Origin of the sequence: Kitasatospora sp. A2-31 (genome assembly GCF_022288725.1) — a bacterium.
Classification (GTDB): domain Bacteria; phylum Actinomycetota; class Actinomycetes; order Streptomycetales; family Streptomycetaceae; genus Kitasatospora.
The window spans coordinates 2,198-117,540 of the sequence record NZ_JAKNTA010000005.1 but is presented as its reverse complement, the minus strand read 5'-3'; the positions used below and the strand labels follow the sequence as shown (position 1 = coordinate 117,540).

Sequence of the window (115,343 nt, the reverse complement as noted above, 5' to 3'; positions counted from 1 at the left end):
AGTCACCTCGACCGGCTCGGGGTCGGCGTCGTGGAGGCCGACCTCCTGGACCGCGCTTCGCTGGTGCGCCGCGTCGCGGGCTTCGACCGGGTCTTCCACTGCGCCGCGATGGTCAAGGACTGGGGCACCTGGGGCGAGTTCCGCGCGGCCAACGTCACCGCCGTGCAGAACCTGCTGGCGGCCTCCGCCGCCGCCGGGGTGGGGCGCTTCGTCCACGTCAGCTCGACGGACGTGTACGGCCACCCGGACCGCGTCGTCGACGAGAGCGCGCCGCTGCGCCGGCGCGGCTTCCGCTACGGCGACACCAAGATCGAGGCCGAGGAGCTGCTGTGGCAGTTCGTCGAGCGCAACGACCTGCCCACCGTCGTGGTCCGTCCGGCCAACCTGTACGGGCCCCGGTCGAAGACCTTCGTCGACGAGGCCCTGAGGTTGCTGCGCGAGGGCACCCCGCTGATCCCGGCGAACCGTTCCGCCGGACTCACCCAGGTGTCGAACGCGGTGGACGCGATCCTGCTCCTCGCTTCGGACGAGCGGAGCGTGGGCCGGGCCTTCAACATCACCGACGACTCCCCGGTCGGCTGGCAGACCTACTTCGAGCGCCTGGCCGAGATCGCGGGCCTGCCGCAGCCCCGGTTCGTCCCGATCCCCCGACGTGCCGCGTACGCCGCGGCGTGGGCGGTCGAGGCCGCCCACTGCAAGCTCCGCCTGAAGTCGAGCCCGCCGTTGACCAGGCTCGCGGTGGAACTCATGACCACCGAGCAGGGGTTCTCCAGCGAACGGCTCCGCTCCGAGTTCGGGTACCGCCCGCGGATCGACTTCGAGGAGGGCATGCGCCGGCTGCGCGACGAGCTGCGCGGCCGACGGACCCCGGACGCGACCAGGAGGTAGCGGCACGGCGGATCTGCAGAACTCGTGCGCGTGATTCTGCCGCGATCGCGCCGTCATGACTAACCGTCATCTATTCCGGTCCCCACCCACGCGACTCGCGGACAGTCCGCCCCGACCCCGCCGCCACCATGAACACCCCTACCGGGCAGGGGAATCACCAATGACAAACGATCCGTGCAGGAACATGTCAGATTATTCGGCGCACACCTCGCGTCACCGGATCCCGACGTTCAATGAACAGCACGGCGACCGGGCGGAGTTGCCGCGGATATCCGATGACCGAGAGGAGCGCCAACGATGCGCCGATTCATGAGTGCCGCGGGTGTGGCCATGGGCGGACTGGCCCTGATGGCGGCCGGCCAGGGGGTCGCCAGCGCGGCGACGACCACGACCACGACTGTTCCCAGCTGCGTTGTGGCCCAGGAGAAGTTCCTGGTCACCGTCTGGGTGGACGTCACCAACAACTGCAGCACCCAGCAGCGGGTCCAGGTCGTCTACACGGACCGCACCGACCCGACCTGTTACACGATCCAGCCCGGCCAGACGGCCTACAGTCGGCTGTTCGCCCAGATCGGGCACTTCAAGGGCCTGATCAGCTGCTGACGTTCCGGGGCTGACGAGAATGCCCGGTGCCGCGCACCGACGATCGCGCGGCACCGGGCAATCCCCGCTCCGACACCGCCGTGCGAACCCGTTCCGCCCCGACCTGCTCGCCGACTCCCCGCTCCCGGCAGGCACTGCTGACCGGGACTTCGGCCGCCTCGGCGGCGGTGCGGGTGGCGGCGAGCAGCGTCTCGGCGTCCGCCGGGACGGTGCGGAGGGGAGCCGGCGCCCCCGCTTCGCGGGGACCGTCCGCCCGGAACGTTCCTCCCGGAACGCCGCACTCCGGCGGCCCGGGAGGACGGCGCGTGCGGTGGACGGCGACGCCCTGCCGCAGCACGCGGACGGGCGCGGGTCGCGGACGCCGCCTCACCGCCGGCGGGCGGAGAGGCGGCGGCGGCGTGCGGCCTCCGGGCCCGGAGCGGTCGAAGCCGCCGCCACCGCAAGGTGGTTGGCGCGCTCGACCTCCCCGGCCACCCGGGCGCAGCCCTCGCAGTTCTCCAGGTGCCGGGCCAGTTCGGGGCCGCGCCGCCGGCCGGGGCGCCGGATGGCTTCGGCCAGCCGGGCGGTGAAGTAGCGGCACTCCGGCTCGGCGCCCTCGTCCACGTCCTCGCGCAGGTAGGCCTCGCGCAGCCCCTCCCGGGCCCGCGCGGCGAGGGAGCGCACGCCGCTCGGCGTCATCCCCATCCGCTGCGCGACGGCGGCCGCCGGCTCGCCCTCCACCACGGTGAGCCAGAGGAGCACCTGCCACCTCTCGGGCAGGGAGCGGTAGGCCTTGGCGACCAGGGCGGTCTCCTCGGTCGCGAGCAGCGCGGCCTCGGTCTCCGCGTCGCCGGCGAGGTGCTCGACCCAGGTCTCGAAGTCCTCCGGCAGCAGCACCCGCCGGGTGAAGTGCCTACTCCACTCCATCGCGGTGCGGCGGACGCAGGCCATCAGGTACGGGCGCCAGGCGTGGCGCGGTCCGTGGCCGCGGGACACCGAGACGTAGGTGCGGGCGTAGGCCTCGGCGGCGAGGTCCTGGGCGGTCTGCGGGTCGCGGCAGTAGCCGCGTGCGTAGGCCAGCACCGCGCCGTGGTGGCGGGTGAAGACCTCGGCCATCACGGCTCCGACACGGGAGGTGTCGCTGGCGGTCGCGGCGGGAAGGACCGCGGAGAGCTCGATGTCGCTCAAGGTGCTCAGACCCAGTCCGTAGTCGTCGGAACGCACGGTCAAGGTGTTCTCCTCAGGTCTGGTTGCCCCGTGGTGGGACGGTCGCGCGCACCGGGGGGTACGGCGGCCTCACGGGGCCGGGGGAGATCGGGGCTCGGTTGTCGGCGAGCGGGTCAGGCGCGGCACTGCACCTGGCGGCTCTTGGGCGGCCTGGCGCGGGGGCGCCCGGTCGCGGGGGACGTGACGATGTCGATGCCCTCGGCCTGCCCGGGTCGGCGACACCGGTGACGGACGGCTGCCGCGCCGTCGGGGAGGCGGGGGAGGGTGGTCCACAGCACACCAGCCGGACGGCGTTCCGGCAATCGTCTCCGTGCCCGCCGCCCGCCCGCCCATTCCCAAACCGAATAGCGGGCGACGCCCGCCGAGCGGTGTCCGCGGGGGCCGGGCCGCCCGGCGGCCCGTGTCTGCGCAGACCCCACCGGTCCCACCAGCCCCGGCCCGCGGGCGAAGTCCGGTGCGTAACAGAAATGCCAATTCGGGTTTGGCATGTTCCGAATCCGTAGCGTGATGCAACCGATGGCGCCGTGACGGACGAGCGGGTACACGTCATCGGGAGGTGTCGCGCCGCCGGACGCACCCCACGACGCCGCGTTCGGCCCGCGGTGGTCGACGCATCGTGCGCGCGCATGCGCACGGCGCGCACGGCGGCGTGGCCGGCGCAGCGGAGGCCGACGGGGAAACCGGGCGGTAACTCCCGCCCGTGCCAAAGAAACTGGGGCGCCGGGCGCCATGACCACGCGGACCGGACCGCCGGACGGGTTGCCGGCGACGGGTTGCCGGCGACGGGTTGGGCGACGGGTTGGGCGACGGGTTGCCGGCACTGCGCGGGCGGTGCACGGGGAAGCGCCTCCCGACATGCGGACGGCGCGGCCGCCCCGGGCGACCGGAGGGACGCCCGGCGGTCGGTGCGGGTCCGGCGGACGACCGGACCGACGCCGGCCGTACAGCGCCCGCCGGGGGCCTGTCGCAGGGCCTCCGCGTCTTCCGGCCCCCGGGCGGGGCGGAGGCCCCCGAAGCGCCCGACGTCGGCGCCCGAGGACCGTGCCAAGACCCCCGGTACGGGCCGGGCCGGGCGCCTGGGGCGCTGCCGCCCGGTCGGCCGGCGGTACGTCACGCTCTCCCCACCGGCGCCCGGGCGACGCGGGCCTCCCCGGGCCTGGCCCGCTCCCCGCCCACTCCTACGCCCCCAACGCCCTTGCTACACCCCTACCCCTGGGCCCGCCCCCGCCACCGCCACCGACGTCCCCCACGCCGCCACCCCGGGCCCGACGGTCCACCCGGCGGTGCCGGCACGCCGGCCGGCCTCCGGCGTGGACGTCCGGGCCCGCGGCCGCCCGTCGACGGCGCCCCGCCCTCGCGACCCGACCCCGCCCTGCTCCTCGTGGGAATCATCGCCGTTCACCTCCTCACCACCGGCCCGGAGCCCCGGACCACGACGGCGGTGGCGATGCCACGCAGACTCCCCGGGCCTGGCCCGGGGAGTCTGCGTGGCATCGCCACCGCCCGATCGGTCGATCGCCGAGGTCAGCCGAGACCGGACGGACCGCGCCCGTCCTGGTCGGCACCGGAGCCGTGGTCCGCACCGGCGCCCTCGCCGGCCCCGTCACCGGCACCTTCCCCTGTGCCGTGGTCGCCGCGGCCGCCCTCGTCGGCGTGGTCACCGTGGTCACCGTGACCGCTCCGGTCGCCCTGGTCGGCGTGCCCGGCGTGGTCGGTGCCGTTCGTGACCACCCCGCCCAGCTTCTGGTGCAGGAAGTCCGCGGTGGTGTCCGACAGGACGACCACCCACCGGTCACCCACCAGGTACGACCCGCCGTACTCCTCGGCCCCCGACGTCCAGACCGTCTGGGCCCCGGTGGTCGGGAAGGTGGCGATCCACACCTCGTCCTCCCCGAGGCTGCAGAGCCCCTGGCGGAGGTCCGCCGTGTCGGCGGTGATGTCCGCCGTACAGCCGATCCGCTTGGCCAGGTCCTCCACCGAGGCGCCGCCGACGCCGGCCGATGCGCGTGGCAGAGCGAACAACCCGCCGGTCCCACCCATCAGTTCGATGACACCCAGGGCGAGCAGGACGGTCATCCCGAGCCACTGGAGCCGGCGGCGTGCCTTCTGCCGCGGCCGGACGGGCGCCACGGTGGAGTCCCAGGGCATCACTTACCGGTCACCGGCTTCCCGGCGGGGTTCACGGCCGACCACAGGTTGTCCTTGCCGTTCCCGTTGGCGTCACCGGGGGCCTTGTCGCCCGCGAAGGTGTAGACGGGCTTGCAGTTGATGGACAGCTGCCAGCTGCCGTCGCTGCGCTGCATCTTGCCGATCAGCTTCGGGTCCACGCCCTTGACCTGGCTCGGGTCGACGGCCGGCGCCGGCTTCCAGGTCATCGCGCACTGGCCCTCGCACATGGACTTCATCGGCCAGGACGGGTCCTTAGCGTACTGGTACAGCGTCATGCCCTGCGCGTCCACGACGATCTGGCCGAGCTGCGCGTTGGTGGTCACGGAGACCTGGGCCCCGCCCGGGGCCGGCTGGGCCGGCTGGGGCTTCGACGCCGCGCCGGCCGTCTCCGACGGGTAGGCCGACGCACCGGCGGCCGCGGCGGCCGCCTTCTTGCCGTCGGGCGCCAGGGCGAACCAGACGCCGCCGACGCCCTGGCCCTTGGTGTCACCGGCCGCGGAGTCCTGCGCGTAGCGGTAGACCGGCCAGCCGCCCAGCGTGAGCTGCTTCGTCCCGTCGGCCCGGGTGACCTCGCCGAGCATGCCCGCCTCGATCCCGGTCCCCGCGGTCGAGCCCTCCTTGGCGACCGGCGGCCAGGTCTTGGCGCAGCCGTCGTTGCAGTTGGACATCGGGGGCTTGGCCATGTCCTTGTCGAACCGGTAGAGGGTGAAGCCCTCACTGTCGGTGACCACCATGCCGAGCTTGGCGTCGGTGCGCACGGTCAGCGCTCCCCCGGCCTTGCCCTCGCCCGCCGAAGCACCGGCCGACGAGCCCGCCGAGGCACCCGCCGATGCACCCGCACCCGCCGACGCACCGGCGGACGGCGATCCACCGGAGCTCCCGTAGGAGCCGTACGAGCCGTAGGACCCGCCACCGGCCGGCGCGGCGTCCTGCGCTCCGACCAGCTGGCCGGAGCCGGACGGCGTCTTGGCGCTGCTGCTCATGCTGCCCCACAGGGCCATCACCACGAGCCCGACCAACAGGACACAGAGCCCGGCCAGTCCGTATCGCTTCGTCAACATGTTCCTTGCCTTTCCATCGGTGGAATCTGGCCTTCCGTGGATCTGTGCGTCCCCGGTGATCCGGTCCGGCGGCGAGCGCCGGGCACCGGACACGGGACGCGGATGTCAGGGTCGATAGCCCTCCGGAACCTCTCGATCGGTCCGCCGCTCCGACGAGCGACACGGGCACCGCCGTGGCGGCCTCACTGCATCCGCAGCGCGAGCGCGGGACACCGGTCGACGGCGCGCGCCGCCTGGGAGAGCAGCCTCGCGGGTACGGGCATCACGGCGGCGGCGGGGAACCCGTCCGGCCCCAGCCGGATGACGTCGGGCAGGACGCCGGTGCACAGGCCGTGCGCCTCGCAGAGCGTCCAGTCGACGACGATGGAGCCGGCACTCTCCACCTCCGGCAGCGGCAGGACGTCCTGCGACGGCCGACCGCAGCCGCCCTGGTACGAGTGCGCGACCAGGTCGTCGTCGAACACGGCCAGGGACGAGGCCACGAACCGGGCGGCGGCGTCGGGGTGGCTGCACGCCCCCCGTCCGGTGACCGCCCGCATGCCGGCCTGCACCCGGTCGAGCGCGCGCTGCCCGCCGCCGCGGACCAGGTCCTCCAGGGCCGAGGTCAGATCGGGCAGCCCCAGGTAGCAGGGACCGCACTGGCCGGCCGTCTCGTCCGCCATCCAGCGGGAGATCCGGACGACCTCCCACAGCGGGCAGGTCGTCTCCGGCAGCGGCAGGATCGCCCCGGCACCCAGCGCCCCTCCGAGGCGCTGGAAGGACTGGCGGGAGATCACCGCCTGGCGGGCCGCGTCGGGCGTCAGCCACTTCCCGTGGTACCCGCCGACCAGCACGCCCTGTCCGATGTCCAGCTCGCACGCCGCCAGGACGGTCTCCAGCGGCACCCCGGTGGGGGTCTCCACCACGGTCGAGCCGGCGATGGTGAGCAGGACGGTGCCGGGTTCGTCGGGGAGGCCGTTCTCCCGGTAGGCCAGCGCACCCCAGCGGGCGGCCACGGCGAGCTGGGCGTACGTCTCGGCGTTGGACAGCAGCGTGGGGGCTCCCCCGACACCGCTGTCGCTGGTGCGCACGCCGCCTCCCCGGGGCAGGGCGATCCCGTTGGTGATGCCGCGGGCGAGGGAGCTCCCCTCCCCCGTCACGAACCGCTCGGGCAGGCGTACCACCTCCACCGGCGGCTTCACCGACCTCCGTTCGGCGAGGGCCTGGCGCAGCGACTCCTCGGTGTCGGCCCTGGTGACGCCGATCGCCACCCGCTCCGCGCCCAGCGCGGTGGCCGCGATCAGCGCACCGTCCACCACGAGGTGCGGGGCGCGCAGGATCAGCGTGGTGTCCTTCAGGCAACTCGGTTCTCCTTCCGTTCCGTTGACGACCACGACCGGCGTGGTGCGGCGCCGGGCGGCCGATTTGACGACCGCCCTGATCTTCCGGGCGAAGGGGAATCCGGCACCTCCGCGGCCGCGCAGGTCCACGTTCTCGGCCAGCTCGGCCAACTCCTCCGCGCCCAGCGCCGGCAGCTGGCCGTGGACCAGGAGGTGCGAGCGGTAGTCGACCCGGTACAGGCTCTCCAGGCCGGCGAACAGGACCGGCCGTCCGAACCAGAGGACGGGTGGGGGGTAGCCGCTCACGCGCCCTGCCGCCGACGTCCGACTCCGGCACCGGCACCGGCACCGATGCCGGCTCCCACCCCGACTCCGACCCCGAGTCCGACGCCGGCTCCGGCCAGGCCCGGCCCGGCTGCGAAGCCCCGGCCCACGGCCAGGCCCGGCTCGGCCGCCGCGGTCTGCCCCCCGACCACCGGCAGGCGCTGGGTGGTGGCCTCGGAGGCCCCACCGGCGTCCGGCGGGAGCGGCCGTACGGGGGCCTGGCGCGGGCCGGAACGGTCCTGGAGGAGCAGCCGGACCGTGAGCGCGCCTGCCACGCCCAGGACGGCCACGCCGTACAGCACGACCACCCAGGGGGCCGCGACCCGGCCCGACTGCAGGCCGTGGACCAGGCCCGCTCCCCACGCCGGGTACGAGCACAGGTGGATGACCCTCCACCGGCGCGCGTCACCCGATCGGGCGAGCCTGCTCCGGGCCGCCCCGGCCAGCGCCACCGCGGGGAACAGGTACCCGGCGACGGTCCCCAGTCCGAAGACCACCGGCTTGACCGGGTCGGCGAACGGCACGAAGGCCGCGAGAGCGCCGATCTGTCCCACGATCAGTTTCATCCAGACGTGCAGGACCAGGAAGACGACGCCCGCGACGCCCAGCGTCCGGTGGACGGCCTGCGCGACGAGCCGGTGCGACGGGCTCAGGACCAGCCGGTCGGTCGCCGCCAGGCCCCACAGGACCGCGGAGGTGAACGACACGAGTGCCAGCACACCGACGGCGAACGTCAGGAACGCCTGCAGTCTGGGGTCCACGACGACGGCCGTCACCGCCAGCCCCGCCGCCAACAGCGGCAGGAACGACCACGGACCCAACCGCTTGCGACCGCCCTCCGCGGGCTGTTCGCCCTCGGCCGCCGCGCGCGACCGACCGGGCCGCTCGGCGTTCCGCGGCACCGGGCCGAACCGCCGCGACCGCCGCCTCTGCCCTCTCACCATTGCTGAGCCCTCCGGCCTCGTCCTGAACCTGCTGTCGAACCTGGTTCCGGGACCGGCCGGCGCGGGCCGGCCCCGGAGGGGCGGGTCACCCGCAGCGACGCCCCTGGTTGATGCAACTGACCATCTGGTCCTGCAGGTTCTTGCTCATGTTGTTGATGAAGTCACCGTGATCGGTGATCGGGTTGTGCAGTTGCTCGGGGAAGCTGTCGACCGCGAACCGGACCCCGGCCGGCACGTCGTAGGCGACGCGCTCGACCAGCTGGGGGATCACCTTGAAGTTCTTCGGGCACGCGCCCGAAGCGTTGGAGAAGGCGGTGTGCGTCCGGTGGTTGGCGCTGTCGATGTTCTTGCCGTCCCAGCAGTCCGGGAACTTCAGCGTCCGCACGACCCGGCTCCCCTTCGGGCAGATCGGGTACTTGTCGACGACCTGGCGGTTCTCGAAGCCCGTGCAGCTCCAGGACGCGTGGGCGTTCGCCGGCCCGTTGGTGAAGGCCTTGGCGTCGCCCGTGAGGATGCGCAGGAACTGCTTCATCGGCTGGACCTGGTTCCCGACGGTCGAGGTGTACGTGATGTTCGCCTCGGCCGGCTGCAGGATCCGTCCCACGTTCTTGTCCTTGCCGCCACCGGGCGCCTTGGCGTCCTTCTCGTTGGTGCCGTCGAAGACGCGCAGGACGGGCCAGTAGTACGCCGATCCGTCGCCGTTGGAGCAGGTGGTGCCCGACGCGGCGAGCTTGGCGTTGGAGGAGAACGCGTCCGTGGCCACGTTCCCCACGTAGTCGTGCATGTGGTGCGCGCCGTTGCTCACGCCGGGGGCGACGATCACGTTGTCGGGGTTGAGGTGGCGGTTCTCGTTGCGCCCGCACCGGGAGGTGAAGGAGCCGGTGGCCGACCCCTTCTTGGCGGGCGCGGAGACGTTCGGGGAAACGTTCCGGATGTCGACGAACCCGTTCTTGTTCTTGGAGAGGGACTTCACCTGCGCGGCGGCCTTGGTCTCGGCGACGGCGCCGCCCATGCCGTCCGCGCTGAACCCCTTGGCCGCGTCCTGGACCACCAGGTCGTTCCGGACCGTGCACCGTGCCATGCCCGAGAGGTCCTTCGGCAGACCGGAGTCCGGACCGGCGCTGTCCGACAGCTTCTTCAGGGTTTCCGCGCGCTTGCCGGCGAGATCGTCCATGACGCGCTTCTCGTTGTCGCCCGGAGCGGGCGCGGCCAGTCGGCTGAACGCGTCCGCCACCTGGACGTCGAGGTCGGCGAGGTTCTTGTCCACCGCCTCCTGGGAGGATTCCGGCACCTCGTTCAGGGCCACCCCGGCGTCGGCGCAGGCGACGGTGCCGACCTGGGGGGACGCCGACTTCGAGCTCGACTGGCGCTGACCGGCGAAGGCGACCGACACCACCGTTCCCACCGCACCGGTGCCCAGGACCACCGCCAGCAGCAGGGCGCCGGCCCTTCTCTTCGACGTGCCACGTTTATGGGACTTCATGTTCTTCACACTCCTCAGACGGGATCGGGCCTGCCGGGCAGGCCGCGGACAGCCCTCGGCCGGGTCGTCGTCTAACGGGTCGATCCGGCGGGCGCCGGTGGGCGGCTCGCAGGCGGAGCGGCCGAACCGGACGGCGGCGGGCTGAGCTTGTCGAACTTGACGAGCCGGGTGTCCTCCAGGACGTTCATGTGGTCGAGCACCGTGCCGTTGGCCGTGTTGGCCAGGTCCCGGACCGTGGAGTTCTGGGTGCCGGCCCGCACCTGGGCCAGCACCGCGAACACCTGGCCGTGGGCACTGCGCAGGAGGTTGGCGAAGAGCTCGTCGAACTCCGGCCCCTGCGCGGCCTCCAACTGCCTGAGCCAGCCCTGCTGCTGGGCCGACGGCTCGGTGGGCACGTTCTGGTTCAGCGTCTGGGCGGCGGTCAGGACCGCCCGGTCGAGGTCGGTGTGTCCGTCGATCAGGTGCTGGCCGGCCACCTTGACCTCGGGGCTGGTGCCCTTCGCGAGGGCCATCCGGCCCGCGGGGATCTCCCACAGCCCGGCCAGCCGCACCCGCTTTACGAAGTCGCGGTCGAGGGCGGTGAGCGGCCCGGTCGGCGTCTGCACCACTTCCTGGTCGTCGCTCACCGGGGCGCTGCGATAGGCACCGGCCGACTTCGCCACGGGGTACACCAGGGCCGCCGCGGTCAGGATCATCGCGACGATGATCAGGACGGTGGCCGACGACCTCGGGACGCGGCTCACCAGGGGGAGGCCGTAGGCGGCACCACCCGGTCCGCGCTTCTTCCGCAAAGATGACATGGGGGTTCTTCCTCCACCGCACCCGGAGGATCAGGGCCGCGCGGGAGCCACCGGAACGGGTCCGGGGTGGCCTTCCGGTGGCCTGCGCGGGACTGGTCCACGCGCGGCGGTCCACGGACGGCGCGGCCGACGAGGGGATGACGCGGCAGTGACGCTCGACTGCCACGAGGGGACGGCCCGGATCCGCACGCCCGGCACCACCCCGGAGGGGAGCGCCGGCGGCGCGACGCACGGCGCGACGCACGGCGCGACGGGCCGGATCGGGGACGGCATGACGGGCTCTGGGACGACATGGGCTCGGGGACGGCATGACGGGCTTGGTCGCGGGCGACTGCACGAGCCGCACACCGCGGTGGTGTCACGGGCAGGCACCCACCCGGCCCGGCCGGGAGACGAGAGTGGGTACGGCCCCGGGGGCCGTACGCGCCGGGTGCCGCGCCTCGCCGGCACGCGACCGGCCGGCACCGGCGGAAGGGCTCAGTGCCCGTTCGTCCGGAGGTTCCGATGGGGCCCCGTGGTCTGGAGCAGGGAGAGCATCCCCGCTCTGCGGCGCAGGCGGGCGTACTCGGACGCCATGATCTGGATCTTCAGCGCCAGCAGGAGCTCGAACCTGGCCCGGGGGTCGCGCAGACCGCTGCCGAACACCTTCTCCAGGTTGCGCAGCCGGTTCCGGACGGCCTGCGGATGGATGCGGAGCAGCCGGGCGGCCGGGAGCGTGCCACCACCCTCCAGCCAGGCGAGCAGCGTCTCCTCCGTCCACTGCCGCTGCTGCGGCGTCATGTCGGCGAGGCGTCCGAGCCACTTGGCGGAGAGGTGGCTCGCCAGCAGCGGGTCCTGGAAGAGCATGAGGGTCGCCAGGTGGTCCTCGACGAAGTGGATCCCGGCGGAGGCTCCCTGCGGCACCATCGTCAGCAGTTTGCGGGCCCAGCCGAGCGAGACCACCGCGTCCTCGACCGGTACGGCCGGCCCCACCACGGCGGTCCGCCCCTCCAACCAGAGGGCGAGCGCCCGGGGCATGCCCGGCAGCGGGTCCGGGATCAGCAGGTAGGGGAGCGTCCCCTTGGTGCCGGCGACGACCTCCGCGCCGGAGAGTCCCGGCGGCGGCGTCCCGGGAGACGAGTACAGCGCCACCGCCTGGACCGTGGTCGGCTGGGTGCGCCCCCGGCCACCGCGGGGACCGTGACCTGCGCCGGTCCGCCCCATCGTGTCGCCGTGTCGCGCCGCGCCTTGACGACCCGTCGTGCCGCCGTGGCCCGTCACGCCACTTCGGCCTGCCGTGCCGGCCCGGCCGACGGCCGTACCACCGTGGCCCACCGTGCCGCCCTGGCCCACCGCGCCGCCGCGGCTCACGGTGCCACCGCGACCGACCGCGCCGCCACGGCTCACCGCACCGCTCTGGCCCGCCGCGCCGCTGCGACTCGTCGTGCCGGCGTGACCGGCGAGGCGGCGCTGTACGGGTTCCCGGCGACCGACGGCCCCCGGGAGGGCGAGGTCGCTCATCGCGGCCCCCTTCCCGCGGCGTCGAGACAGTTCCCGCCACCGGAACCCCTCGAGAGCACGCCGACCCGGACGGGCCGGGCGGGACGCGACCCGACGCACCGCGACCCGGTGGCGACCGTTCCGCCGGCACCCCGCCCCAGCACGAAGAGTTCGTACGGAGTCGGCACCGGCGACCTGCTGCCGGAGCATGCTTCCCGCATGGCGACACCCCTCTCTCTCGAATCCCCGACCCGACCGGGCCGGACATGTTTAGAGATGGGCCGCAGGAGGTTCCGTCCCGCCACGTTATCGATCCGTTATCTTCCGAGCCGCGCCCCGCACCCCCGAACGGCCGCCGTCGACACCGCCCCGCAAGGGCCGCACGTACACGACCCGGCGACCGTACGATGGTCGTACGCGCACCCTCACCCCCGGGACCCCGATCGCACAAAGTCCTCACAACCGAGCCGGATCGATCGCGAATTCATCCCCGATCACATCTGACTTGCCATCACATAACCATGATCACCGACCGCTTCGGTCCGATCAGGAGGGATCACCGGCGAAGCGTCGACCGTCCCGTTCAGCCCTCGAATCGACGAACGCCGGTCCGGCAAGGCAATTGTGCCGACCGAACAGGTATTCTCCCGGTTGCTTGTAGGCTGTGGCCCCCACCGGGGGACGGCAGGAACTGCGGACGTCTGCCGCACGGCCCCCAGGCCCTAATGCCCTGCACCACATTCACGCGATCGGGGCCGTGATGCGACTCAACCTGAACCAGCTGGCGATCTTCGCGAAGGTCATCGAATGTGGTGGGTTCTCCGCGGCGGCCCAGGTGCTGTTCCTGAGCCAGTCGTCGGTCTCCAAGCAGGTGCAGAACCTCGAGGCGTCGCTGCGGACCGTCCTGGTCGACCGCTCCGGCCCGAAGATCCGCCCCACCCCCGCCGGCCGGGTCCTGCTCGCCCAGACCAAGGAGATGCTGGCGCTCGCCGACCACGCCGTCGGCGCCGTCCAGGCGGCCGCGCGGTGGCCCAACGAGCGCCTGGTGGTCGGCAGCACGGCCGCCGTGGGCGACTACCTGCTGCCGGCGGTCATGCGCGAACTGCGGCGGCGCGAACCCGACGGGCTGTTCACCGTGGTCGTCAACAGCCCCGAGTGCCTGGCCGGCGCCCTCCAGCAGGGCCGGATCGGCGTCGGCGTGGCCGACGGCCCGCTGCCCCCGGGGCGGTACGAGTCGGAGGAGCTCGCCAGCGACGAGATGTTGCTGATCTGCGCGCCCGACCACCCGCTGGCCGGTCAGGAGGTCACACCGGCGGACCTCTCCGCCGAGTCCTTCCTCCTCCTCGAACCGGGCTCCCAGACCCGGCGGCAGCTGCTGGAGCTCCTGCACACCTGGGACCTCGTCGGCGCGCGCACCCTCGACCTGTGGGGCACGGAGAGCGTCCGGGAAGCCGTCCGGATCGGCCTGGGCATCAGCCTGGTCCCCCGGCGCTCGGTCCGCTTCGAGCTCCTTCACGGCGTCCTGGCCGAACTCCGCGTCCACCCCGGCCCGACGCCCCGCACGGTCACCGCCAACTGGACCGTCGCCCGCCCCCTCTCCACCTACGAGGAGCTCCTGCTCTCCCTCCTCCGCGAGGTGGCCAACGCCCCTGCCGCCCCACCTGATCCCGATCCGGCCCCGGCCGACCGGGGCCGGCCCCGGTCGGGGGGCGCCGCGCAGCCGGCCGGGATCCCCGTGCAGACCCGCCGCGCCGCGGGTGCGGAGCCCCCGCCGGCTCTGGACGAGGCCGAGTCGTCGACTCACTCGCGGTAGAGCAGCAGGGTGGCGCCGGCCAGGACGGCGCTGGCCACCAGGGCCCAGGCGAGCTGTCCGTGCAGCACGAGGACCGCCCCCGGTCCGGCGCCGGCGAGCATGGTGACGACGGAGAGGATCCTCCTGCGCTGACGGGGAGCGGCGCCACCGGCGAGCCGGGACTCCGCGGCGAGTCCGGTCAGCGTCAGCGTCAGCACGGTGGTGGTGAGGTCCGGCACGCCGAGGCCGCGCACGGTCCCGTTGCGGATGCCCATCGCCAGCGCGAGCAGCGCGATCACGACGTACTGTGCGGCCCCCTCCGCACCCCGGGCGAAGACCACGACGGCGGCCGCCGCGTGCAGCGCGACCTCCAGGACGAAGGCCGTCCGCAGCTGCCGGGGCCGCCGGGGGCCGGCGTTCGCCGTCGCGATCCGGCCCGCCAGCAGCGCGCCGAGGAGGAAGGCCGCGAGGGAGGCCAGCGAGCCGGCGACCGAGAACCCGGGCGCCCCGGCGAGGGCGAAGGCGATGACGACGACGTTGCCGGTCATGTTGGCGGTGAAGACGTGGCCGAGCCCGAGGTAGCTCACCGCGTCGATCAGACCGCTGACCAGGGTGAGGCCGAACAGGGCCAGGGCCAGCGGGTGGCGGTCGTGGATGTGCGCCCCGGGCGGCTGTGGAGCGGGCGGCTGTGGAGCGGGCGCGGTGCGGGAACCGGCTGTCGGCGTGGTCACGAAGGCTCCTCGTGCCGAGGGACGTGGGTGGGGGGGAGGTGAGCGCGGGGACCGGGGAGGCGGGGGCACCGCCCGGATCCGGCGGTGCCCCCCGTGCCGACGCCCGGGTGCGGGTGTCAGAAGAAGCAGGGGTCCACCGGCACCGGGGGCTGCCCGGGGAGGGCGAGACCGCGGGCCGCGCGCCAGGCGTGCTGTTCGCCGGAGGCCGCCACGGCCTCCAGCACGCCCTCGGCCTGGTGGACGCCGGCCAGGCCGGGCGCGGGGGTGGCGTGGTAGCCGCCGAACCGCGTGACCGGGCTCCAGGACGGCGACACGGCGGGCAGCTCCGGGGCCAGGCCCTGGTGCTCCTGGGCGCCGTGGACGATGCGTCCGCCGACGACCGTGAGGACGGACTCGATGTGCGGGATGTCGGCCTCGGGCACGGTGAAGTAGTCGGCGCTGAGCAGCGCGAGGTCGGCGTAACCGCCCACCGTCAGGCGCCCCTTGACGTCCTCCTCGCCGGTGAGGCGGGCCCCGCCCAGCGTGTAGAGCTCCAGGGCCTGCTCGCGGCTGAGCCGGTTGTGCCCGGCCGCGAGGCGCCTGCCGCTGACCGCCCGGCCGGAGACCAGCCAGTGCAGCGCGACCCACGGGTTGTAGGACGAGACCCGGGTGGCGTCGGTGCCCGCCGCGACGGTGAGACCGCGGTCCAGCATGGCGCGCAGCGGCGGCGCCTCGGCGGCGGCCGGAGCGCCGTACCGCGAGACGAACGCCTCGCCCTGGAAGGAGAGCCGGTTCTGGACGGAGACGGCGCCACCGAGGGCCGCGATCCGGTCGAGGCTCGCCGCGCTGACGGTCTCCGCGTGGTCGAAGAGCCAGCGGTTGCCGTGCGGGAAGAGGCCTTCGGCGGCGAGCTTCTCGAAGACGGCGAGGTCGCGGCGGATGGTCTCGTCGTAGGTGGCGTGCAGCCGGAAGCCCCAGCCGTGCTCCGTCAGCAGCCGGACGGCCTTCTCGAACTCTGCTTCGTAGGAGCCCAGTTGAGGCCTCGGCTCGGTGAAGTTCTCGAAGTCGGCCGCGGCCCAGGTCAGGTTCTCCCCCGCCCCGTTGAGGCGCAGCCACGCATCGCCGTCACCGGGACGCACGGTCTCGACCCAGCGGGTGAGATCGTCCAGCTCCTGCCCCGCGGTCTGCGGGAAGAGGTGGTAGGCGATGCGCAGGGTGAGCTCGCCCCGCCGGGCCAGCTCCATGACGGTGCCGTAGTTCTCGGGGAAGCTCTGGAAACCGCCGGCGGCGTCGATCGCTGAGGTGAGGCCGAAGCGGTTCAGCTCGCGCAGGAAGTGCCGGGTGGAGCCGATCCGGTCGGCCTCGTCCAGCGTCGGCGCCTTGGCCAGGGTGGAGTAGAGCAGCAGCGCGCCCGGGGCGGCGATCAGCAGGCCGGTCGGTTCGCCGTCGTGGCCGCGCACGATCTGGCCGCCCGCCGGGTCGGGGGTGTCCCGGGTGAAGCCCGCGGCGCGGAGCGCGGCCCGGTTGAGCAGCGCCGACTGGTAGAGGTGCAGCACGAAGACGGGGGTGTCGGGCGCCGCGGCGTTGAGCTCGGCCAGGGTGGGCAGCCGCCGTTCGGCGAACTGGTCGGCGGACCAGCCGCCGACCACTCGCACCCACTGGCCGGGCGGCGTCCGCTCGGCCTGGAGCCGCAGCATGGTCAGGGCCTCACGCAGCGTCGGGACGCCGTCCCAGCGCAGCTCCAGCACGTAGTTGAGGCCGCCGCGGATGACGTGCAGGTGCGCGTCGTTGAGCCCCGGCACGGCGCGGCGCCCGAGCGCGTCGACCACCCGCGTGTCGGGGCCGACGAGCGGGGCGACGTCCGCGTCGTCACCGACCGCCTGGATCAGTCCGTCCCGGACGGCCAGGGCCGTGGCCCGGGGACGGCGCGGGTCGTTGGTGTGCACCTTGGCGTTGCGGACGACCAGGTCGGCGGGCTGGGCGGGGACGCCGGGACGGATCCCGGCGACGGGCATGGTGGACAACGGGGGGTTCCCTTCACGCAGTGGCGGTTGTGGGTCGGCCGTGGCGCGTGACGGCGGCGCGCGCCGGGCCGGCGGTACCGAGTGGCGCGGCCGGGCCCGTCCGGTGCCGGGCCCGGCCGGCGGTCACGCCCCCGCCCCGGGGGTGTCGACGAGGTGTTCGGCGAGGAACCAGACCTGCGTCTCGCCGGTGCGGATGATCTGGGAGACCAGGAGGTCCTGGGTGCCGTCGTCGCCCAGCTCCGCCGTGCGGGCGGCGGCGTCGCGGGCGTCGGCGAGGATGGTCTCGTGCGCGTCGAGGAGCCCCGAGAGCATCGACCGCACGGGCTCGATGCCGTCCGGCGGACGCGGCACGCCCGTGATCTGGGCCGCGTGGCGCGGGTCGCCCACCGCGACGCCGCCGAGCGTCTGCACCCGCTCGGCGAGCGCGTCGACCAGCGCCAGCTGCTCCTGGGCGTGCTTGTCGAAGAGCAGGTGCAGCTGGTACGCCGTCGGCCCGCGCATGCCCCAGTGGTACTTCTTGTACAGCGCGTACAGGAACTGGGTGTCCGCCAGGACGCGGTTCAGCCGCTGGGAGGAGTACTGCCGGGCGTCGTGGGAGAGCGCGATCGGCAGCTGCGTGACGGTGCCGAACTCCTGGATCTCGGGGGCGTGCTGGTGGAGGCGCGGCTGGCTGGTCCGGCTGGTCATGGTGCTCCTGTTGCTCCGTCGGGAAGGGGGATGCCGGTCGGTCGCGAGGCGACGCACGAGGCGGCATCAGGCTAGGAGCGCCGGGCACCGGGAGCTGTTCCGACGGCGCACCGTCCACAGCCGGTCCGCGCACGGCCGCCGCAGCCGACGGCCGGTCACCCGGGGCCCCGCCGGCCGCCCGACCTCCGAGCCACCTCCCGCCCGGCGGCCCGGCCGCCCGACGGCCCTCCCGCCCTCCCGCCGGCCACAGCACTCTCGGACGACACCGTGTGCTCTCAGAGTCCACCGGACGCCGGCCGCCGCCCCTAGCGTCGGAGCACCACGTCCCGCACACCGCTGTCCGAAAGGAACGAAGACCCATGCCGTTCATCACCGTCGGCCAGGAGAACTCCACCTCCATCGACCTCTACTACGAGGATCACGGCTCCGGCCGACCGGTCGTCCTCATCCACGGGTTCCCGCTGAACGGGCACTCCTGGGAGCGGCAGAGCGCCGCGCTGCTCGACGCCGGCTACCGGGTCATCACCTACGACCGCCGCGGCTTCGGCCGGTCCTCCCAGCCGACCACCGGCTACGACTACGACACCTTCGCCGCCGACCTGAACACCGTGCTGGAGACCCTGGACCTCCGGGACGCCGTGCTCGTCGGCTTCTCGATGGGCACCGGCGAGGTCGCCCGGTACGTGTCCGCCCACGGCTCCGCGCGGATCGCCAAGGTCGCCTTCCTCGCCTCGCTGGAGCCCTGGCTGCTCAAGACCGACGACAACCCGGACGGCGTCGCCGCCCAGGACTTCTTCGACGGCGTCGTGGCGGCGGTGAAGGCCGACCGCTACGCCTACTACAGCGCCTTCTTCCAGGACTTCTACAACCTGGACGAGAACCTCGGCACCAGGATCAGCGAGGAGGCCGTCCGCAACAGCTGGAACGTCGCGGCGGGCGGCGGCTCCTACGCCGCCTCGGCCGCACCCACCACGTGGTACACCGACTTCCGCGCCGACATCACCCGCATCGACGTGCCGGCCCTGATCCTGCACGGGACGGGCGACCGCATCCTGCCCGTGGAGAACACCGCGCGCCCGTTCCACCGGGCGCTGCCCACCGCCGAGTACGTGGAGATCGAGGGCGCGCCGCACGGCCTCCTGTGGACCCACGCCGAGGAGGTGAACGAGGCGCTGCTGGCCTTCCTCGCGAAGTGACCCGGACGGCCGCGGGCCCCCGACCGCGGCCGTCCGACCATCCGCCCTCGCGGTGTTCGCCGGATGCAGTCGCCGGTGGGCGGCCGGGCACCTCGTCGCCCGGCCGCCCACCGGCGTGTCCGTCGCGTCGCCCCGCCGCCCGTCCCGGCACCCGCGCCCCTACAGCCACCCAGGAGAACCCGTGCCCGCCCACCACTCCCTCCCGGGCCCCCGGCCCCACCCGGACGTCACCAGCACCGACACCGTCCTCGACGCGCAGATCGTCCTCGGCGAGCACGAATCCGTGGACGTTCCGGTGCGCCTCGCCTACCGCAGCGACGACCCGCTCGCCGTCGCACTCGAGTTCCTGGGACCGGCAGCGGAGGCGGGCACCTGGCAGTTCTCCCGCGATCTCCTCTGGGAGGGCCTGCAGAAGCCCTCCGGCCTCGGCGACGTCCGGATCTGGCCGCCCTGCTCCTGCCACGGCCGCACCGCCCTGCGCATCATGCTGCTCGGGGACGACGGATCCGTCCTCCTGGACCTCCCGTCCCGCCAGGTGCGTCGCTGGCTCCGCCGCGAGAGCTTCGCGCTGGTCCCCCCGGGCACCGAGGGAAGCGCGATCGACTGGGACGCCGAACTGACCGGCCTGGCCGGCTGACGCCCCGGCGCCGCTCAGGCCGCTCAGTCCACTCAGGCCACTCACAGGCCGAAGGGCCGACGGGCCGACGCGCGTGCGCGTCCGCACGCCCGTGCGGTCCGCGCTCACCGCCGCGCGGGGTTTCGCTGTTCGGGTGGTGCCGGACCGCCGGCCGGATGAGATTCCGGCTCCGTCGGCAGCCCCGCACGGCCGCACGGTGCATGGGTGGAGAAGGCGTCTCGGCGCCCGGCCCCTCTCCCCGACCGCGGAGCGTTCATGTCACCGCTGCCCGTCACCCGTCGTCTGTTCGCCGTACTCCTGCTCCCGCTGGTCGCCCTCGCCGCCGTCGTCGGCGGCCCCGGCGGATCTCCGGCCGCCGCGGTCACCACCGGCGTCCTGGCGGGCGTCGACTGGGACGCACTCGCCCGTTGCGAGAGCGGGGGTCGCTGGCACGCCGCCACCGGGAACGGCTACTACGGCGGGCTGCAGTTCGACGGCGCCACCTGGCGGGCCAACGGCGGCCTCGCCTACGCACCCCGCGCGGACCGGGCGACCCGTGAACAGCAGATCACCGTGGCCGAGAACCTCGCCGCGCGTCGCGGCCTCGCCCCGTGGCCCGCCTGCGGAGCCCACGCCGCCCATGGCAGCGACACCCCCGCTGCCCACGCCGGTCCGCGCACCGGCGCGCACCGCCCCGCGCAGCCACGAGGGCACGCTCCCACCGGCCGCACCGCAAGCACCGACCGCACCGACGGCCACGCCGGCGCCCACGCAGCAGCGGCACCCTCAGCCGTGGAGGACGTCCCGGACGCGGACCGCCCGGGCACCTGGACGGTCCGCGCGGGCGACACCCTCGACGCCATCGCCCAGGCCTCGGGCACCCCCGGCGGCTGGCCCGCCCTCCACGCGCTCAACGACGAGACCATCGGGCCGGACCCCGACCTGCTCCTGCCAGGCCAGGTCCTCGTCCTGACCTGAGCCGCCCCCCGGCCAGGCCCGGGCGGAACGCTCCACGCCGGGGACACCGGCGTGTGCCGGTTCCTCCTGAACGCGCCCGGCCGAGGTCCCGGATCAGCCGCGGACGGTGTTGCGGCGGCGGAGCCGGAAGCCGACGACGACGAGCACGACGGCCACGACCGCCGTACCGATGGCGGCCCAGGTCGCGACGGTCGAGCCGTCGTCGTCCGCGGTGGCCTTCGCCGGGACGTCGGACGTCGCCGTGGCGGTCGCGGGGCCGGGGGCGGGGGGAGCCGGCGTGGCGGCCCCGGAGGTGGTCGGGTCGGCGGTGCCGGTGCCACTGCCGTTCCCGGCGCCGGTGGAGGTGGGGGCGCCGGTGGGGGCGGGTGCGGGGACCGTCGGGCCGGTCACGGTGCCGGGGGTGACGACCGGGGACGGCACGACGGTCGGCCCGACCGGGGTGCCCGCGGTCGGCATCGAACCCACCGGGTCGGTGATGGCGGCGGCCGCCACGTCCAGCTCGCGCTCGCCGTGCCCGAGGTCGGGGAAGGCGCAGTCGACGGTGATCTTCCAGTGGCCGGACGGCAGGACCTCCCGGGTGGTGTAGCTGCCGGGGTGGCCGGGGACGGCGACCAGGCGCCAGGGGCCCACCGCGCGCCCGTCGGAGGAGGTGGCGGCGAGCGAACCGGCGAACCCCTCGACGACCGGGTCGCGGTCGTTCTCGAAGCTGGCGGCGGTGGTGACGTGCCCGTTGTCCACTCCGGTGACTTCCAGGTGGACGGTGTCGCCGTGGGCGGAGGCGGGGACGGCGGGTGCGAGAAGGGCCACCCCGCCGACGGCGAGGGCAGCAGCGACGGAACGGATGCGCATGGGCGGTGCTTCCTCGTGGGGTGAGTGGGATGGCCGGGTGCGGCCGCCGTGGGTTCACGGCGGCCGCACCCGGCCGGCGGTCCTGCCTGCGGTCGCCGACCCTACCCGGGGCCGGCGGACCTGCCCGGGGTCAGGAGGCCTTCTGCAGGGCCCAGCTCTGGTAGGCCTGGCCATTCGGCTGCTGGAGCTCCAGCAGCCGGCCGCCGTAGTACCAGCGGCTGCTGACGCCGAGGACCAGCGACGTGCCGTGGGCAGTGAGGGTGACGCCCCCGTTGGAGGAGTTCACCTGCCACTTCTGCGCGTCCGCGTCGGAGCACGGCTGCTGGGCGACGTACTGGCCGGCCACCGCGTTACCGCCCAGCTGGAGGCACTTGTCGGAGCGCACGGACTTGATCCGCACGGTGCCGGAGCCGGCGTCCTCGAAGGTCCACTTCTGGTTGGCGTAGCCGGTGCGCTGGTAGGAGATCACCGGGGTGCCGTCGTTGAGCGAGCTGCCCCAGAGGTCGACGGCCTGGCCGGTGAACCCGTTCACCACGGTGTAGCGGGTCCCGGGCTGCGGCTTGCCGGAGTCGGCAGCGGTCTTGAAGGTGACGGTGCGACCCGGCTTCGAGACCTTGCCGGCGGCGTCACGGGAGGCGACGGCCACGCTGTACTGGGTGCCCGGGGCGAGCCGGACCAGGCCGACCACCGTGGCGTGGACGGTGCCCAGGGACTGGCCGTTCAGCAGGACGTCGTAGCCACTGGCGCCGTTGGCGGCCGGCCAGCTGAGCATGACCGAGTTCTGGGTGACCTGGCTGACCGTCACGTCAGGGCCGGTGGAACCGGTGGTGGGGGTGGCGGTCGGGGTCGGCGTGGCGGTCGGGGTCGGCGAGGCGGTCGGCGAGGAGGTCGCGGTGGCCGTCGCGGTCGGGGTCGGCGAGGCGGTCGGCGAGGAGGTCGCGGTGGCCGTCGCCGTCGGGGTCGGCGTGGGCGTCCTGGTGGGAGTGGTGGTCGCGGTGGGCGACGGGGTGCCGGTCTTGGTCGGCGTCGGCGTCGGCGTCGGCGTCGGGTTCGGGCCGGTGCCGCCGCCCGCGATCAGGAAGCGGTTGTTGGCGACGTTCCAGTGCGTGGTCAGGTAGCTGCCGGGAGCGGGGTTGGTGTTGTAGTAGTCGTCGTGGCGGCAGTCGAGCCGTTCATCGTGCTTGCTGTCCGGGCAGACGGTCTTCATCTTCGGGTAGTTCGGGGCGTCCGAGTAGCACATCAGGTCCCACTCGTCGACGCAGTGACCGGCCTTGCTGGAGTTCGGAGCGCTGTCGTTGACGGCGCCGAGGTTGTGGCCGAGCTCGTGCGCGGCGGTGGCGCCGTCCCAGCAGCCCGAGTCGCTACGGCCGTACGAGGGGCCGAAGTTGCTCCGGTTGTCCTGGCCGGGACGCTCGTCACCGTCGAAGGTACCGATGCCGCAGTACACCTGGGCGTCGGTGAACATCATGTACTTGCGGTCCTTGCGGTTGAACCCCTGCTTGGCGAGCGCGTTGTTCTGCGAGTTGAAGTCCCTGATCTCGGCGCTGGAGATCTGGACGTTCAGCACCGAGGCGGTGCAGTCGGACTCGGTGACGAAGCGGACGTGCCGCTCGCCGCCGGTCTCCTGGGCGCTGGCGTTGTAGATGACGTCGACGTCCGCGGCCCACTTCTTGAACGAGGCCAGGTACTGGGCGAAACGGTCGTTGCCCGGGGCGTGGACGTACACCACCTGGACGCGGTTGCCGCTGGTGCCGTCACCGTCGCAGACGAGGGCCGAGCCGCTCGCGGCCGCACCGCCGGCAGGGGTGGTCTGCTGCGGGGCGGCGGCCGCGTCGCCGAGCAGCGCCTTGCTTCCGGCGTCCAGGACGGGCGAACCGCCCGCCACCAGGTCGGCGGCGGCCGGCGGCTGGGCGCCGGCCGGCGGGGTCAGCGCGGCTGGCTGCGCAGCGGTCGCGACCACCGGGGCGACGTCCTTGTGGATGTCGACGCCCTGCGGAGGCGCGTCGGGGCCGTGGCTGCACAGCGAACCACCGCTGACCTGCAGCTGGCCGGCGCAGCGGTCGTCGCTGGGCAGGCTCAGGCCGGCGTAGACCAGACCACGCTCGGGCTGCTCCTTGGGTATCTCCTTGAGCGGCGTCGCCTTGGTGTCGCGCTTCGGGGCCGGCGGCTGGGTGCCGTTCTCGGCGGAGCCCGTCTCCCCTTCGTCGTCGACGACCAGGCCGACCGTCTGGCCCGCCCCGAGGCCGTCGGCCGATGCCACGGCCGAGTTGCGGGAGGGTGCGTCCACCACGGTCTGGATTCCCAGTGCGCCCGCGACCAGGCCGGCCGCGACCGCGAGGCCGATCAGTGCCGTCCTGCGGGTCGAGCGCTTCTGCCTGCGACGGCGAAGCTCGCTGCTCCGGTGTCCCATCACGGTCCTTTCCTCGTGTGAGGGCCCGGGGTCCCCCTCTAGCGGGACGGGTCCAGGCCTTCCGACACACAAGAGATCCGGCGGGACGGGCGCCGATAACAGAAACCTCTTTCGAAAGTCGCGGGATCGTTCATCCACGGCCCGGGAACGGTCAGCGCGATCAGCCCCTGTTCGGGGGGCGAGCGGCAGCCACGCGGACCCGGGGTCCCCGCCATCCCTGCAGGTCACGCCACGCCAACGCGGCCTTCACGGAGGCCGGATCGCCGCCACCTGATCGTTCCATCTCGCTTTTCGACCAGTGTTGTTGACGCATTGTCTTGCAATATCCGACTTCCCATCACCTTCACAGGGCGGGCCTTGACGCGGGAAGTTCCTTCCGGCCAACATCCTCTACCGGCGAGTAGAGGAGCCACCGCGGAAGGCCCGGCGCCCGCTTCCGCGACATCGGATGCCGAGGCGCTCCCGTGCGGCCCGCGACGTTCGCGCCCCGCCCCCGCGCCGCACGGCGGCCGTTCGAACACACACCCCCATCGGGGCGCACAGAGGAGAAGAGACGATGCCGGATTCGGCGACCGACCTGGCCGCGGATGCCGAACTGGCACGTGCGATCCGGGCGGGCCACGAACGGGGCCTGACGGCACTCGCCGACGCGGCGCAGCGCCACAGGGAATCGCTGGTGGCCTACGCCGGACTGTTCTGCGCGGAGGACCGCGCTGCGGAAGAGCTCGCGGACGAGGCCTTCGAGCGAACCCTGGAGGCCGTCCGCACCGGCGCCGGACCGACGGCGAGCTGGCGGCCCTACCTGCTGGCCGAGGTGAGGAGAGCCGCGGCCGACCGGGCCGACACCGGACGCGAAGCGGCGCTGAGCGACGGCTTCGCCGCCTGGCTCGGCACACTGCCGCGCGCGGATCCCGCCGACCCGTCGGCGCGCGCGGCGGTTGCGGCGGCGGAGGCGGATGCGTTCCTCCTGCGCGCGTTCCTGAGCCTGCCGGAGCACCGGCAGGCGGCGCTGTGGCACTGTCTCGGGGAGCCGATCGGTGGCGGTGGCCCGCGGCCGGCGCCTCGACCGGAACCCGACCCACCGGCCCGGCAGGTCCTCTACGACGCCTATCTGCAGGTGTACGCCGCACGGGTACCCCGGCGATCGTGTCGCCACCTGATCGCCGCCCTGGGGGAGTTCGTCCGGCACGGCATCACCGACGACACGGCGGACCTCGATCGCCACCTCTCACGGTGCGACAGCTGTGGTCACGCCCGAACGACGCTGACCGCCATCGACCAGTGGCAACGACCGCTCCTGCTCCGCGAATTGCTGCTGTGGACGGGAGATCCGTCGTCGCCCGCCCTGCCGGCGGTGGCGGCCGGTCCCCGGCGGACGCCGACGGTCGCACCACGACCCGCTCCGCGCCCCCGCGCGTGGCTGCCGAACACCGCCGCCCGTCGCCCCGGCGGGCGGCGCGCGCTGGCGGCCCTCACCGCCGCAGGGACCTGCGCCGTGGCGGCGCTGGTCATCGCCGGCGCGGCCTCCACGACCACGTCCCCGGCCGGGGCACATCCCCCACCGACCGCCACTGCCGTCCCCCGCCCCGGCCCCACGGAGTCGGCGCCCCCGCCCAGGCCCCCGAACACGGGAACCGCGACCTTCACGGGCCCGCCTTCGGATTCTCGGTCGGAGTCCCCCTCCCCCGCCCTGCCGCCCACCCCTTCGCCCACGCCGTCGCCCACAGCATCGGCGGCACCGGCCTCGGCCTCCCCGTCCCACGGCGACTCGACCACCTGGGCCACGGCCGACCCCTCCCCCACCCCGTCGACCCCACCGCCGACCGTGGTCGTGGCACCCCCACCGACCGTGCCCGTCGGCTTCCCCCTCCTCAACCGGAGCTCGGGCCTGTGCGTCGGCATCGTCGACCGGAGCGCCGACAGCCCCCTGCAGCTCCAGAAGTGCACCGGTCAGGCGTCCCAGCGCTGGGAGCGCCTGGCCGCCGATCAGGACATCTACCAGCTCCGCAACGTGGCGACGGGACTGTGCCTGGACGGCACCACCGCCGGCGGGAACACGGTCGCGGTGGTCCTCCGGAGCTGCCGCTCCGGCACGCAACGCGCTCAGCAGCTCTGGCGGTTCGAACCGGACGCCAGAACCGGCGCCGTCCGCCTGTGGTTCGTCCCACCGGTCCCGTCGAGCGACTACGCCTCGCACCTGCTCGGCCCCTACAACTGGCCGGAGGCCGACCCGCCGCGCACCGGCTCACCGCTCGTCCAGCTGCCCGACTACTACCACTCCGCCAGCTTCCTGTTCACCACGGGATGACCGATTCAGCCGTGCCGTACGCCGCCCGTGCCGTGGCGTCGCTCACCGCCGCCCGCGCCGGATCCTGCCGATCGGCCCGTGGGGAGTCGGCTGCCGAGGAATCGGACCTCGCCATCCCGGAGGGAGGAGGGTAGCGGCCCGCTTGCGCCGCACACCGAAAGCCAGCCGGTCGACCGCGCTGACACAGGGATGTCGGTGGCCCCTGCGATGCTCCCCGTCATGGGGAGATGTACGTGGGGAGACAGGACCGGCGTCGTGACGCCCGCAGCCACTGCGGTCGGCAAGCACCACCCTGCCGAGGAAGAGACGACTGCCCCGCCCTCAGGGCTGGGCAACCTTCCGGCTTCGCACAGGGTGAGTGGATCGTGAGCGCGTCGAGGGCAGGCTCGATGCGAGCCGAAGCACGGTTCCGAGCGCGCGTGGCCGACCTGGGTGGCGAGGTCCTCGAAACCGAGTGGCTCGGCACCCGGAAGCCTCACCGGGTGAGATGCGGGGCGGGACACGAGCACGCGAGCTATCCGACCAATGTCCTGGCCGGCAAGGGTATCTGCCGCACCTGCGCGCACCGGGCACGTTCCCAGGAGGCCGAAGCGGCCTTCCGTCAGCGGGTGACCGAACTGGGCGGGGTCGTGCTTGAAGAGGGTTGGCTCGGCAACCACGTGCCTCACCGTGCCCGTTGTGTCGACGGGCACGCATGCGCACCGCGACCGTCCAAGGTGCAGCAGGGCGAAGGGATCTGCTCCACGTGCGCCGGAAACAACAAGGAGGTGGCCGAGGGCGCCTTCCGGGACGCTCTTGCGACGGTGGGCGCATCACTCCTGGAACCGGTGTACCTCGGCGCGAACGAGCCGCACCGGGTTCGCTGCGCCGGCGGGCACGAATGCCGCCCCAGGCCGGCCCTGGTGCGACGTGGCGCAGCCATCTGCCAGACCTGCACCGGGCGGGACCCGAAGATCGTCGAAGCGAGGTTCAGGTCCCGGGTCGCGGAGCTGGGGGGCATCGTCCTCGAGCCGCAGTGGCTCGGAGCGACCACGCCTCATCGAGTCCGATGCGCCCAGGGCCACGTGAGTGCTCCATGGCCGTCCAGCGTCGGGCAGGGGCGGGGGATCTGCCGTGTCTGCGCCGGAAGGGACCCGAGGACCGCCGAGGCCGCCTTCCGCACAAGGGTTGCCGAGCTTGGAGGAACGGTCCTTGAGCCCGAGTGGCTCGGCAATCACACGCCGCATCAGGTGCGGTGCGCCAAGGGGCACACGGGAACGCCCACCCCGAGCAACGTGCGTGCGGGGTGCGGCATATGCCGCATCTGCGCAGGCAAGGCCTGGGACGTCTTCTACGTCGTCACGGACGACGTCGACGAGGTCGTCAAGTTCGGCATCACCTCCGGAGACCCGCGTCTACGCCTGTCCCACCACGAGCGGGACGGGCTCGACCGGATCGTCCGCCTGCTGGAAGGCAATCCCGAAGCACGCAGGCTGGAGACCCTCTGTATAGCCGCCATGCGGGACGCCGGCGAGAAGCCCGTTAGGGGACGCGAGTACTTCCACATCCGCGCTCTGGGAACCATTCTGGATCTCGTCGACGGCTGGGCCGAGGCTTCGGGGGGGACGGCGCCACGGTCAGCCCCCACCGCGCCGGCGCGCGGGCCGGCACGGTGAAGCGGCTGACGCCATGACAGCAGCCGGCACGCTGAACGCAGTCCGCGTCTGCGCCCCCAGCGGGCCCGTGCTGTGCCGGTGGCGCGGTGGCCGGGGATAATCGCTTCCCGTGGGCTGAGCAGGGTGATAGACACCCCGGGTGCAAAACACTCTCGAGTTCTCCGACCTCCTGCGGCTGATCGACGAACGGTCGACCGCGTTCCGTGCCGCGGTCGCCTCCGCACCCGACCTCGACGCCCGGGTGCCCACCTGCCCCGAGTGGACACTGTTCGACCTGGCGCAGCACCTGGGCGGAGGCGACCGGTTCTGGGCCGCCATCGTCGGCGCGGGTCCCGCCGACGCCCCGCCGGCCGACGCCGCCGCCGAGCGGGCGGCCTTGGCCCCGCCTCGGGAGCGCGACGCCCTGGTGGCCTGGCTGGACGAGTCGACGCAGCTGCTGCTCGGCACGCTGCGGGAGGCGGGCCCGGACGCCGGCTGCTGGGCGTGGTGGAGTGGTCTGCAGACGCCGCGGACCTCCGGCGGGGTCGCCCGGCACCGGGTCCAGGAGACCGCGGTGCACACCTACGACGCCCTGCTCGCCGCGGGCGCCCCTCAGCCGCTGCCGGTCGAGGTGACCCTCGACGGTCTCGAGGAGTTCCTCTTCACCTGCGTCGCGACGGCCAGCGCCTGGCCGCACAAGCCCACCGCCTTCGACTTCCACGCCGCCGAGGGGCGCTCCTGGCGCCTCACGGTCGACGGCGACGGCGCCCGGACCGCCCGCCTGCCCACCGTTACCGACGGCGCGGGCCCGGACGCACCCGGTGTCTCCGCCCACGCCACGGCCGGTGAACTGATCCTCTTCCTCTACGACCGCGTCACGGCGGACGCCATCCGGATCGAAGGCGACGCCGAACTGTTCGACCTGCTCCGTGCCTGGGAGCCGGAGCAGTAGGACCTCACAGGGCCCGGGCATCGGCAGCCTCGGACCGGGTCACCCGGTCCGAGGCTGCCGATGCCCACTGGTGTGCTCGCCGACACTCGACCCGACGGGGTCGGTCGGCCGGGTGCCGGAGTCTCGGCGCCGTCGGCCGCGCAGGTGATCAGCAGGTCGTGCTGCGCCTCGGGGAGCCGCGCCACGGCCATGGTCCAGGGCGGCGTCCTCGTCTACCCGCCCCTGTGCCACGGCGAACCCACCGCGGAGGGCCCCAGTACCTACGAGACCGGCGTGGTCGGCCACGGCACCGACGCCGGCCGAGCTCGCCGGCCTCGTCGCCGCGCAGGTCCGCACCTGGGGCACCGCGGCATCGGCCGACGCATCCTCTACGGCCGCCAGGCCGCCGTCCTCGCCTGCGCCCCCACTGGCGACCTGCCTGGCGCCGCCCTCGCCCAGCGGGAGGGGCAAACCAGCCCGGCGACCCGTGGGAGGACGCGGTGACCGCCGTACTCACCGCGCTGTGCGCCCCGGCGACCAGCAGGCAGCCGACCATGCGATCGGCCACCGCACCAGCGGGCCGGACGAGGGCCTGGACGTCCTCACCACCCGCCTCACGCTGGCCGACGTCGACACCGCCGACCCCGACACGCCCGCCCCCCGAAACCTCCTCGCCCACCTGACCAGCCGAACGGGTGAATCCGGCGACGGCTACGCACTGCGCGGCCTCTTCGCCCACGAGGGCGTCCGACGCCCTCTCGACCCGGGCCGGCGCGCGGCACTCGAACGAGCTCTCGCCGCCTGCGCACCGGGCTCCGCCACCCTGCCGGACCCCCGCGCAGCCGGTTGGAGGAGGCGTCGCAGCACGCGCGCGGGGTGCTCGAAAAGTCCTGATTCGACCCGGGCTCGCCCGGAGGGAATCCGCTTGAGCGCCGCGTTCGAACAGCACCATCATCAGTCACCTCAGTTCGCGCGAACCCGTCCAACTCAGTTTTACGCGTGTGCACTTGCCATGACGTTCGCCGACGGCCGGCTCCGCACACACTCGAACACCAGCCACGTCTGGAGGCCTTGTGGACAACCCCACCGGCCAGGTCGCCGGCATCACCTCTTCCGGCCGGTCGGCCGTACCGGCCCGCGATTCAGGGGAGTCTGTTCAGTGATCGACTTCGACGCACTCACGAACCTCGCCGCGCACGAGAGCATCGAACGGATCGGCGTCGGCGTGGTGGTCCGGGACACCTCGGGACGGATTCTGATGATCCACAGGTCGGCTCACGACGTCCTACCCGGCTTGTGGGAGTACCCCGGCGGCGGTCGGGAGGAGAGCGAGACGGTGCCCGAGGGCGCGGCCCGCGAGCTGGCCGACGGGACCGGGCTCACCGGCGTGCCGCTGGAGTACGCGCGGCATCTCGACTTCACCGACCAGCGCGGGCGGCGCGTGCGCCAGTTCGTCTTCACCGCTGTCGCGCCCGACGACACCGTGATCGTCCGGGCCTACCGCCTCGACCTCGCCGCCGAGAACCCCGCGGTGATCGCCCGGCGCCGCCTGGTCGCCGTCATCCACGAACAAGCCGGCACCGAGTACCCCGTCCCGGTCTGCGGCTACGTCTTCGACGGCGGCGTCCTCACGCCCGGGCAGCAGGCCCGGATCCGGCTCGACCCCTCCGAGCACACCGAGTGGCGGTTCGAGACCGCCCACGACTGGCGAAGGCTCATGCAACCCGCCCGCTACCAACGGCTCCGCCAGGTCCTGCGCGCCCACCGCTCCGGCGTCCCCTTGTACCTGGAGCGCCCCGCTACGGCCGACGACGACTTCGAGGGCGTCCTTGTCTTCGTCACCGACGCCGCCGGCCGGTTGCTGATGCACCATCGCGAAGACCGGCCGGGCATGCCGTGGCCCGGCGTATGGACCCCGGTCGGCGGCTGGCGCGAGGCCGACGAGAGGGCCGAGGAGACCGCGGTGCGCGAGGTCCGCGAGGAGGCCGGCATCGAGATCACCGGACTGCGGGCCCTCCCCGACCCGCCCGACGACCTCGGCCTGCCGCTCACCCGCGTCCTGCACGCCGAACGGGACGGCGAGGAGATCGATCTGCGGCTCGGTGACGAGGGTCTGGCCGTGCGCATGGTCCCCCTCGACGAAGTGCTCGCCCTCAAGGTCCCGCCCTACATGCAGCACTACCTGCCGATGCTCGTCGAGGCGACCGGCCTGCCGTCCGGGAGGGCCTCGTGAATCCGCTCGACAGCACCCGCCGTCCCGCCGTGCCCCGCCCGGCCCGGACGGAGCCGCCGACCCTGGTCGTCGGCGTCCACCTCGTCCTGCTCAACGGCGACACCGTGCTGCTCGGTCGACGCCACAACACCGCCTACGCGAACGGCCTGTGGCACCTTCCGGCCGGACACATGGAGCCCGGCGAGACGATCACCCGCGCGATGACGCGCGAGGCCCAGGAGGAACTCGGCATCCTCATCGCCGAGGACGACCTCGCGCTCGTCCACACCCTGCACCACCTCGACGCCGACGACGGCCGCAGCCGCCTCCAGCTGTTCTTCCGCCCCGCCCGCCATGACGGCCAGGTCCGCAACGCCGAACCGCACAAGTGCGACGCACTGCGCTTCTGGCCGCTCGACCGACTCCCGACCAATACCGTCCCCTACTCCGTCCACGCGCTCGGCGAGATCACCCGCGGCCGCACCCTGTCCACCGTCGGCTGGCCGACGTGAGCACCCCCACCGTTCCCCACGACGTGTGCCGGCTGATACGCGAAACGGCAGGGGCGCACGAGCAGCTGGGCGTGCGATCCCACGACCTCGCCGGGCACCCGAGCGTCTGGGAGGTCCTGGCCGACGGCGGGCGCCGCCTGTTCGCCAAACGCCACAAGCACGCACTCATGCAAGAACGGGAAACCGCCGCCTACCGGCTGCTCACACCGGCCCTTGGCGAAGGCCGGACGCCGGCTCTGCTCGCCCCCACCGCTCTCGCCTACCGCCACGGCGACTTCGGCCCGCGGAACCGGCTCGTGCGCCGCGACGGCGACCGGCTGACGCTCGGGCTGACCGACTTCGAACGCAGCCACGTCGAGGCCCCGGCCCGGCGCGACCTGCTGCGCGTCACCCTCAGCTCACACCCCACCAGCCCGACCTGCGGGCAGCGTTCACCGCCGGGTACGGGCGCGACCTCACCCCGCAGGAGCGGGCGGCGTGCCGGGCGTGGGCCGCGATCGACTGCCCCGCCGCCCTGCGCTGGGCCCTGGACCATCACCGGGACGAGGAGGTCACCGCCCGCACCGTCCTCGTCCTGCTGCGCGGCCCGACCCCGTCGCGTGAACACCCCAACTCCCCCCTACCGGTTGGAGCACCCATGCAGTCCCTGCGCCAGGCCGTCTGCGTCATCGTCCACGACGAGAAGGCGGGCAAGGTCGCCTGCGTCCACTACGCCAACGACTCCTGGTCCACGGTCCCCGCCTGGACCGTCCCCGGCGGCAAGGCCGAGGACGGCGAACGCCTCGATGAGGCCGCCGCCCGCGAACTGCGCGAGGAGACGGGCCTGGTCGTCGCCGCCGAGGACCTGCGGCTGGTCCACACCATCCAGGTCAAGGCCGGATGGGACGGCAAGGGCCCGTTCCTGCTCTCGGTCTTCGCCGCGACCTCGTGGCGGGGCGAGCTGACGAACACCGAGCCGGACAAGCACCTCGCCGTCCTGTGGATGGACGCCGACGCACTGCCCACCCCCATGTTCCCCACCTCCCACGCCGCCCTCACCGCCTACCTCTCCGGCGACCGCCGGGGCTTCTCCACCTACGGCTGGGACGCCTCGGAGGACCTGCGCGCCCTGGTCGGGACCTGACGTGCCCGGCCGCCACCGCCGCCCGCCCACCAGCGAGCAGGCGGCCCTGCCCGCCAACGTCGACCTACGGCTCCTCGCCCACCTACGGCGACCAGCTGGCGGACGCCTTCGAGGTGCTGCTGGGCCCGGGATGCGCCGAGGCGAACTGCTGGGCCTGTGCTGGCCCGAGGTGCATCTGACCGAGCGCAATACTGCTGGTGCGGTGGAACCTCACCGCCGTCGACAACAACCACCTCCACCTGGGTCACCCCAAGACCAGGGCGGGCCGCAACTGGGTCAGCCTGTCTGCTCGGGTCGTCGCCGCGCTGGAGCGGCGGGCGTCGGCCGCGCGGTCGAGCCTGCCGGAGGGAACGCCGCTCGAAGGGCTCGTGTCTTCTGCCAGCCGGACGGCGCGCCGCTGCGACCGCAACAGCTCCTGGTCACGCTGCGCCGCAGGTCGGCAGAGATCGGCCTCCCGCGGATCGGGGTGCACGACCTGCAGCACACAGCCGCCAGCATCATGATCAGCTCTGAGGTCCCGCTGGCTGTAGTGTCGGGGACGTTGCGACACTCGACGTTGTCGACCACAGTCAACATCTACGGCCATCTGCGTCCCGCACGCCGCGCGCGATGCTGTCACCGCCCTGTGCCAGGCGCTCGACGACGCCTCGCTGCCTTCCGCCGCCCCCGACAGCGAAGCGTCAGACCTTCCGGACACCGCGTAGCTGGCAGGACGTCACCAGGGCCATGTGCCCGGCCATCACGTCGCCATCACCGTTCACCCGAACGAGAACAGCGGGCCTGCCGTTTCGGGCAAACCCGCTGGTCACATACGTCGGGGCGACAGGATTTGAACCTGCGACCCCTTGACCCCCAGCGGTCGAAAGGCTGTCCGACTGGTGTTCAGCGGTCCGAATCCCGCAGGTCAGGGCCTACCTCGTTCGCCACGCATGACGCCTGATGCCACCTCATGGCGCCCAGTCCGTGAGAGGCGCGTGAGAGGCAGCCCGCCGCCGGAATGCTCGACGCAAACCCGCTGGAGATGAATCGGCTCCCGGCAATCACCCGGCCGCACCAGCAGCCGGAACGCCACCCGACAAACCGACCTGGTCCAAGCAACGTACGTCGGCTCCACCCCGTTCCCACCCCCCGGGATTGATGACGGCGACCGACGCCCCCCTGAACGGGCTGCGCGACGCGATGTCCCCAACCTCACAGGACAGAACACATAGCAACCCCCAGCAGGGGTGCACACGCGCACCCGCGAACGGCAGTGCCACCGGTCGCCTCAGCACTTGGCGGTCCCGCGACCTCCGCACTCCGGTGGACCGCTTCCCGCACGCACCGGCGACGTGGTGCTAACTTCTCCGGGGTAGACGGTGAACGACATTTCCGTACCTCGGCGTTGAGGTGATCGATGACCAACTCGGCAGTAGCGACGTTCCACCGCATGGAAGGGTTCTACGCCCCCGCTGCGGGTGGTACCCGGAGTGTTCAGGAGAGCTTCTCGGCGCTCGACTTCGAGGTGCGCTTTCTGGCCCTCCTGGCCACCTCCACCCTCCGCGCGAGCGGCCTTCCCGTGCCCCCGATCGGCCGGTCACCCGGCCTGGGCGAGTGGATCTCCCTTCTCCGAGATCTCCGTTCACGTCTCAACGATGCCGAGGCAGGTGGCGCGGCAAGCCATGTAGGGAACGCCGTAACCTGTGCCCTGGCCCGATACGACGAAGGGATACCTGGCGCTCCCTCCGGACTCCGGGGCACCAAACAGCTGCGCGACCACGTGAGCCACGGCGGAGCGGTCCCGCCAGGTCTGTCGGACACCGTGGACGCACTCGTCAGGGCAATCTCCGACATCGTCGCGGCCTGTCTGGCCAACGCCACGGTCTCGGTCACCGACACGGGCGACCCGGAGTTGCGCCCGGCCTTCGTCTGGCCCGACGCCGAGATCGGACTCTGGCCCTTCCTCTACGCGAAGGCGGACGACAGCTGGCACGTGTTCTCCAGGTTCGTCGGCAAGGATCCGTCGTTCCTCGCCTTCGGGGCACCGGCTTACCGGTCCACTCTCAGCGCGGGGCCGATCCCGGGCTCGCTCAACCAGTTACTCAAACCACGACACCTGTCAGACCTCCGGGAGGCTTTCCGACGGGATGTCGAGAGTGATCTCACGGCCTTTGCCGACCTGCTCGCCCCGCCCCCGGAGTACTTCGACCACGAGCACGGGTTCGGCTATGAGTGGGGTAAGTCGACCAGCGAGGGCACCGAACACCGCAGGGACTACTTCCGCCTCGGTCCCGACGGCCCCCAGTGGCAGGACGAGGACGCATGGGTCCCCTACCGCGTCTACCTCCGCCGACTGGCCAACTGGCCCGTCGTCGCTGGCCGGCTGCGGCGCACGCTGGACCAGATCGAGCGCCAGATCACCGGCGAGGAGAGCGAGCAGCTCGGCTGGAAGGCAGAGATCGCCGCTCACCGGGAGGCACGCGTCCAGGTCACCGACTACGACGGCACGAACGCCCAGCAGCAGGGATTCTCCGAGCTGATCGACGGCGTGGACGACGACCTCGGTGTGGAGAAGGGGGCCACCCAGGTCGTCTTCATCAACGGTGAGGCTGGGATCGGAAAGACGCGCGCGATGGTCAAGGCCGCGCGGGACCGGGCCCTGGAGGTGGAACGGAACGAGGGCAACTCGATCGGCGACCTCCCGCTCTTCCTCTATGTGCGGTCCACCGGCCGGGTCCTGGAGGGTCTCGACGCCGCGGTCAACAACGCCGTGATCTGGACAGAGAACCTCAACGAGAACCGCGTCAAGTGCCTCTGCCGCAACGGCCTGGTGGCCCTGCTCATCGACGGCTTCGACGAGTTGCTCGGCGGAGCCGCGTACAGCGATGCCCTCGAATCCCTGAAGGGCTGGCTCAACGCCCTGGGCGGTCGGGGAGTTCTGGTGGTCTCCGCGCGCTCCTCTTACTACGTGAACCAGTACCGGTCCAGTGTCCAACGCGCCAAGGGCGGGGGCGCGGCGGTCCGCCACCGGATCGCCGAGGTCCTGCGTTGGACCCCCGATCAGATCCGCTCCTTCCTAAACGACTATGGCGTCCCGGCGTCACGCTTCCAGAATCTGTCCACCGGGGACAAGGAACTACTCGGTCTTCCCTTCTTCGCCCGGGCCTTCGCGGAGATGTGCCGTGCGGGGGACTACAACCAGGAGTCCGGCACCGCCACCTCGTTCACCGAGCGACTCCTGGGCCACTACATCCTGCGGGAGGAACGCAAGCTCACTCCCATCGCCGGAAGCGCATCGGGGCTCCTCGACCGCAGCGAACTGCGGCGCACGTTCGAGTATGTCGCGGAGATCATGGCCGAGAGCCATGAACGCGAGGTCGACTCCGACGAATTGGAGATGGCCGCGACGATAGCGCTAGACTTGGCCGACGTGGCGGAACTGGACGACCGGGAAGGCCTCCGGGACCGGCTACAGGTGCTGTGCGGACTGGCGGCCGGCGCAACGGCCAACGGTCCCAGGCGGTTCCGGTTCCAGCACGAACTCTTCTTCGACTACTTTCTAGCCGGGATCGTTACGCGCCACCTCGACGAGCGGCACTTCGCGGCCTTCCACCGACTCCTGAGCCGGTCGGAGTGGCGGACGGCCACCGTGAACGCCGTGGTCGAGGCGGTCGACGCAGCTCGCATCGTCGACGCGCTGGCCGGCTTCCCCCCGGAGGCGACGCGCCAGGACGAGGGCTTCCACGACGGAGTTCTCGCGACCAACCTCGGCAGCATGTGGTCCGCAGTGATCCGGGCCACCCGGACGATGCCATCGGTGCCGATCCTGGGCGCCACCTTCGCCGGCCAGCTCGACCTCACCGACATCGAGGCGGACAACGCCAAACTGGTCGACTGCCACGTGGAGAAGCTGATCCTCCCGGCGGCCGTCGACTGGCACATCAGGCTCGACGGGACCCACGTCAAGAGGATCACGACAGGTGTGGGCAGAACCGATCTGACGGGGCTGACCGGCGTCGTGCACAAGGAGGTGGTGGAGCTCTACCTACGTCCCGACCGCTACCGGTCCCGTCGTCAGGAGATCCTTGAGGCACTGTTGACGTGCGGAGCTGCTGTCGTCGACGCTCCGGCACCGTCCAGCGGCACCGACTCAGTATTGACGGAGGCATCGCGCCACTACCTCAGGCACCTCATGGAGCATGCCCAGTCAACCCTTATCCTCAAGGACGACCATCAGCCCGAGGACCACCGCCTGAAGTGGACACAGGAGTACGAGGGCGAGTGGAAGCCCTTCATCAGTGCGCTTCGCGAATCCGATCTGGCCCGGTTGGAGAACCTCGCGGCCAAGGGCTCCAAGAAGGTCCGCCTGAGGCTAAACCTCGGTGCCGCGATCATCCTTGACGAAACGTCTGAGGACCCAAAGATCCTCAGCTTCTGGGAAAGGGTGAAGCAGTAGTCACGGCGTCGTAGGCCGGCGGACAGCCGAAGCAGATCAAGGGGAGGTGGGCAATGCTCAAGATCTGTGAACAATACGGAGGGCTCACCTCCCCGACTGATCCCGTGATGGTCATCTAGTAGCAACGCCGTTCAGCTAGGGCGATCTGGGCGGCGTCAAGGGTCGGTTGTAAGCATGTTGATGCTGATCGTGGCTTTCTAGGTGGTCCGGTCGATGGCGGATCCGCGTGCGTTGTACTTGGAGATCGCTCGTTTGACGATGCGGTCTCTGTTGCGGACCCGCCGCTCGGGCAGGAGTTGGGCCAGCACATGGCGGCCGATGACGCCGGCCAGGTCAATCACGGTGTCGGCGATGATGCCCGCGGCCAGGGCGAGTTGATCGCGGGCAGCGGACAGGGCGACGGTGAAGCCAGCCTGGTCCGGGTCGGTGCCCGCGATGCTGTCAGTTGCATCCGTTATGGCGGTCCGCAGTGCCTGATAGGCGACCAGCAGTGCCCAGACCTCCTGCTCGATCCCGGCCGCGATGTGGGCACGCAGGACCCGTCCGCCCAGGATCGTGGATTTCAGCTCCGCGTAGGCCGTCTTGATCTCCCAGCGCTCGTGGTAGAGCCGGACGAGTTCACGGGCCGGGTGGGCCGACGGATCGGTGAGGGTGGTCAGCAGCCGGTAGTGGCCGGTGTGGGTCCCCGGGACATGATGATGCTGATTTCGGCGTCGATGACGCGGACGGTAAGTGTACCGAGCCGGGCCAGGAACGAGCCGTCGCCGCAGTGGGTTACCGGCGGCAGCCTGCGTCCGGACTTGCACCGCACCAGCAGGTGTGCTCATCGGGGTCCGACATTTGAGGCCGGTCAGCCCGATCCGCTCTCACGTTCGGCGTGGTTCACGCCTAAGCCGAACCGCCGACACCCGGGAGTGCCTGAACCGTTTGACCTGGCGCTGGCCTACCACACCGTTCATCATCTCCGGTCATACCACTGCCCTTCCTGCCCGAGAAGAAGGGGTCTTCACAGGGCGCGGAAGGGCAGCAGTCGACCGAGAGCACGCCAAGACCTACACCTGCAGGATCAGTGTCTCCGCCTGGCTGAGCACCGTCGCGCTCTCCTGCGCCTTCCCCCGGGCGAGCGCCAAGCGTTCCATCCACTGGATCCGCTGGTCGGCAGGCAGCGGATCCTCGCCAAGCCGGAGGCGCAGCCGGCTCGCTTCGTCGAAGTCTGCCAGGAGGGCATTGGCCGCGTCGATCGCCCGCTGGTAGATGCCTTCCGCCAGCTCGATCCGGGCCGGCAGCTCCCGCCGGAGTTCCGTGAGCCGGTCGCGCGGGTCCGCGGGCGGCGTCTGTCCGTTCACTGTGGTGGCGTCGTACGGCTCGCCGCTGCTGTCTGAGCCGGCCTCGGTGCTGGTCGTTCCGTCGCTGGCGCCACCCGTTCGGGACGCACGGCCCAACTCCGTCGGGAAGAGATGGTCGAACCACTCCTTGTCGGCGACGTAGGAGGTGGGGTCACCGTTGAGGTCGGGAGCGAGCACCATCCCCGGCACGATCGGGGTACGGTCCTCCTCGCCCCAGAGGCTCTCGCCGTAGCAGACCGGCAGCCCGCCGTCGGGGGCTTCGGGTGCCTGAGTCGCGTCTGGGTGCTGCAGCACGGACCGCGCGAACGCGAGCAGCAGCGCCCTGCTGACGCCCGGCACCGCCTCGGTGTAGGCGAGTGTCAGAGCCGCGAGAGCATTGGTCGGGGTACGGCGCACGCCCTTGCGCCCCTCGCCCGCCTCACTGCCCTGGCCCGGAGTGATCAGCGGTTCGGGCGCGTGGATCAGGGCGGGTGCCATCCGCCGCACCAATGCCTCCCACGCGGTGGCGTCTCCCGCCTCGGCACCGAGGAGTAGCTCCTTGAGCGGCCGCGGGTCCTGCCCGGAACCGTCCTTGACCTCCGTCGTGCCGAACATGCCGAGGGCGGACAGGATGTTGGCGCGGTGCAGGAACAGCTGCGCGACGGCGGCGGACCACAGCCTGGTACGCGCTTCCGCGGTCTTGGCGCGGACCTGGCTCCACGGCGCTTCCTGCAGGGCGGCCCGCACGATCGGCCAATCGAGTCCGGTGTCCCGAACCTGGCGCCTGGCCGTCTGCGGTCCGGCAGGAGGTACGTCCGGGAAGACCAGGGTGGTGATCGCCCGGATGGCGATGTCCCGCAGGGTGACCGGCGAGACCTTTTCGTCGGCTGGCAGCAGCGGTGCCAGCGGGTCGAGTGGGCCGTTCGCGGTGAGAGCGTCGCGCACGCCTCCCAGGTCCAGCAGCTCTGCACCCTGTGCGGTCGGGAAGGCGTCCGCGAGCACTGGGCCGAGCCTGCCGTCTTTCACGTAGGCGTCGACGAGCGTGGCGAACAGGGCGATCAGGCGCGCGTCCTCGTCGTACGGCTGGATGCCGCGCAGGTGGTCGTTGACGTTCAGCGCCCGCAGGACGTGCTCCAGGGCGGTCGGGTTGCTGCAACCGATGACGATCTCGGTCGGCACGGTGGCGATCTTCATCGCCCGCAGCGCGTTGTGGTCCGGCTCCGTCGCTTCCGAGGCGCTGGCCTCGTTGAAGGCGTGCGAGACGCGGTTGAGAATCTCCCGCTGATTGAGCAGCAGGACACCAGGGTCGTTCGGCCCCTTGGGCAGTGGCACAGCAGACTGGGGCATCCCAGTAACCAGATGCTCGGAACGCAGACCGAAGATGTCGAGGCGGGCCAGCGCGCGGTTGTTGGCGGTCACCGCGACCATCCGCCACAGCCGGGAGGTGCCGCCGTCTTCGTTTGTGACCTGCCATTGCTGGAGGACGCTCATGCCGCGCGTCAGCTGGCCGGCTGCGACCAAGGACTCGGCGAGGTCGTAGCCGCGGGTCTTGCCGGAGCGGCGCAGGTTGTCCACGGCGTAGCCGTTGATGTGGAACGCCACCTCGTACGGCTGCTCAGCGAGGACGAGGGCGGACCTGGGTTCCTCATCTTCCTGGGCCGCGTGGACCACCGGGCGGGGTCGGCGCTGGCCGAGCGTGGCGAGCAGGGCGGCCTTCGTGCGCTCGGCCTCCCGGACCCGCTTGGTGGCCTGTGCGTACTTCTCCTCAGCGGCGGCGAGGGCCGCTGCGGCGTGCTGGTCGTCGCTGGGCGCGCGTCGCCGGACGTCTCGCTCCTTCTCGGCGAGCTTCACGGCCTTTGCCGCGTTCTCCACGTCGGCTTCTGCGGCGACGAGTTCGGAGACGCGCCGGGTGGCTTCCGGGCTGGGCGGGGCCCAGGAACTGACCGTGCGGTCGTTCAGGTCCCACGGGACCACGGCGGCGCCGTGGACGTCGCATAGGAGCAGGAGCACTTTGTCGTTGCCCGAGTTGACCACGCGCCAGGCGGAGGGGATGAGGACCTTCTTGCCGCGGGTGGTAGTGACGATCTTCTTGATCTCGGTGTCGCCGAGGGCGGTGGCGAGACCCTCGGTGATCGCGGAGCGCGGGGGCGGGATCACGCCCTCCTGCTCGCAGATGTTCTCGACGGCGTCCGCGAGTCGTTCGCCCCACAGATCGGTACCGATGTACGGGTACATGCCTTCCGGCCGCTTGGTTGCCAAGGGAGTTGTCCTCTCCCAGCCCAGGCTGGGTGTCAGCACGCACCCGACCACCAGGCGCGTGACACGCGCCCGAGGTGGAGCCTCGCGGCAGCGGATAGGGGCCGACAACAGTGGTCGTCAGGCTCGTTCCGCTTCATACAACCCAGCTGCCGGCGCCCGCAGAAGGATCAACCCGAACAGCACCATGGGCCTGGGGTCTCTCGACTGGTTTCCTGCTCCGCCGGCGGCGGCATGAGGCGGACGCCGGGGATGAGCCACCGACGTGTGCTGTGGACTCTGCCATCAGGTGCTCGCTGGCAGCTTCATCCCTCCGACAGCGTTCACTCAATCGAGTGACTTTCGCCGTTCTCAACACCTACCTGCGGCAAACCGGCCTGGTCGGACGCCGAGAGACCGGCACGGTCTTCGACCTCCCCGCTGAGGCCCCCGCCGACAGTCCGGACCGCGCCATTGCTGAGGCACTCCCTCTCAACGCAGCCTCGGAATGGCAACCGGCGGGTCGGACGGCAGCGCCAGTCTCCATCGACTCGCCCCGAGGAGGACGGACCGGGCCGTGCTCTCGTCCTCGGCAGGCGCCAGGCGGGCACTCACCCAGGTTTCCCGCCCCGGTACGGGCAGCCCCAGGCCCCGGGCAGCCTCGGCGTCGTCGGGCCACTCGCCGAAAACGACGATGCCGTCCGCTGCCAGCCTCTCCCTGGCCTCGCGGATCCGCCTTGGTCCGTTGGCCTGCCGTGTAACGGCATCGATGTCCGACCGGGGCACCAGGCGGCGCTGCACTGCGCGGAACAGCGACTCCACTCGGAGCTGCCCCCTGGGATCCGAGAGGACCGCTTCCGCCTCTTCCTCCGAAAGCGTCGCCAGCACGCTTCCCGGAAAGGGGATGTCGCGGTGGATCCATGTGATGGCCCTGCGCCCTGATCCGCTCAACATCCGTTTGCCGTCCCGGTTGGACGCGCCGGCCAGGGTCTCAGGAGTGGCCCTCACCAAGCCCAGACTCCACAAGTTCCTCCGGGTGTCGAGGCCAACCAGCAGGCACAGAGCGCCGACGAGTTCCGGCGGGATCATCCAGCTCTGGCCGGTTGACACCTTCACGTCCACCTCGGTGCCAGCGACCGTGAGATCGAGCCCGTTGCCGTGCTCGAACTGGAACTCATGGCGCAGGAGGTTCTCGACCACCTGTCCGAGCGTTGCCTTCTCGAACTTACTGAGGCTTTCCCAGCGGTAGCGTCCGGTGTGCTCCCCGTCGAGGAGCCGTCCCATCGCCTGGGCCACAACGGCCGTCATCCGCTGCCCCCGGGGGTCGAGCCGCACCAGCTCCTGCTGGACCGAGACGATCTCCGTGTCCTCGTCGGCAGACGGGCCGGTCTGGGACACATCCGCCGGTCGGCGCTCGGTGCGGCCAGTCGGCGCCGCCCTCTGGGCCGCCGCCAGGAGGGACTCCAGCGACGAGATCCGGCGCTGGGCCTCCTGGGTGGCCTGGAGCGCCGCGTCCCGCTCACCGGTGACGACCAGCAACTGGCGTTCGAAAGCGGCGAGTTCGGTTTCGACGGGCCCCAGGCGCAGAGTGAGCGCTGCTTCGGCTTCCAGCCTGCCCTGGAGCGCGGCGTCGAGGGCGGCGTTGGCCTCCAGCAGGCGGTCCTGAACCGCCACCAGCTTCAGGAGGTGGGCTCTGCAGTCGTCGGCGGCGACCGCTTCGTCGTCCCGGCCGGGGCCGGAATGGACCGGTCGCTTCCACGACTTCTGTAGCAACTCCTCCGCTGTGCTCCAAGCCGCTTGGGCTTCCTTGGAGTCTGTGACGCAAACGCCGATCACGGCCCGGACCAGGCTCACGTCGTTGCGGAGATGGGAGCCGCCCAAACGCCTGTGGAGAGTCGACAGCCCTGGCTTCTTCTTGCCACCGATCAGCTCCGGCATCCTGAAGTGGACCTGTGCCACAGTCAGTCCCGCCTTGGCGCGCAACCGCCGCAGGTGCTCGACGAGTTCCTTCTCCGCAGCGGACGTGCCGCGTGGCACGCCCATCGGGCGCCCGCCTCGATTCCCCGACATCGGCCTCTATTCTCTCTTCCTTCATGGTTTTCTCAGTTGAATTGGGACTACCCTATCGCGTGCCCCTTCCCGGCTGCACTCTGGAGATCGCATCCGTGCCGCAGAAGGAGTTCCACCGCACATGGCCCAGCGCCGCTCATCTCCCCGCCACCGCGCATACGACTTCGCAGCCTTCGTCGCAGTGCTCGCCACCGGCGTGGCCCTGGTGGCACTCGGCACCTCCCCCGAGTCGTTGGCCGCAGTGACCATCGCACTCTCTGGTCTCTACTCGACGTGGCGACTGGGTGCGGCGGACCGCGACGCCCCACCGCCGGCCACCCCCGCCCAACAGCGGCCTGCGAGAGAAGCAGCCACCGACCGGGCGGAAGCCCCGGAGATCACCAGGTCGAATCCCTGACCGTCTATACCTGTACGGCCCGGAAGACCTCATGCGCTCTGTCCGCCACAGGGTCTCCGGGCCGACCGCCGCAATCTGGCTGACGGGACCGACGGTCAGCGACGGCGGATCCAAGTAGCGGCACACCGCCATGCACAGGTAGCCCATAATGGGATATCAGCCCCAGCGTCCGGACCCTGGTGGTGGCGGTCGGGGCCGGGAGAGCCGTATGCGACCCCAGGGGCTTGACCCCTCGGTCAAGAGCCGGCACCCGACCCCGTCCGCCACTACCAACGCATCCAGTCCGGTGATCGGGTCGTTGGTGTGCATAATCCAACGACCTCTCACTGCCTCGAGAGCGAGCTCTCGCCCCGGACCGAGAGCCCAGCGGGCAGCTGAAGTTCCGAACGACTGATCGAACACCGGGTTGGTCCTTCAAGCAGAGAGACAAGTACCCCGCACGGCCGCGACCGGTAGCAGCACAAGCCCCCGGAAGGGACACGAACGAGAAGATGGGTGTGTTCTGTGGCATCGACTGGGCCAGCGACCATCACGACGTCGCCCTGGTCGACCAGAATGGAGCCCTGTTGGCCCGGGCACGGATCAGCGACGACCACGCTGGCCTACGGCAGCTGCTCGCCCTGCTCGCCGCACACCACGACACCGAGGACGCTCCGATCCCGGTAGCGATCGAGACCTCCCGCGGTCTGCTGGTGGCCTGCCTATGAGCGACCAATCGCACGGTCTACGCAATCAACCCGATGGCTGCCGCCCGATACCGGGACCGGCACGCCGTCGCCCGTAAGAAGTCGGACCACCTCGACGCCATGGTCCTGGCCAATATCCTGCGCACGGACGCCGCCGCCCACCGTCCTCTCCCCAGTGACAGCGAGCTCGCCCAGGCCATCGCGGTCCTGGCCAGAGCCCAGCAAGACGCTGTCTGGGACCGTACGCAGGCCGGCAACAAACTCCGTTCCCATCTGCGTAATTACTTCCCTGGTTTCCTCGCCGCCGTCCAGCCATTACACGACGGGCTGCACTCCCCAATCGCCCGTACGGTACTTGCCGCCGTCCCCACCCCAACCCAAGCAGCCAAGCTCACCCGCGCCCAGCTGCGGGCGTTGCTCGCCACGGCTGGCCGCAAGCGCGGCATCGACGCCGAAGCCAACCGGCTCCACGCAGCACTCCGCCTCACCCAGATGCGTCAACTTCCGCTGGTCGAGCAGGCCATGGGCCGCCAAACCACCGCCTTGGTCCAACAGTTGGAAGCAGCCTGCACCAGCGCCGACGAGCTCGCTCAGGCCGCAGTGGAGGCTTTTGACACACACCCGGACGCCGAGATCATCACCAGCTTTCCAGGGCTCGGCTCACTGACCGGTGCCCGGGTGCTCGCCGAGATCGGTGACGACCGAGCCCGTTTCACCGACGCACGCGGCCTCAAGGCATTCGCCGGGGCCGCACCGATTACCCGAGCATCCGGAAAGAGCGTCGCGGTCCTCGCCCGCCGGATCAAGAACCAGCGTCTGGCTTCTGCCGGCTACGTCTGGGCCTTCTCCGCGCTGACCGCCTCACCCGGCGCCCGGGCCCATTACGACCGACGCCGCGAGGCGAAAGACCGACACACCGCCGCTCAACGCAATCTCTTCAACCGCCTACTCGGGTGCCTCCATCACTGCCTCACCACGCGCGCGCTCTACGACGAAGCGATCGCGTTCCCCACACCAACCGGCCCCGAAGTCGACGCCGCCGTCTGACGTGCCACCGTCGACAGGAGGGACCGCTGCTCACCTTGGCGCGAGTGCCGTGATGTCGCCGGGAGTGCTCCGGCGATCGCCGTGCTGCCGGACCGGCGGACCGTCTGTCAGCAAGGCCACCCGCAACCGTGGCCATTTCCCGTCCGAGCAGGCCGCATTGACGGTCCTCTACCTCGCGGTCCGGGAGCTGATCAACCCCAAGGCACGCGACGTGAACGACGTCGCCGCACACTGGAAGGAGGCACTGAACCAGTTCTCACTCTTCTTCGAGGACCGGCTCAGCATCCAATAAGTAAAGGGGACTTACACGAAGTCCCGTACACGCCCAACGGGTGACGCGGAGACTGCGGAGACACCGCGGTTCTTCGGTGGCGAGCTCCCGCTGATCGGTTGTGCGAGGAACACGGTTCAGTGTCAGCGCGCACTGAGAGCATGGTCTGTCTGGTCCGGGAGGTCGGTGGGAGGGAAACAATGAGTCACCCGGCACAGGTCTATGTAGTCGTTGACTCCAGCAGAAACGCGGGCAAGGTCGGCCTGTCCGGGACCGCGTCGAACGTGCGCGTGCACCAGCATGCCGGATACGGGTGGGAGCTGTACCGCTCGCTTGTGCTCCCCACCCGCGAGCAGGCCTCCCAGGTCGAGGACTTGGTCAAGGGTGCTCTCCAGCTTCGCGGAGTTCTCGGGTTTCTACGGCCCGAGGAGATGCCCCAGGGTGGCTACACCGAGACGTTCGACATCCGGGTGGTATCGCCGGCCGAGGTGTTCGGAATGGTCGTCGCCGGGGCCGCGCTGCTTCCACCCATCGTGCCCGGTGCCGAGCTGGCGGCCGTGCCGGTGCTTGTCGAGCTGGACGCGGCATCGAAGAAGAGCCGGTTCGGCAGGCTCAAGGACAAGTTCTTCCGCAAGGCAGCGCGCTCCGCCCCTGCCCCGGAACCAGAGGTCGTCGCCCCGCCGACCACACGACCGGCGATTCCACTGCCGTCGGCCCGCAAGCCCAGCCCCATCACGACGGAGACGATCAGCAATCCCAATCTGCAAACGGCAGACTTGAACCGTCGGCTCGCCGCCCGGCTGTATACGAGGCCGGACCCGTACGAGGTCGACTGGACCCTCTGCGCGACGTGCAAGAGGCTGACCCGCGCCCTGGTCGCCGTCATCCTGTGGGATCGTCCCGAGTGCTTCCGTTGCAGGCCGCCCGGCTTCCCTCTCCTGGTCCCTGGAGTGGGACAGCATCCGGGTGTCATGATCAGCGGCCGGACGCGCCGGGTACGCCCGGGCCGCGAGCACCGAAGCGTGCTTACCCTATGGGGTGTCACCAATGGTGCCGGGCAGGACGTCCGAGAGCTGATTCATTCGAGGTCCGTCGGGTGGCTCCAGGCAACGCGGGCCGAGCTCCTGGCCCGGGCGATCATCCACAGGCTGGACTTCGACTATGGGATGACGCCGAAGCAGCCCGAGCCGGACACCATCTACAGCGACGAGCGCGACCCGGAGAAGCATGGCGGCCGACTGCCCTATCGTTTTCGCAGCCGGGATGTGGACGCCCGCCACCTGGCTGAGCTCGCCCGCACTGAGTACGAACTTCTCAACGCTGCCGACGCGAGGCTGCATAGGGCGCTCACCGAGACCGAGGAGCGGGCGCTCCAAGAAGCCGCCCCATACAGGTGGAGCAGCCTCGAGGAGACGCTCCCGGAGCTCGGCAGACGGTTCTTCCCGGAGTTCCCCGGCTTCAATGAGTACCCCGGCATGGGCATCAAGTGGCCGGTGGAAGCCGAGCAGGCTGCCTCTGACACAGGGCGTTAGGCGGCTACCGCGGCCGCGCCGAACAGCGCGGCCGACGGTCGGACGGTTGGGTCATTCGTCCGTGTCCTCTTCGGGATCAGCTCCCAGGGGCAACAGGTACTCGCCGAGCTTCTTGGCCAGGTGGAGCGGGTACGGCAGCGCGAGGAGGGCGTCGTAGTAGTCGGTGGCGCGCAGGTAGTGAGCGAGGTGCGCCCACATCTGGGGTTCCGGGTCGGCAGGTTGGCAGGCCACGACTGCCAACTCGAGCGGGCGCGGGTTCCAGGATGCCTTGTGCGCTTCGATGACGAGTTGGTCGTGCACCATCCGGTGGATGAGCGTTGAGGCATCGCGGGACAGATCGCTGCGGCTGCCGGGTTTGCCTCCGGTGGAGTGGAACACGCGGGTGGAGCCGTGGACGGGCCAGACGTTGCTACTGAATCCGTACTCGGGCAGGGGCTGTGGTTCGGTCGTGTCTTCGGAGTCCGGAGCGGCCGTGGGGGGCTTGATGGCATAGGCCTGGGGTGTTTCGAAGGTGCTTCCGCAGCTGCGGACGTGGACGTGGCGTAGGCCGGGATAGAGCGCGATGGAGCGTGGTGCGGCCTTGCCGATGGTGACGCTGTCGAGAGCGATCTTGGCGTTCTGCAGGCCCGGGGCCATCGTGCGCAGGTTGTGCGCATCGGTGAGGAGGAGGGTTGGCCGGCCTGTGGTGTTGAGGTCCTGGAGGAGTGCCTGGAGGAAGGTGGCGATGGGGTCGATGCGGTCATTGAAGGCTGAGGGCATGGGCTGGGCGATGTCGGGGAGGTGGAGTGCGAAGTCTGAGAGGTCGCACCACGGAACGTCGCGGGCGCATGCCTGGGCGGTCTGCTTGATGGGGTCAAGGAGGACGGCGATCGGGCAGAGGTAGCGGCGTCCGCCTCGGCCTCCGTTCCTGGCGGTGACGGCCCAGAGTCCGACGTACTGGATGTCGTCCGGGAGGCCTTTGAGGCGGGGGCGGTGAATGACGACGTCTCCGAGGTGGCGGCGGGCGTCGAGCCAGGTGCTGGCGATTCGGCCCCAGGTCTCCTTCTCGGCCTTCTTGCGTTGTGCCGGGTCTTTCTCGGGCGTGAAAGGTTTGACCGGGGTGAAGAACTGGGCTCGGTAGCCGGCGCGGGCGAGGCCGATGCGCAGGGCGTCCTTGGGGTCGCCGACGGGGTAGTGGTCCGCGTTGGGGAGCTCGACAAGGGCGACAGCCTTGCGGGGAGGCGGGGGCATGGTCGCCATCACTTCTCGGATGCGCGCGTCGGTGGCTTCGGCGAGGGCGCGGGCGCGGTCTGCTGCTTTGAGCTTCGAGTAGCTGGCGGGAAGGGGAAGTGCGGCGGCCAGTTTGCCGAGGGGTGCCTGGGTGATGGTGAGGGTGAGGCCATCGCCGGTGAAGCGTAGTGCGCCGCCTGGAAGGCGCTTTGCGTGGGTTTCGTCGAAGCCGAGGTCATCAAGGACGACGCCGACGACAGCACCCGGACCGGCGATCTTGTCGTCCTCGCTCCGGATGGACGGTGTGTCAGATCCGGTGCTGTGGAGGATATGGACGGTGGCTTCCCCGCCGGTGCGCATGGCGAGGCGGGCGCGGCGTTCATGGAGGTCCTGCTTCTTGCGGGGCTTGGGCAGGGTGCCAGGCCGCGGGCTCAGCGTCCCGTCGGTGGGAGTCTGGAGTTTGAGGCCGTAGGCAGCGAAGCGGTCGGCGATCCAGTGGTTGAGGGGCTGGCGGTCGACCGGCATGAGGCCGGCGCCGATTTCGTGCGGGGTGCTGAGCGTGGTGTGGTGGATCAGGCCGGCGCGGGTTCCGTTGCTCCCGTCGAGCCACTTCTTCGGCTGGTCGATGAGTTCCTGGGGTGTGGGGAGAGCGGCGCGGTGGGCGAGGGCGGTCAGGACATCGGGGAGGATGCCCCGCCAGCGCAGTCCGTTGCGGTAGACGATTCCGGATGAGGCGAACCCCGGGGTTTCGCCCGCGCCTTCGACCCAGGTGTCTCCTGGCCTGATGGTGACGCCGACCGCCTGGTTGTTCGGGACGCGCACCGGTTCGGTGATCCAGCGCCGGACTCCTGTGTGCGTGTACACCACCGGATGGGGAATCCCGAGGATGGTCTGCATGGTGATGCGGACCGTGAGCGAGTACCACCACATCTTCTTCTTGACAGGGTGGGGCATCGGCGGCCACGAGACGACCTCTGCCCCTTGCCAGGTCGGTGAAGGGAGGAAGCGGAGAGTGCGGGCGGTCTCGGCGAGGGGGTCCTGCATGGTGAAGTCGATGCCACACAGCAGGGCCGCAAGGGTGTCCGGTGCGGTGCGGAAGAGCAGTCCCGTGGGGCCTGCGGTGCCGTTGTCGGCTGTGGGGATGCTCCCGAGGGCCGGGGCCAGGTCGAGCGGTGTCCAGGTCGGGGCTGTCGTGTCGATGGCCTCGTAGACGCGGGCACGCAGGTCTGGTGCCACCTTCTTGATCTTGGTGTTGTTCTGCGCGAAGACCCCTGTGATGTCCTGGACGAGTTCGGGGCTGGCGAGCCGGGGCTCGTCCTGCCATCTCTCTGCGGTCCGGGGCGCCAGCAGCCAGGATGTGGTGTTGCGGTCGGCGTCCTTGGCGAAGCTCAGCAGGCCCGGGGCGAGCGTGTGGAGGGCGCTGTTGATGGCGCCGAGGGGGATGCGTGACTTGTAGGGGTTACCGGGTACTTCGAAGCAGGGCAGAAGGGCTTGTGCCCAGGTGGCGGGGATGCCGGCGGTCCACCAGCGGGTAGGAAAGCGTTCGAGGTCAGGGGTGAAGGAGAACTCACTGGTCTGGAGCTGGGGCCGGGTAGCCATACAGGGTCTCTCCTTGTTTACAGGCCGTAGTGGGTCAGCATCGTGCTCAGTGCCTTGTGGAACGGCCCATACAGGGCATCGGCGATCCGCTCGGCCGCGTCCGGGTCGTCTTCCTGCTTGGTGAAGTAGGGCGCGAGTGCGTCACGCATCCCGACGAGGAGGCTGTTCCTCGCCGTATCAATACCTGCGCCAGTAACGGTGCCCGGAGCGAACGCCTGGTCGCAGAAGTGCACGCGTGCGGGTACGTTGCCGCGCACCAGTCGGCCGATGACCTGGTTCAGGCACACGATCAGGTCCCAAGACAGGGCGGTCCGGTCGGAGTCGCCGAGGCGGCTGTAAGCGAGGTAGCGATGCAGGAGGCGGTGCCATTCGGAGCGCATCCAGCGGCGCGCCAGGACTGCGCTCTCGTCGAGCGTACGGTCAGCACTGGCGAGGACCTTCTGGAAGATGGGGTCGTCGAAGAGCAGGTCTGCGTAGGCATTGATCGCCTGCACGGCGAGGTGAATGTCGTCGGGTCGCGGGTGCGGGCGGGGGATGACGAACATGGAGCCGAAGGCGGCAGTGCCGCGCTCGTTCAGAATGTTGTGCCCGCGCTCGATGGCTTGCAGGGGCGCCACCAGGAGCCAGGCCCCGGTAGCCACGAACGAGCTGACGTCCCCGCGGCGCAGGGGGATTGTTCCCTCGGGGCCGACTTGGCCGGTGTTGCCTGGGGCGTCGTCGGGCACCAGGTAGCAAACCTTGCCGTGGAGATCCGGCTGGGCCTGTACCAAGGCTGCCGCTCCGAGAAAGCTGTCGGTGTAGCTGCCTACCAGCAGGATGATGCGTCGCCGCAGGTCGTCCTTGATCCCGTGGTCGCGTTCGTGTTCGAGAGGGCTGAGCCCGGAAAGCCCCCGTGTGGCGAGTGCTCGCATCATGGCCGTGAGTGCGCGTTCGCGCTCAGGGCCTGGCGGCAGTCCCGACATGGGGATGGGTTTTCCGGTCAGCGGGTCAGTTTGTGGGCTCAGGAAGAATTCGGTGTTGCGGATGAGATCGTCGGGGGCGCGCAGGATCCCTCCGACGGGCACAGGTACGTGGTAGCGGTGGGAGGTGCCGGCCCAGCTGGTGCCCGAGAGCAGCAAGACGTTCGGGCTCGGTTTGGCGTCGGCGTCCTGGAGGCTGGCGAGTTCGCGCAGGAGGACGCGGCCGGTGCCGACCGCCCGGAAGAACCGCAGTTCGGCACTTGCCTGGTGTGGCTTTGTCCCTCGGTCCTGTAGGTATTGGAAGCCGATGATGTTGCCCATAGGAGCGTCGGGGACAAAGGGCTGGTAATCCTCGGGCGGACGCTGTCCGAAGACGTTCTCGGAGGGGTCGAGCCCGAGCAGCCGCTGGACGCGGGGCCACAGGGTCGTGGCCCGGGCGAGATGGTGCTGGAGGACGGTGACGAGGAGTCCGAAGGCCAGCCGCACGACGGACTCTCCGAGGCGTTCCTCCTCCCATTTGCGGCTGTCCAGGAGGTAGCGGTGGTGCCAGTCCACGATCTGGCCGCTCGCCTCCTCGGCGCTCAGGTTGACCAGGGCGTGCACGAGTGCGGTGAGATCACGGCCCATCCCCGCGATCTCGCTCTCCTCGACCAGGTCATCGTCGATGTCCTCGGCCGCGACGCCGAGCGGTGCGTCGAGCCAGGCGTGGATCTGCGCCCGGAACCGGTCCGGGGCGTCGGGAATGCTCCCGTTCTCCTCCCAGGTCGTGACCAGGTCGTTCAGCAGCAGCCAGTTGTTGAAGTAGTTGAGGTCGACGTTTCCGACCAGGTGGTCTTCTTCGCGGAGCATCAGGTAGATCAGGTCGACGATCGCCGGCATCTGTCTGACCGCCTGGACGAACATCGTCACGTCCGGGATGCGCAGCGCCATGCGTGCGTCCTCGGCGACATTGCTGCTGACCCTGCGGTTGACTCGGTCCACCCACGAGGAAAGGCCCTTGCCGGCAAGCACGCCGGCGGGGAAGAACTCCCCGTCCAGGTATGCCTGTACGCGATCGGCCTCGTCAACCACGACCAGGTCGCTGCGCAGCAGGGCTGGCTCGAGATATCGCGAGGAGATCTCGTTCATGGGGGCGGGTACGGAGCTGTAGAGAAGGCTCGCTGGGGTGGCGACCCAGATCTTTGCGTGGGCGAGCTCTCGGGCGGCATGGTGGCGTTGGCAGTTCCACCATTGCGGGCAGTCGAACGGCTTGGAGGGTGAGGAGTCCTCTGTGCTGTTGTCGGCCACGGGTTCCAGGCGGCCTCGGCAGGGGGCGTCGTGGTACGGCAGAGGTGTGGGCTCGTCGTCCTGTCTCAGGGCTTCAAGGCCGCACGCGGTACTGAGGTCGGCGAAGCCCGGGTGGGCGTGGTCGAGCATGGAAGGCTGCGCGGCCGACTGTCGGCGGTGCAGGCGCAAGAGGTGGGTTTCGCGGTTTCCGTCGCCGCGGACCGCGGCTGCCGGGGCGCCGAGGGAGTTGAAGAAGCGGACGAGTTCGGTCTGTTCGGTCACGTCGCCGACGACGATGAGGGTGGTGCGATTGTGCCACGCGAGGTGCACGGCCAGGATGTCGCGCAGCGTGCTTTTTCCGGCTCCGACCATGCCGACGATGTGCAGAAGGCCGCTGATGGTGAGCCGGCTGGGGTCTGGGGAGAACGTGCCGCTGACCGCGTCGAAAACGTCGATCTTCAGGTCGTCGAAGCGCTTGCTCCACTTCTCGTCCGCGTGGCCGGCCTTGACGCGAAGGGACTGGATCTTGCGGGCTGTCTTCCTGAGGTCGCGCCAGAGCGGCTCGACCGGCGCGGCGTCCGGCCGTCCGTCCAGCGAGTGGGGGAGACCGGACTTGGCCGTAGGGAGGGTGTCGGGGATGTGGAGGGGAATCTCCCGGCCGCCGCTTCGAACCCGGTAATCGCCCGCTGGGGCCGGCCGATAGCGGGCGGCTGTGAAGGCGGGTGCCTTCAGAAGCGTTTGGGCGAACAGTTCGTGACGGGCCGGCTCGATGCCGGGTGTCCTGCGGCGGACTAGGCCGGTCTCGGGTTCCCGCTCGAAGGCCCGGTTCAACACAGGCTCGGCCCAGTACCTCTTGAGCGCGTCGCGCCACGCTCGGCGGCGGCGCATCGGCCAGAGGTAGTGGCGGGCGACGGCGAGAAGCCTGCGTCCTTCCGGACTGAGGGGATCCTTCAGCAGTCGGGCGTACTTGTCGCGGCTGAGCAGGCACCACAAGCCGTCGGGCGGCTCCGCCACCCCGAGCTCGAGCCAGACCGTCAAGCCCAACTCCACCTGTGCGAAGACCAATGCGTCCCAGTGCGTAGCACGGCGCTCGGGTGCGAGCTTGAGCTTCTTTGCCCAGGCGGTCCACTTACGCATGTGAGCTCCTGGACACCCTGCTCGCGAGACGGGCGGCCTGCCGGACGACGTCGTCGACCGAGAGGACCTCGAATCCGAACTCGGCCCTCGGCCGGAGGCTTCGCACTCGCTCCAGATACCCGTGGGCCCGGTCGATGCGATACTGCGGCACGGCGACGATCGCCCGCCGGTACGGTGGCAGTGGTTCCCCTCTCGGAAAGCGGTGCAATCCCTCCGCCAGGAGGTCGGGGTTGGCATGGTCCTTGACGTCGATGGCCCAGCAGGTGCCGTCAGCGAAGACCACCAGGAGATCGACCAGGTCGACGCCCGGCCACATAAGCACGGCCACCACCCCGGGCATCCGCAGCGCGTCTTCGAGCTGGGTCTCGGCGAGCCCGGGGCCGTGGGTGTACAGCCTCAGAGCTGTTCGGAGCATCCAAAGCGGCTTGTCGGCCGCGTAGCGTGTGCCTACCCGGCGCCAAGTCCCCCCGAGCCGGCACTGGTCGAGCGCGCAGATCCAACCGCCCCGGGACCTCGGTGACATGAGCCCGCAGCACGACTTGCAAGCCGCGAAGATCCCGTGCACCTGGAGCGCTGATGGAACCGGCAGGTAGAACTGGGCGACGAGGTCCATGACCGGCTCCAGGACAGCCGTCCGCTGGACCTTGGCCCAACGCCTGGCGTCCAGGATTGGCTCGCGGACGCACAGTCGCCGAAGAGCCTCATAGGCGGCCTGGAGACCCTGTTCTCGGCATCGCCGAACGGCCTCGCCCATGAGCCGGTTCTGCACCACCTCGAGTTCGGGGTTGCCAGCCGACAGCGCCAACGACAGGCACAGCTGCGTGGGGCCGGCCTCGGTGACCAGCGGCTCGTCCTCCGCGACGAGTCCATCGGGCAGCGGAAAGGGCCACTCCTTCAGTGGCTTCCGGCACCAGCGGACGAGATCAGTCATGTCCTGAGGCGGGATGCGGCCAGCGTTCCAGCTTTCGAGCGTCAGCCTGTTGAGGACCCGCTGCAGGACTGGAGGATACGGCGACGCACCCTCGCGGAGGACGGCTGCATCCCGCTGCGCCAAGAGGACCAGCCCACTGGCGGTCAGGCGGACGAGGTCACCCTGATCTACCGCTTCCGGACCCGCGCTCTCCGGTCGGTCCTGTGCCACCGGCCCTCCGTTGCCGCCGACTCGCTTGGCATACGGATGGATTCTGGCAGCGAGGGTCTGCCGGGTTCGACTCGGCTCCGCTCGTACGAGTGACTTCAGGATGGATTGACGACTGCGGGAGGCAAGCAGTGGTAGGGGCTCAGCGCTGGATGCTCCAAGTCGTCATCGACGCACTCGAGCAGCATCCCCCGGCACTTGTCACATTGACAGGCGCATACTCCTCCGGGGCCGGTCCGTGCCCAGGAACCGGGCCACCCGGCTGGTACAGATGACGATACGGGCGATCCACCGCTTTTCTTAGGGCTCAAGTCTCAGCCCGAAGTCGCGTTTGGATCCGTGCTCCTGACACCCCGATTGCCGCTGCTGGTGGCTGGACCCACCGAGCATCTCCGTTCACGATCGTGACGTGACATCCTTGGCTCTCGGGGCTGCGGACCAACCCGTACTTCGCAGCATCCACCACCTGGATAGGACTACAGGCATGGACAAGACCAGGCTGCTCGCCTCCGCGCAACGCCAGATGAACCGGGCCATGAGCGCTTGGTGCACCAGCGATAACGACATGGCTGTGCTTCATGGGGGTATCGGTACCGAGCACCTACTCAAAGCGCTCCTTTCCGCCCGCCATCCATCTCTTCTTGTCGACGGCCGCGACTTCAGTAGCCTCCTTCACGCCACTGGTCAGAGTGCCCATGCCGCCTCTCCTGAGACCAAGGTCAAGACCACTGGGGCCCTTGACGCCTTCAAGCGGGCCGCCGCTCTCATCGCCATGCCTGTCAAGGAACGTGATCTCGACCCGCTTCTGACGGCACGAAATGGTGTGGCACACCTGGGAGCACACGATGACGCTATTACTCACGAGGCCCTTGCGGTCGCCATTACCGTGGCCGATGCGGTCCTGGCGGATCTCCAAGAAGACATTCCAGCCTTTTGGGGGACGTGGGCAGAAGCTCGCCTGGACCTCGAACAAATGCAACGAGACGCCCGCATTGCGGCAGAGCAGTCTCAAAAGCAAGAAGCTGTCGAAACTGCCGATGAGTCACAGCTAGAGCATTGGGAAGATCGGCTCCTGGAACCGATGGCCGAAGACTTCCGCAGCGATAGCTTCCAGGTAGCTCAAATAGCGGTCGCCGTGAAGGTGAGGTGCGCCAAGAAGCTCTACCGCGCCCTCTACTACGGCAAAACACCGGAAGAAATCATGAAGGCCGACTTGGTAGAGCCGGAGGCGGACAGGGGCGAGTACGGCCAGTGCCTTTACCGTTCAACAAAATGCCCTGTCTGCGGCGCCGACGGCGATGTCCACGCGTCTCTGAGGAACCAGCCTAAACGTTCCAAGAAGAAGGGGCGGGGGAGGCGCGTGCAGCGAGAATTCCCAGACTACTTCGACTGCTACACCTGCGGCCTCGAACTTGACAACCGCTACGAACTCGAAGTCCTCGGGATGGCTGAGCCATCCGAGACCGGATGGTTCATCTAAGAAGCGGGAACATCCGGTCACGCTCTCGCACTAGAGCTCGACCTCTCTGCGATGGCCGCTACGATCGTCTTTGCGGCGGCCAGCCACACCTAGAGTCAGAAATCCGGCAGCATAACAACATGGCTAAGTGTTTTGAGTGCGGAACCAGCTTCAACGTCTCAGAGGCGCGAGACCGGTACCAGTCGGAGCCCGGTGTAGACGAGGGTGAATATGACGGCCTGCACGGCGGAGAATGGTCCGCAGCTTGCGCCGTAGCGCGAGCTGAAGGACTCATGAACCGCGGTCGCGCAATCTTCATGATGAATGGCGATGAAGACTATGACGATGACTTCGTGCAAAAGTTCTATAGCGGCTTCCCGTAAACGCAAAAATGCCCCTCTCCGCGATGGAGAGGGGCATTTCGGGTTCGGTGCTACTTGCGGTGCTTCCACCACTCGCGCCACCAGCTCAGCCGGTGGGCTGACCGGGGAGCAGGACACCGCCCATGCGGATGGCGAAGGCGGTCGCCAGGATGAGAGCGAGCCCGCCGACGGACCATCAGGGCGTGTTAGCAGGCAGGTTGAGTTGCGAGCATCAGATGTGATGACAACTCAGCTCCTGTTTCGGTCTCCTCGTGGCGCCGAGCGGCCTCACCGACACCGAGCAGGGCCACGACGAGGCCGGCCAGTGGCCTCCCACGGGGAGTCGCTCAATGGATCGGCAGGAACGGACTGGGGGCGCCGTGCCAGGAGATCGACAGTGCGTCGCGGGCACGGGTGGCGGCTACGAAGAGCAGGTTGCGGCTCTGCTTCAGTTCCCGTTCGTAGCGCTTGGAGTCGGTGTGCGCGAACTTCTCGATCAGTGCCGTGCGCGGCAGGATGCCGTCGCTTGCGCCGATGATGGCGAGCTTCTGGTACTCCAGGCCTTTGAACCGGTGCATGGTGCCGATGTGTACCTCGCCGCCGCCTTGAGGACCGTCCTTGGTGAGGGTCGCGGTGGTGATGCCGTGCTTCAGTGAGAGATCGGCGGCGACGCGGCCAGCCATGTCGCCGTCCGCGACGCAGACGGCCATGGCGCCGCTGGGGTCGCGGACGGTGCCGTCTTCGCCGGGGCGGATGATCTCCTCGCGCCACAGTTTCAGTCTGGCGGCGAGCCGGGTGATCTCGTCGTCCCAGTCCGTACAGGCGACGAACTCCGGTGCCGGCCCCCGGAGCAGGGAGTGGTAGCCGCTGAGGTTCTCGGTGCCGTCGTCGAGATCGTCGTAGGGTGCGTCTCCGACCACCTTGGCGGCCTGGTCGAGGATCTCCTGGGTGGTGCGGTAACTCAGGGTCAGTTTGGAGGCTTTGCCGCGGATGTTGATCCCGACGGTGGAGAGGGTGACCTGGCGGTCGTAAATTCGCTGGTGGGTGTCCCCGGCGATAAACAAGTCGTTCGGACCGGGAGCAGCCATCGCCCGAAGCATCTTCCAGTGGGCGGCGCTGAGGTCCTGGGCCTCATCGACGACGATGTGTTGGTAGCGGTGACGGAGGTAACGGACAGCGGAGCTCTTGTCGTCGAGGTGGATCAGGTCTCCACCCCCGATCTCGGCCTTCCGCGCGGCACGCTCCTGGATCTTACGGGCGCGCTCCATCTCGTAGCGCGCGGCCCGTTCCGCGGACTGCGCCCAGGTTTCGCGCTTCATGCTGTTCAGGCGCAGCGTGAACTGTTCCAGCAGTTGCCAGACGCTTCCGCGTTCGGGGCGGGTGAGGGCGCGGCCCATGCCCGGGCGCCGGGCCTTGAAGTAGTCCTGCCGGGTGGCAAGCGACTGGCCCAGGATCACCTGCTCCCACTCGTCGAAGAGGAATTCCGTGTCCCAGCGCCGTTGCGGGTCATGCTCGAAGAGGATCTCGCCGAGAACTTCCTTTGCCTGGGCGTCGCCGATGAGCGAGCGCTGAGCACCAGCGGCGCTGTTTTCATTGAGGACGCTTTGGGCGAGGATGTCGATGTGCTTGATGTCCACGCGGGCGAGCAGGTCGGGAGGGATCAGTGAGCTGAGCCGCGACCGGAGGTCGGCGGTGAGGTTCTTGGTGTAGGTGGTCAGAAGGATCGGCTTGTCCCGGCCGGGCTGGAGCTGGGCGGCGAGCCGGGCGGTGCGGTGCAGCGCGACAATGGTCTTGCCAGTGCCGGGGCCTCCGCTGACCCGGGCGGCACCGCTGTAGTTCCGCTCGACGATCTTGCGTTGCGTGGGGTGGAGGTAGACCTTCCAGGCCCGGAAGTCACCCTCGGCGAGCACGTTGCGAAGGTCGTCGTCGACGGTGGTGACGGCGGTACGGGTGAGGGCGGCGCCCATGTCGTCCTCGAAGCCCGGTTCGAGGACGGTGGCGGCGGGCCTGGTGATCTCGCTCTCCACCTCCTCGACACTCATGCCGGCGCCCAGGCCGGTGAGCACTTCGGCGGTGAGGCGCGGTGCGCCGGCGACGAGCTGGTCGAGTTCGTCGTCGGTGGTGACCAGGAGGGCCACCTCGACCAGAGCATCCGCGACACCGAGACGGCGGAGGTCGTCGGCCGTGCAGGCGGCGAGGAGCGGCACCCCGGACGGTTCCGCGCCAGGGGTCGGAACGGCGGCAGGCTCGGGTACGGCAACAGGCTCGGGTACGGCGGCGGCCTCCAGCGGAACCCGCTCCGCCGGGTCGGGCGTGAGCTGGATGCCAGCCCGCTTGAGCACGCTCTGACCGACGACGCCGAGGTCGACGAACTCGATTTCGCCGGTAACCCGGTTGATGGCGACGCTGAGCTCTTCGTAGACATGCTTGCGGTGCCGCACGGCAACGACGAGCCATTGCTCGACGCCGTCCGGGCCCTTGCCGGCGGGAGCGAGGAGGGCGCGGTACGACGGGTCGATCTTGGCGCGGTAGATGCGGCGGTCGCCCTTGAGGGGCTTGAGGTCGAGCTTGGGGTGCCCCGGATCGTTCCGGAACAGGTGGCAGAAGTCGTAGAACTTCGTCTTGACCGACGAGTCCATCTTGTAGAGCTCGTTCTCGGCCTTCTGATAGAGGCTCAGGCGTGCTGTCATCGTGCGGCACTCGGTTCGTGGGAGTCGGAGGCGGAGTCGGGACGATCTGTGGCATCAGGAAGAGCGGCGAGCAGGTCGTCTAGCAGGTCGAGCCAGTCGTCGGCCGAGCGTACGGTGAAGCCCGCGTCGCGGTAGGCCTGCCAGGTCTTGTGGTGTTCCTCGTCGTCGCTGTCGTACGGCTCGGCCATGATCGCGATCCGCAGCCCTTCGTCGGCCCAGACGAGGTCGGCGAGCCAGCCACGGTCACCGAGTTCGTAGCCGTAGACGGGTGCCCGCTTGCCGCGGTCGGCCAGGGCGTGGGCGAGGCGAGCGAGCGGGCCGTCAGGTTCGTCCTCGTCCAGGTAGCCGAGGATCTCCCGGTCCCAGAGCAGGTCCCGCAGGGCGACCTCCAGCGGGGTCTCGTCCAGTGGTCCAGCCGCCGCGGCCTGCAGTGCGCGCTCGCCCTCGCTGTACTGGACGACCAGGGATTCGAGTTCACCGATCCCGCCGAACGCCTTTAGCGTGCCGAGGTCGAACAGGCCCGCGCTGGAGGTGGTGAGCTGGACACCGTCGCCACCAGCGTGGGCGAGGAACTGCAGCAGATTGGACCACTGGAGCCAGGCCCGCCACCGTGCCTTGTGCTCAGGGGTGCCGAGCTGGTCGGTCTCCGTGTCATCGAGGCAGACCAGCGCCGTCCAACGACCGGTGGCGCCGTCGACCATGAAGGCGACGGGCAGTCCGGACCGATCGCTGGCCTGGAACAGGTTGACCGTCCCGCCCGCCGTCACAGGGGCCGGGTCGATGCCGCCGGTCCGCCCCCAGGCCTCGAGAAGCGTTTCGAGCGTCCGGCGTGCCTTCTCAGCGGAGCCGTTACCGACGAGCGTCATGGGGTTGGCACCGAGCAGTCCGCCCACGACGGATGCGGCCCGCCTGCCCCAGGCGGCGTCGTCGGGGCTGCGCAGGTATGCGAGGAGCTGGCTCATCGGGTCGAGGAAGGCGGTGTGGTCCAGGTCGTCCTCGCCGTGCTCGGCGTGCAACTGCTTGGCCACCGCTCGGGCAGTGTGCTCGTACGGAGGCCACACTGGATCGGCTGTCTCGCGGTCTCCGGTGTGCACGCCTATCTGCTGCTCGAACGCGGCCAGGTCGTCCCACGTGAGCTGGAAGACGGCACGCCCCTGCGCCCGCAGCCGGTTTCGCTTGTCCGCGTCGCCCGCGAGCCGGTTGTGACGTCGGGAGGCGTGGAAGCGGCGGCCGTCGAGGTACACCGTCACCTTCCGCTTGGGGCCTTCGGTTCGCTCGAAGGTGAAGTCGGTGCGGGTGAAGCCCTCGCTACGCTGTGCGGTGAGGCGCCAGCCGTGAACCGTGGTCGAGCCCTTGAGCCGGAGGTACCCGCTGTTGTCACCGCTCTCATCGAGCGAGGCGTCGCTGCCCCGCTTCTCGGCCCACGCCCGCAGCACGGTGAGGAAGCGCGCCTCGAGATCGGATTCGACCTGTCCGTCCAGCCCGATCTCGTCGGTATTGCCGATCTCCTGGGTGGCCCAGGCGTCGGTGTCCCGGCCGAGGAGGTCGTCGAGGATCTCCAGCGCCGCCTGCCGGGACACGGCCTCGATGTGCCGGTCGTCGGTGTAGCGGTACAGGCAGCGGTGGCAGGCGGGCCGGTTCTCCCGGACACACGGACAGTCGACGAGGAGGGTCCGCGCGTCTTCGAGGACCTGGCGGAAGGCGGCCGGGGCGGTGAGCCGGTCGAGATAGCCAGTGCCGTGCGGGAGCCGGTCGTAGAGGACGAGGAAGTGCCTCGTCTCCTCCGTGTCGCGATCGGGCATGGTGGCGAGGCAGGAGTCCAGGTGCTGCGGGTCGCCGCCGAAGGCACGGTCGACGCCGAGCCGCAGTGCGGCCTGGAAGGAGTACACCTTCTCGTCGACCAGAACGGTCGCGGCGGGGAGCAGGATGCGCAGTGCCTCAGTCTCCAACTCATGGGCGAGCAACACCTGTTCCTGCGGCACCGTCTTCGTGCCGCGCCGGTGCGGGCACCAGGGCGTGTGGTGCTTGAGAGCACGCTGGCGGTTGGCCGAGGCGTCGACGGCGTCGCGGTCGTCGTCGAACACCGGCTGCCCATCCGCGCTCGCGGCGCCGCATGCGGTGCACACCTCGAAGGGCGCGATCCGTACTGGCCGCCCGGCGAGCTGGTCACCCTCCTGGGCGCCGATCCTCAGTGGCCCGACGTTGACCCGGCGGATCACGGCGCGACGCGTGTAGTCGATGCCGAACACCTCGCTGGTGTGCCGCCAGGAGGTCTTGGGCACGAAGTCACCGGGGGCGATGTCGACCATGTCGACGACGCTGTAGAACCGCCGGTCGCGGTCGTCGCTCTCGTCCCCGATGCGGGCGTCCTCGCGCTTGGCGCGGGCGGTAACCGTGGTTGGCTGGACGATCTGCCACAGGCTGCCGGAGTCGGCAATGCCGGTGTCCCCGCAGCGTGGGCAGGGTGAGATGTCGTGCTCAGCGTTGTGCGTGCGCACGTGGCCGCAGGAGGGGCAGAAACGCCAGTAGCGCCAGTCCTGTTCCGGGCCCGTGACGATGTCGATGCCGGTGATGCGGTGCTTGTAGCCCTCCGCGTAGAAGGTGTTGCCGGGCGCGAGTTCTGCGATCGCGAAGGAACGCGGCCGTTCGTAGGTGTACGGCTTCGACTTGTACTGCTCCTGCCCGGTGGCGGTCTTCCCCTCCGGCCAGTAGAGCGTGGCGGCGAGCGTGGTCGTCGAGTCGATGAGTGCGTAGTTCGGGAGAAGCCCGAGGTCGCACAGGACGGTCTGGGCGGGTTGGCGCAGCCTGGCCCCGCCCTTCTTGGACAGTGCCCGCGCCTCGGCCTCCAACTCGGCCTTCGTTCGGGCCTGTTCCTCGTCGCCGTCCTTCAGCTCGTCGATGGCCGAGCGGATCGTACGGATGCGGTCGCGCAGCTTCTGGCTCTCGCGTTCCCAGTTGCGCTCTGCCCGCTCGACCGCGCTGCGCAGGCGGCGCGTCGCGTACTTCGTCAGTTCGGCCCGGGCGTTCTCGCTGACGCCGGACGGGAAGAGGTCGAGGAAGCCTCGGACCAGCTCCTCGCCATGGGCAAGGGCGGCAGCGGCGAAGTCCTCCAGATAGCCGGACGGGCCGAACAGTTCGTCCACCCGGCGCGGCAACGCGGCCAGCGGCCTGCCGTCCTCGCGCAGCAGCCGTCCGCGGGCCGCGAGGTCGAGCAGGTGGGCGGTGTACTGGCGGCGCAGGATCTCGACGGCCGACAGATACGAGCCGGGCGGCACGATCTCTCCGTCGATCATGTCGCGCGGCCGGTCCAGGAAGTACAAGTCGCGGCGCGAGCGGTCTGGGATGGTGAGCAGGAACGCGTTGCCGGTACGGCGGCCAGCCCGCCCCGCCTGCTGGGTGTAGTTGGCGGGACGGCGCGGCAGGGCCCCGAGCACGACGGCCGACAGGTCGCCGATGTCGATGCCCATCTCCAGGGTCGGGGTGCAGGAGAGCACATTGGGGTCGTTGAAGCCCTCACCCTTGCGGAACGCCTTCTCGATGCCCTCACGCTTGGGCCGGGAGAGCAGTCCGGTGTGCTCCGCGGTGATCACCTGGAATATGCCGGCCCGCCGGTAGAGGCCTCGGTAGTAGTCGTCGCGATAGTCGCGGTCGCGGTCGTGCCGGTCGATGGTCTCCTGCCAGCGGTCGCCGGCGACGAGCCGCCCCGAGGCGCATCGGTACGCGCGGCAGGGCTGGCCGTGGTACTGGGTCAGCAGCGACGGGTGCACGGTCTGCTCCCAGAAGCACCTGGGGCAGCGCACGTACGCACTGTTGACCTGCTCGTCGGAGAGCAGCTGGAGCTGCACGGACCCCGGCTGGAGCCCGTAGATCCGGGCCGCCGAGTCGCCCGGAGTGCGGGAGGCGAGCAGCCCGGCGTCGGCGAGCCGGGGCAACAGGCGGAGCCAGAACTCGTCCGCCTGCTCGCGGGTCAGGCCCAGGCAGCGCTGCGCCCACGTCTCATACCAGGACAGGCGCCCGGCCGCGACGTCGAACTCACTGTTGGGCTTCGGCTTGGCGAGCAGGAAGACCGGGGCGGCCACACCCTTGGGGAAGGCCTTCATGCCGGGCGGGCGGCCGCCCCAGATAAAGAACCGGCTGGTCCCCGCCTCGTCGAGGTACTTCCCCAGCCAGCGGTGACCGATTGCGCCACGGGTGCGCATCCGGTCGAGGAAGCCTCGCAGGAAGGCGATGTAGCGGTCGTCGTCGTGCTCGGTTAGGGCGAGGCCTCGCTCTGCCGTCTCCTCGTGGGCGGTGCGGACCAGCGCGATCGCCGCCCGCTCGTCGGGGATGGCGGCGAATGCCGCGGCAGTACGGGTGAGTTCGAGGGTGCGGCCGTTGCGGGAGCGGTGGCCGAACTCCATCACGGCCTCGAAGGCGAACCGCTCGCCGATCAGGTCCCACGTCCGCTTGTCCCCGCCACGGCCGGCACCCGACAGCAGGCGGGCCACGCCCGTGTCGTCGTGCAGGTCGGGCGGGACGACGGCGGCCAGGGTCTTGCGGTCGGTGGTGGCCTCGACCACGTCGGCCACCAGGTCGTTGAGCGCAGTGGGCCGGTGCTCGCTCAGATGCTTGGTGAACAGGGCGCGGAGCGAGAACGTGTAGGAACGGGAAGCGACGAAGCCGGCCCGGTGCGCGGCGTCCTGCACCGAGTCGTTGAACATCAGCGTCTTCGTCTCACGCTGCTCCTCGTCCATCTCCCCGCCGGTGAACAGCTGGGTGATGGATGCGGCGGCGAGCGCGGCGGCACCGGTGCCGAGGAAGCGGATCGCGTTGTGGGTACCGCAGGCCGGGCACCAGTCGTCCTGTGCCGCGCGCTCCGCGCGCTCGCCCAGCTGGACGAGGACGAACGCTGCGTCCACGCCTCGCGGTCGCGGATCGCCGTCCGCGGTGTAGTCGTCGGCCGGATCCGGCAGCCGCAGCCGGCGGTCGGGGCCGTCCAGCACCATCAGGACGCCCGCACCTCCGGTGGTCAGCGACCGCTGGGCCGCCGGGTCCATCGCGGCCCGGCCGCTTCCCTCCATGGCCTCCTTGTCGGTGGCCGCGATCAGGGTACGGATCTTCGCCTTGTCGGCGGTCACCGAAGCGCGCCGGATCTTGTGGGACTCGAAGCTCAGCTCCTCGGCGTCCGACTCGGGCGCCAGGACGGACCAGCCGGAGCGGCCGCACTCGCGGCAGTACACAGCTGGCAGGAACAGCCGGGTCTCACGGGGGCCGGTGGTGTCCGGCGTCGTCCGCGACGGGGCCTGCGCCCCGGCCGCGTCCCAGGCGAAGGACGCCTGGGGCCACGGCTGGACGCCGCGCAGCATCCGCGTCACCGACCGCGCCCACTGGTGCACCTCCACCTGCACCAGCGGACGGCTGTTCCCGGCGGGCTCGTCCGGATCCCGGGCGACGGACAGCAGGGCGACGAACCGGGCCAGGGCGAGTGCCGCCACCTCGGGCCGGGTGGTGATCACCTCGTCCCAACTGGCGGCCCCATGGCGCCGCATGACGTCCAGGATCTCGTCGTACGTGCGCACCGTGCCGTCGAACGCGGCCAGGACGGCGTAGGTGAGCCGGTTCCGCTTGAGCGCCGCGCCCAGCGTCCGGCCGTCGAGCGGGCCGGTCGCGTCGAACCGGCTCCCTGTGACGGCCTCGGCGAGTGCGGCCAGTGCCGCGTCGCCGGAGGCGGGGTCGGGAAGTGTGGTGAGCGCTTCGGGCATGGGTACCCGGCCGGGCAGGAACTTGGCGTCCGGGACCGTCTCGTCAAGTATGAACTCGTCGACGGTAAGCCGGTCCTCGCCGACAACGGCGTCCTCGGTGAACTCGGTGCCGAAGACGTGCGCGGCGACGTCGAGCAGCTGACGCACCCCGTCCGCGCCGGTTCCGGACGCGAGGGTGGCGGAGGTGGCGACCGGGGTGATCGTCCCCAGCGGGCTACCGGGCTGCGTCGCCCCGACGGCGGAGGCCAGGCGGCGCAGCAGCATCGCCACGTCGGTGCCCTGCGCGCCGTCGTAGGTGTGGAACTCGTCCACCACCACGTAGCGGATGTCGCTGCCCTCCCACAGCGACGCGTCCGCGGAGCGCTGCAGCAGCAGGTCCAACATCTTGTAGTTGGTGATCAGGATGTCCGGCGGGGACAGCTGCATGTCCTGCCGGCGCGTGTAGACGTGGTCGTAGTGCGTCGCCGCCTTGTCGCCGATGTACAGGCCGGCCCGAACTCCGAAGAGCGCTTCCTGATGCTCGGTCAACAGGTCGTTGATCCGTCCTGCCTGGTCGGTGGCGAGGGCGTTCATCGGATACAGGAAGACAGCCTTGACACCGCGGTTCCCGGCAGCGCGCTCGCGGGCGCAATGGTCGAGCACCGGGTAGAGGAACGATTCCGTCTTGCCGGAGCCGGTGCCGGTGGTGACCAGGGTCGGCTGCGGGGTGTGACCGTCCTTCGTGGTGAGCCGGGCGAAAGCGCGGGCCTGGTGCGCGTACGGCGACCAGCCGTCGGCGCGGTGCCAGTCCAGGTGCTGCTGCCAGCCGTTCTCGGCGCGCGTGAACGGTGTGCGCAGGCGCAGGTACGGGCCACGGAACATGCCCGTGGACTCGTCCCCGAGGAAGGTGTGGAGGGCCTTGCGGGCGCCCTCGTCGGCCAGTCCGTAGGTGGTGGCGAGGTATTGGAGCAGGCTCTCCTTCAGCCCCTGCGCTTCCAGCGTCGGCCTCACGGCTTCGGGACCTCCATCGTCGTCGGGTTCCACAGGCCCTTGGCCACGGCGTCGTTCAGGCGCTCGGCGAAGTGGGCGTGGGCGCGTCGCATCTCCGCTTCGCGGTCGGCCTTGTAGAAGGGCGCGGCGTAGCCGTCGGGGACGGGGTTCGCCGCGCGGTCCTCCTGGTAGGCCTGGAACTGGGTCCAGTGGTCCTTGGTCTGGTCGAAGCCGTAGGTGTAGCGGTCACCGGCGATCTTGCGCTCGTTGGCATCGAACCAGGTCACCCGGTCGAAGTCCTGCATGATCGGGAAACGGGCCCGGTACATGGCAACGAGCGTGTCCGCGTCGATGCCCAGCCAGACGGCGACGAGCGCGTCGATCTCGACGAGCGCGGCTCGGCGCGCGTACTCGGTGCGGAGCGAGGTGTCCCGCCGCCAAGAGGGCGTTACGGCGTGCAGCTCGGTCTTCAGGCCGGGCCACTTGATCGCCCATGGCTCGTAGCCGGGCCAGCTGGGGTCGTAGAGCTCTTCCCAGAGGTCTGCGTAGGCGGTGGTCAGGGCATTGAGGCGGAGGGTGCGGAGGAGGAGAGCGGAGGCGAGGGGATGGTCGGACTGCGCCTGCGGCAGGCGCTTGGCCTGGGCGACGTCCAGATGCCCCACACCCGCAGTACGGAGAAGGTAGTCCACCGGCAGCGCAGCCATGAACCCAGCGGCGAGGGTGGTCAGCCGAGATGTGACGAAACGTGCGGAACGCACTGCGTGAATGTGAGTCGCCCCCGGCGGGATCAGAGCCCCGTAAAGAGCACGTTCGGTGTCAGGCGCAACCATTTCGCGCCATGCCAGGCGGTACCACCCGCTGTTCGGTGCGCCTGCCTTGTCCTGCAGAAACTCCTCGATCTCCGTTTTTGCGACGTCTTCGAGTTCGATCCCACGCTTCTCAGCGACCGTCCGCCGTGCCATTGCCCGTTCCTCCTCCGAAGCGAGCAGCTCCTCGTAGCGGTCCCAGTCGGTCCAGTGGTCCTGCTCTCCCCGGAACACGTTGACCGGGGCCACCCGCCGGTACTCCGACTCTGGCACCGCGTCGTCCGCGAGCGCCCGCGGGTCGAGGCCACGTGTCTCGCCGCCGCCCTGGCTGGGCTGCTTGAACATCGGATTGGCGACGCCGATCTGCGGGCCCTTGAGGATGACGTCCTCCCAGGACTCCGCCTGGTAGTCCTCTTGGCCGTCAACGCCGGTGTTGTAGTCGATGAGCCGCAGGTTCTTGCCAGGACCGAACTTCGTCTTCTTGGCAGCGCTTTCGTGGCACCCCGGAGTGATGTCCGGCGCCAGGGCGCCGAGCCGCAACGGGTACAGGCCCAGTGCATCAATTGCCGGATCCTCGGCCGTGCTCACCGGCGTGAGCAGGCGCGTGTGCTCCACCGGCCCCACGTCACCGGCGAGGCGCTGCCAGCGCCGCAGAGTGTCCGGGGTGACACGGATGACCCGCTTCGGGTGCGGGCGCTCGTCCCAGTCGCCCCGATACTTCACGCCGGGATCTTCGTCGTCCTTCTCGACAGCGGCTACGGCCGACATCCGCAGGGTGTCGACCGTGAACAGCCAGGACAGCGAGTCGAACGCGATGTCCCCCGCACTCCCGTAGATGTGCACGCCGAAATGGCTCGACCGACCCACAGGCGGCGGGAAGAACCGGTTGCCCGCGTTGACGAAGTCGCCGTGCACCCGCAGTCGCGTGTAGGCGGCCGCCCGCAACCTCGCTTCCTTGTCGCCAGCGAAGTGCGTGTCCGGGTGCACCATTCCCGCCGTGCCGTGGGCGGCCGCGTGGTCCCACACCTCGCACATGAACGCGCGGTACAGGTCGGGCTGACTCCCCGAGATCAGGGGATAGACGGGCCCAGCCGCCAGGTATGACGCTGTCGTGACCGTGTTCGTGACCTCGCGCAGCAGGTCGTCCTGCACCTTCCGTCGTCCGAGCTCCACCTCCCGCCGACGGGCCTTCTCCTCGGCCTTCGGCTTCTCTTGGAGCACGAACCACGGCTCGGACTCAGCGAGAACCGGGTCCTCCTTCCACTCCGGGCGCACCCACGGCGGGTTTCCGACCTGGAGGTCGAATCCTCCAGTCTGCCCCGCGAAGACCCCGGCGTATTCCAACTCCCAGTGCAGGAAGCCCTGTTCCGCTGCGATGTCGCGGACGGTCCGCATCCACGGGTACCGCGTCTCGACGGCTCGGCGGGCATCGTCCATGCCCATCTCAGCCTCGATCAGCTTCTCCAGGTCCTTCAGCTTGGCCAGCGAGTCGACGGCCGTGGCGAAGGTCCCCTTGGGTACTTCGCCCGTCCCGACCATGGACTCCAGGAACGCGAGCCAGTCGTCGAGACCGGTGAGCGCGATGACCGCGCGGCGACGCACTGGGCCGCCCGCCCCCTTGCGGCCGGACGACGCGCCGGCCTTCCTGATCTCCCGCCGCTCGACGAGGTTGCCCTCGTCCGCCCCTTCGCCCTCGCCGAAGGCCAACTGGTCTCCGGGCATGGCGAACAGCAGCCCGTGTTCCACGAACGCGGGCTCGGGCTCGGGCTCTGCGACCGGATCAGTGGTCCCCATGATCGGCGCCACTCCCGAGGACAGCAGTGCGTCCAGACCGACGACCGGCGCGGAGGCGTACTCGGGGTCCGAGCCGTCCAGCAGGCCCACCTTATCGAGCGGCCAGAACCAGAGCGCGCACCAGGCGTCCATGACCTGCTTAAGACGCCAGTACGGCGAGCCCTCCGCCTCGAACAGGTCCTTGAAGACCTGCTCCTTGGTCAGCGGCAGCGCGACGCCCGCGTTCTCCTTGTCTCGGCGGAGGAAGGCGTACTCCTCGGCGTCCTCCGACCCGTCAGCGCCCCAGATGTCTATGGTGCGTGCGATCTCCTGCTCGCTGAGTTCCAGCCTCTTGGCGACCAGCCCCCACAGGTACTCCACCCGCTCCGCGACCGCCTGGAGCCGGGCCAGCTGGCTGCCCTTGCCGCCGGTGGTCTTCGGCTTCGTCGTCACCGTCTTCCGCCATGCCTTCAGGGCGTCGAGCTGTTCGCCGGCGAGCTGCTCGACCAGCTTCTTCGCGTCCCCACCGGCGTCTGCGATCGCGCCCCACCCGGGCGAGGGCAGCAGGAACTGGTGCACCGCGCCTTCCGGCAGCGGCTGCTCCGCACCATCCTCGGCGGACCGGAACGGCAGCTTGGCCGGCGTCTGCGCGGCGATGTTCCGCTGCTTCTTGATGCGGTCTGCTGCGTACACCCAACGCCTGGCCCCGATCAGCGAGTTGCCGCGCCGCAGGTGCAGGCCGAACCAGGGCGCGCGCATGCCGGGGTGCATGGTGTTGAGCCACAGCGACACCTCGGCGAGTTCGACGCCGGTGGCGTTGAGGTCGACGCCGTACGCGTTGTGGAGGGCGATGTACGCCTTGACCTTCTGCTTGGCCTCCAGCGCCTGCGAGGTGTCGAGGGTGAGGCCCAACTCCTCCTGGCGGCGCTTGAGGTACGCCTCGGCGACCTGGTTGATCGCCTCGTTGAGGAAGGCGCCGGAGCCCAGGGCCGGTTCGCAGATGGTGTAGCGGAGCAGTTCGCTCGCCCGTGTCCGGACGGTCTTGCCGTCCTCGTCCTTCTTCTGGTCGAGCCGGTGTTTCAGGGCCAGTTCGACGGTGACCCTGGTCAGCGACTCAGGGGTGTAGTAGGACGCCGAGGTCTCGCGGTCGCGGCCGGCGAGACGGTATACGAACGTACCGGGCTCGTACTTCTTCGGGCCGCGCAGTCCGTGCTGCTCTGCGTCCTGCGCCGAGTAGACGACATGGGTATTCGTCGGGTAGTCGCTCAGCCGGTCCGCGGGGATGAGCCAGGAGCCCTTCTCGGGGTCACCGTGCTGCTGGGTGCCGCTCTTCGCGCCGGGTTTGGCGACCTCGGCAAGCAGCCGCTCGTCGTCGATGATGCCGGTGTAGGACATCAAGCCCTCGTAGACGGCGCCGAGCTGGTTGATGCCGAGGTTGCGGTAGGAGATGAAGCCGCCCTGTCGGCCCTTTGCGCTCGCCTCCTTCATGGTGAGCAGGCGCAGCACCTCGTGCAGGGCCTCGTTGCGCAGCCGGAGGTCGAGCCACCTCGGGGCCTCGTCCGCTCCGTTGTCGGTCTCACCGCGCGGATCGCGGACGCCCCGGCCGATGAGGGTGATGGCCTTCGGGTCGAAGAGTTCGCTGCGCAGCGGCTCGAAGCGCAGACCGCGCTTCTCGCTGCGTTCCTCGGCCGTCTTGTGGTCGTCGGGCTCCGTGCCGTGCGGGCGGTGACCGTAGTTGACCTTGTTGAACAGGACGTCGAGCGAGGCGTAGAGGTGGAATCCGTTCTTGCTCTCCTCGTCGACCAGTTTCCGATCGCGGGAAACAAGTTCGCGCAGCCTGGCGACCGAGTACCCGGCTTCGTACGTGGAGTCGTCGGCGGGCAGGATGCCCAGCTCGGGGCGGGCCTCGGCGTAGAGGAGGAACAGGATGCGGTACAGGTAGCGCAGCGATTCGCGGGTCAGCTGCTTGGCGAAGGGGCCGTGGCGCTCCGGGTCCTCGATCTGCCGCGGCTTGACGCCGGCCTGCTTCAGGCGGGCCAGCACCTCGTTGGCGATGATCTCAACGGAGCGCTGGAGCCCCTTGCGCAGTTCGGAATTGACGCCGACTGCGTTGTCTCGGGAGGCCTTGAGCAGGTCGTCCATGCGGCGCCCCTTGCCGTCGGCTCGGGGGGCCAGCATGTCGCGGGAGAAGAGCGCGGCGAGCAGGGCGAGTTCGCCAGTCTTCTTGGTGTCGTTGCGCAGCAGTGCCGCGTCCACGTTCGCGGCGATGTAGCGGCCCTCGGACCAGGTGGTGCGGTCGGCGAGGACGATCACGCCGCCGCAGAGCAGCAGTACGAAGCGCGGCGCCTCGCCCCCGGGGTCGCCCAGTTCGCTCTGGAAGAGCCAGCCGGCGAGCTTCTCGCCCGCGCTGATCAGACCTTCGTGGGTCTTGAGGGGCTCCAGCAGGCGGCCCGCACCGTCGGCGTCGAATGCGTCGTCGAGGTTGTCGGTCCACCCGCAGTGAAGGGCGATGATGCCGTCCCCATGCCAGGCGACGGGGACTTCGTACGCGTGGCCAGCGTTGTGCAGCGGCAGTACCGTGTCCGACTTTGCGTATCCGAGGGCGGCGAGCAGGTCGGTGTGCCAGGAGGTGAGGCGCTCGCCCCACTCCTCGGCTTGGTCGTCCTGTGCGGCCAAGGCCGGTCGGATCCGACCGGCGTATTCGGTGTGCAGCCGTAGGATGAGCTCGCGCGGAGTGGCCTGCGGGTCCTGCTGGTCGGTCTCGCGGTTGGTCCAGAGCGCGAACAGGCCTTCGTCGTCTGCGGCCTTCTTCTTGAGGGTGTTCTCCAGCTCTTCGCTGAAATAGTGGGCGGAGAGGTATTCGCCGCGGTTCGCGAAGGAGTCGAAGGTGTAGCTCATCGGGCGGACTCCTCGGCGCGGGCAGCGGTGGATGCGGCGGAGTAGAGGGGTTCGAGGACGGCGAGGACCCGGAGCATAGGATCGCCGGAGGTGCGCAGTCCTCGGACCAGCTCTCGACGGTCGGATGCGGTGCCCTCCACCTTTTCGCGGCGGCGGTGCTGATTGCCGGCGACTTCCAGCGCGACCTGCTCCCAGGTCTGGACGCGGTCCTCGTATGGGGCGAGGTAGCCGTCGATCAGCCGGTCGTACTCGGCGCGGCGGGCCAGCAGGTGGGCCTCCGCCGCGTCGACGGCAGCCGGCACAAGGGCTTGCAGCCGGTCCTCGTCGAGGATCCGGTCGCGTCCCGGCATGTTCGGTCCGACGCCGCAGGCGGCGAGGAACGCCGAGTCCATCCGCCAGATTCGGGGGTCGGTGCTGTCGAGGCCGGTGACGGCCATCCACTCGACGACGGTCGGGATGCCTGCGGCGTTGGAGTAGACGCCTTGCAGCAGGTAGACGGGGCCGTTCAGTGCGGCCGGCAGGTCGGGGTGAATGCGGGCGGCCTTGGCGGCGTCAGGCCGGTGGGCGAGAACGAACGCCTCGTCGTACTTGAGCTCGGCGAGGACCTTGTCCGTCACCCAGTCGAGGACCGGGTGGATGTCGGACACGTAGGAGACGTTCGGCCACTGTGACGCGGTCTGCTCGGTCTTTCCGCGCTTGGCGTCGCGGGCGGCTTCGAGGCGCTCCGCCGCGTACTTCCGGTTGAAGGTGACGCTCAGTGTGCCGTCGTACTTGGACGTGGTGAGGATCTTCTCCTGGCTGAGGTACGAGGCGGGCAGTTCGCGCAACCGGTACTGAAGGTCGTCCGGCGGTGTGAACTCGATACGGCCCCGGTCCGTGACGGGCTTCCAGCCGATGGCCTCACGCTTGGCCTGCGGGTAGACCAGGTCCATGGCGGCGTGGAAGTACGCCTCGGTGGAGGCGAACAGGTGCGGCACGTCCGCCTTGGCCACTGGAGGGAGGCCCGCGACGGCCGCCGCAGCCGACGGGTCCGCGATCAGCGCGTTGACGTTCGCGAGGATGCCGGCCAGGACACCGCCTGCCTCCTGCCGGGACTGCTGGATGGAGCGGTCCACCGTGCTGCCCTTGATCAGGTCGCGAGTCAGACGGTCGTCTTCCTTCTTGGCGTCGTACAGGCCGGTGACCGCCTCGGCGCAGCCTTCGCCCGTCTCGATCTGGTGGGCCTGCTCCTCGCGGCGCAGCAGCCGGACACCGACCAGTCGGTCGTCGAGGGTGAGCTGCTCCCCGGTCGGTTCGTCGCGCCGCCACGGGACGTCGGCGGTCAGGGTGATCGCGCGGAACTCGGGGCTAACGGCCTGGCCGTAGCGGTCGATCCGGCCGTTGCGCTGCTCGATCCGGATGAGCGACCACGGCAGGTCGTAGTGGATGAGGTCGTGGCACTGGTGGTGCAGGTTGACGCCCTCGGAGGCGATGTCGCCGGTGAACAGCAGCCGTACCGGCTCGTCGCGGCGGCCGAAGCGATCGACGATCTCCCGCTGCTGGTCGTCGTTGGTTGTGTCGCCGTGCATCACCTCGACCGCCCCGCCGTACGCCTTCCAGGGGCGCGTCTGCTCCGCCAGGCCCGGCTTCGTCTTGAAGCCCAGCCGCTCCGGGACCACCTGCGCGAGCCACCCCAACGTGGCGATCCGCTCCGAGAAGATCACGACCCGGCGTTCGGAGCGCGGGCCGACGCCGAGGTCCTTCAGCACGTTCACCAGCGCATCCAGTTTGGCGGAGTCTTTGTCTTCGAACTCTGCGACCAGCGCTTCGAGTTCGGCGAGGGCTCGGCGTTCCGCGGCGAACGCGTCGCGGACCTTCGGAGCCGCCTCGGCGCGCTGCGGGTGCTCAAGGTAGGCGCGGCGGTTGGCGAGCGATTTGCGCAGGGCGACATGGGAGGAGAGGAACGCCTTCAGGAAGCCGTACGCGACCATCGGGTCGGCGCAGACCGAGGAGTGGGCGGGATCACCGGGAGTCCATTCGGCGGCCAGCTTTTCCAGAACGGCCACCTCCTTCGGCGTGGCCGGGGCCGGGACCGGAAGGGACGGGCCGCGTTCCGCCCAAGGCTTGTCCTTCAGGCCGTCACGCACCTCGCGGTCCGTCTTGGTGCGGCGGATGTAGAGGTGGTCAAGGTCCGTGACCTTGTAGTTCTTGACGTCGGCGATCGCCGCCGGGTCGAGCATCCGGATCAACTCGGCGAAGGACTCGGCATCGCCATTGTGCGGGGTCGCCGAGGCCAGGATCAGGGCGTCGGTGTTCTTGGCGAGCCGCTCTGCGAGGCGGTTGTTCCGGGTGCCCTTGTTGACCAGGTTGTGCGACTCGTCGATGACTACCGCGTCCCATGCGGTGTTCTCGAGGTGATGCGCGTAGGTGGCCGACTTGAGCGTGTCGACGGAGACGATCACCCGCTTGAAATGGGCGAAGGGGTTACGCCCGGCGGGGATCTCCTGCTGGATGCGCTGGATGCCGGTGGAGTCCAGGCGCACCAGCGGCAAGGAGAACCGGGTCCACATCTCGCGCTGGAACTGCTCCAGGACATGGGCCGGTGTGACAACGAGGATGCGCTCTCCCCGGCCCCGCCGGATCAGCTCCGCCAGGGTGACGCCGATCTCCAGGGTCTTGCCGAGGCCTACCACGTCGGCGATGAGCAGCCGCGGCTGCGGATTGCGCATGGACAGCGCCCGCTCGGCCGGGCGCAGCTGGTGCTCCTGGCGGTCCATCAGGAAGGAGTCAGCCAGTGCGAGCCCGTGCTCGGTTTGCGGGAGCGCGGTCTTGCGGATCACCGCCTCGAGGTAGAGGCGGGCCTTGTTGTGCTTCGAGGTCTTGTCCGGGACGAGAGCGGTCTTCCGCGGGTCGAGCACGTCGATCTGGTCGAGGCCCTCGTAGAAGACCGCGTCCGTGCCACGGACGAACGCGGATACACCACTGACCTCTACCATCAGCCCGTCACGACTCTCGGTGACCGACTTGACCAGCCACTGTGCGTCTCGGATGCGGACCTGGGCGCCGGGGGCGAAGGTCGGCTTCGCGCCCGCTGGGAAGGCCGAGTCCTCGGCGGTGCCCGGAACGGAATCGTCGGGCAGTGGCGCCGTGGTCACGTTGTGCTCCTCGATGAATGATGTGCTCGGCCGGTTCAGCGGTGCTGCCGTACCCACGTCTACTGTCTACCGCAAGCGCGGGGGCTGGGTGAGAGGTCTCAGGGCCTTTGTCGCTCGGACCACGTCAGCTCCCCGCGTACCGCGTACCGCTTACGCAGTTCGTCGGCCACGCGCTGGGACGCGGGCGGCCGGCCGGGTCTCGCGGCGGAGGGCTGGGCTGCCACAGGGGAACTTGTCAGGGCGGGCGCCAGCTCGGCGGGGAGGCCACCCGAGTCGGGAGTGCCCTCCTCGTCGGACGCGGACTCGCTCTCGGTCCTGGGCGCGACCTCCGGCAGCTCCCGCAGCAGCTTGTCGAGCGCGTCCAGGCGGTCGAGCATGACGGCGTCCGGCTGCGGGAAGGCCACAGAAGCACCGTCGGCCGACCTGGTCTGCTGGATCAGCGCATGACGGGCACGGGCCGGACTGGTGCCCAGGTCCCGCAAGAGATCGGCGCAGTGCCGGGTCACCTGGTCCAGCGTGGGGCGATCGCCCGGTTCGAAGGCGAGCATCGAGGCCACGAGCGGGGCCAGCGACTCCGGCAGCCCGGCCAGGTCGGGTTGGACGTCCGGGCTCACCACCTGCACCGCAATGGCCTCCCACCGAATGCCGTCGTAGGGTGCGTGGCCCGTGGCGGCGTGCAGGAGGACCGTTCCCAGCCCGTACACGTCCGCCGCCCCCGTTACCTCGGTCTCGCCACGTGCCTGCTCGGGCGGCATGCAGCGGACCGTGCCGAGCACAGTTCCGGGCTGACTCAGGGAACCCTTCGACGCCTCCAGAAAGGCACCGAGGCCGAAGTCGATGATCACCGGGCCGAAGTCGCCCAGGATGACATTGGAGGCTTTGAGGTCCCGATGCAGCAGACCGACCCCGTGCACCGCGGCCAGCCCCTCGGCAAGCAGCGCGCCCACACTCGCCACCAGCGGCGCCGGCAGCGGACCCTGGTCCTTCACGACCTCGGTGAGCGGCCGGCCAGGAACGTAGTCCATGGCCAGCCACGGCTGCTCGGCTAGGGGGTCCGCGTCGAGAAAACGGGCCACCCTGCCCGTGCCGGAAATGGTGCGCGCGATCTCCGCCTCCCGCTCGAAGCGGGCACGGGAATGCGGATCGATCTTGTCAGGCCTGATGACTTTGACCGCGACCGGATCGCCCGCGACGGAGTAAGCCAGGTACACCGCCCCCATGCCTCCGGTGCCGAGGCACCGCTCGACGGCGTACGGGCCGATCCGCTGCGGCAGGACGGTACCTGTCACCAGCTTCCCCCCGGGTTCCACAGTGCCGACATGAACGCGATGACGTGAGTGTCCCACCCGCCTCAGAAGGCTCTACGGAGCGGTGTGGACACTGACGAATCACCCGCACAGCGTACCGATCGATACCGGCCTCCGCCGAAGGTGCCATCGTTCCGTGACCCGGGGAACGGGCGGGAGCGACCGGGACGACAAACAGCGGGCCACCGCGATGTGCGTGTCAGCACCTGACCACAGAGCGATGGAGCACATGGGCGAGGGGGCGGGTCATCGACAGGTCGGCGCGCTTGGCCAGCACTGGGATCCGACCATGCTGGACTACGGCCGCCACGACCACGGTCTGTTCGTCTACGGCATCGGCGACTGGTCACCCCCGATCGCCTCCGGCCACATCCAAGCCGCCACCCCGCCGCCCGCGGACACCGACATCGCGCCTCTGCTCACCTCCTGGTGCCAGAAATGGGGCTACACCCCATGAACCGGCCACTCATGACCTCCGCCGTTGGGTGGGGCGAGGTCCAGCAACTCATAGGGTCCGAAGCGCCGCCTCACAGGCCGCGACACCGCTTGTCCGCCAGCGGGGGCGGGTACCAGTGCTCACCGGGGCGCATGGGGAGATAGTGGGAATGGTCCATCGGGCCGGTGTCCAGCCTGCACAACTGCGCGGCAGCGGGTCCTCGGGAACGTCCGGGTCGGCCCCCGCGGTGTGCACCGCGAGCACTGCGGGCTCAACGCCGGCGCCAGTGGCCTCGCCCTGCTCCAGCTCAAGCAGAACGGTGATCGATCCCATGAGTCGATCATCGGGCGGACCCGCTCTATTCACCACGCCGGGTAGGCCTTCCGTGGGGCCGCGCGCGCCCCGCCTCAGTGACGCACCTCGCACCAGGAGGACGCCAAAGTACCGACGGGGCTTGGCTCAGCCCGAACGCCGTCCTTAGAAGCCGTTGTTGTACCGAACTTGATCGGCGTGTTTCCGCAGCTCAGGCATGACGCCGGTGTTGGCGAGGCAGGCTCGGGTGGTCGGGTTGTCTCGTCGGTGGAGGTGCCGGGATGGCGTCGGTCGTGGGTCTGCTGGAAGAGCGGGAGCTGGCCGCGCGAGAGCGTGTGGAGGGGCTCCGGGAGGAGGCGGATCGGGTGCTGGCCGCGCTCGCGGAGGCGGAGACGGACTGGCAGGAGTGGCTGATCGCGCGTCAGCGGGTCGGCGAAGTCCTGGCCGCGCCGCAGCCCCGGGAAGCCGGCCCGGCGGCCGGTCCGGAACCGGTCAGGGAGCCCTTGGCGCCGGAGCCGGTGATCGTCCCGGACGCGCCCGCCGAGGTGCCGACGCCGCGAGCGGCTCGCTCGGGTTCGATCGTGCCGGTGTGGCGGCCCGTGCTGTCGACGGACGCGCTGGCCGCGGACTACCAGCAGATCTTGTCCCTGCTGGCCGAACGCCGCGCGGACGGGGAAGACGTGATGACGTGCCAGGAGATCACCGCCGCCTTGGGGCTGGCGGCGGTCCCGGCGAGCGTGGAGGGCGTGCGGTCGAAGATGAAGCGGCTGGCGGACCGGGGCTGGGCCGACGAGCCGTCCCCGGGCCGGTTCACGCTCGCCGCCGGGCCAGCCTGCGGGTCATGAGCATCGTCATCGACCACAGCACCATCTGCTCGTGGACGGCGGGCAGCGTCTCGTAGTCGCGCACCAGCCGGCGCGAGCGCATCAGCCAGCTCAGCGTTCTCTCCACCACCCAGCGCCTGGGCAGCACCACGAAGCCGGACACGTCGTCGTTCCGCTTGACGATCTTCAGAGTGAGCCGCAGTGCCTGCTTCGCCCATGCGACCAGGCGGCCCGCGTAACCGCCGTCGGCCCACACCAGGATGATCTTCCGGTAGCGGGCCCGGAGCTGCTGCAGCAGCGGCATCGCGGCGTCTCGGTCCGTCACGTTCGCGGCGGTGACCAACACGGCCAGCAGCAGCCCGAGGCAGTCGACCACGACGTGGCGCTTGCGACCGGGGACCTTCTTCGCGCCGTCGTATCCGCGTGAGGACGCCGGCACCGTGGCCGCCGCGCGCAGGGACTGCGCGTCGACCACCGCGGCGGTCGGCTCCGGGTCGCGGCCGGCGTCCTCGCGGACCAGGCCCCGCAGTCGGTCGTGCAACTCGGCCAGCAGGCCCCGCGCACGCCACCGCCGACAGAAGGCGTAGACCCGGTCCCACGCGGGGAAGTCCGCCGGCATCGCCCGCCACTTGATCCCGTTGTCGACCAGGTAGCGCACCGCGTCCAGCAGCTGCCGGTGACAGTAACCCTCCGGCTGCCCGCCCCGCCCCTCCAACCACGCCGGGACCGGCATCGCGTCCCGCACCACAGCCCACTCCGCGTCCGTCATGTCCGAGTCGTAGCGGCGCGCACGGTCCGGCCGGTCACCCGCGTTCCCGAACCGGTGAGCGAGACAATCACACGACCGGGTAACCGAGTTGGACGACACGGGCATGGAAACGCAAGACTGCGACACAGGGCCTCCCGGCCAGCTCGTTTGGACTTCGACAATCCCGAGCTGGACAGGAGGCCCTGCCTTCATGCGCGCCCCGAGGAAAGATCACTCAGCCGTGTGGCCGCACTCGAACCGATGTCCACCATGATCGGTACGACAACGGCTTCTTACTCCTCCTCGGGTTCAGTGGTCAGATCCGGGCTGACCTGTGTCTGGGAGGAGACCTCGTCGATTGCCTCGACCACGAGCCGGGGGACCACCTCGACGGCGGTAGCGAGGACTCCTTCGATCGGCACCGCGTACCGGCTGGAGTCCACGTCGGTGTGCCGGGCCCACTGGGCTGGCTGGTACCGGGCGAGCATGGACAGGGTGTGCAGGACGGCCCACCAGGCCATGAGCGGGTGGATGCCCTGCGGCGCTCCGGCGACGGCGGGCAGGAACAGTTGTTGGCCGTCGTAGGTCCGCGTCAGGGTCCTGAGATAGGCCCTGCGCTCCGAGCCCCGGGCCCCTGGGTCAGGGCTGGTCCAGTGGGCCGTGATGTAGAACCAGCCGTTGCCGTTCTCTCCGAAGACCGGCCCTGCATCCGGCACTGCGCCAGAGCGCACGTAGCTGTCGTAGCCGACCGCGTCAGGGTAGGCCTGGAGATAGGTGTCCAGCGCCTTACGGGTATCCGAGGCCTCCGCGACCCAGACTGGCAGGAAGTTCAGCGCGGCGGTGGCCAGCGGGTGAGGGTCCGGATAGCTGTCGGGGACGACGACGATCGGTGTGCGCCGCACGCGCTCGTCCGCGCTGATCGGGCTGTCGATGGTCTCCAGCAGGCAGTCCCACAGTGTGGTGAGGCGCACTGGGGCATTGCCCCAGATGGGCGACTGCAGCAACTTCGAGATCCTGGTGAAGCTGCCCTGGTCCCCTTCCTTGTCGGTACGGATTTCGACGTCGGGGAAGGCGGCATCCATGGACCGGGTCTTGATGCCGTGGCCGTTCAGCTTCCAGGAGTCGTCATCCTCGCCGATGCCAGCGGCAGCTGCCGCGATCGCGCGTCCAGCCTGGCTGAGGCCATAGAAGAGGGTCAAGGGTGCGGCGGCCGGTCCTGTCACTTCGGCGGCGCGGAACAGTTCTTCGGCCTGCTGCAAGGCTGAAACATACGTGCGTTGCCGATCGGGCGTCAGCAAGGCAGGGCCCGGAGGCCTCCACCTGGTCGACCGGAGCTTGTCCCATCCGCTGGCGGTGCTCTGACCCATCGTTCTCATGGGCAGACGGTAGCCAGCTGCTGCTTCCATGCGCCAGCCGAATCCGCTCTCTCTGAGGGCCTGTTGGTGCCGTTCGGCCGCAGGCGGCGAGCGCTACCGGCCGGAGGCATCATCGGCGGGTCTATTCCCAATGGGTTGAAACCGAGAGAACCGCAATATGCCTTGATATCCACTTATATACACAGATATGGTGTCTGTCCGAGCGCCGCTTGGTGCCGCTGAGGTCATGGGGACCGCGCCGAGGGTCTTTTGTGCGGACGCCGACAAGGCAGTGGAGATCGCGGGGTCCACCGTTGCACCTGCAGACGTACATCGAGCGGAACATGACGGCCCTGCTCGGCCCCGTTTTCTGGACTCCGAGATATCCACTGGGCCAGTGCACGCCCGGCGCATCGACTCGCTCGATCTGGATGAGGACGGCTCCCCGGTGGTGTGGAGTTCAAGAAGGGCAACGACAGCGGAGTCATCTCGCAGGCCGTCTCCTACCTGACCTGGTTGAAGAGCAGCCGCCACGAGTTCGAGGCCCTCGTCAGAGCGAAGCTGGGGCCGGAGGCGGCCGCCTCCATCGACTGGCGTGCTCCCCGAGTGCTGTGCAGCGCGGCCGGGTTCTCCCACCACGACCGGGGGGCGGTCGGCGACCTCGGCCGGCACTGGCCGATCGACCTGGTCCGCTACCGGATCTTCGACGGCGGGCTGCTGAGCCTCTAGCTCGTCGAGCCGGTCTCCGCCACCATCAGCACGACAGTCGGGCGCAGATCGAACGCGCCCGCGGTGCCGACGGCCGACGCCGAGGCGAGCAAGCTGCCGGTGCCTGGTGAAGTCCCGGAGTGCCTCCGTCACCTGTACGGCGAGCTCACCGTGTCCGGCGAGATGGAGGCCGTCCCCCTTCGGCACTACATCGCCTACCGCCAGCTGCAGAACGTGGCGAGTGTGATCTTCCGGCCGTCGCCTTCCCACCGGGCGATCCTGCTGTACCTGCGGCTGGACCCGGACACGGTGGAGCTGGAGGAGGGCTTCACGCGCGCCATGCGCGGGATCGGGCACCTCGGCACCGGCGACCTGGAGGTAAGGATCGTCTCGGCACCGGACCTGGAGAAGGCGGTGCCGTTGATCCGGCGGGCGGTCGAGGCGGCCTGACGAAACGGTGAGGGCGGCTGGAGCACGATGCTCCAGCCGCCCTTCTGCGTCTGCGGCCGATCCGGGGCCGGCTGTCCGAGGTTCTCACCGTCACGCCTCCGGCCCGGCAAGGACGAAGTCGTCCTGGCTCAGCTCGGCGCGCAGCCGCTGGTCCGCGATCTCGGCGTAGTGCGGGGACAGCTCGCGCCGACGAAGCGCCGACTCGGCACTGCGCGAGGCCCGGGTCAGCAGAGCACGCCGCGTTCTCCTAAGCCGCTCCGGAACTCTCAGCACGGCTGCCAAGGCCACCACCGAACTCAGCGATCGCGAGTACGACGTCGCTCTGCACGTCGCCCTCGGGCACACCTACGACGGAGTCGCCGAGCGGCTCGGCTGCTCCTCCAGCTCCGCCGCCAACGTGATGTCCAGGCTGATGCACCGCCGAGGCCTCAGCGACCGCACCCGCGCCATCGCAGACCTCATCAACTCCGAGGTGCTCGACACCACCGAACTGCGCGCGGCCCTGCCCGACAGACTCCCGGAACTCGCCCCACGCGACCACCAGGTGCTCTCCCTGCTCGCCACCCACGAGGTGCGCGCCGTCGCGCGGATGACCCGCATCAACCAGGACACCATCGGCAGGGTCATCACCCGGGCCACCACCGCCATCGGAGCCCGCAACCGCACCCACGCCGTCGTCATGACCCTCCTGCTCAGTACGGCTTTGGGCGCATCGGCCCCGCCGCGATACCTTCCCCTGGCAGCTGACGGGCGCCACTCCTCGGAAGCACCTGCAATACCGAGCGCCTCCAGAACCGGATCACCGCCCTGGCGGAGGCGGGACCGCCCACCTCCCGCAGAGCACGGCCCGATTGTCAGCGACCCGTGGCACACTGCCCTGTTCGACCCGCAACAGCCTTACCAATATGAAGAGTTGGAACCGTTCACCGGATCGTGTGGCATCTGTTGCGACACGCCGACGCGGCCCCGCCGGGCCGCCTACGGTGGGACACCCGCCCCTGCACTTACGTACGACGAACGATCACCAGTTTGATCGCAGCTTCGCCATGCCCTGAACCGGCCGCACGCCCCGCGCCGGTTCCCTCCCGCCCCTCAAGGAGACGTCCCGTGCCGCACACGCTGGTTGTCGGAGTCCACCTGGTCCTGATCGAGAACGGCCGGGTGCTGCTCGGACAGCGCGCCAACACCACGTTCGCCTCCCACCACTGGCACGCTCCGGCCGGCCACCTCGAAGCGGGAGAGTCTGTCCTGGCCGGCATGGCTCGCGAGGCCGATGAGGAACTCGGCATCACCATCCGGGAGGAGGACCTCGACCTGGTGCACACCCTCCACCACCTCGAATCCGACGACGGTGCCGGACGCCTCCAGCTGTTCTTCGCCCCGCGCGCGTACACCGGAAAGGTCACCAACCGCGAACCGAACAAGTGCGCCGCCCTCCGCTTCTGGCCGCCGAACGGGCTTCCGGAGCCGATCGTCGGCTACACCGCGGACGCGCTCGCGCAGATCACCGCCGGCCGCCCGCTGTCCGTCGTCGGATGGCCGGCATGAGCACCACGAGCCACCCGGGGCTCCCAGCAGCCGGGACGCCTGCGGGGAGCGCGGAAACCCGTCTTGTGGTCGTTCGGGGAAACTCGGCGTCGGGCAAATCGTCGGTAGCGGCGGGCGTCCGGGACCGGTTCGGGCGGGGTCTGGCCGTGGTCGCTCAGGACAACCTGCGCCGCATCGTGCTGCGCGAGCGGGACCGGCCCGGCGGCGCAAACATCGGCCTGATCGACACGGTGGCCCGTTACGCGCTGGGCGCCGGCTACCACGTCGTCATCGAGGGCATCCTGTACGCCGATCACTACGGCGAGATGCTCCAACGTCTGGTGGACGACCATCGCGGAGTCACCCGCTGCTACTACCTCGACATCCCGATCGACGAGACGCTGGTCCGGCACGCCTCGAAGGCCGATCGCGAGTACCTGGCGGCTGTCACCGAGCGGGAACTGCGCGACTGGTACCGCGAACACGACCTTCTACCGGGCGGAATCGAGACCGTCATCGGCAGCGACAGCACGCTCCGCGACACGGTCGACCGCATCATGCGCGACACCGCGCTCTCGGAGTTGCCCGCCCGCGACGACTAGAAGCAGCTGCTCGACCGTCGTGTCCGCTCCACCTGTTGAGAGGAGGATCAGCGTGTCCGTACCCGATCCGCGTGTTCGCCCTGCCACGCCGCAGGACGCTGACGAGTTGCTTCGGCTGCGCGTCGCCGTGCTGACCGGCGAACCGGTCACCGACCACTGGCGAACGACCTTCCGCGACGACATGCTCCAGCGCCTGGGCAACGACCCCGACCTGCTCGCCTACGTCGCCGACGGCCCCGGCGGCAGCCTCACCGCCTGCGCGGTCGGCATCGTCTACCGCGGCTACTGCGGCCCCACGTACCCGACCGGACAGTGGGCCAGGATCCACACGGTCGTCACGGACCCCGGCCACCGCCGCCAGGGCCTCGCCCGCGCCGTCACCAGCGCCCTGGTCACCGCGATCAAGCAACGCGGCTGTTCCATCGAACTGCGCGCCACCGACGCCGGCGCCCCGCTCTACCGCAGCCTCGGCTTCGAGCCCGTCGACGGCTTCATGGCGCTGCGCTCCACCTCACCAGGACGGACCGGCTAACCTCCGCGACTCCGCCCCCGCCCTGCCACTTCAACGAGGAGCACCCTGATGCACGAGACGAGCAGGCTGTCGGTCTGCGTCATCGCCCACGACCTGGACACCGACCAGATCGCCACCGTCCACTACGCACAGCGCAGTTGGACTCCGGGGCCCGCATGGACGATCCCCGGCGGGAAGGTCGACCCCGGGGAGGAAATCCCCGACGCCGCCGCCCGGGAGCTACGTGAGGAAGCCGGGCTCATCGTCCGGCCGTCCGACCTGCGCCTGGTGCACACCATCCAGGCCAAGGAGGGCTGGGACGGGCGTGGCGGGTTCGTCCTCTTCGTATTCGCCACCAGCGAGTTCACGGGCGAGCTGGCGAACGTCGAGCCGGACAAGCACTTGGAGGTGCGCTGGCACCCCGCCACCGCCGTCCTGCCCAGTCCGATGTTCCCGACCTCCAAGGCCGCGGTGGAGGCGTACCTCGCCGGCGAACCCGCGTTCTCCACCCACGGATTCGACCCCGCTTCCGGACAACGGCAGCTCGTCGACATGTGACCAGCGCTCACCGGCACCATGCCGGGCGAGTCGCCCGCCCGGCATGGTGCCCGGCCGCTCGTCCCCGCCCCGTCCGCACCGGTCGCCCCACGGCTACGCCGGACCTTGACGGCACTGGCGCCCGACCACCCGCGTTCGCCCCTACGAAAGGGAGTATGTGACCAGCGCACCCAATACCTCGAAGGACCCGGTGCCGGACAGCGAGCAGCTCCTGTTCGGCGGGCCGATGCGCTACGACTACGGCTGGGCCAAGCACGAGATGGCCAGCGGCAAGGTGACGTTCTGGGCGGTGGCGCGGCAGATGCCGCACTTCCTGCGCCTGGCCGGTCGGATGGCATGGCACGCGGACCGCACGGCGCTGCTGACCCTGGTCGGGGCAGAGGTACTGCGCGGCCTGGCCGCAGCCGTCGCGCTGATCGCCACCAACCACGCGCTGACGGCGCTGCTGGCCCCCGGCGAGGTTGCCGACGTGCTGCGGGCGGCGACGCCGGCGATCCTGGCCGTCGGCGTGGTCGCCGGCCTGTCCTCGATGTTGTCCGCCGCCTCCGGTTGGGCCGGCGAGCGGCTGAAGCCTGCGGTCTTCCGCCGGGCCACGATCGAGTTCCTGGGCATCGTCAGCCGCTCCGAGCTGGAGGCCATCGAGGACCCGGACTTCCTCGCCGAGGTGGACAGCGCCCGCTGGGGCGCGATGTCCCTGCAGAACATCATCGGCCAGGCCACCTCCGTCCTCACCGCCACCTTCGGCCTCGTCTCCGCAGCCGGCGTCCTGTCCGTCCTCCACCCCGCTCTGCTGCCCATGCTGTTGCTGATCGCCGCCCCGCGGGGCTGGGGCGCGGTGCGCACCGCCCGCCGCCACTACGCCTCCACCCGTGCCTGGCTCCAGCACTCCCGGGCCAGCACGGCGCTGGCGGACATGCTGATCCGCCCGTACTCCGCGGCCGAGCTGCGGGTGCACGCCTGCGGGCCGTTCATCCTCCATCACTACGAGCAGATGGCCCGCGCGGCCGAGCGGGAACAGGCCCGCCTCGCCGGGGCGAAGGCGCGTACCGACCTGCTTTCCGCGGCCCTGGCCGGCGCCGCCACCGTCGGCGCGTTCGCCCTCCTGGGCTCGCTCGTCATGAACGGCGCGATCCCGCTCGCCGCCGCCGGCACCGCCGTGGTGGCCATCCGCACCGGCTCGGCCAGCATCGGCGGCCTCGTCTCCCAGATCAACGGACTGTACGAGGAGTCGCTGTTCGTCCGCGACCTCGACCAGCTGCGCCGCGAGGGCCACCGCCGGGCGATCCCCACCGGCGGCACACCGCTGCCCGAGCGCCCCGAGACGATCACCGTCGAGGACGTCTCCTTCACCTACGACGGCCGCGACACCCCCGCCCTGGACAAGGTCAACCTCACGATCCCCCGAGGCAAGGTCATCGCCCTGGTAGGCGCGAACGGCTCCGGCAAATCCACCCTGGCCAACATCCTGTGCGGCGTCTACCTGCCGCACCAGGGCCGCGTCCGGTGGGACGGCATCGACACCGCAGCCGCCGACCGCCACCAGCTCTTCAGCAGCGTCGCCCTGCTCGCACAGAACTTCCAACGCTGGTCCTTCACGCTGCGCGCCAACCTGCTCCTCGGCCGCCCCGAAGTCGCCTGCGGCCAGCAGCAGCTGGAGACCGCCGCCGACTACGCCGACCTCAACCCGGTGATCGAGGAGCTGCCCCGCGGCTGGGGCACCCTGATCGCCAAGGGCTTCGAAGGCGGTGTGGGCCTGTCGGGCGGCCAGTGGCAGAAGGTCGCCCTCGGCCGCACCCACCTTCGGCTGACCACCCCCGACGCCCACGGTCGGCTTCCCGCCCTCGTGGTCGTCGACGAACCGACCTCCGCCATGGACCCCGAAACCGAGGTCGAGACGTTCGAGCAGATCCGCCAGCTCACTGCCCTCGGCGTCACCGTCATCCTCATCACCCACCGCCTCGGCGCCACCGCCAAGGCCGACCATATCTTCGTCCTCGACCGCGGCCGCCTCATCGAAAAGGGAACCCACACCGAGCTGATGACCCAGCAACCGGCGACGCGCTACCGCGAGTCCTACCTCCTCCAAGCCGCCCAGTACGACCTCGGCGACCGCCTTGTAGGTTCCAAGTCAAAATGGACAGTGCCTGCGCAGAATGGACAGTGACTGGGCAATTCCACGATTCAGTGGGCAATGGCTCCGGACAGTAACTATCTTCTTCGGCATGGCAGTTCAGAGTCCAACTCGCGCTTCTAAAGCGCGTATAGAGCCCACGGTACGGATCAGGTACGACTGTCGCCCGCCATGCAGGTGGTCAGCCGCACCCGCAACTGCCTGCCCCGCCTACGCGCGCTGGTCGTCATCCCCGGGCACCAGAACCTCACTGCGACGGCGACTGTCCTCGGCAGCAGCAGCGGAGCTCTCGGGTACCAGCTCCGAGGTCTCGAGAAGACCGCTGGATTCACCATCATCGAACACACCAGCCCGCTCACCCCAACGGCAGCCGGCCACTCATTCCTCACCGAGGCCCGTGACCTTCTAAATCACCTCTGAGGGGTAGGGTCCCGACCCGGAGAGCCAGCGCCAGTTGGGTGTGAGCCGTCCTGAGTCGAAGATCCCGCTGCTATCGGTCACCGATACCCAGCGGGAGGTGCGGCAGTCGTGGGTGCGCCGTCCTTCGGCTGCTAGGGCCTGTTTCAGAAGTGGATCAAGGTCATGCGATGATCACGTTCCATGGCTCGGGGAGATCTGACGGATGCCCAGTGGGCAGTGCTGGAACCGCTGCTGCCTCAGGGCATCAAGTCCGGTCGGCCGCCGCTGCACACCAAGCGGCAGCTGATCAACGGCATACGGTTCCGCACTCGCACGGGCATACCGTGGCGGGATCTACCAGGGCGCTATGGGCCGTGGGAGACGGTCTACGGACTGTTTCGCCGGTGGCAGCGCGACGGCACATGGCACCGGATCCTCGAGCAGCTCCAGGCCCGCGCCGATGCGAAGGGCCTGATCACCTGGGACATCTCCGTCGACTCGACGATCGCCCGCGCCCACCAGCACGCGGCCGGTGCGCGCAAAAGGGGGACCTGCAACTCGAGCCACCCGGCGGCGTCTTCACCGAGCCCGACGACCATGGGCTCGGACGCTCCCGCGGCGGGCTGACCACCAAGATCCACCTGGCGGTCGAGCAGGCGCAGAAGCTGATGTCGCTGGTGATCACGGCCGGACAGCGCGGCGACTCCCCGCAGTTCCAGGTCGTCCTGGGCCGTATTCGTGTGCCGCGTCTCGGCCCGGGACGGCCGCGCACCCGGCCGGACAAGGTCCGCGCCGACAAGGCCTACGGCTCGCGCGCGAACCGCAACTACCTGCGCAGGCGCCGCGTCGGCTGCACGATCCCGGAGAAGCGCGACCAGATCGCCAACCGCAAGAAGCGCGGCTCCCACGGCGGGCGGCCGCCGAAGTTCGACAAGGACGACTATAAGCAGCGCCACGCAGTCGAGTGCGGCATCAACCGCCTCAAGCGCCACCGCGCGGTCGCCACGAGATACGACAAACTCGCCGTCCGCTACGAAGCAACCGTGCTGATCGCAGCCATCAACGAGTGGCTGTGACCAGCACTTTCGAAACACTCCCTAGGCGCTGGCGTTGAGGTCGCGGACAGCCGTGAGGACGGTTGAATCTCCAACGATCTGCCCGCTCAGCCAAACGCGGTCGCCCTCTCATCAGCCGTTCCCGTCGTCGTGCAGCAGCACGCCTTCCGCCCTCGGGATGGGAACGTAGCCGCCGTCGGCTCGAATCTTCGCGACGAGTTTCCCGAGTTCGGCCAGGGTGTCCTCGCCGAGCAGCGAGGGGTTCGCTTCAAGCATCAGCGTGACGATTTCCCCGATGCGCTGCGGCGTGAGCTCGTCTGTCGCCTCCAGCACGACCGGACCGTCTTCCCCCTCGTCCACGATCCGGGCGTTGCGCAGCAGCCGTAGCTGCCCGTCGCTGTATAGCCTGGCCATCAGAGCCGAAGCGAGCCGCTTCCGCGCCTCCGAGCCGCTCATGGTCGTCCGCTGATCGCCCGCAATGGTGACGACTTCCTGCGGGTCCTCCGCAACCTCGGCCCGGCGGTCTCTCTTGCGACTTCGTGCCACGCTGCTCCACTTCTCCTTCATGGACGGGAGCGCTTGGTCGTTCCACTTCGTCTTCACCGCCGGAAGTGCTTGTTCGTACCACCACTTCTTGACATGCGGCGCGGCCTTCTCCGCCACTCTGAGGCCGATCTGGAAGATCACCTCGGCGAGGAACTCCGCGGCCGCCTCCCGACGCTCCCGTTCTTGGGCCTCCGAGTCATGCCGGTCGGAGTCGAGCCAACCCTGCGGGTACTCCGGCACCGGATCCGGCTCGGTCTCCTCCTTCAAGAAGATCTCGGCTTGACCCACCTGATTGGTGCCGGGGTCGCGTGTCATTCCGCGATGCGCGCCCTCGGTCTTCCTCGACCGCACGAAACGCGAGCCCTTCCGGACTCTGACAATGGCCTCGTACTCCTCGTACTCACTGCTGTCCATGCCCCACCTTCGACCTGCGGGATGTCCTGCGTGCCCGCCACCGCGCACCCTGAGCGACGCCCCCGACACTGTACGTCCGATCGCCGACAGCCGCGCGGGTCGCCAGATGTCGCCCACCCGGTTACGAGCAGCCGCTCAGTCCTCACCGAGGAGCAGCCATGGACAGCTCTCAGCACGAGGTGAACTCCTCGTCCTAGCCCCCCGGCCGTCGCCGTGCTGAAGACGATCTCGGCTCAGCCACGCAGGCCCTCGGGGGGCCGTCGGTCCCCGCCTTCGGGGTCGCCGTCGATATGCTTCCTTGCCATCCAGACCTCCAGGGGGAATCTGCATGCCCACCACGTTTGTGTTCTGCGGGGGGAAGGCAGGCAGCCGTGAGCATGTACTGCCGCAGTGGCTACGGCGCCAGGCCCCCGAGAAGTTCGTGAAGGCGGGTGGCACCCGCACCATCCGCACCAAGCAGGGCGAGTACCGGCAGATCGCCGAACTGTTCGCCACCGCCACCGTCAAATGCGTCTGCTCCACCTGCAACAACGTCTGGATGTCTGGCGTTGAGCAGAAGGTTCAGCCGTTCCTGTACCACGTGATGCGCGGCCAGCCCATGACTCTTGGCCCCGACGAGCACACCGCCCTCGCCACGTGGGCCATGAAGACGTCGATGATGATGGTGCAGTCGAGCATGCTCGACGACCTGACGGTGATTCCGCGCGCCGACTACCTCCAACTGCACCGTCACGGCCAGCCGTCCATGCGCCGCACCACGGCCCGAGCCCTGTACGTCGAACCGCCCGGCAACGAGCACCAGCACGAGTGGGGGACTTTCCACGCCAGCAGGATCGGCGGGAAGACTAATGGCTACTCGATCATCCTGCGCACTGGCGCCCTTGCCATGCAGTTCACCTCACTGCGCCTGGCCGCGGGCTACGAGACCGCCCGTTATGGGGAGAACGGGCAGCAGCTGAGGTTGTGGCCGCCCACCGAGGCGTTCTCCTGGCCGCCGCCTATACCCACATCCATCGACGAGCTGGCCTCTATGCACCCGGCCCGGGTGTGGGCGAAGAAGCGGAAGGCCTGACCGACTCCGCCCCTCGGGCCGGCGGTGAGCATTACGGTCAGTTCGGGGGCGGGGCCCTCGGTCATCTCCCACGGCCTGTCCACCACCAGGCGGCAGTGGCCGTGTCGGCGAACAGGCTCACCCGCTCATTGAACCTCCCAACTGCGTTAAACGGCAGGCCGAGTGAGACGGCGATCGACCCTGGTTGATTTCAGAGATCCTCCATCATGCCCTGCGGTGCAGCGCAGGGTGAGCGGTTACTGAGGTTTTCAGGGCGGGGTCGGTGGGGTGAGCGACAGTCCGGTGCCCGTGAGGCAGCCGTCGATGAGGGCGGGCCGGAGTTGGATGTGCCGTAGGCCTCGGCGGAGGGTGCGGGTGAGGTGGTCGGGGTCGGTGAAGGCGGTGTTCGCCATCGGACCGCGTCGCAGGAGTGACCAGATGCCCTCGGCCGGGTTGAGGTCCGGTGCGTACGAGGGCAGTTGGAAGACGGTGAGCCAGTCGTGCTCGGCGGCATAGCGCTTCATGCCGGCGGTCAGGTGCGTGTTCAGGTTGTCCCAGACCAGGACGATGGGGCCGCCGAGCTGGATGTGTGCCCGGACGGCGAGGTCGCGGTAGTCGGTCCAGGCGAAGCTCTTGCGGGCGCCCTTGAGTGGAAGGTGGAAGCGGGGCCGGTAGATCATCCGGCTCTGCTCGCCGGGCTTGTAGCAGCACAGCGCTGCCACCGAGATCCGGCGGCGGGAGCGGCCCCGGACGCGGATTACGGGCGTGTGCCCGCGCCGGCCCCAGGTTCGTGCGCGCGGCGGCGTCATCGCGAATCCGGCCTCGTCCTCGAAGACGACCCAGGCCCCGAGCGCCGCCGCGGTGCTTTTACCCGCGGCCACACCTCCTGCTTCCACAGCTCCACCGCGCGCTCGTCCCGTTCGAGCGCCCGGCGGGCCGGGACCTGCCAGGACCAGCCGTGCCGCTTCAGCAACCGCCACACCGTCGCGATCGACAACCTCATCCGGAACCGGCGGCCGATCACCGCCTGGACCCGGACCAAGGTCCACCGCTGATCCTCGAACCCGTGAGCGGCCGGCCCCCTGCCCAACTCCAACTCCAGCGCGGCTAACTGCTCCGCCGACAGCTTCGGCACACTCGCAGGACCCGACGAGCACAGGGCATCCGCGCCGCCCTCGCGCCAGGACCGCCTCCAGCGTTCCACCGACCGCTCGCTGCCCCGCAGATCCCGGGCGATCACCGCGGTCCGCTCGCCCGCCTCGAACCGCGCAGCGGCCTCCAGCCGCACCTGTTCACGAAACGCCCGCCGCTCAGCAGTCAGGCCCCCACCCTGCGCATACCGCACACCATTGGCATACCGCAGGGATCACTACCTGTCACCACCGACAACCAAGCGAAAACCTCAGTAGGTGAAGTCCTGGCAGTGGGCCCGGGAGCGACCTAGCGTTGGGCGGCCAAGTCGCTGGAGCAGTAGGGAAGATTCACATGGCGGAGTTCTGGATCGGGCCGCGCCGGTACAAGTCGAAGGCGGCGGCGGGCGGGGCGGTCCGTGAGGTGCTGTACCGGTACACCATCGGCGAGACAGTCGGCCAAGAGGAAGACGAGCTACTGCTACGGGATCTGCTCAGCCTGCACCGAGATGCGGACGCCAAGATCGGCCCGGGGATCGAGTCGTTCCGGGTCGTCCCAACGCAGCTCGGCTCTCATCAGGGGTTCGAGGCGGTCCGAATCGACGGGACAGCCATCGACTTCTCGTACCAGAAGTGCCTGAACCCTCGGACGTACCCACAGCGCGTCATCGACGCCCTGGGTGTTGAGGCCAAGGACCTGCGGAGTGCCTACTTCTACAACAGACAGAAGGAGGGCACCTTCGTCTCAGATCTGTCCGGTGCAGCCCTGAGCGCCGCCGCCACCGATGTCAGCTACTTCAAGGGCCCTTCGCTCGCCAGCATGGCCGCCAACTTCGCCGCTGCAGCTGGCGACTGGGACGCCATCGAGCTGACCCCGGCGACCGACCCGGGCCTGGCGGTGCTCGTCGACCGAGAACTGGCCGCCTGCTGGTGCGAGTACCACCGGAAGCACGCCGTGCTCGGCCTGCTGTCCCGGGCGGAGCACCAACGCCGACCCCGCAAGTGACCCCTGGCAAGCACCAAGGCCCCGCTGGCCGCGCATCGGTCTGGATGCGTCCGGCGGGGCCTACACAGGCTTCTTGCTACACTGCGGACATTCGGGATCAGGTCCGACCGGACCACCCGCCTCCCTGCGGAATTCGCCCTTCAGCCACCGGCTCATGACACCGATAGCCACGCAAGCCTCGACGGCCAGCTCGGTGATCGTCGGCTGCATGCCTTCCGGGCGGTGGTAGCGAATCCGCGCGCTCCTGATCAGCTCGTCCGGGTAACGCTGGCCCATATGGTGCTTCTCGCCCAGCGGCATCGTGCCGTGGAGCTTCTTGTCCGCCATATTCTCGGCCTGCGTACCGATTTTCACGTGCGCCGGGTTCGCGCAGTCGTTGCGGTGGTCGCCCGTCGCGCACTGGTGGTTGAGTTGCTTGCCCCTGATGTCGGCAAGCGTCAGCCCGTGCTCGATCACATAGGCGATCCGGTGGGCCGGAGGCGTGTTCTGGCCGTCGAACCGCATGAACCCGTAGCCGAACCTGTTGCGTGGTTTACCGATCCACGGCCAGCACTCGTCAGGGCCGCGGCGGGCGACTTGAGCCCAGAACTCCGCGATCCTGGCCTCGCGCTCGAGAAACGGCAGGTCGATCTCCTCGGGGATACTCCAACCGGCCGGAGCGGGCACTTCGGGGTCGTCGACCACACGAGGGACGGTCGGACCGTCCATGCGACCTTCCCGCCGGGCGCGTGCCTGGTCGCGGTTGTTCTCGGCGAGATTGCCAGGACGAAGATGCGCGGGGTTACAGCACGGCTTGTTGTCGCACAGGTGCCGCAGCAGCAGATTCGCCGGGGCCTCGCGGAGCCCGCGGGCCAGGGTGTAGGCCACGACATGGGCTGACGGCGAGCCGACGAGGTTCGCGCCGGAGGGGGCCCACCCGTAGCCGTTGCGTGTCGTCCCGTTCCATTCCCAGCACTTGTCAGGCCCTCGCCGGGCGATCTGCGACCAGACCAAGGCCTCGCGGAACCGGCGCCGCTCTGGCGTCTCCGTCAGACCGTAGAGGACCCCGCCGTCGGTCACCCGCTGGCCGGCGGTCCCGTGAAGGTGCTTGTAGGTCTTGCCGTTCACGAGCTGGTTGATCCGAGACAGAGTGGCGCCCAGCTTCTCGGCTATCTGAGTTTGGGTCATCGTGCCAGCCCGGTACTGCCCCAGCGCCCAGAGTGCCTGTTCATCAGTGAGAGACCTTCTCATGGCCGGACCGTACCGGAACCCGCTGACATCAACCCGGTCCATGGTTGACTGACATTCATCACGTGTAGTTTGTATGCGACTTGGGTCGATCGCTAGGCACGCGCTCATATGATTGCGACGCGCGCCAACACCACCCTTACGCACCGTGGCCCCAGCGGCGGTCTGAGTGCGCCGATTGCCCACGCAACACCGACAGAGCCAGTGCCCATTGGGCGTGGAATCGCGCGTTCCCACAGGACCCAGTGTTCATCGAGGCGCGGACCCTACACGCCTGCCCCACCAGACGGCCCCGACCACCGCCAGCGCCTGAGCCGCTCATCGGTGGTCCCCGATCCGAGCCAATCCGACCACCAGGGGAAGCTGGCGCCGCTCTTGTGGGTGCGCGAAGGTTTCGCGGTCGACCCGGCGCTCAGACGCCAACTGATTACCGCAGCCATCCTGGCCGCCTCGCATGGGCGGCCAGGATGAGCTTTCTATGCACACAACTTGTGCGCCTCTCCCGCTCCGAAGGCTCCGTGACCCTCGATCGCCCCGCCGTAACCCGTGACGCCGAGTAGCGCCAGCAGGTCCGAGGTCACAACGCGGTAGGCACTGCCGAGTCGCAGGACGCGGACGGGGTACTCGCCTGCCTTCGCGAGCGCATACCCGGTGGACCGGCCGATCCCCAGCGCGCGATTGGCCATGTCTAGGTCTATCGCCACCGGAAGGGCGAGCAGTTCGGGCGCGCTCATGCCGCCAGAGGTAGGTGCCGCCATGACGCTCTCCTGGTCGCTAGACGTGCTGTGGTGATGCCGTCAGTTTGTATCACAGAGTTGCAGCAGCACTTTTTCTGATCGTAAAGTGCATCTATGACCCCAGAGCATTGGTCGACGACCTTCACCACCCGGGTAGCACAGTCCATGCGCGAGGCCCGGAAGGCGGCCGGCCTCACGATGGCGGCGGTCGCGGACGGCTGCGCCGCTCGCGGCCTGCCGGAGATCACCGATCAGACGATCAAGAACCTGGAATCAGGACGCCGGAGCACCATCACGCTCACCGACTTCGCTGTCCTCGCAGACGTGCTCGGGGTCCCACCGATCACCCTGCTGTTCCCTCTCGGTTCCGCCGAGACCGTCGAGGTTCTGCCTGGCCGGGAGGTCCCCACCTGGGATGCGCTTGCCTGGTTCACCGGGGAGACACCGGCCGCAGATCCGGCACCACCGAGGAGCGCTCGCGACGTGCTGGACACCTTCCGGGCCCACGCCGACCTCGCCGCCGCAGCCAGAGCATCCGCAGCGCTGGCAACGGATCGGCGCCGGGCCGCGAGCACCACACCGGCCCCGGACCGCAAGGCCGCTCTTCTGGAGCTGGCCGCTGGTTATGAGGAGTACGCGGACGCCGACCGCAAGGAGCTGGCCTCCTTCCGGAAGCGGATGCGTGAGCGGGGCCTCGTCCCGCCCGTGCTCCCCGACGATCTCTCGGCCGTCGATCGGGCCGAGGACGCAGTACGCACAGAAGACAGAGAATGAAGGAAGCTACGTGAAGGAACCCATACGCAAGATCGTCCACAAGGACGGCAGCGTCCGCTACCGCCTGGTCGTTGACATCGGCGTCACCGCCGAGGGCAAGCGCAAGCAACTCACTCGGACCTTCAAAACCAAGAAGGAGGCTCTGGCCGAGCTTTCCCGCATCCGTCACGAGCTCGGCACCGGCTCGTTCGTGGCCCCGAGCAAGATGACGCTGAACGACCTGCTGGACATCTGGCTCAAGAGCGCCACGCGCGATGTGGAGGAAGGGACCGCGTCCATTTACGAGAGCGCGATGGTCCCGGTGCGCGCTCACAGCGGCCACAAGGATCTCCAGAGTCTCACCGAGGACGACATCGAGGCCCTCGTGGACTGGATGCTGACGAGCGGTCGGCGCCGCGGCGGGAAGCCCGGCACCGGACTCGGCGTCAGGAGCGTGCGACTGGCCCTGGGCCGCCTACGTGCCGCGCTGAACCTCGCCGTACGCCGCGGTCTGGTAGTGCGCAACGTCGCCCAGCACGTCACGATCTCACGCGAAGCCAGGAAGAAGGCGGAGGCGAACAAGCCCAACAACATCCCGTGGCACGAGGCCGAGGTCAAGGCGTTCCTCGGCGCCATCAAGGGTCACCGCCTCTACGCCGCGATGATGCTGGCGCTCATCGCCGAACGCCCCGCCGAAGTCTGCGGCGCGCGCTGGGACGAGGACGTCGACCTCAATGCACGCGGCACGATCGCCGTCCAGAACACCCGCACCATCGTCTACGACCGCACACTGGAGAAGGGATCGCGCAACAAGGTCGTCGAGAAGGACACCAAGACCGAAGCCGGAAAGCGCACTCTCCCCCTGCCTGCACCCGCCCTCAAGGCCCTAAAGAACTTCAAGGCCCTCCAGGCGGCGGAGAAACTCGCGGCCGGAACCGCCTACAACGACACCGGATATGTTCTCGTGGACGAGCTGGGAAACCCGCTCAAGACGGACAAGCTCCGGCGCGAGGCGTACAAACTCATGGAGACCGCCGGCGTTCGAAAGGTTCGCCTCTACGACGCCCGCCACGCCACGCTCTCCTGGATGGCCAACAACGGTGTCCCGGACACCGTGGTCTCCGCCTGGGCCGGCCACTCGGACCTCAGCTTCACGAAGCGGGTCTACGTGCACCCGGACCCGCAGAGCCTCAAGGCAGGGTCGGAGAAGCTCGGCGAGCTGCTCGGCTGACCATGATCATTACCGATGTGAGAAGTTGTGAGAGGCAAGCCCTAAAAACGATCAAGGGCCCTGCTTCACTCTCGTGAAACAAGGCCCTGACCTGCGACTTTGGAGCGAACTCCAGTCGGGACGACAGGATTTGAACCTGCGACCCCTTGACCCCCAGCCAAGTGCGCCACCAAGGCTCCTTCGTCGGAGCGGACGGCGCGTCAGCCCGGAAGCCTTCAACTGGCCCACGATGCACGAAAGTTCACCACTGGAGACGGAGCTGCACGCAAGCGAGGCTAGCGCAGGCATCCATGACAGCTTCGCCCAAGAATGTCCATATCCGCTCATGTGCGCTCACCCCCGCTCATCCGGTGCGGTCCCCAAATGGTCCCCAGGCTTCAGACGGACCGTACATCACTGCGCGTAAAGCCCCTCAGATCCATCCCAGCAGAGCCAGGATACCCCCAGCCACTAGCGTGTGTCCAACGTCACATCTACCCCTCGCCGTGCGCGGCACTGGTGCGAGCGGCACTTGCGAAACTCGGTGTCGCTACTCTCAGCGATCAGTCTACCGACTCCTGCTGCAGCACCACCGACAGGTGGCGGCGTCTCACCCGTCCCGACGTCGGGCTGGACCTTACTCAGGTTGGTGGTGCCTGCTTCTGCGGCGCACCCGGAGTAGACCCGTCCCCGGAACGGCTGCACCATGCGTCTGCTGTCCGGTGACGGGTGCCCGCAGCTTCTGGTGCGGGATCTGCGTTGGGACAGCGACGCGAACGCGCAGGAGCGCGCCGCCCGGAACCGAGAGATCGGAGAACACCAGGGCTTTCGAGGCTACGGGCTGACGCCTTCGCGAGTTGGGGCTCGTCCTTGGCCGTGAGCCAGGAGGGCGCCCCGCCGTCGACTGGTCTTTGGTCACAATGTGCCGGGGTACACATCAGACGGTCGGATGGATCCACAAAATGTCTCCCTGGGGACAGAATTGAACCTCTGCGGCTCCGATGAGGTCACCTTCGAACACTCTTGATCGCGGCGGCCGCGGGTTCTCTGCGACTCCTTAGGATGGCGCCTCTCAGCTGTCCTGAAACCTTTGGTAGGGCAGAGAAGTGGAGCCATTTGCGCATGCCTACATGCGATCGGAAGGCTGCCCGTTCGATTGTCACGGCCGTCTTGCGTGCCGGAGTTGCCTGGACCTTGCGCGGCGAGGAACGAAGGGCCTGGCGGGAGGTGTCCCGCATGCACGGCGTGGTCTTGTCGCATCTGTCTCCGGGGCTCGGTCCCGCGACGCCGGCCGAGCTGGTCGATCTCCTTCAACAGCAACTGAGTTCGTGGATCGAACTCGACTGGGAGGCGATCGACCCGAACCTTGGCAGTCTCACCGTCCTGCACGGTGACAGCATCACGGACGGCGCGGTCGAGGCTGGCGGTGAGTACGTCGAGGCCCTGTTGAGTGTTGACGGAGGGTTCGATAACGGCAGCGACTGGCTTCCTTCGTGGGCCTGGCAGACCGCCGAGCAGGTTGAGCGGACGTTCTACCGCGGGATGAAGTCCCTGTCCGCCGCTGAATACTCCCGAGCCCGTGCCATGGTCATCGAGGTGCCCTGCGGGACGGCCAGTGAACTCCTCACCCAGTACGAGGAGCGCCAGGTCTCGCGCGTTGACGCCTACGAACCCATCGCGCGTGACCGCCTGCACGTGTCCCCTTCGGGGTCCTGGTTCTGGCCGTGCCCGGGATGCCGGTACCCGATGCTGTTGCGCGGCGGGTGGCTGCGGTGCGAGTACCCGCCGCACGACGTGTACCGGTACTCCCTGGCCCCTGGCGAGGGCGATGAGCTGCCGGTTCTGGCCGGGGCCGCCGGCCGGGACCGTGCCGAGCCCCGCCGCGCCGACGGTGTCCTGTGCCTGGCCTGGGGGATCTGGCGGTTCATCTGCTGCCCCGGCCTGGCCGAGGTGTCGCTGATGCGCTGGTTGGAGGCCAAGAAGTACTTCACCTCCGGCCGGATCGTCCGCTGGGAGAACAGGGACGCCTGGGACATCGGCATCTACTCGCCGGATGGTTGGCAGCTGCGGGTCGACGTGAAGGATGTCGCTGATCCGCGACGGATCCTTGATCGCCTGCCTGCCGGCGAGACGATCGTTCTTCCCTGGCACCGGGCCGCCCAGGCCAGGGAGCTCGCGGGCCTGCTCGCCAGTGTCACCACGCCGGACGGACTGCCGTACGAGGTGCTCACCGACAGGCAGTTCCGTACGAAGATCAGCGGATTGATCAAGAAGGCGACGGCATCTCGATGAGTTCCCGCCCTGAGCGCGACCACGCCACCGACCTCGTGGTCCGTGCCGGTGTCCTGCTAGCTGCCGCCCACTTCCCGAACCGTGCGCCTGCAGAGCAGGCCACCTGGCGGCGAGTCGTACGGCTTCGCGATGCGCACTTCTTCCTCTCTGGCCACCTCCATCTCTGGGATGGCTGGAGCTCCCTCCCGACACCCGACAAGGTCCGTGTCGCCCGGGTGCTCGTGCACCGCCCGGCGATCCTCGCTTCGCTGGGGATCCTTGCCTCGATCGTCCAGGAGATCGTCGCGGACGGCACCGCAGTGGACTTCGCCCTTCACGGCGAGGAAGAGCTGCTTCTGCTCGCGACGGGCGATCTTGCTGACCGAATCGACGCCATCCTTGACGAGCTCGACGAGCAGGCCGAAAAGCGCACCAAACGCACTGAGCCAGCCACCGCCGGATTCTTCGTCGCTGACTACTACGTTGCCGACCCCCTCAGCCCCACCGGCCGCGTCATCGAAACCGTCTACGACCTGCTGGACGTCACCGACACGGCAGGCGGATCCGAGATCCAGCTTGCGTCGCCTCCAGTCTGCGACGAGCTCCGCATCCCGTTCAGCGAACTGCAGGACATCGCGGACACCGTCGACGCCGAGCTCGGCGAGCAGCACCGCGGCAAGGCGGTCAGGACGTTCCGAGCAGAGTTGAGGCACCGGGACGGCGGGCTGGTCGGCGACGTCTTCATCTGCGGCTCCGGACCGCTCAGCGTCCTGCACGCTCCTACCGGTGTCGGCAAGAACGTCCTTGCCGAAGGCGTCGCGCTCTGGGCCGCGTCGAAGGGGCTCATCACCTCACTCGTTGTTCCCCAGAATGCCCAGGTTCTCGCGACCGTGTGGCGGCTGCGACGTGACCTGGACATCCTCGTTAAGGCCGGGAAGATGCAGGCCGAGGCGAACGCGGTCGCGCTGATCTCGCCGTCAGGTATGCAGAAGCTTGCCGAGGACACCGCCAGCAGTGGCACCGAGGACCTGCGGTACCGCGAGTGGGTGTTCCGGGAGATGTCCTACAGCTGCGCCCTCAGCGCGCGGGCCACCCGCTCCACGGAGTCGGTCGACAGCTGGGTGCCCGGCAGGGAACCATGCGACGAGCTCTCCAGTACCGGTCGCGACACGCGAAAGTACGCCTGTCCCTGGCGGGCCAGCTGCGGGAAGTTCCGGCACCATCGGGCCGCCGCTTCCGCAAGCATCCTGGTCACCAACCACGCAGCCTTTCTCAAGGGTCGAATGCACGTCCCGGTCAGCGTGGACGGCCGGCTCGTCTCCCGGATGACCGCCGAGCATCTGATCCTCGCCAGGAGCCACCTCACCTTCATCGACGAGGTCGACGCCCTGCAATCCCAGGGGTTCTCGGATTCCGCCAAGCGGGCTCTGCTCGCCGACCACGGCTCAGCCACCACCCCGCTACACGCCCTACGGGCCGAGTTCGACCGCCGCTGCATCCGGTTGAGCCCCTCGCTGGAGAACAAGCTCCGTGGGAAGATCGATCACCTCTCCTGGGTGTCCCGCTCGTACGTCTCCCACCTGGCGCGGGGGGTGATTACACCACCGCGGGCACGGCGCTCCATGGTGGTCCCTAGGCGATGGGATGCCATCATCGCCTCCTGGGTTTTCCGCATCGAGCGTGGCACCCGGCCAACCCCCGCGCAGATGGACGTCGTCGCCCAACTCTTCACCGCTAAGGGGATGCTGGGCAAGGCAGCGGACGACGTCAGAGGGATCGCCGAGCTGCGATCCCTGCTGTGCGACATCACCGACCTGGCGGATGGGGTCGACAACCTCAACACCGACCGGATTCATCTGATTGAGGCTCAGTTCCGCGCCATCGCCAAAGCCGACCCTGACGCTCCTCTACCCGCCGTAGACGTCGCTACGCTCGCCCAGTTCGCTGCCCGCCGCGCCTACCTGGAGAAGATGCGCCGGACGGTGAACCAGATCGTCGCCCATGCACCCCAGATGCAGGCGGTCGGCATCGCCGCTACAAACGACCTCGCCGACGCCATCGCTTCCCACGTGCCATGGCGGGCCGCCCCCTACGGACCGCTCGGCCGGCCTCTGTTCGCGTTCTCGCAGGACTATCAAGCCGACGAGAAGAAGCGCGTGGCCAGGCTGCACCTGTGCTCCTACGTGGGGGACCCCCACATGCACATGGCCCAGCTCGGCGACATCACGGCCCTGTGTCACGCCCGCACCCGCCGCATCGTCATCGGCATGTCCGCCTCCGCCTTCATGCCCTTCGCACCCAGGCACCACGTCTTTCGCCGACCCGCCTGGTTCGTGCCCGATGACATCAACGCCGGCATGGACGTCGAGCTGATTCCCGCCGTCGACCCCGACACCAGCCAGCATGTCGCGATCTCCGGCACCCAGGGCCACAACCGACTCCGCGCTTACAAGGCCATGGGCCGCAGCATCGCCAGGAGCCTCGCCCCCGAGCTCGACGCCGTGGCGGCGGAACCCGCCACAGCCCATCGCGCCCACGCCCTCATCGCGTTCACCGCCTACGACGCCGGGCCGGTCATCGCGGAAGGCATGATCGAAGCCGGAATCAACCCCGAGGAGATCTGCGTCGCCGTGCGACCGGACGACATGGAGGGATACCTCAGAAACCCGCCTCCGTGGACGCCCGTGCCTGCCGATCGTCTGGAGAGCTTCCCCTACGGCACCGGCCACGGGAACCGCCGCTACCTCCTCGCCCCGATGGCCCGTGTCGAACGCGGCCTGAACATCGTCGACGACCAGGGCAACTCCCTGCTCCATGTCGCGACGCTGGCGAACCGGCCCGTGCCGCTCATGGAGGACCCACCGGTACTCCTGGCCCTGGTCAGCTCGCTCTCCTACCGCAGCATGACCAAGGAGACCTTCACGGACCCGGCCACGGAACTCGAACGGCTGCGGGTCAAGGCCGGCCAGGTCTTCGAGGACATCCGGCGCGGCGACATGTACTTCAAGAGCCTGGACTCCGATGTGAAGCTCGCGATCGTCGCGGAGATCATCAACCGGCTCACGCAGCTCGGCGGACGAACCCGCCGCGGCGGAGACCACGGCCGACTACGGCTCCTGGACGCGGCCTTCACCGAGACCCACGCCGACTCCACCCTCCCCGTCCTCCTCAAGCAGCTCGCCCAGTCCTGGGAGGACAAGCAGGAGATGGCAACCATCGACGAAATCTACCGCACGACGATGGCCGCGATGCTCGCCATGGACGCCCGCAACACCGCCCCGACCGACACCATCCACGAAAGCCCGTTCGATTGAACCTCACCGCCGGAACCCTGCCCGTCCTTTCATTCCTCCTCCCCGACGACCTGCTGGGCAGCGTCAACGCCTACCCCCAGACCACGCACTTCACCACCTCGTGGTCGCACCTGCCGAAACCGCGACGCGCCGACGCGCTGCGCCCGACCGCCTCCCTCACCCTGGCCGCCAGGGCCGTCACCGGCAATCGCTTGTTCTTCACCGACCCGGACAGGCCCGCAAGGACCGGCCCCTGGCCAGGCCTTCCCCTGTTCATCGCGCCGGGCACCCTCGAGCTGGAGAAGATGACCACCGTCCTGCGGATGTGGGAGTCCCAGCTCGAGGGGCACGAGGGACGCAACACCCTGGCGCCGCTCCTTGATCTCTCCGCCGGCGGACCCGTGCCTCTATCGGAGGTCCTCCAGCGCGACGAACACGGCCGGATCATCGGCCCACACTGGGCATTCCGGGTGGCCGGCTGGCGCAACGCCGAAATGCTGGCCGCCGCACCGCTGCCGCTCGGCAACGGACAGGAGATCCCGTTCCTGCTCGACACCGAGGGCGGCCTGATCTCCTGGCACGATCCGCTCATCGCCGAGGAGGAATGGATCGACAAGAAGAGCGGGCAGCTCGTCAAGCGGGCCGGCCACGCCATGGACCGCATCCAGGTGGACGTGGAACCCGGCCCCGGCGGCCTCGCCCTCATCGCACACCTCTCACCGCGAATCTCCCGCGTAGCGACGAACTGGAAGGGCATCCGTAACGTCTACCTCAACCACACAGTCAACACCGAGGTGATCCTCAAAGCCCCCGTCAAGGTCCAGTGGACGGTCGAGGACGGCAAAAGGGTCGTCAAGAGTGTGGCGTACAAGGGCGCCGCAGCGAAAGTCGTGGAGAAGTGCGGCGTATCGCGGCTCCCCGAGGCACCCACCGCGCTCGGCGAACTCGGCCCGGTCCGGGGCATCCACCGCACACAGGAGCACCTCATCGGGACCGGACCAGGTGCCCGCCTCAAGACTCTACTCGCGCAGCATGCCGCCAACATTCTCGGCATCGAACCGATCACCTATGACGGCACCCCTGTACGGATCTCAGCCGCGAGCCCGAAAGAGTTCCCTGCCCCCTGCATCCTCCCCGACAAGTTCCCGCAGGCCCTCCAGGCCGCCAAGAAGAGCAGCATGACGATCGTCATGCCCTACTCCTCCCCTGAGTGGAAGAGCCGGGTCCTGCGGCAGATCGGCCGGGACTATGACCTGCCCAAACTCGTAGAGAGCGAGGACGGGCAGATCAGCCACCTCGCACCAGGACTCTGCCTGGTGACGCTGCAGGTCCCCGAGCTTGTGCTGCACGGCCAGCGTGACCGCGCGAAGATCATCAACAGCCTGTCGTGGTTCCGCAGGGACGACCCAGACGCGGTGCTCGCGGCAATGTGCGAGACCTCGTGGCCGACCGACGAGGAGAAGACCAGGGGCATCCAGGACGCCAAGAAAGCTCTCAAGGAGATCTTCGCCCTTCAGCGAATCCCATCGCAGTTCATCACCATGGACTCCGACCCCGGCGACCCATTCCGCCGCAACATGGCCGACCGCGTCGCGATCTCCCGAGCACGCAAAGCCGGCCTCCCAGACCCTGCAATCAAGGAGAAGGACGACAACGCCGTCCAGTTCGCCCTCGCAAGTCTCATGTCCGACTGCGGACTGAGCGACAACCGGCTTGCCAGCGCCGCGTGCCACAAGAACAACGGCCCGATCACCCTGGACCGCACCACCGTCCTCGTCGGGGTCTTCACCCGGCACACCGTCCCGCAAACACCCGTGGGCGGCCGGCGCAAGCCCGCGGTCCTGGCCGTCACCATGGTCGCCATGCTGGCCTCCCCCGGAACGGACCAGTTCTGGCCCACCCTCATGTACGGCGACAACGGATGGCGGCCCCTCGACGAAGCCCGGGCCGCTTACCATCGCGGCCCGATCGGGAAGCCCGGCCACAACCTACGCGAGGACGGCATCCACCGAGTCCGGGACTACGTCGAGACCGCGCTGCGCAAGCTCTCCTCGAAGTACCCCATCATCGTGTTCGCCGAGCAGCGAAAGGGCCTGTGGCCCGGGATGTCAAACGAGAACCTGGGATCGGGTGCCTTCCCAGGAAGCTCCCTGATCGCCGACGGCAACGACGTCGCCCTCGTCCGCGTCAGAAACGGCGAGACCGTCCCACAACCCACCGGCCGAATCGGGGGGACCGCCCGAAGGCCCGCAGACCCAACCCAGCCCGCCATGCCGTCCACCTACCTGTACTCGTCCCGGCACGGTGGCTGGCAGTCCTGGCTCCTGGCCGGCGAGAGCCGCCAGCACAAGGGAGGGCAGCGAACCGGCACCCAGTTCACCCGCCGCACACTCCCGCCAGAGAAGAAGTCGGCGATCGAGCATCCCTTCCACGGCGTAACCAAGACTGAGTACATCGTCATTCATCCCGGATCCTGGTCGGAGGAGCAACTCGCGGGCCTAGCCGCACGCCTTTCCAACCAATCAGCATCCTGGGACGGACGAACCAATCTTCCCGTTCCCCTTCACCGTGCTCAGGACGCCAACACGAAGCACCCACAGTTCTTCAGCGGTGAGGAGGATGAGGAGAGCGACTTCGTCCTGAGCGAGTGACCGCGCGGGGCTGGGCCGCAGCGGTTCAGGGCTAGCGGTCCGGAGGCGGATCGTGCCCTACAAGTCGTCCGGCGGGTCGTACTTGCTCGACAGCTGGGTCGTACGCGAGAGGCGCCTCGCCGCGTCGGCCGCGAACGCCATGGCGTCGGACCGAGTCTGCGTGGGCCTCGTCCACCAACCGGGTGATCGTGCGTTCCCAGCAGGCGCCCTAGCCCCGATCCAGCTGTCAAGTCCGAGTCTCCGTCGGACACTCACTGCACTGGCCGGATGATCAAGCCGCTTCAATCGAGAATCGCACCGGTTCGGACAGAACAGCACCCGCCGAGTCGAGGTCGGCCAGCCGAGTTGCGAGAGTGGCCATCGCGAGGCGTTCCGGGAGTGCCTCGTGGAATTTCAACCCTCGCATCGCCTTGACGTCGACATCGGGCAGGCACAGCCGTGAGGCCGCGTCGGCTGTGCCTGCCTTCCACATCTGCGGGGTGAGGTCGGTGCGTAGACGCAGGTATTCGTCGGAGAAGCGCTGGCGTTCGTCGGTGAGGCCCGCGAGGGTGGCGGTGAGGGTCGCGTTGGCGCGGTAGCCGGCCCAGGTCCACCAGCGGATGTCGTCGCCGGCTCGGGTGATGACGGTGCCGCCGGGGTGGACGGTGTCGACGTTCTGCTTGCGTACGTGCGCGAGTTGCTGGGTGACGCGGCGGGTGAGTTTGACCGGGGGGTCGGTTCCGAGCAGGACGTCGCGGGCGGCCTGGTTGAGTGCGTAGGAGGTGCCGCTGTAGCCGGTGCCGAACCAGCGTGCGCGGCCGGCCAGGTCTGAGGGTTCGACGTAGCAGCGGCGCCTGGTCCAGTCGATCCAGGTGACCTTCCAGCTTCGCCCGCCGAGCAAGAGGACCCGGGGGCCGTCGATCTTCTCGGTCAGGAGCATGGGGTCGGTGCGGCCGATCTCCTGGCGGCCGGCGAGGACGGTGAATTCGGGTGGCGCGGTGAAGACGGCGGTGATGCCCATGAAGTGGCGGCGGCCGAACTTCTCCTCGGCGGCCGGGCCGATGAACAGCAGCTCACCGTCCTGGTCGAGGAAGCCGTCGTTCACCAGGTGCCGCAGGATGGGTTCAGCGCTGCGGTCGAACGGGGGCAGGCCGTTCCAGCTCTGGCTCCAGAGCCCTTGGGTGATCTTGTGTTCTTGCAGGCTGAGGGCCAGGAGTTGCTGGGCGACGATGTGCCGGGGCTCGGGCGGGGCGGTAACTGGCTCGATGTAGCCGCGGCCCCACAGGACGAGAAGTGCCGAGGCGCTCAGGAGTGCCTCGTGGCTGCGGGCGAGGAAGAGGCAGTTGCGGTTGGAGCCCGCGCGGCGTCCGGTGCGGCCGATGCGCTGGAGGAAGGAGGCGACGGTGGTGGGGGCGTCGATCTGGATGACGCGATCCAAGTCGCCGACGTCGATACCGAGTTCGAGGGTGCTGGTGGAGACGATGACGCAGTCACGGGCCTCGGCGAACGCGGCTTCAGCGCGGCGCCGTTCATCGAGGGAGAGGGAGGCGTGGGAGAGGAAGGTGGTGACGCCTGCGGCACGGAGTGCGGCGCCGAGTTCTTCGACGAGCTGCCGGGAGTCGCAGAAGACCAGCCGCTTCTCGCCTCGGTGGAGGGCCGCGATGACCTTGGCCGCGTTGGCGGTTGATCCGACGTAGTCGAGTTCGATATCTCCCGGTGGTGTCACCGTCGTGGCGTCGGCGACGGCCCGTGGGGCGAGATCGACGCCGGGGGCGACGACCTGGGCGGGGCGCTGGCCGCGGCCTGAGCCTTGCAGCCAGTGGAGGAGGTCGTCGGGGTTGCCGACGGTGGCGGACAGGCCGATTCGCTGGATGGGCCTGCCGGCCAGCTGCTGGAGGCGTTCGAGGACGGCGAGCAGGTGCCAGCCGCGGTCGTCGCCGGCGAACGCATGGACCTCGTCGACGACGATGGTCCGGAGGTCGGCGAAGAGGCGGTGCTGGTCGACCTTGGTGCCCACCAGCATGGCCTCGAGCGACTCGGGCGTGGTGAGCAGGATGTCCGGCGGGTCGGTGAGAATGCGCCGGCGTGCGGTCGGGGGGATGTCGCCGTGCCAGAGCGCCACGCGCCGTCCTAGCCATCCGGCGTACGTTTCGAGGCGTGGCAGGAGGTTGTTCAGCAGTGCCTTGAGCGGGCACACGTACAGCACCGATAGGCCGGTCCAGCGGTGCTGTTCCATGGCGGACAGCAGGGGGAACGACGCGGCTTCGGTCTTGCCGCCGGCCGTGGGGGCGAGCAGGACCGCGTCGGAACCATCGATCAGCGGGGCGATGGCCTCCTGCTGGAGGGGGCGGAGTTCGCGCCAGCCGAGGGAGTTGACGATGTGGTGGACAAGGGCTGGCTGGAGCCGGGACAGTGCGGCTGCCCCGGCCCCGGGGCCGGAAGGTACGGGGGCATCGCTCATAGGTCGAGCTCGATGTCGCCCGCGGAGGCTGCGCTGCGTTCGGCTTCGCTCAGCTCTGCCGAGGACAAGGTGAGGGCGTAGTGCCGGCGCGGGTCGAAATCGTCGAACTCGTCGACCCGGTCGAGGACGTCGGCGACGAGTTTGCGCAGGAAGACGCGCGGGGCGATGCCGACCTGGCCACCGAGCCCGCCGGTGACGGCGGTGGCGAGTTCGGCGATGTAGGCGTTGTCGACGAGTTCGGCGACCCGGTCCGGGTTGTGGGCGGCTCCGGCGTAGAGGTCCCTGACGCTGCGACCGAGTTCACCGAGCCGCTCCAGGTCGAAGCCGGCGAGGCGCAGCTGGACCGCGCGGGGTGAGTCGAAGCGCGGGTCGGTCGTGAAGTCGGTGGCCAGGCGCTGTGCCAGCGGGGGAAGCCGCTGCACGCCCTGCCGTCCGTCGTAGAACGCGGGCGTGCCGGTGATCACCAGGAACAGACCGGGGAAGCGGCCGGCGTCGATCTCGTCCAGCAGCTGCCGTAGGGCGTTGAGGCCCTTCTCCCGGACGTCGCCCCGCACGCGCTGGAGGGTCTCGATCTCGTCGAGGACGAGCAGCAGCCCGGGGTGTCCACAATCCCGCAGGACGGTCAGCAGACCCTGGAGGAATCCGAGGGCGGCGAAGTGATCCAGGTCGCCGCGAACACCGGCCGTCCGGCGGGCGCCGGCGGACACGGACTTCTGGCCGCCGAGCCAGGCGATGAGTGCTTCGGCCGTCGCCGCATCGCCTGCGGCCTTGGCGTGGCGGTAGCCGCGCAGGGCCGCTGCGAACGCGGGGGTGGTGCGGGCGACGTCGGCGAGGCGGGACTCCATGAGCGCGTCCACAGCGTTGCCGAGGGCTTCGGTGTCGTCCTCCGAGACGTCTCCGGTGTCGAGGACCTCTTCTTCCAGGGTGTAGAACCAGGAGTCGACGATGGCGCGCAGGGCGCTCGGGGCGTGGCTTGCGGTGGACAGGCGTTCGGTCAGGCGCCGGTAGACCGTCTCCAGCCGGTGCAGCGGCGTCTCGGTCTCGGAGATCTGGATCTCGGCCGTGGCCAGGCCCATGCGCTTGGCCCGCTCGGCCAGCCATCGGGCGAAGAACGTCTTGCCGGAGCCGTAGTCGCCGCGGACGGCGTGGAACGCGGCGCCGCCTCGGGTGACGACGGTCAGGTCGTCGTCGAGGGCCCGCTCGAAGCGGTCGAGGCCGACGGCGAACAGGTCGAGCCCGAACTGGGGCACCGTGCCTCGACGCAGGGAATCGACCACATCGCGGCGGCGGGCCGCGCTCACGGTAGCCGCCTGCCCCCCGGAGGGGGGCTGGATGGTGCTCATCAGCTGTCCACCTGGAACTGTTCAGCGGCGAGCGGCACGTTGAGCCGCAGCCTGGTTCCGTTGTCGCTGAACTCCAGCACGGGGTAGCCCTCTACGTTCATGAGTCGTTGCAGTGTGGCGGCGAAGCCGTCGGCGTTGCGTCCTGCCTTGCCCGCTGCCGCCGCGACGGCCGTCAGGGACAGGACGCCGTCTGCGGCCACCAGCGCGTCGACGACGGCGGCCATGACCTCGGGCTCGGGCGGCTTGCGGACGTACTTCCGCTGGAAACGGAAGGTCTCGGACGCCACCAGCTTCGCCCCGAAGGAAGAGCGGTCCGCGGTGGTGCCCACCGTGGTGGCTTCGCCTGTCTCGTCCGCGGCCTCCTGGCCGCTCGTGTGGCCGGCCGCGCTCAACGGCTGTTGGCTCTGCTCGGCGGTAAGTACCGTCTGGCCGGCGGGGCCACCTGCATTCCACCAGCGCGGGGTGACGTCCTCCGGTGCGAGGAGGTGCCAGTCCCTGGGCGGGTCCGTATCCGCGGGCAACAGCGCGAGGACCGGCACGGTCATCTCGGCGAGGGAGGCGCCGCCGTGGTAGCCCGCCTTGCGGGGCGTGTAGCGGATGTCCTCGCGCCACGGCGCGACGATGCGGCCATCGCCTTCGAGGACTCGCGGCCCGGTGAGCAGGACCTCACCGGCGTCCGGCTCGCCGAGGCGCCAACGCGCGGCCCCCGTATTGCCAGTAGCTGTCGGGGCGTCGAGTCCCTCGCCTCGTTCGAGGACATGGCCGTGGTCGGCGACGATGACGACGGGTCGGCCGTAGAGGCGGGCGGCGGCGAGGAGCTCCTCCAGGTAGGTCACATCGGACAGGCGCCAGCGGGTGCGGTCGCCTTGGGCCGCGTGATCGAGTGAGTCGTCGACCGTGTTCAGCACGACTCCGACAACCGCTTCGCCGGCCAGCTCGCGCTGCAGCGTGTCGGAGAGCCGCTGCCCGGCTGCCCCTCCTATGTCCGCCTTGTGGAAGAGTACACCTGACCGGCGCTGCCGGGACCAGAACGCCTCGAAGCCGGGCTTCTCCACGGACTGGCCGCCCTGGGTGAGGCTGCCGGTGAGGAGCGAGGCCCGGCTGATGCGGGTGAGCGAGGGGATCGCGGCGACTGCGGCCGTGCGGCGGCCCCGAGCGGGGCCGGTCTCCAGCCAGCCGCGGCGGGCGAGTTCTTCACCGAAGCCGACCGCGACCTCGCTGCTCATGCCGTCGACCAGCAGGATCAGCGGTGCCCGGCCCGACTTGCCGGCGAGCTTGACCGCGATGGTGTCGAGCACGTTCTCCACCAGGAGCGCGCCGCCGGGCGTTTGGCTGGAGGCGGTGCGCGTCCAGTCGCGCAGGTACCGGGCGAAGATCTCGTCGATCACTGCGCGCCGCCCACGGGCAGCGTGGTAGACGCTGTGGTAGGCGGCAGTGACCGGTTCCTGGGCTTCGGCGTCGCCGGCCCACAGGACCGTGAGGGCGGCATCCACCCAGCCCCAGTCGGCGAGGTGCTGCTCGACGGCGCCCGCGACAGAGCTGACCGCCGGGTGAGGGCCGGCCAGCCAGCGCGCGAGACGCACTGCGGCCTCGGCCGTGCGGACACGTGCGCGCCGAAGGCCCGCGAGATGGTGGCGGCGCAGGTCCTCGAGCGCTGCCTCGGCTGCGGCGAGGTCGTGTGTGCGGGTACCGGACGGGTCGAGGACGGAAGCCAGTGCGGTGAGGCGCGCCTGGAACCCGGAGGGAAGGTAGGCGTTGCCCGCGAGGGCTTCGGTCAAGCCCGCGTCCTGGGCCTGCCGGTCAGCCTGTTCGAGGACGTCCAGAGCCCGGTTGCGGGCCGCATGCTGGTCCGGACCAGCCTGCTCGGCCTGCAGCACCCAGCGGATCAGCGTTCCTTCGACCGCGAGAGTGAAGGGACGCAGATCGGCGGGCTTGATCCGGATGGTGCCGAAGAGCCCGCCGAGCGCGAGGCCGGTCTCGGCCGACGTGGCGGGGCCGGCCACCGCAGAGCCGACGACGCCGAGGGCCATGGCATCCTGGCCGCGGCCGGCGGCGCAAAGGTCGAGCAGCAATGGCGCAGCGCTCCCGGCCACCTTGGTCAACCAGGCCCGGATGCCCTGCTGCTCGTCCGTGGTCAGTGCCGCGTACGCGGCAGGTCCGAGCGGGCTGCGCGACCACGCCAGCAGGGTGTCAGCGTCCAGCGGGGTCTCACGCCGTGCTTCGCCGCGGGCGCCGGCCATGTCGGAGGATGCTTGGCTGATCGACAGCCTGGCCTCGACGAGTGCGCGCATCGCCGCGTCCAGGGTGAGCACGGAGCCGAGCCGCGGCCAGCCGCCGTGGGGCTCCGCTTCGAGGAGGGCGTTCACGAGCCAGGATTCCGCGCGGATGCGCGGGTCGAGGCCGGTGGCGCCGAACCGCAGCCTGACGATCTCCGCCCGGTCGACGCTGAGGACCTGGCGGCGCAGGGCGTGGCCGAGGACATCCCAGCCGAGCTGCTCGTCCTCGACCGTGGTGGTGACGACCAACACCGCGCCCGGGGCCGCGGCTTCGTCCTGGTAGCGGTGCCAGGCGTCGGAAATACCGAGGACGGAGTGCTCCTCGACGACCTCGATGCGGCGTTTGTCATCGGCCACGGATGTGGTGAACTCGGCTGCCGCACCGGCTTCGTAGCGTCCGTGGACCAGGACGAGGCGGCGCTCCGGTTCGTTGGGGAGCTCCAGGCGCAAGAGCGCCTCGATGACCCGGCGGTTGACCAGGGGTGGCTGAGCCGACATCAGTCCGCCGTCCTTTCGCTCACGGTACCGCCCGTTCCGGGCTCGTCCGCGGGCTTCCACCCGATCTCGATCTCCGTGTCAGGGTTGGTGGCGGCGAACTCCCGGATCTCGCCGAGTAGATCCGCAAGCGCGCGTTCGAACGCGGTCTCGCCGGCGCGGGCTGCCACCCTGCGTGTGGAGCGACGAGGCACGCCGGCCCCGGGACCAGCCGGAGTGGTCGTGTCGGCGGGAGTGGCAGGGCTGCTCGGCTCCGCGAGGGACGTCGGCAGAGGAGGCTGGCCGTGGAACGTCAGGCTGACCTGCCCGGCCTCGGTCGGCGCTTCCTGGGGAGCAGGGGAGGTCACCGGCGGCGCAGCCGGGGGTGCCGCCGGTGCGGCCACGGCGGCCAGCCGGGCGGCGTCCCTGATGAGTGCCAGTGCCTGCGGCTGGATCCCGTCCAGGACAGGCGCGAGCTGGCGGGCGAACTCGTCCTCGTGAGCGGCCCGCTGGACCTCGGCGATCAGCCGCTGTGCGCGGTCGCCGATCCCGTCAGTCCGCCCGGTGTACTCGCGCACACTCTCCAGCAGGTCCCATTGCGTACGGTCGAGAGCAGAAAGGACGGTCTTCGCCGAGCCAAGGGCGGCCCCGAGCTCTTGGTCGGTGATGTCGTAGGCGACCGCGGCGAGTTCCTTCACCAGCGGAGTGTCGTCCTGGTGCCGCGTCAGCCGCTGGACAAGGTCAGCGGCATGCCGAGCCGCCAGCAGACGGGGCGCACGCGGGTCGGTCAGGCCCAGCGCCTCGGCGCGCTGCGGCTTGCCGAGGGAGCTGCGCACTCCCTCGACGGACTTCTCCATTTCCTCCGCCTTCGTGCGCACCGCAGCCGCGAGCTTCGCGACGTTGCGGGCGAACAGCACAGGCGGCACGCCCGAGACGCCGAACAGGGCAGCCGCACGCTCCCGCGCGGTCGCGAACTCGGCCTCGCTGGGCTTCTCCTGGGCCCGCAGGACATGGCCGGCCCCGATCGACTGGAGGGGAGGTGCCGCCGATTCGGCCTTCCCGTTGTAGACCCAGGACCGGTCGGCCAGCAGCGCGTAGGTAGCGATCAGCAGACTGCTGACCTGCTTGTCCAAGCCGGTCCAACCCAGCTTGGCGATCCACTGGCGGATGTCCTCCACCTTGTACTCGCCGGTGACCTGCTGCTGAGCTGCGTACTGGTCGATCCGCCGGCGCCACTCGGTGCTGAGAGTGAGCGGACCGTCGTGGACCTCTCCGAGCTCCAGCGGGTGCACGATCTTCTTGACGACCGCCATCTGCCCGCGGTCGAGTTCCACGCGCCCGGAGCCGTCCTCCATGGCCTTGGTGATCCAGCCGAGCACGGTTTTCAGCTCGGCCGGGGTGATCGCCTTGCGGTTGCCGGACGGGTCGAAGTTGGGATGCTTCGGGTACAGCTCCTGGAAGACGCCGTCGGCGATGCGGAGCATGTTGCCCTTGAAACCGGCGGCGGCCTCCAGCCGGGGCCGATGGCCGGGCAGCATCGACAGCAGGTGCCCGTCCTCCCCGACCGGGGCGCCGGCGTTGGCCTCGTCCAGGCGGCTGATGCCGTACAGCTGGGCCAGCGTGACTGTGAGCTGGGACGTGAGATTGTCGCGCTGCGCCTGGAGCTGGTGGCGCATGCGGATACGGTCCTCGGTGGAGTAGTTGACCGCGAGGTCGTCGAGCCGCTCTCGCTCCAGCAAATAGTTGATCTTCAGGAGGCGTCCGAGCTGGCCGGCCCGCTGACGCGACAGGTGCGCCGGCAGCCACACCACAGTGGGCTGGTGGTGCCGTTCGTCCCTCAGCAGCTGACGGACCCGTGCTGCATCGTTGCTCGGGTACTGACCCGCGACATCGAACGGATAGTCGAAGACGAAGCGCACCCGGCCGTCCACCGAGGGGATGAAGTGGTCGTCCGGGATCTCCTGGGCGTCGCGGACGTTGCCGAACACGAACTCGGCGGTGCGCTTGGTGCCGCGCCACACGATCTCGTGCTCGCAGACGAAGCCCTCGGTGTCCTGGATGCCAAGCGCGCCCCAGAGGGTCTCCTTGATCCACACGCGCCGTGCGCTGACCCGGTCGACCTCGCCGACGGCGTCCAGCAGCGGCTCGACGTCGAGGTCGGACAGGTGCAGCGCGAACACCGGGTCGTTGCCGCCGTCCGAACGCAGCTCCCCGCCGAACTCTCCCTGCAGTTCCTCCAAGCGCGCCAGCGCCACCTTGTCGTCGGTGATCGTCCGGGTGCGCTTGACGGAGCCATGGTTGAGGTCCGCCAGCCGGCGCGCGGTCAGCCGAGCCAGCGCCGGCACCTCGGGGGTCAGGTAGGCCAGCAGGAGGGTCTTGACGAGCCGGTCAGTCGCCCGGAACTCGGGGCTCTCCTCCCCCTGGTAGCGCTCCAGCATCCAGAGGCGGACCTTGTCGTAGAACCGGTTGGCCTGCTCGCCCTCCTTGCGGAGCTTCTCGGTGAACGCGTCGCCCATGCCTCCGGAGAGGACATCCCACAGGTCACCCAGCGGGATGATCTGGCCGACCCGCATGTCCCCGCGGCGCCGCCACAGCAGTTCCTGGAGCAGCTTCAGACCTGTTCGCTCACGCTGCAGCGCGCCGGACAGGGCGACCAGGACGTTCAGCAGCGCCGGCGTCAGCGGGTACACGTCGCGGAAGTCGGACCAGTCGGCCTGCGTCGCACCCTGGGAGTCCAGCAGCGCGTCCTTGACCCGCGCGTTGGCCTGCTCGAAGTCGGCGAACGCCGAATCCAGAGCAGCACGCGCTTCCGGGGAGCGGGGCTTCAGCACGCGCTCCTTGATGATCGCCGGGAGGTTCCGGTCCTCCAGGCTGATCACGTCGAAACGCTGGGCGAGGTAACCGACCTGGGACTCCAGGTTCTTCACCTCGGCGCCGGTGACGTCCTCGCCGACGAGCTGGGAGAGGTTCCTCTGCCGCGAGACGAAGGAGATGATCGGCACCGGGCGGTCCGCCACCCCCGATTCGATGATCTTGACGAGCTTGCCGACCTCGGTCTTCACGAAGTCCTGGTCGCTCATCCTGGCCTGGAGCCAGAGGACCAGCTCGTCGAGGAACAGGACGATGCCGTCGTAGCCGAGCGACTTCGCGTGCCGGCTGATGACGGACAGGCCGTCCTCGAGCGGGATGAAGGCGTTCGCGTCACCGCTGGCGCCGCGAGCGTAGGATTTCATCGGTCCGCTGAGCAGCGCGGAGACCAGGGCCTCGCGCAGCGAGTCGCCGTGCGGAGCCGCGAACGCGCGGTCCAGGTCCTCGCTGGACCAACCGGCGTCGGGCGCCTCGGCTTCCTCCAGCGGCACCAGGTCGTCCTCGTCCGCAGCGCCGGGGTGGACAGTGCTGCCGCCGACCATCCGGTCCCCGAGCTTGCGGATGAACAGCTCGTCGCCCTCGATGCTGCGGTTGTAGCGCGCGTCGTCCAGCATCGCGTCGGCCCGGTAGACCGGCGGCGTCGGCGCGTTCGGATCAAGGCCGCGGATCGCCCGGACGTACCCGCCGAGGAGCGCGGAGTCCAGGTCGGCGGCGCCGACCAGGTGATAGGGCACCATGAGGAACCGGCGGTCGCGGAGCCAGTCGTCGTGCTCGGCGATGACCTCCTGCAGACGCGGCTTGGAGCGGGCCGCCGGCTCGTTGTTGAGCACCGCGTGAAGCACCGACATGAAGTGGCTCTTACCGGAGCCGAACGATCCGTGCAGGTACGCGGCGTTGGAGGAACCGTCGCGGACCGAGCTGCGAACAAGAGTGAGCGCCTTGCCGAAGGCTTCCTTCAGCTGATCGGTGACGACGTACTCGTCGACCAGACGCTGGGTCTCCTCGAATCCGCCGGACAGCTCGACCTTGAACTTGCCGGCGAGGACCGCGTCGGGGATGTCCAGGACGTCCCGGAGGAAGAGGTCAGTGCTGGACATCGCGGGTCGCGGTTCCCTTCGTCGTGGAATTCATGTCGGTGCAATCGTGCAGTGGCTGCACGTTACTTGGCCGCGGCCCTGCCGCGCTTGGACGCGGACGGACGCCAGGAGAGCAGCGCGTCCGTGGTGATGTGGTGGTCGCGCTGCTGGGATTCCAGCCACTCCTGGCAGTCGGTCGCGGGATTGCCGTCCCACTCGGCATCGAACTCGCCGTGCCACTGCTTCAGCCAGGGCAGTAGCTCCAGCATCCCCGCGAGAAGCGGAATCAGCTGCTCACCCTGCCAGTTGTCCCGCTCAACACGGTCGGCCACCAGGTTGATGATGGCCTGCGCCTGGTCTCGGTGGTCCCAACCGGCCCAGCCGAGAACCAACTTGGGGTCGGCCTCCGGCCCGGCATCCGGGTAGGAAATGAACCGCTCCTTCGGCACGTCGAGCTTGCCCCGGTTCGACCAGTACGACTGCTTCCGGAAGTCCGCACCTGAGTACTTCGGCGGCACGGCAATGTCCAGCTGCTCCCCCGTCCGGTCCTCCTTGCGCTGCTGTTCCCACACCTTCTCCCATTGCTCACGCTTGCGCAGGCCGGAGTCCTTGTACCGCAGGGCAGCGAGGTAAGGCACATGCTCGTCGGCGAGGATCTCGCGCAACACGTCGGAGAGCCTGAGGTCCGGCTTGCCGAGGTGATCTGCCGCGTAGAGCTCGGCAACGGCCTGGACATCGGCGTCACGAGTGAACAAGTCTGCGAGCTGCGCCGGCGTAAGCGTACGAGGCTGACGCATGCCGTCCCGGACGTGGAACCACAGCTCCTCACGCTCACAACGCTCCAGCAGCCAGGTACGGAGAGCCTCGGCTTCCTTCTTCTCCCATGTGGGTGATGACCAACGACGCTTGCACTCAGGCCGCTCGATCAGCGCGATATCGCGGCGCTTCTCAATTGCATTGATCCGACGCTGCACGATCTCGCGATACCACTCGGGCCAGGACGAGGGAATCTCCGTGACCGGAACCGAGCCATGCCGCTCAAACCAGACCGTCTCTGCATCACCGGCTGCCACCTTACGAGCAAGCACAATCTCGAAAGCGCGCTCACCGAGAGCAATCTCCGGAACGACACCGAGGTCCGGAACGGTTAGAGCTTTAGATTCAACGTCCGCAAACAGACCATACGCGCCATATACCTGCCAGTCGAGCTCCTCCTGCAACGCGATCATCCGACGATGAATAGCCATGTGTGCAACTCGACCCGAATTAAGGATGTTCCGGCTGGGCACACCGGATACGGAGATCATCGAGGGCTCCCATGAAGCCAGATCCCGTGCAGATTCTTCCATAGCGCGACCAAGCTCAACCGGCATAACCGAAGGAAGAGGGAATTCCTGAAGCTTCGTCCCTGTGAACTCGTAGAATCGTTCCCACTCGTCATGCATAAATCCACCAGTGCCAGACTGACTTCCCTTATCATGACAAACCTGCTTCAGCCAAAAACAGGCAGCCGAGGAGTTAAGGACGGCCAACAAGCCCAGAAACTCAATTTCGGAGACTGCCTTCGGCAACTTGATCACCGGGGCGGAACGATTGAAGACCGTCCCAGTCTTATCCAGCACAAAGTGATTATGAGTCGCCACAAATGCAAAGGAAATTGCCCATTCATGAGCTCCGGAATCCTTTGGAAGCTGATGCCAAGCCCACCACGGACGCCCATCGGACCGATAGGTTCCACCGCCAAATGTTCCACGCATCCAAAGATCGGAGCGCATCGGCCAAAAATGCCTGGCGAATGGCGCGCCGAGATCAGAATCCCCCAAGATTTCTTTCTGGGGAGTATACGGCAGAACAGTCAGGTCGAACCCACTAAAGGACCAGTCCCGCGATTGGTCACCGCGAACTCCTATCCTCGCGTGAAGATCCTCTGCCAGCTTCGGCCAGCGGCCATTGGCGGGAAGAGTGAATGCCTCGTCGGCATGACTGTCACCATAGAAGCCAATCCTCTCGATGCGAGCCTTCAACCGCGCACCTTGGTGGTCCAAAGCGGCTGTGAGGCGCGATGCCCCGCCGCCAGCAAGCGACCAAGGATGGCTACCCAGATCAGTTCGGGCGATATCTTCGACGGTAACCCAGTCGGACTCGCTTACAGCATGAACCTGCGCTGCAATAGCACGCCAGACCATGCCATTCGCCGGATCCTCAGGCTGGCCCGGCTCCCCACGCACGCCAAGTACAGCCCGGATTGGGTCATTCCA

General features: G+C 69.6%; 74 protein-coding genes, 1 tRNA gene and 1 pseudogene (1 of these 76 cut by a window edge). 38 read left to right on the top strand and 38 right to left on the bottom strand.

The genetic code is table 11. From position 1 onward, the window contains the following. A protein-coding gene (locus MCM47_RS15620) for an NAD(P)-dependent oxidoreductase (RefSeq protein WP_238862216.1) crosses the window boundary here: on the top strand, nt 1-888 show its 3' portion. 111 nt of this gene lie to the left of the window's left edge; 888 of the gene's 999 nt are visible here — the last part of the coding sequence; its start codon lies off the left edge, out of view; the stop codon is at nt 886-888. A 297-nt stretch (nt 889-1,185) separates the two neighbouring features. Then, the gene (locus MCM47_RS15615; protein ID WP_238862215.1) at nt 1,186-1,491 is read left to right on the top strand and encodes a hypothetical protein; all 306 of its coding nucleotides are present in this window, start codon (nt 1,186-1,188) and stop codon (nt 1,489-1,491) included. A 366-nt stretch (nt 1,492-1,857) separates the two neighbouring features. Here MCM47_RS15615 and MCM47_RS15610 read toward each other — a convergent pair whose 3' ends face one another. The 8 genes from MCM47_RS15610 to MCM47_RS15575 all read right to left on the bottom strand — a co-directional run bounded on the left by MCM47_RS15610 (nt 1,858) and on the right by MCM47_RS15575 (nt 11,928). Continuing rightward, nucleotides 1,858-2,694, bottom strand: a complete 837-nt coding sequence (locus tag MCM47_RS15610; protein WP_238862641.1) for an RNA polymerase sigma factor — start codon at nt 2,692-2,694, stop codon at nt 1,858-1,860. Nucleotides 2,695-4,221: 1,527 nt separating this feature from the next. Further along, complete coding sequence (locus MCM47_RS15605; RefSeq protein WP_238862214.1) at nt 4,222-4,845, bottom strand: hypothetical protein; 624 nt, start codon at nt 4,843-4,845, stop codon at nt 4,222-4,224. Beyond that, nucleotides 4,845-5,927, bottom strand: a complete 1,083-nt coding sequence (locus tag MCM47_RS15600) for an SCO0930 family lipoprotein (RefSeq protein WP_238862213.1) — start codon at nt 5,925-5,927, stop codon at nt 4,845-4,847. The genes MCM47_RS15605 and MCM47_RS15600 overlap by 1 nt, the downstream gene beginning before the upstream one ends. A 182-nt stretch (nt 5,928-6,109) precedes the next feature. Next, nucleotides 6,110-7,552 carry an NADH-quinone oxidoreductase subunit NuoF family protein gene (locus MCM47_RS15595; protein ID WP_238862212.1) on the bottom strand — a complete coding sequence of 481 codons (1,443 nt, stop codon included), beginning with the start codon at nt 7,550-7,552 and terminating at the stop codon, nt 6,110-6,112. Then, complete coding sequence (locus MCM47_RS15590) at nt 7,549-8,472, bottom strand: hypothetical protein (protein ID WP_238862211.1); 924 nt, start codon at nt 8,470-8,472, stop codon at nt 7,549-7,551. Before MCM47_RS15590 ends, MCM47_RS15595 begins: the two co-directional genes overlap by 4 nt. Before the next feature lie 127 nt (nt 8,473-8,599). After that, nucleotides 8,600-9,997 carry a DUF1996 domain-containing protein gene (locus MCM47_RS15585; protein WP_238862210.1) on the bottom strand — a complete coding sequence of 466 codons (1,398 nt, stop codon included), beginning with the start codon at nt 9,995-9,997 and terminating at the stop codon, nt 8,600-8,602. A 71-nt stretch (nt 9,998-10,068) separates the two neighbouring features. Next, the gene (locus tag MCM47_RS15580; RefSeq protein ID WP_238862209.1) at nt 10,069-10,797 is read right to left on the bottom strand and encodes a DUF4142 domain-containing protein; all 729 of its coding nucleotides are present in this window, start codon (nt 10,795-10,797) and stop codon (nt 10,069-10,071) included. A gap of 477 nt (nt 10,798-11,274) precedes the next feature. Next, nucleotides 11,275-11,928 carry a helix-turn-helix domain-containing protein gene (locus MCM47_RS15575; protein ID WP_238862208.1) on the bottom strand — a complete coding sequence of 218 codons (654 nt, stop codon included), beginning with the start codon at nt 11,926-11,928 and terminating at the stop codon, nt 11,275-11,277. 1,108 nt (nt 11,929-13,036) lie between these two features. Between MCM47_RS15575 and MCM47_RS15570 the strand changes: the two genes are divergently transcribed. Next, a complete protein-coding gene (locus tag MCM47_RS15570) occupies nt 13,037-14,089 on the top strand; it encodes a LysR family transcriptional regulator (protein WP_238862207.1) in 1,053 nt (350 codons plus the stop codon). Here the strand turns inward: MCM47_RS15570 and MCM47_RS15565 are convergent. The 3 genes from MCM47_RS15565 to MCM47_RS15555 form a co-directional block, all read right to left on the bottom strand. Next, complete coding sequence (locus MCM47_RS15565) at nt 14,077-14,799, bottom strand: YoaK family protein (protein ID WP_374209135.1); 723 nt, start codon at nt 14,797-14,799, stop codon at nt 14,077-14,079. The genes MCM47_RS15570 and MCM47_RS15565 overlap by 13 nt on opposite strands. Nucleotides 14,800-14,915: 116 nt before the next feature. Then, nucleotides 14,916-16,793: an amidohydrolase gene (locus MCM47_RS15560; protein WP_238862639.1), complete on the bottom strand. Its 1,878-nt coding sequence runs from the start codon at nt 16,791-16,793 to the stop codon at nt 14,916-14,918. 132 nt (nt 16,794-16,925) lie between these two features. Next, nucleotides 16,926-17,489: a Dps family protein gene (locus tag MCM47_RS15555; RefSeq protein WP_238862206.1), complete on the bottom strand. Its 564-nt coding sequence runs from the start codon at nt 17,487-17,489 to the stop codon at nt 16,926-16,928. A 359-nt stretch (nt 17,490-17,848) separates the two neighbouring features. On the opposite strand from MCM47_RS15555, the gene MCM47_RS15550 reads away from it, so the two are divergent. The 3 genes from MCM47_RS15550 to MCM47_RS42580 all read left to right on the top strand — a co-directional run bounded on the left by MCM47_RS15550 (nt 17,849) and on the right by MCM47_RS42580 (nt 20,279). Beyond that, entirely contained in the window at nt 17,849-18,685 is an 837-nt protein-coding gene (locus MCM47_RS15550) for an alpha/beta fold hydrolase (protein ID WP_238862205.1), read from the top strand. Between the two features lie 181 nt (nt 18,686-18,866). Further along, nucleotides 18,867-19,322: an SsgA family sporulation/cell division regulator gene (locus MCM47_RS15545; RefSeq protein ID WP_238862204.1), complete on the top strand. Its 456-nt coding sequence runs from the start codon at nt 18,867-18,869 to the stop codon at nt 19,320-19,322. Between the two features lie 255 nt (nt 19,323-19,577). Then, nucleotides 19,578-20,279 carry a transglycosylase family protein gene (locus MCM47_RS42580; protein ID WP_305067985.1) on the top strand — a complete coding sequence of 234 codons (702 nt, stop codon included), beginning with the start codon at nt 19,578-19,580 and terminating at the stop codon, nt 20,277-20,279. 93 nt (nt 20,280-20,372) lie between these two features. Here the strand turns inward: MCM47_RS42580 and MCM47_RS15530 are convergent, their stop codons facing one another. Beyond that, nucleotides 20,373-21,128 (bottom strand): hypothetical protein, encoded by a 756-nt coding sequence (locus MCM47_RS15530; protein ID WP_238862203.1) that lies wholly within the window; start codon nt 21,126-21,128, stop codon nt 20,373-20,375. A 130-nt stretch (nt 21,129-21,258) separates the two neighbouring features. Then, nucleotides 21,259-23,538 (bottom strand): RICIN domain-containing protein, encoded by a 2,280-nt coding sequence (locus MCM47_RS15525; protein WP_238862637.1) that lies wholly within the window; start codon nt 23,536-23,538, stop codon nt 21,259-21,261. A gap of 556 nt (nt 23,539-24,094) precedes the next feature. Between MCM47_RS15525 and MCM47_RS15520 the strand changes: the two genes are divergently transcribed. The 8 genes from MCM47_RS15520 (at nt 24,095) to MCM47_RS15490 (ending at nt 36,693) form a co-directional block, all read left to right on the top strand. Beyond that, nucleotides 24,095-25,846, top strand: coding sequence for an RICIN domain-containing protein (locus MCM47_RS15520; protein ID WP_238862202.1), 1,752 nt, complete (start codon nt 24,095-24,097; stop codon nt 25,844-25,846). Nucleotides 25,847-26,265: 419 nt separating this feature from the next. Continuing rightward, nucleotides 26,266-27,501, top strand: a complete 1,236-nt coding sequence (locus MCM47_RS15515) for a hypothetical protein (protein WP_238862201.1) — start codon at nt 26,266-26,268, stop codon at nt 27,499-27,501. A gap of 139 nt (nt 27,502-27,640) precedes the next feature. Then, on the top strand, nt 27,641-28,432 hold the full coding sequence (locus MCM47_RS15510; RefSeq protein WP_238862200.1) for a maleylpyruvate isomerase family mycothiol-dependent enzyme: 792 nt from the start codon (nt 27,641-27,643) through the stop codon (nt 28,430-28,432). A gap of 1,138 nt (nt 28,433-29,570) precedes the next feature. Beyond that, nucleotides 29,571-30,644, top strand: a complete 1,074-nt coding sequence (locus MCM47_RS15505; RefSeq protein WP_238862199.1) for an NUDIX hydrolase — start codon at nt 29,571-29,573, stop codon at nt 30,642-30,644. Next, nucleotides 30,641-31,135 carry an NUDIX domain-containing protein gene (locus MCM47_RS15500; RefSeq protein ID WP_238862198.1) on the top strand — a complete coding sequence of 165 codons (495 nt, stop codon included), beginning with the start codon at nt 30,641-30,643 and terminating at the stop codon, nt 31,133-31,135. Before MCM47_RS15505 ends, MCM47_RS15500 begins: the two co-directional genes overlap by 4 nt. A gap of 637 nt (nt 31,136-31,772) precedes the next feature. Continuing rightward, entirely contained in the window at nt 31,773-32,258 is a 486-nt protein-coding gene (locus MCM47_RS15495; protein ID WP_238862197.1) for an NUDIX domain-containing protein, read from the top strand. A gap of 130 nt (nt 32,259-32,388) precedes the next feature. Further along, entirely contained in the window at nt 32,389-33,198 is an 810-nt protein-coding gene (locus MCM47_RS44020) for a tyrosine-type recombinase/integrase (protein ID WP_374209134.1), read from the top strand. Between the two features lie 489 nt (nt 33,199-33,687). Further along, nucleotides 33,688-36,693, top strand: coding sequence for an NACHT domain-containing NTPase (locus MCM47_RS15490; RefSeq protein WP_238862196.1), 3,006 nt, complete (start codon nt 33,688-33,690; stop codon nt 36,691-36,693). Between the two features lie 197 nt (nt 36,694-36,890). Here the strand turns inward: MCM47_RS15490 and MCM47_RS15485 are convergent, their stop codons facing one another. From MCM47_RS15485 to MCM47_RS15475, 3 genes are all read right to left on the bottom strand, one after another. After that, the gene (locus MCM47_RS15485) at nt 36,891-37,520 is read right to left on the bottom strand and encodes a transposase (protein ID WP_238862195.1); all 630 of its coding nucleotides are present in this window, start codon (nt 37,518-37,520) and stop codon (nt 36,891-36,893) included. Nucleotides 37,521-37,745: 225 nt separating this feature from the next. After that, on the bottom strand, nt 37,746-40,328 hold the full coding sequence (locus MCM47_RS15480; protein WP_238862194.1) for a hypothetical protein: 2,583 nt from the start codon (nt 40,326-40,328) through the stop codon (nt 37,746-37,748). Nucleotides 40,329-40,745: 417 nt separating this feature from the next. Next, nucleotides 40,746-42,296, bottom strand: a complete 1,551-nt coding sequence (locus tag MCM47_RS15475) for a NaeI family type II restriction endonuclease (RefSeq protein WP_238862193.1) — start codon at nt 42,294-42,296, stop codon at nt 40,746-40,748. Between the two features lie 148 nt (nt 42,297-42,444). On the opposite strand from MCM47_RS15475, the gene MCM47_RS15470 reads away from it, so the two are divergent. The 4 genes and pseudogenes from MCM47_RS15470 to MCM47_RS15460 all read left to right on the top strand — a co-directional run bounded on the left by MCM47_RS15470 (nt 42,445) and on the right by MCM47_RS15460 (nt 46,256). Then, the gene (locus MCM47_RS15470) at nt 42,445-42,720 is read left to right on the top strand and encodes a hypothetical protein (RefSeq protein ID WP_238862192.1); all 276 of its coding nucleotides are present in this window, start codon (nt 42,445-42,447) and stop codon (nt 42,718-42,720) included. 491 nt (nt 42,721-43,211) lie between these two features. Beyond that, nucleotides 43,212-44,453: pseudogene (locus tag MCM47_RS15465) on the top strand (IS110 family transposase). A gap of 157 nt (nt 44,454-44,610) precedes the next feature. Continuing rightward, complete coding sequence (locus MCM47_RS41740; RefSeq protein ID WP_255752288.1) at nt 44,611-44,745, top strand: hypothetical protein; 135 nt, start codon at nt 44,611-44,613, stop codon at nt 44,743-44,745. 119 nt (nt 44,746-44,864) lie between these two features. After that, nucleotides 44,865-46,256 carry a hypothetical protein gene (locus tag MCM47_RS15460; protein WP_238862191.1) on the top strand — a complete coding sequence of 464 codons (1,392 nt, stop codon included), beginning with the start codon at nt 44,865-44,867 and terminating at the stop codon, nt 46,254-46,256. Nucleotides 46,257-46,307: 51 nt separating this feature from the next. On the opposite strand, the gene MCM47_RS15455 is transcribed toward MCM47_RS15460, so the two are convergent. From MCM47_RS15455 to MCM47_RS15445, 3 genes are read right to left on the bottom strand one after another with little or no spacing between them, the layout of a single operon-like run. Continuing rightward, the gene (locus tag MCM47_RS15455; RefSeq protein WP_238862190.1) at nt 46,308-49,064 is read right to left on the bottom strand and encodes a pPIWI_RE module domain-containing protein; all 2,757 of its coding nucleotides are present in this window, start codon (nt 49,062-49,064) and stop codon (nt 46,308-46,310) included. A gap of 17 nt (nt 49,065-49,081) precedes the next feature. After that, nucleotides 49,082-52,426: a hypothetical protein gene (locus MCM47_RS15450; RefSeq protein WP_238862189.1), complete on the bottom strand. Its 3,345-nt coding sequence runs from the start codon at nt 52,424-52,426 to the stop codon at nt 49,082-49,084. Further along, nucleotides 52,419-53,567, bottom strand: coding sequence for a hypothetical protein (locus tag MCM47_RS15445; protein ID WP_238862188.1), 1,149 nt, complete (start codon nt 53,565-53,567; stop codon nt 52,419-52,421). Before MCM47_RS15445 ends, MCM47_RS15450 begins: the two co-directional genes overlap by 8 nt. A gap of 481 nt (nt 53,568-54,048) precedes the next feature. Here MCM47_RS15445 and MCM47_RS15440 point away from each other — a divergent pair, with 481 nt between their 5' ends. Beyond that, nucleotides 54,049-55,044 carry a hypothetical protein gene (locus MCM47_RS15440; protein ID WP_238862187.1) on the top strand — a complete coding sequence of 332 codons (996 nt, stop codon included), beginning with the start codon at nt 54,049-54,051 and terminating at the stop codon, nt 55,042-55,044. Nucleotides 55,045-55,732: 688 nt separating this feature from the next. Here the strand turns inward: MCM47_RS15440 and MCM47_RS15435 are convergent. From MCM47_RS15435 to MCM47_RS15415, 5 genes are read right to left on the bottom strand one after another with little or no spacing between them, the layout of a single operon-like run. Continuing rightward, complete coding sequence (locus tag MCM47_RS15435; protein WP_238862186.1) at nt 55,733-58,075, bottom strand: UvrD-helicase domain-containing protein; 2,343 nt, start codon at nt 58,073-58,075, stop codon at nt 55,733-55,735. Further along, nucleotides 58,072-64,806 (bottom strand): DEAD/DEAH box helicase, encoded by a 6,735-nt coding sequence (locus tag MCM47_RS15430; protein WP_238862185.1) that lies wholly within the window; start codon nt 64,804-64,806, stop codon nt 58,072-58,074. The genes MCM47_RS15435 and MCM47_RS15430 overlap by 4 nt, the downstream gene beginning before the upstream one ends. Further along, nucleotides 64,803-70,262, bottom strand: a complete 5,460-nt coding sequence (locus MCM47_RS15425; RefSeq protein WP_238862184.1) for a hypothetical protein — start codon at nt 70,260-70,262, stop codon at nt 64,803-64,805. Before MCM47_RS15425 ends, MCM47_RS15430 begins: the two co-directional genes overlap by 4 nt. Next, nucleotides 70,259-73,453 (bottom strand): DEAD/DEAH box helicase, encoded by a 3,195-nt coding sequence (locus tag MCM47_RS15420; protein ID WP_238862183.1) that lies wholly within the window; start codon nt 73,451-73,453, stop codon nt 70,259-70,261. Before MCM47_RS15420 ends, MCM47_RS15425 begins: the two co-directional genes overlap by 4 nt. Nucleotides 73,454-73,494: 41 nt before the next feature. Beyond that, entirely contained in the window at nt 73,495-74,685 is a 1,191-nt protein-coding gene (locus MCM47_RS15415; protein ID WP_238862182.1) for a serine/threonine-protein kinase, read from the bottom strand. Between the two features lie 214 nt (nt 74,686-74,899). On the opposite strand from MCM47_RS15415, the gene MCM47_RS15410 reads away from it, so the two are divergent. Further along, nucleotides 74,900-75,160 carry a hypothetical protein gene (locus MCM47_RS15410; RefSeq protein ID WP_238862181.1) on the top strand — a complete coding sequence of 87 codons (261 nt, stop codon included), beginning with the start codon at nt 74,900-74,902 and terminating at the stop codon, nt 75,158-75,160. 572 nt (nt 75,161-75,732) lie between these two features. Continuing rightward, nucleotides 75,733-76,296, top strand: a complete 564-nt coding sequence (locus tag MCM47_RS15405) for a hypothetical protein (protein WP_238862180.1) — start codon at nt 75,733-75,735, stop codon at nt 76,294-76,296. On the opposite strand, the gene MCM47_RS15400 is transcribed toward MCM47_RS15405, so the two are convergent. Together MCM47_RS15400 and MCM47_RS15395 are read right to left on the bottom strand one after the other, a co-directional pair. Continuing rightward, the gene (locus MCM47_RS15400) at nt 76,262-77,044 is read right to left on the bottom strand and encodes an IS5 family transposase (protein WP_305067983.1); all 783 of its coding nucleotides are present in this window, start codon (nt 77,042-77,044) and stop codon (nt 76,262-76,264) included. The two genes, MCM47_RS15405 and MCM47_RS15400, sit on opposite strands and share 35 nt — an antisense overlap. A 272-nt stretch (nt 77,045-77,316) precedes the next feature. Continuing rightward, nucleotides 77,317-78,390: a YaaC family protein gene (locus MCM47_RS15395; protein WP_374209153.1), complete on the bottom strand. Its 1,074-nt coding sequence runs from the start codon at nt 78,388-78,390 to the stop codon at nt 77,317-77,319. A gap of 441 nt (nt 78,391-78,831) precedes the next feature. Here MCM47_RS15395 and MCM47_RS15390 point away from each other — a divergent pair, with 441 nt between their 5' ends. Both MCM47_RS15390 and MCM47_RS15385 read left to right on the top strand, forming a co-directional pair. Continuing rightward, nucleotides 78,832-79,107, top strand: coding sequence for a hypothetical protein (locus tag MCM47_RS15390; protein ID WP_238862178.1), 276 nt, complete (start codon nt 78,832-78,834; stop codon nt 79,105-79,107). Nucleotides 79,108-79,170: 63 nt separating this feature from the next. Next, nucleotides 79,171-79,536, top strand: coding sequence for a hypothetical protein (locus MCM47_RS15385; protein WP_238862177.1), 366 nt, complete (start codon nt 79,171-79,173; stop codon nt 79,534-79,536). Between the two features lie 90 nt (nt 79,537-79,626). On the opposite strand, the gene MCM47_RS44015 is transcribed toward MCM47_RS15385, so the two are convergent. Further along, nucleotides 79,627-79,818: a hypothetical protein gene (locus MCM47_RS44015; protein WP_374209133.1), complete on the bottom strand. Its 192-nt coding sequence runs from the start codon at nt 79,816-79,818 to the stop codon at nt 79,627-79,629. Between the two features lie 115 nt (nt 79,819-79,933). On the opposite strand from MCM47_RS44015, the gene MCM47_RS15375 reads away from it, so the two are divergent. From MCM47_RS15375 to MCM47_RS15345, 8 genes are all read left to right on the top strand, one after another. Next, complete coding sequence (locus MCM47_RS15375) at nt 79,934-80,569, top strand: hypothetical protein (protein ID WP_238862176.1); 636 nt, start codon at nt 79,934-79,936, stop codon at nt 80,567-80,569. Nucleotides 80,570-80,643: 74 nt separating this feature from the next. Further along, entirely contained in the window at nt 80,644-81,084 is a 441-nt protein-coding gene (locus MCM47_RS15370; RefSeq protein ID WP_238862175.1) for an NUDIX domain-containing protein, read from the top strand. Next, nucleotides 81,081-81,665 (top strand): AAA family ATPase, encoded by a 585-nt coding sequence (locus MCM47_RS15365; protein ID WP_238862174.1) that lies wholly within the window; start codon nt 81,081-81,083, stop codon nt 81,663-81,665. Before MCM47_RS15370 ends, MCM47_RS15365 begins: the two co-directional genes overlap by 4 nt. A 52-nt stretch (nt 81,666-81,717) precedes the next feature. Continuing rightward, complete coding sequence (locus MCM47_RS15360) at nt 81,718-82,197, top strand: GNAT family N-acetyltransferase (protein ID WP_238862173.1); 480 nt, start codon at nt 81,718-81,720, stop codon at nt 82,195-82,197. A gap of 48 nt (nt 82,198-82,245) precedes the next feature. Further along, entirely contained in the window at nt 82,246-82,734 is a 489-nt protein-coding gene (locus MCM47_RS15355) for an NUDIX domain-containing protein (RefSeq protein WP_238862172.1), read from the top strand. 157 nt (nt 82,735-82,891) lie between these two features. Continuing rightward, nucleotides 82,892-84,898, top strand: coding sequence for an ABC transporter ATP-binding protein (locus MCM47_RS43265; RefSeq protein ID WP_238862171.1), 2,007 nt, complete (start codon nt 82,892-82,894; stop codon nt 84,896-84,898). Between the two features lie 138 nt (nt 84,899-85,036). After that, nucleotides 85,037-85,285, top strand: a complete 249-nt coding sequence (locus MCM47_RS44010) for a LysR family transcriptional regulator (RefSeq protein ID WP_374209132.1) — start codon at nt 85,037-85,039, stop codon at nt 85,283-85,285. Nucleotides 85,286-85,465: 180 nt separating this feature from the next. Next, a protein-coding gene (locus MCM47_RS15345; RefSeq protein ID WP_374209131.1) for an IS5 family transposase occupies nt 85,466-86,340 on the top strand; the annotation gives its coding sequence in 2 pieces (ribosomal slippage) (nt 85,466-85,855 and nt 85,858-86,340; 873 coding nt in all). Nucleotides 86,341-86,451: 111 nt separating this feature from the next. Here the strand turns inward: MCM47_RS15345 and MCM47_RS15340 are convergent. After that, nucleotides 86,452-87,279: a hypothetical protein gene (locus MCM47_RS15340; RefSeq protein WP_238862170.1), complete on the bottom strand. Its 828-nt coding sequence runs from the start codon at nt 87,277-87,279 to the stop codon at nt 86,452-86,454. A 328-nt stretch (nt 87,280-87,607) separates the two neighbouring features. On the opposite strand from MCM47_RS15340, the gene MCM47_RS15335 reads away from it, so the two are divergent. Then, nucleotides 87,608-88,351, top strand: a complete 744-nt coding sequence (locus MCM47_RS15335; RefSeq protein WP_238862169.1) for a hypothetical protein — start codon at nt 87,608-87,610, stop codon at nt 88,349-88,351. 248 nt (nt 88,352-88,599) lie between these two features. On the opposite strand, the gene MCM47_RS15330 is transcribed toward MCM47_RS15335, so the two are convergent. After that, the gene (locus MCM47_RS15330) at nt 88,600-89,139 is read right to left on the bottom strand and encodes a transposase (protein ID WP_238862635.1); all 540 of its coding nucleotides are present in this window, start codon (nt 89,137-89,139) and stop codon (nt 88,600-88,602) included. Then, entirely contained in the window at nt 89,136-89,675 is a 540-nt protein-coding gene (locus MCM47_RS15325) for a winged helix-turn-helix domain-containing protein (protein WP_238862168.1), read from the bottom strand. Before MCM47_RS15325 ends, MCM47_RS15330 begins: the two co-directional genes overlap by 4 nt. Nucleotides 89,676-89,815: 140 nt before the next feature. On the opposite strand from MCM47_RS15325, the gene MCM47_RS15320 reads away from it, so the two are divergent. Then, a complete protein-coding gene (locus MCM47_RS15320; RefSeq protein ID WP_238862167.1) occupies nt 89,816-90,466 on the top strand; it encodes a DCL family protein in 651 nt (216 codons plus the stop codon). A 60-nt stretch (nt 90,467-90,526) separates the two neighbouring features. Here MCM47_RS15320 and MCM47_RS15315 read toward each other — a convergent pair whose 3' ends face one another. Beyond that, on the bottom strand, nt 90,527-91,696 hold the full coding sequence (locus MCM47_RS15315; protein WP_238862166.1) for an HNH endonuclease: 1,170 nt from the start codon (nt 91,694-91,696) through the stop codon (nt 90,527-90,529). Nucleotides 91,697-92,169: 473 nt separating this feature from the next. Beyond that, nucleotides 92,170-92,451, bottom strand: a complete 282-nt coding sequence (locus MCM47_RS15310; RefSeq protein ID WP_308222323.1) for a hypothetical protein — start codon at nt 92,449-92,451, stop codon at nt 92,170-92,172. 93 nt (nt 92,452-92,544) lie between these two features. Here MCM47_RS15310 and MCM47_RS15305 point away from each other — a divergent pair, with 93 nt between their 5' ends. After that, the gene (locus tag MCM47_RS15305) at nt 92,545-93,204 is read left to right on the top strand and encodes a helix-turn-helix domain-containing protein (protein ID WP_238862164.1); all 660 of its coding nucleotides are present in this window, start codon (nt 92,545-92,547) and stop codon (nt 93,202-93,204) included. 10 nt (nt 93,205-93,214) lie between these two features. After that, nucleotides 93,215-94,414, top strand: coding sequence for a tyrosine-type recombinase/integrase (locus MCM47_RS15300; protein ID WP_238862163.1), 1,200 nt, complete (start codon nt 93,215-93,217; stop codon nt 94,412-94,414). Nucleotides 94,415-94,529: 115 nt separating this feature from the next. Here the strand turns inward: MCM47_RS15300 and MCM47_RS15295 are convergent. After that, nucleotides 94,530-94,622 (bottom strand) — tRNA-Pro (locus MCM47_RS15295). Between the two features lie 833 nt (nt 94,623-95,455). Here MCM47_RS15295 and MCM47_RS15290 point away from each other — a divergent pair. Genes MCM47_RS15290 through MCM47_RS15280 form a run of 3 tightly spaced genes read left to right on the top strand, consistent with a single transcriptional unit; the run spans nt 95,456 to nt 102,608 of the window. Continuing rightward, nucleotides 95,456-96,685: a hypothetical protein gene (locus MCM47_RS15290; protein WP_308222322.1), complete on the top strand. Its 1,230-nt coding sequence runs from the start codon at nt 95,456-95,458 to the stop codon at nt 96,683-96,685. After that, complete coding sequence (locus MCM47_RS15285; protein ID WP_238862161.1) at nt 96,682-99,978, top strand: hypothetical protein; 3,297 nt, start codon at nt 96,682-96,684, stop codon at nt 99,976-99,978. Before MCM47_RS15290 ends, MCM47_RS15285 begins: the two co-directional genes overlap by 4 nt. After that, a complete protein-coding gene (locus MCM47_RS15280) occupies nt 99,975-102,608 on the top strand; it encodes an RNaseH domain-containing protein (protein ID WP_238862160.1) in 2,634 nt (877 codons plus the stop codon). Before MCM47_RS15285 ends, MCM47_RS15280 begins: the two co-directional genes overlap by 4 nt. Before the next feature lie 271 nt (nt 102,609-102,879). On the opposite strand, the gene MCM47_RS15275 is transcribed toward MCM47_RS15280, so the two are convergent. The 5 genes from MCM47_RS15275 to pglX form a co-directional block, all read right to left on the bottom strand. Then, nucleotides 102,880-105,048 (bottom strand): DEAD/DEAH box helicase, encoded by a 2,169-nt coding sequence (locus tag MCM47_RS15275; protein WP_238862159.1) that lies wholly within the window; start codon nt 105,046-105,048, stop codon nt 102,880-102,882. Next, entirely contained in the window at nt 105,045-106,391 is a 1,347-nt protein-coding gene (brxD, locus tag MCM47_RS15270) for a BREX system ATP-binding protein BrxD (RefSeq protein WP_238862158.1), read from the bottom strand. The genes MCM47_RS15275 and brxD overlap by 4 nt, the downstream gene beginning before the upstream one ends. Next, nucleotides 106,391-109,165 carry a BREX-2 system phosphatase PglZ gene (gene pglZ, locus MCM47_RS15265; RefSeq protein ID WP_238862157.1) on the bottom strand — a complete coding sequence of 925 codons (2,775 nt, stop codon included), beginning with the start codon at nt 109,163-109,165 and terminating at the stop codon, nt 106,391-106,393. The genes brxD and pglZ overlap by 1 nt, the downstream gene beginning before the upstream one ends. Continuing rightward, complete coding sequence (locus MCM47_RS15260; RefSeq protein WP_238862156.1) at nt 109,165-113,106, bottom strand: DUF6079 family protein; 3,942 nt, start codon at nt 113,104-113,106, stop codon at nt 109,165-109,167. The genes pglZ and MCM47_RS15260 overlap by 1 nt, the downstream gene beginning before the upstream one ends. 62 nt (nt 113,107-113,168) lie before the next feature. Next, the gene (gene pglX, locus MCM47_RS15255; RefSeq protein ID WP_308222356.1) at nt 113,169-115,331 is read right to left on the bottom strand and encodes a BREX-2 system adenine-specific DNA-methyltransferase PglX; all 2,163 of its coding nucleotides are present in this window, start codon (nt 115,329-115,331) and stop codon (nt 113,169-113,171) included. Between the last annotated feature and the right edge of the window lie 12 nt (nt 115,332-115,343).

Bases quoted from the DNA above. Each gene is read 5' to 3' on its own strand.
- MCM47_RS15615 (WP_238862215.1), top strand. From the start codon at position 1,186: ATGCGCCGATTCATGAGTGCCGCGGGTGTGGCCATGGGCGGACTGGCC.
- MCM47_RS15605 (WP_238862214.1), bottom strand. From the start codon at position 4,845: ATGCCCTGGGACTCCACCGTGGCGCCCGTCCGGCCGCGGCAGAAGGCA.
- MCM47_RS15600 (WP_238862213.1), bottom strand. From the start codon at position 5,927: ATGTTGACGAAGCGATACGGACTGGCCGGGCTCTGTGTCCTGTTGGTC.
- MCM47_RS15585 (WP_238862210.1), bottom strand. From the start codon at position 9,997: ATGAAGTCCCATAAACGTGGCACGTCGAAGAGAAGGGCCGGCGCCCTG.
- MCM47_RS15580 (WP_238862209.1), bottom strand. From the start codon at position 10,797: ATGTCATCTTTGCGGAAGAAGCGCGGACCGGGTGGTGCCGCCTACGGC.
- MCM47_RS15570 (WP_238862207.1), top strand. From the start codon at position 13,037: ATGCGACTCAACCTGAACCAGCTGGCGATCTTCGCGAAGGTCATCGAA.
- MCM47_RS15560 (WP_238862639.1), bottom strand. From the start codon at position 16,793: ATGCCCGTCGCCGGGATCCGTCCCGGCGTCCCCGCCCAGCCCGCCGAC.
- MCM47_RS15555 (WP_238862206.1), bottom strand. From the start codon at position 17,489: ATGACCAGCCGGACCAGCCAGCCGCGCCTCCACCAGCACGCCCCCGAG.
- MCM47_RS15550 (WP_238862205.1), top strand. From the start codon at position 17,849: ATGCCGTTCATCACCGTCGGCCAGGAGAACTCCACCTCCATCGACCTC.
- MCM47_RS42580 (WP_305067985.1), top strand. From the start codon at position 19,578: ATGTCACCGCTGCCCGTCACCCGTCGTCTGTTCGCCGTACTCCTGCTC.
- MCM47_RS15530 (WP_238862203.1), bottom strand. From the start codon at position 21,128: ATGCGCATCCGTTCCGTCGCTGCTGCCCTCGCCGTCGGCGGGGTGGCC.
- MCM47_RS15525 (WP_238862637.1), bottom strand. From the start codon at position 23,538: ATGGGACACCGGAGCAGCGAGCTTCGCCGTCGCAGGCAGAAGCGCTCG.
- MCM47_RS15520 (WP_238862202.1), top strand. From the start codon at position 24,095: ATGCCGGATTCGGCGACCGACCTGGCCGCGGATGCCGAACTGGCACGT.
- MCM47_RS15495 (WP_238862197.1), top strand. From the start codon at position 31,773: ATGCAGTCCCTGCGCCAGGCCGTCTGCGTCATCGTCCACGACGAGAAG.
- MCM47_RS44020 (WP_374209134.1), top strand. From the start codon at position 32,389: ATGCGCCGAGGCGAACTGCTGGGCCTGTGCTGGCCCGAGGTGCATCTG.
- MCM47_RS15490 (WP_238862196.1), top strand. From the start codon at position 33,688: ATGGAAGGGTTCTACGCCCCCGCTGCGGGTGGTACCCGGAGTGTTCAG.
- MCM47_RS15485 (WP_238862195.1), bottom strand. From the start codon at position 37,520: ATGAGCACACCTGCTGGTGCGGTGCAAGTCCGGACGCAGGCTGCCGCC.
- MCM47_RS15475 (WP_238862193.1), bottom strand. From the start codon at position 42,296: ATGGGCGTGCCACGCGGCACGTCCGCTGCGGAGAAGGAACTCGTCGAG.
- MCM47_RS15470 (WP_238862192.1), top strand. From the start codon at position 42,445: ATGGCCCAGCGCCGCTCATCTCCCCGCCACCGCGCATACGACTTCGCA.
- MCM47_RS15455 (WP_238862190.1), bottom strand. From the start codon at position 49,064: ATGGCTACCCGGCCCCAGCTCCAGACCAGTGAGTTCTCCTTCACCCCT.
- MCM47_RS15450 (WP_238862189.1), bottom strand. From the start codon at position 52,426: ATGCGTAAGTGGACCGCCTGGGCAAAGAAGCTCAAGCTCGCACCCGAG.
- MCM47_RS15440 (WP_238862187.1), top strand. From the start codon at position 54,049: ATGGACAAGACCAGGCTGCTCGCCTCCGCGCAACGCCAGATGAACCGG.
- MCM47_RS15435 (WP_238862186.1), bottom strand. From the start codon at position 58,075: ATGACAGCACGCCTGAGCCTCTATCAGAAGGCCGAGAACGAGCTCTAC.
- MCM47_RS15425 (WP_238862184.1), bottom strand. From the start codon at position 70,262: ATGAGCTACACCTTCGACTCCTTCGCGAACCGCGGCGAATACCTCTCC.
- MCM47_RS15405 (WP_238862180.1), top strand. From the start codon at position 75,733: ATGGCGTCGGTCGTGGGTCTGCTGGAAGAGCGGGAGCTGGCCGCGCGA.
- MCM47_RS15400 (WP_305067983.1), bottom strand. From the start codon at position 77,044: ATGACGGACGCGGAGTGGGCTGTGGTGCGGGACGCGATGCCGGTCCCG.
- MCM47_RS15395 (WP_374209153.1), bottom strand. From the start codon at position 78,390: ATGGGTCAGAGCACCGCCAGCGGATGGGACAAGCTCCGGTCGACCAGG.
- MCM47_RS15365 (WP_238862174.1), top strand. From the start codon at position 81,081: ATGAGCACCACGAGCCACCCGGGGCTCCCAGCAGCCGGGACGCCTGCG.
- MCM47_RS15355 (WP_238862172.1), top strand. From the start codon at position 82,246: ATGCACGAGACGAGCAGGCTGTCGGTCTGCGTCATCGCCCACGACCTG.
- MCM47_RS44010 (WP_374209132.1), top strand. From the start codon at position 85,037: ATGCAGGTGGTCAGCCGCACCCGCAACTGCCTGCCCCGCCTACGCGCG.
- MCM47_RS15340 (WP_238862170.1), bottom strand. From the start codon at position 87,279: ATGGACAGCAGTGAGTACGAGGAGTACGAGGCCATTGTCAGAGTCCGG.
- MCM47_RS15335 (WP_238862169.1), top strand. From the start codon at position 87,608: ATGCCCACCACGTTTGTGTTCTGCGGGGGGAAGGCAGGCAGCCGTGAG.
- MCM47_RS15330 (WP_238862635.1), bottom strand. From the start codon at position 89,139: ATGACGCCGCCGCGCGCACGAACCTGGGGCCGGCGCGGGCACACGCCC.
- MCM47_RS15320 (WP_238862167.1), top strand. From the start codon at position 89,816: ATGGCGGAGTTCTGGATCGGGCCGCGCCGGTACAAGTCGAAGGCGGCG.
- MCM47_RS15315 (WP_238862166.1), bottom strand. From the start codon at position 91,696: ATGAGAAGGTCTCTCACTGATGAACAGGCACTCTGGGCGCTGGGGCAG.
- MCM47_RS15310 (WP_308222323.1), bottom strand. From the start codon at position 92,451: ATGGCGGCACCTACCTCTGGCGGCATGAGCGCGCCCGAACTGCTCGCC.
- MCM47_RS15305 (WP_238862164.1), top strand. From the start codon at position 92,545: ATGACCCCAGAGCATTGGTCGACGACCTTCACCACCCGGGTAGCACAG.
- MCM47_RS15290 (WP_308222322.1), top strand. From the start codon at position 95,456: ATGGCGCCTCTCAGCTGTCCTGAAACCTTTGGTAGGGCAGAGAAGTGG.
- MCM47_RS15285 (WP_238862161.1), top strand. From the start codon at position 96,682: ATGAGTTCCCGCCCTGAGCGCGACCACGCCACCGACCTCGTGGTCCGT.
- MCM47_RS15275 (WP_238862159.1), bottom strand. From the start codon at position 105,048: ATGAGCGATGCCCCCGTACCTTCCGGCCCCGGGGCCGGGGCAGCCGCA.
- brxD (WP_238862158.1), bottom strand. From the start codon at position 106,391: ATGAGCACCATCCAGCCCCCCTCCGGGGGGCAGGCGGCTACCGTGAGC.
- pglZ (WP_238862157.1), bottom strand. From the start codon at position 109,165: ATGTCGGCTCAGCCACCCCTGGTCAACCGCCGGGTCATCGAGGCGCTC.
- MCM47_RS15260 (WP_238862156.1), bottom strand. From the start codon at position 113,106: ATGTCCAGCACTGACCTCTTCCTCCGGGACGTCCTGGACATCCCCGAC.